This is a genomic window from Ensifer sp. 22460 (genome assembly GCF_052044935.1).
In the GTDB taxonomy this organism is placed as follows: Bacteria; Pseudomonadota; Alphaproteobacteria; order Rhizobiales; family Rhizobiaceae; genus Ensifer.
In genome coordinates, this window is the sequence record NZ_JBQENZ010000020.1 from 1 (window position 1) to 115,343 (window position 115,343).

A 115,343-nucleotide genomic window follows, 5' to 3' on the forward strand; every position below is an offset into this window, starting at 1 on the left:
ATGCCGATCAAAGGAACGTCGTCGGAGACCGACACGTTCACCGTGCCCTCGGCTGTGTCGCCGTCCGTATCGGAGGCGATCACCTTGACCGAGCCGAGGCTCGCAAGGTCGTCGGCGTTGACGCCGGGATGGCTGGCGTAGTTGTCGTTCAGCGTCGCCGTCACCGTGGCGCTGTCGCCGCTGCGCACCAGGTCAAGCGTGACGATCGCCACGCCGCCGGCGCGGCCGATGATCTGCGTATCGGAGACGCGATCCCAGGTCAATCCGCCCGTAAGGCCGCTGGTGTCGCCGAACGCGATCGTCGCGATCGTATCCGAACCGGCAGCAAAGCCGATCGTGCCGGCGCTCGTGTTTGAACCCGGCGTCGAGCCGTCGGCAAGGGTCTGGTCGTCGAGCGTCAGCGATGCCGAAGCTGCAAGCGGATCGACCGTCGGGCCAGCACCATCCGTCACCGTGATCGTCTGGCTGTCGATCGTCGTGTCACCGTCGGCGTCCGTGGCCGACAGCGAGAAGGTGACGTTGACGCCACCGGCATTGTTGAGGTTGCTGGCCGCATCGAACGACCAGGTCTTGTCGGAATTGACCGTTAGCGTGCCTTCGGCAAGCGCGAACACCACCGACTGACCTGCCGTCAGCGCCAGGGTCTGGGTGGTGTTGCCGACCGTGACGTCCACTGTGCTGACACCGTCAGCGCCGGCCGAAAGCGTCCAGTTGCCGGCAAGCGCCTGGCCCTCGACCACGTTGGACGAGGCCGGATCCGTGATGCCGATCGAGGGAACGTCGTCGACGATGTCCACGCGCAGCGTCGCCGTACCGGTCGCGCCGTCAACGTCGGTGACCATCAGATTGAAGGTATCCCGGTCCTGCTCGACATTTGCGCCTGGGCCGGAGCCAGTAACGGGGCTCGTCAGTTCATAGGTATACTGCGCCGTGCCAGTGGCGGGGTTGTACGCGGTGATGGTCAGCACGCCGAACAGGCCCGCGACCGATTGGCCGACGAGTCCGCCGATTGCGAAAGTCTGGCCGTTGATCGTCAGGCTGGCGACATCGTCCAGGCCGTCCGGATCGGAGATCGTGAAGATGCCGTTGACCGAAGCGCTGCCATCGCTGGCGCGCGATCCGCTGGCGAGGCCAGCTTCGTCGACCTGCCGGTCGCTAACGAGGATGCCGCTGGGATCGCTGCTGCCGCCATCGGGGATGATCGACGGGTTGTCATTGGGGTCGAGCGTAAAGGGAAGAAGCTCGGTCGCCTCGAGCGTCGGAAATTCCAGGGCGGTCGGCGGCAACAGACCGATGACCGGTCCGGCCTGGCCAATGTCCGCGTTGGCGTCACCAAAACCGCCGCCGCTGCTCTGGTTCGAGACGACGCTGATGCTGCCGTCCGGACCCGCTGCAACGTTGATGCCGTTTTCGCCGAGCACGGCCACCAGGGTTTCGCGCGGGATTTCAGCATCGCCGATGACGAAGGTCGGAACCTTCAATGCGGCGTTGTGAATGGTGATCGTCGACCCGTCCGGCTGTTCCAAAACGATATCGGTACCGACGACCTTGATTTTCTCGATCGACGCACCTGCGGGCAGGTGCACCACGTTCGAAGCATCGGCGGTGACCGTCGCGGGCATGGGCTGCGTCTGTGGCGCTGTCTCGGCGCCTTTCACCGGCGCTCCGGTTGCCGGGTCGACGAGCTGGGGTTCTCCCTCTTCTCCCGTCGCCGCCTGCGCCACCAGTCGGTCAGCCTTGCCATCCGGCGCGTTGCGAAACTCGATTGCCTCTGCCTGCGTAGCGGCGGCTTCGTTCGAAATTGTGGTGCCTTCGGTTGCCATAGAAATACCCCTCGACCTTTGCGAGCAAGAAAACACCAAGCTTTTTGGAGCGCAATCGGGGGCTGAGGGATTAGCGAAAAACAGCATAATATATTATGCTAATACCCAAAATTGGTGAGCTTAGTACAAATTTAGTATTTCTGGTCATTGGTCCATAACCATCTTCCGCGCGGGCACGGCGGCTCGAAAAAGTGGCCTCGAAATCGTGCTCGACGACACCTGAGCCCTTCCATTGGTTCGACGTGCAGGCTTATCGCCTAGGGAACCTCAAGAAGAACTGCGAAACAAACGGTCGCGATTGGCAATCCACGCGACATGCCGCCAATGACGATGTTGCTGGTGTGTCTACAAGGTGGGCTGGCGGTCTGATCTGAAAGAATACTCAAGTATAAAATTTGAATAAAATTTTATACAAAACGTATTGTTTCGGAGTACACTAAATAATACATACCGCTTTACCGGCATTTTTCTTTTCATTCGTACAGTGTCCTCACGAAACCGAGAGACACGGCAATGAACAAGAACAGCTGGAAGCACTGCGGAAAATACCTGAAGACTTCGGTGTTCGCGATCGGCCTGGTGTCGCTATCTGCGACATCATCCGTTCAGGCGGGCCAGTCCGGTATGCTCCACGCTGGTCTCTTCCAGCAGCTGCTGAGCATGGCAAGCCCCCTGGCAGCCGTCGCCACGGAGACGATCAACACCTTGTCGAAGCAGGCTTCCGAGGCTCTGAAGAGCCGGCAGGTGCAGAAGGTGGCGGTGACTGCGCGCGCGAGCTTCGGCGGCCAGGCAGCGGCAGAGTCGGAACCCTCCGCCGTGTTCCATTCGGTCGCCTTCCGCGTCTCTTCAATCCCAGTGGCGCGCAAATGGAAGACCGTCTATCCGGCAGTCGTGGCGGCGGACTTCAACCGCTGCGCACAGGAGAGCGGTTGTGCCGCCCGCGGCATTCTCGGCAAGGCGATCGAAAACGCCAACGGTCTTGCATTCCGCCAGAAAATCAGCGGCATCAACCGCACGGTGAACCGGATCGTGCGCTACCAGCCGGACGCGGAGAACTACGGCTCCAAGGACTACTGGGCAACGCCGGATGAAATTCTTGCCCGCGGCAAGGGTGACTGCGAAGACTATGCCATCCTGAAGATGGCTGCCCTGAAGGCGGCCGGTCTGCCGTCAGAGGCCATGTCGATCGTTGTACTTCGCGATGTCCGGCGCAACCTCTATCACGCGGTGCTGGCAATCACGACGAGCCAGGGCCACTTCATTCTCGACAACCTGAGTGACGAGGTGAAGCTTGACCGCGCGCTTCCGAGCTATCAGGCGCTCTTTTCGGTCAGCGCCGATCGCTCCTGGATCCATGGCATCAAGACCACCGGCGATAAGGTCGCGTCTGCCGAACCTTTCGCGGATGTCATGCCCGGCGAAGGCGTTGCGGTTCGCTGAACCTCGGCTCCAACGTCGACGTCTTCACGATCAGACCTATTCATGAACGCCGCCCAGCCGTCCTCGCGGCAGGCGGACCTCCGAGCTCTCAGGCCAGGATGAAGCCGATGATCACGTCCTGGTCGGCAAGCGGGGCCAGTGCGGCGTTGAGTTTGCCGCGCGTCACCTGTCCCTGCACGCCGATGGTGAAACCCGCGGGCTGCGGCTCGCCTGGAGCTGCCTTCAAACGGCGGACAAGATCGACGAACTGAACATCGAAGGCGAGCCTCAAGCCGCGCGCCGGCTGCGGCTGCTGCGACCGCAGAACCCGCGACTGGACAAAGGAGAGGAACGCGGGGTTGAAGGCGACGATGTTCTTGTTTCCCGTGAGCGCAAAGGCAGGCGTTGGGCTGGCGCGAACCTGGCCGGCGACGATCGCCAGATTGCTGCGTTGCCTGGCACCGATAAGCTCGTCGCGCATGTAGCGCGTGGCGACGTAGCGCAGTCGCGCCGTCAAATTCCCCTCGCCTTCAAGCTCTCTTTCACAAGCTGCAACGATATCCGCAAGTCTTCGTCCCTGCCGCGCGGCAAGCTCGCCAAGACAGTGCCAATAGATTTCCTCGAGCTTGATCCCGCGGCGCTGACCGCCGATGGTGACGACGCGGAACCGCAGCGCGCTCAGGTCCTCATCGGACGGTGGAGGCTGCGTTTCGTTCATTCATCAGCGCTCCCGCAGAGCTTCCTCACGCGCCTTGTTGATCGGCTTCATCAGATAGGCAAGGATCGTCTTCTTGCCCGTCATGATATCGACCGAAGCGATCATGCCCGGCATGATGGCATATTCCCGCCCGTCCTTCACCAGCGCAGCCGTGTCGGTTTTAACGCGCACGAGATAATAGGTCTCGCCATTGTTCTGGTCGACGAGACTGTCGGCGCTGACGGTTTCAACGATGCCGCCGAGGCCGCCATAAATCGAGAAATCATAGGCGGAGACCTTGATCAAAGCCGGTTGGCCCGGACGCACGAAGGCGACGTCGCGCGGTGAAAGCCGCGCCTCGACGAGCAGCGTCTCCGATGTCGGCACGACGCCGCCGATCACTGCGCCCGGCGTCACATAGGCACCAACCGTGTTGACATCTAACGTATTGATGATGCCATCGACCGGGGAACGGATATCGGTGTTGGCGACCCGGCTGGTCGCCCCGCGGATCGTTTCGTCGATCACCGAAAGCTGCGAGAGGGCCTCCGTTTTTTCCGCCAGGGCCTCCTGCTTCAGTTGCAGGGAGAGTTCGGTGACCTGCAGCGACGCCTCCTCGAGCGCCGCCTCCAGCTTGCCGACCGATTGCTTCCACAGGGCGAGCTGTCCCCGGGTGTCGGTCAATTCCTTTTCGACCCGCAGTAGCTCTGTTTGAGCGATGAGCTTGCGTTTGGCCATCGGCTCGATGAGCCCCTGTTCCCGTTCCGTGACCTGCAGGCTCTCGGTCAGCCGGGTGATGTTGGCTTGCGCCTCCGCCAGTTCCTTCTGACGCTGGCCCTCGCGGGCCTGCATGACCGACAGCTTGTTGTTGAAGTTTCCAGCCTTCGCCTGGAGCAGTTGCTCCTCGTTGGCGCAGATAGCCGGTGCGACCTTGGCGATATTCTCGGGGCAATTGTACTTGGCGTCGTAGGCCCCACTCTCTTCGAGCTCCAAGCGCGCTATCTGCGCGCGCAGCGACCGTGCCTTGGCTTCGAGCTCGCCAAGCGAGGAGCCGCTGGCCGTATCGTCGAGCCGCAGGATCAGGTCGCCGCGGCGGACGACCTGCCCGAGCTGCACGGCGATCTCGCGCACGATGCCGGGCTCGCTCGACTGGATGATCTGCGTCTTCGAGACGGGAATGACCTTGCCTTCGCCACGTGCGATTTCGTCTACCTCGGCAATCGCCGCCCAGGCGACGAAACAGCTGATCAGCAAGCCGATGACAAGCAGTCCGGCGCGCGCGGCAAGCGGCGGTTTCTCAGTCATGCTGCCCCCTTCCGCCACTTGCGGACAGGCATTGTTTCGTCGTCATGTCGAGAGCGTGGATCATAACCCCGCCCCCTCGGCCGGTCCGGCAGGACCGGAGCGTCGTTGCAACTGTTCGATGACCGCGGCCTTCGGGCCATCAGCGACGAGGCGCCCGCGGTCGAGAACAAGCAGGCGATCGACGAGGCTCAGCATGCTGTGACGGTGCGTGGAGATCAGAAGTGTGACATCGCTGCTGAACACATTGGAGAGCTTGTTGATCAGTTCACGCTCGCTGGCGAGGTCCATGGCCCCGGAAGGCTCGTCCAGGAACACCACCTTCGGCTTGCGCAACAACAGCCGGGCAATGGCGACCGCCTGGCGCTGCCCGCCCGAAAGCTGGGAACCGCGCTCACCGACCGGCATGTCATAGCCACGCGGATGATGGGAGACGAAGTCGTCGACGCCGGCAAGCCGGGCTGCCGCGACCACTTCTTCATCGCTGGCGGTCGGGTTCGCCATCAGCAGGTTTTCCTTGATGGTGCCGGAAAACAGGTCGGAATTCTGCGACACGAAGGAGACGGCCGAGCGGACAACGGAGGGATGCAACTGCCGGATATCGACGCCATCGAGCAGAATACGGCCGGCGCTGGGCGCGTAGAGACCTGCGAGAAGCCGGCCGAGCGTGGTCTTTCCCGAACCGATGCGGCCAATGATGCCAACACGCTCGCCCGCCTTTATCGTCACGTTCATGCCGCTGACCACTTTGTAGTCGGTCCCCGGATAGGCGAAATCGAGATTGGTGAAAGTGATGCTGCCGTTGCGGATCTCGCGGTTGACGAAACCGATCGTGTCCGGCCGATCTTCCGGCTGCTCCATCACCGCATTTAGGATGCGCAGCGACAAAATCGCCTGACGCAGCCGTGCCAGCGTCATCGCAATCTGCCCCAGCGGCGCGACGGCACGGCCGGAAAGCATGCTGGCCGCAATGATCGCGCCCGAGGAGATGTTGCCTTCAGTGAATTCGTAAGCGCCGGCGACGACAATGCAGACCGTCACCAATTGCTGCACGAATTGTGTCGCGTGCGAGGCCCAGGAGGAGATCTCCTTGATCTGCTCGGCCGTGTTCGAAGAGTGCTTGGCCAGTTCGTTCCAGCGGCGCAAAAGCTGCTTTTCCGAATGCAGCGTCTTCACCGTCTCGATGGCGCTGATCGTCTCTACCAATAGCGCCTGGCGCTGGGCTGATTCGTTCGAGGCGGCGGCGACGCGGTTGCCGATCTTGTACTGCGCGACATAGCCGATCAAGACGCTCAAGAGGAACGCGACCGCCGGGATGAGCGCGATCCAGCCTGCGACCGCGTAGACCGCTGCGATGAAAACGAAGGCGAAAAGGCTGTCGATGAGGGTGCTGAGCGTATTCGAGGTGAAGAACTCGCGAACGAATTCATACTGCATCGCTCGGTTGGCGTATTCGCCTGTCGAAGGTGGTCGCGATGCCATCGTCGCATGCAGTATCTTCTCGAACAGCATGTAGGAGAGCTTCAGGTCAGCCTTCCGTCCGGCAAAGTCGATCAGCGCGGCACGAACCGTCTTGAGCAGGAAGTCGAACAGAATGGCGGTGCTGATGCCAAGCGCCAGCACCCAAAGTGTCGCCATCGCCTTGTTCGGCAGAATCCGGTCATAGACGTTCATCGTAAAGAGCGGCGCGGCCAGCGCCAGCACGTTGATGAAAAAGGCCGCGATCGCCACCTGCACATAGGCTTGCCAGAATGGCTTGACCGTGGCCGTCAGCCAATGCCGGCGGTCGATGTTACGGGCCTCACCGACGCCGCGGCCGGACGCCGTATTGAGATAGGTGGCTGAGAAGGACAAGGCACAGGCGAGACCGCCGAGCTGCAACTCAGACAGTTTCACCGCCGCTTCGCCGGGAGCAGCAGCTCTGTTCGAAAGGTTCAACGTGCCGTCAGGCGCCTCTTCCAAAAGCGCCATGGCGCTGCCGTCACGAAAGACGAGCAGCAGCGGGTATACGAAATCACGATTGCCGATCGCGCGCCCGGAAACGATTTCCGTTTCCAGGCCGACCCGCTCCGCAATACGTGAGACGTCCTCGGCGCTCGGCAACCGCGCGTCAAAAGGAACGTCGGAATAAAGCACGCTGTCGGACGAGGGGCGGTTCAAGAAGATACATATCTCCTTGAACGCCTCGGGAAAGCCAGTCAAAGACGGGCCAATCTGCACATGCCTGTCAATGCTTTGCACTACCACCGATTGTGTCCACCTTGACGAGGACTATCATTTCTGCCGGATCGGCGCCAACAAATCGAGCGGCAAGTCGTTCGTCTGGCGCGAAGGAACACGGCGATAGGTTTCCGTGGGCGGCGTATCCGGGACATTGAACTCGTTGCGGGCATAGGCTTCGGCCTGGGCCGGCGCCTTGATCTGCATCGTCGACAGGAGCTGGCCGGTCGCCGCAAGCAGGCGGTACTCGGCAAACAGAGCGGCGTACTGCGAGGTTTTCGCGAGAACGCTGACATTGAAACGCGAATTCTGCGCGCCGAGCACGTCAAGCAGCGAACGCTGCCCGACCTTGAGCTGTTCGCGATAGGACTCGACGAGCTGTACGTTCATCTGAGCCTGCGCGTTCAGCGTGCGGGAGATCTCGTACTGGCTGTTGCGGCGTTCCCAGGAAATGCGAACGGCTTCCTCGACCTCGCGATGTGCCTGGTGGAAGACCAGCCGCTGTTCGCTTGCGCGGCGCATCTGCTCTTGCTCGTTGGCGATATCAATGCCGCCGCGATAGAGGTTCCACTTCGCCACGATCCGCGCCTGGGCATCCCAGCTGTTGCCGGTCGCGCCGTCGATATCGTTGCCCGTGCGCACACGCCCTTCGGCGAAGACTTCCGGAAGCATGTTCGAGCGTGCCGCTTTGACCTGCGAATCCGCAGCGCTGATGTCGGAATCGGCGGCCTTGATGCGCGGATTGCTGCCGCGGGCGATACCGATTGCCGTCTCGAGCGTCTTCGGCAGAACGCCGGCGACCGACTTCGGCATGGACGGCTTCGTGAGGGGCTGGCCAACCAGGCGGTTGAAGCTGATCTTGACGGTTTCGAGCGATTCCTCTGCTTCCTGCAGACGGGCCTTGGCCGACAACAGGCGTTCACTCGCCTGCTGGCGATCCGCATCGGTCAGGGCGCCACCTGAAATCAGCGAGCTGATATCCGACAGGATCGACTGGTGCACGCCGACGTTCTTGCGCGCTTCCGCAACGATCTGCTGCTGGAGAATATATTCGAAATATTCGCGGACGATCTGCAGACCGATCGTCTCGGACCGTTCGAGGACCCGGAAGGAGGCGCTGTCGACGCGCGCCGCCTGACGCTCCAGTTCGGCGCGACGACCACCGCCATCGAAGAGCTTCTGCGTAATGGTCAGCCCGACGTCGGAAGGATAGAGCGGATCGTTCTCAATGGAACCAAGGCGACGGGCTTCGTCCTCAAGATGTTGAACGCCCGTCGAAGCTTCCATGTCGACGCTCGGCAGATAGAGACCGCGCGCCTGCCGCAGTTCGAACTCGATTGCCTCGCGGTTCTCGATCGACTGCCCGATTTCCGGGTTCGATTCCATCGCGATCTGAAGCGCTTCCCTCAGCGTCATCGCTTCGGCTGCGCCACCTGCAAATACGGTTGACGCGAGCAGAATGGAAAAAAGCCCGCCCTTAAAAGTTTTCCCCACTTTCAATATTATCCCCCTCGCAATCCGTACGTCATGCTGGCGAATCCGAGCGTGCGTTACAACTGCCGAAATTTACCGATAGATAATACAGAGGTAATATAACGCGGCCACCAATTTTGGGGTGGTTCTATGACGCCCCAAGCTTTCGCACGGCTATGTTGCAAAAATGGAACATTCGTGTGCCAACAAGAGTAACCGTTAACCTATTGAAATAAAATAAATCAGCCGCGGCTGCCCAAGGTACCAAGGCGCTTCGGCCCGTTGCAACGTTGCCGTCAACGCAACGGCAGCGCGAATTCCTCACTATGGCCTCAGCCGCTGCGAGCGGAGATTACCCGTCTTCCCGTCACTGGCGCCGGCACCCAGTAAATCACGCTGAAGGCAGCCGGACGAAATCGACGGTTTGCGTTCCCTCGCTGGCAACCAATACAGTTTCGGATGCTGCCGCACGGCGCAACCGTTCGAGATCTACGCTGCCGTCGAACAATGCGCCGCCGACGCTAATTGCCAGATCGACCTTGCTGCCGTCTGCCGAGAAGTGTGCCGAAGCCAATGCCTTCGTCAGGCGGATGGAAACGTGCTCGGCATCCGATTCGCTCGCGCCGACCAAAAGAACGTCGAAGCTTGCCGGGCCGGTTCGAGCGACGATGTCATCGCGCCGCACCGAGGTGCTGATCGTGGAGGCGACGAACTGGAGCAGTTCTTCGCTCCAGGCCGGACCGAAAGCGGCACCGACATCGTCGAGGTTGTTGATCCTGAGATGAATGAGTGCTCCGTGAAGCTCTTCGCCGGCGCGTTGCCGGCGACGCTCGAGGCCATTAACCTGCTGGACCAGCCCGCGGCCGGTTACGCAGCCCGTCGTGGCATCGTGGGCGACGACATGGTTGATCTGGTTGCGAAGGCGCTGGGCCCGGCGAAACTGCGTCGCCGCGAGGACGATCAGCGGCACGCCCATCAACAGGGAGATCAACGCGGCGCCAACCACGGCGGCCGCATAGGGCCGATCGACGAGAGCCACCAGGCTGAGATAGACCAAAACCTGCGCGAGTACGGCGAAACCAACAATGCCACCGATGACATATCGCGCGATTCGCCAGTCCCTCTGCCCGTTGAACTGTACTTCTCTTCGCATCCACCGCTCCCGATTCACCAATGACGATCGGTCTAGCGCGAGTTTATGGATATTCCATTGCCAGGGTACCTACAACTTTATGCAGTATGCGGGCTTTCCAAGAAAAATGCTCCAAAACGGGATATCCGGTTCGCCGAAAGCAGCTTGCCGGTCCCTCCCGCGGGCTTGAACGCGCCGTCAACCTGCACCGACGAAAAGAAGCGATTCGATGCCGGATGTCACGTTACCGACCGGGCTCACGCACAGCAACGCTTCCCAACCGGTCGCCGGCTGTCGTCGATCGCTTTGTTCTCAGTACGCGAGTGCACCGCCGACAACCGACGAAGCGCGCCTTGTCTTCGGCGCTTGATAGGGCCCATGCGTCCGTTCAACTGCGGCAAGGTCGGGAACCCTCCCCGTCTTTCGGCGTTCCTATTCCGCCGGGCGCCCTCGCCCGATGCTGAAGCGCCACGAAAGGAACCGATGATGTACGACAGGGAGCGTTGGCCAGAACAAAGGGCATCAACCGGACTGCCGGTCGGAATCATGCTCCTTTCAGCCCTCGCCATAACCGCCTATCTCGCCGTCGGCGGCGCATTTTCGGACGGTGGTGATCGGGCTGTCGTCTACATCCCGCAGACAATCGGAAAGTAACCCACGCGGCGCGGCAGTGCGCGTCGGCTTTGACCGAAGCGCGGGGCATTCGACATGTCGCATGCGTGAGACGGGGCGGCTCCTCCTCCGTCCCGTAATTCACGACAGGCCTAAAATGTCTCTATAAACAATGCCGTGAGTGGCCGGCAATAAATCCGGCGAGCAACATGGGACCGCCCGTCCGGTGGCCATTCACGAGCTACAACGTGACAGCGACGGCCTTTAAAGGCAACGAATCAAACAGGTGGCGAACTCCTCAATTCGGGCTAGGCGGTGCTGACCTCAGCGTCGGAATTTGCCTGTTGCTCAACTGCGCGCGAGCGCCCGCCCGCCGTCCTTGAGACGATGGAGTGCCGACTGTCCGGGGGCCTTTCTCATCCGAAACGATCAGATCTAGCCGAGACGCATGTGGATCTTTCGAACGCGCCCCAGCGCGTGGCTCCAATATTTGCTAAATCGGCTATAAGCCACTCGGTCAAACCAATCAGGAGAAATCATGGAAACCGTCGAGATCAGCGGCCGCAGCGACTTCGCACTTTGGGCAATCCAGCGCGCCCAGGAAATCGTCACCGCCGAGGGTGCCGCCTTTGCTATGGCCGCTCGCGACATGAATGAGGATACGCTGGGGGAAACTGCCGCCGCGCTCGGCAAAGCCATCAGCGATGCCATGCTCGAAGTCTTTGACGGTCTGACCGCGGAGTGACCTGAGCCGTCGGGACGCACACCGGTCTCGCGATAGGGGCGAGCGCCGGATATCCAAATGGAGGGTGGCGGGTAGCGATCACCCGCACATCTGGCTTGTGGTTCGCGGTCCGGAGGGCTCGCCGTTCGCCTGTCACCAGCCAGAACGCAATGGCGCGCGCCTGTCCTTCATCAACGCATCCAGTTCTTGGGGAGGGTGGTTCACTTCCGCCGCACGTCGAGGCCTAATGCCTCGGCGATGGTGATGGTTTGGTCGATCGTGATGATCGCGTCCTTGAGGTGCACGTTTTCCGGTTCGATCGCACTGAGGTCGCTGCCCCTGAGATCACAGGCTGTAAAATCGATGCCGTGCAGCCACGCGCCGGAGAGATCGACGTCTCTCAGCGAGCCACCCTTGCAGGAGGCACCGGTAAGGTCTGCCTCCCGCAAGCGGGTTTCCTTGAAGGACGCGCGGCCGAGACCTGCATCTGGTCGAAGTCGCATGTATCGAACATGCTGCCGACGAACTTGCACTCTGTGAACCGGCTGTCGAAGAATTTGCAGGACACGAAAGTGCAGTTCACGAAGGCACTCGCCTGATGCGACGAGGCATTGAAGCGCGCCCGCCGGAAGGTGCATTCTTGGAAGACGACACCAACGGTCTGCGCCTCAGTCAGGTCGAGATCGACGAACAGAGTGTTCTGATGACGCTCGCGATCGATCTGCCGGCCATACCAGTCCGCACCGGCAATCGTGATATCTATCTTCGGCGGCGCTTCGCCATATCGTCGTTCAGCCATCGTCATCCATCCATTGAGCTCGGTTAGACGGCGAACGCCTGCCGTTCCGTCATCCTGTTCGACCGGGCAACAATTGAGGACACCGGCAGCGACCTCGCTTCACGCGAGCGTCTACAGACTGTTCAAGCTGACGAGCAGAGTCGACAGATTCTAGTAACCGGCAACTGCCGAAGACCGGCCCGGCCGCGCGTCAGTCGTCGATCCGGAAACCGACCTTCATGACCACCTGATAGTGAGCCACTTCGCCGTCCTTGATGTGGCCCCGGATCTGATCGACCTCGAACCACTCGAGATTTCTCATGGTTTTCGACGCCCGCGCGATCGCCGTTTCGATCGCCTCCGTAACGGAAGACTTCGAACTGCCGACAAGTTCTACCTTCTTGTAGACATGGTCACTCATGACACCCTCCCGGTTGCCTCTAGAAGCGATCAACAAGCCTACAGGCAAATCACGAAAACAGCACCTGCCCCACGCATCGAAAGCGATGCGCGCGAGTTGCGGGCATCGCCACGGCTTGCTTCGACTACCCGTCGTCCTGGAAAGCGAGCGTGACCTCAAAGCGGATCATGCCCATGCCTCAGCGACCGCGTGATTTGCACAAGGAACGTGCAGTTTGCCTGGCACTGGCCGGTTTTTCCCGCAAATCGGATGCGCGGTCTTGCAAATGCAACACCGTTTCAGGTGGCCCAACTCTTGCTTCACTCTGTCTGAAACATCCAACCAAGGGATTGTCGGATGATGTGGAGTGGGTTGCTGCTGTCGCTGCTGCTGAGCGTTTCAATGGCCTTCAGCCTGACGGAGTTGAGTTTCGTGCGCAATGGCCGCGGCCAGCAATCGCGCGGCGATGCGGTGCGAACAACGCTCGCGATGTCAGCTGGATTGACCGCTTTGGGATTGGCGTTCAGTCATCAGGGGCCATCACTGGGGGTAATGGCAGTCGTCGCCGGCATAGCGCTCTCATGGCTGGCGGCGCGGTTCGCCTCACGTACCGTTGCGCTCGCGGTCACCATCCTGTCGCTTGGCTTCTATCTGCAGTTCGCGGAACTCGCACCCCTGCGCCCTTGACCGACGGTGCATGAAAGCGTTCGCCCTTCGGTCACGATCGCATCCATCGCGATGTCGTGCCATTGTGGCCTGATGCTCTCCATTCTCTGCTGTTCGAACCCAACGCCGATCACGAATGGCTTCGGTTGAAGCACGGCGAGTGTACGATCGTAATAGCCCCCACCATAACCCAAGCGATAACCGCTCTCGTCGAAACCGACGACCGGTGCGATGACGATGGTCGGCTGAACATCCCGCCCCTCGGTCGGAATTGGGATCCCCCAAACACCCCTCTCGAGCGCCTCGCCAGCGCGCCAGGATCGAAAGCCGAGAGGTTTTGCCTTGGCGAGCACCACCGGTAATGCGCAGTCGGCGCCGCGGGCAATGAGCGTGTTCATCCAAGAGCGCAGATCCGGTTCACCACGGAACGGCCAATACAGCGAAATCGTTTCGCCTCGAACGTTGGGCAGAAGTTGGTCGAGCGCAGAAACGATCGCGTCTGTCCGTGCGGTCCGTTCTGCAATCGGAATGCCCTGTCGCGCGGATATCAGCCTTTTTCTCTCCTGCTCCCGCCATTGCACAATCGAGATCGCCTTTGGAGACTCCATGCCCATATAGGCCGGATCCACCTCGTGCATCAGGCAAGGCGGTGATGAAAAGCGCGGCGAAAGATCGTCCTCATCAGGCGTGCACATGGTCGATGGCCTTTCTCCGTTTCCGGGAATGTTTCGAACGCAGTTTCACGAGATCACCTTGATTATCATTTCCCATTCGAGAACAATAAAGCAGCTTCATTTCCTTCGTAGATAAAATGGACTTCACGACCCTTGAGATTTTTCTGCTGGTAGCCGAGCGTACCAGCGTGACCCGCGCCGCCACCGAGATTGGCCGTGCGCCATCCAACGTCACCAACCGTATTCGCGCACTCGAGGAAGAATTGGGCGTCGGCCTGTTCAGCCGCGACGGCAAGAAGATGACGCTGACGCGCGAGGGGCGTCTTTTTCGCTCCTACGCCACACGGCTGGTGGCGCTATGTGACGAGGCGCGCAACGCGCTGAAGCCGACGATGATGCCGGACGTCTTGCGGCTGGGCAGCATGGAGAGTACCGCTGCCAGCCGCCTGCCGCCGGTTCTGCAGACGATCAACCGAACGCACCCGGATTTGGCGCTGAGGCTCACAATGGGCTCGACGGAGGAACTGACCCGAGCCGTGCTCGCTGAAGAAATCGACTGTGCGCTGATCGCACGTTTGCCAAGCGATATCGCGATGCCGAGACCCGACCCGCTCGAGGACCTCGATGGAGATCCGATCTACCGCGAAGACGTATTGATCGTCTTGCCCGCGTCGCATCCGCCGATCAAAACCGCCCTGGACGTGCGTGTGAGCTGGTTGGCGGCGCTCGAACCCGGATGCACGTACCGCCGTGTCGCGGAACAATGGGCACGTCCGTCGCCGACGATTGCGACCAAGGAGGTTTCCTCCTATCACGCCATACTGGCGAGCGTTGCAGCCGGTGACGCGATCGGTGTAGTGCCACGATGCGTATTCGAACTGATGGACTGGCCAGGCGACGCTCGAACCCATTCATTGCGTGAAATTCAGACACTGCTCATCTATCGTAGGGAGGCCAGCTCCCCTGCGATCGAAATCCTACGCCGCGCATTGCATACAGACGCTGGCGGCCACTGAAATATTCAACCTACGCGCTGCCATTTACAGGTGACTGCATGACCAATTCGCCCAACCAGACGCCCTCGCAACCGCCGGGCCGTCGTTTCTTCGCGCCGATCCTGGCGGGTGCGACGTTGAGGGAGCGCCTGATTGCGTGTCTCGGAGCGCTGGTTGGTATCCTCCTGACCGGTATGATCAGCGGCAGTATCTTTGGTGGCGGTCCCAGCCTTCCGTTGATCGTGGCGCCGATGGGCGCATCCGCGGTTCTGCTGTTTGCGGTTCCCACAAGCCCGCTTGCCCAGCCGTGGTCGATCGTCGGCGGCAACACGATCTCCGCCTTCGTGGGGGTTCTGTCAGCTATGTTCGTGCCGGATCCGCTGATCGCAACCGGTATTGCCGTGGGGATCGCGATCGCGGCGATGTCATTTACGCGCTGCTTGCATCCGCCCGGCGGCGCCGCTGCGTTGACCGCAGTGCTTGGCGGCCCTGTCGTGGCGAGCTGGGGTCTCCTGTTCCCGCTGGTGCCCGTCGCGCTCAACTCGTGCCTGCTGGTGGCTCTCGGGATCCTGTTTCACAAGCTGGCGAGACGCAACTACCCGCACGTCGTCGCTCCGCCCGCAAATACGCACGCGACCATTGATCCGCCCGCCAGTCGCCGGGTCGGCTTCACCGGTGCGGATGTCGATGCCGCGCTCGAGGCGCTGGATGAAACGTTTGACATCAGCCGGGAGGATCTTGATCGGGTGCTGCGCCAGGTGGAATTGCAGGCGGCAATTCGGGCGACACCCCACATCCTGTGCCGGGATATCATGTCGCGCGACGTCATCTGCGTCCATCAAGACGACAGCAGCGAGGCCGCGCGCTCGTTGCTTCTCAGACACAATATCCGGACCATCCCCGTAAAGGATGGAAACGAGCGGCTTGTCGGTACAGTCGGACTGAGGGAGCTGACCGAGCCCGGTGCCACTGTCGGCAGCAACGTTGCTACACCAGTGGTCGCGCGCCAGGACGACCGGGCGATGAGCTTGCTTCCGGCGCTTACCAGCGGAATAATTCACGCGGTCATCATCGTCGATGACGACCATCATGTGCTGGGACTGATCTCGCAAACGGATCTGCTGGCGGCAGCAGCGCGGACGTTGTTCGATCACAACTCAGCTCGCGAACAGGCTGCATAGGACTTGCCTTCGGTTGTCCACCCGGATCAATCCGCTGTGCCCGTCGACGGATTGGCGAAATCAGCAGGCTCAGTGCAGCGAAATCTGTCGCGTCGGTTGCCTCACGTGATGCACGAGCGGTGTTTCGCTCGATATCAGTCGCGCAACCAGACGCCCTGACGCCGTAACCACATCGATGACGGCGTCGCAATAGTCGTCGTCCTTGGTCAGTTCATCGACAATCCTTTGACCATAGGCAACTGCGGGTCCATCTGATGGGTATTTCCGGCCAACTTCGTCGCGGCTGACGACGCCTGCTGCATAGATATTGAACAGATAGCGGCGCATGATATTCCACTCCATACGGGATGCCGCGTCGGCGCTGGCCTTGCTGAAGGCACCGAAGGCGCTATGAACGGCATTGCAGGGTTTGAAATGACCCTGCAACCTATCGCGACATCGTCTCCTTGTCGCGTGACCCGAGCGTGACATTTACTCTACGTTAAGCATCGCCAGCTTCACCGTGCTCGACGGACAAAGTGGGATCGGCGTTGTCGACCTCGCGGATGCGTCTGACGCTGACCTGACTCGGGACATAATGACCGATCAAGAAACGGCTCGCGGTCGAAGTCGATCCCTGGGCGGACGACGCCCCGCACCTAAGAGGAACCGGTAGGTCGAAGACGAGACGCACGCGCGGTTCTGGCGTTTGCGCAGGCACAAAGACGAAGATCCTCACCTCGCCTAGTCAAGGATGCTCTCTGCGCCGCTCGGCAGCCCGGAAGTCCCCGGCGCCGGAGGGGCCGATACACATTGCCTCAACCCCAGACGACTCGATGCGTCCGAGCGCTGCTCGGAATCCGTCTGCAAGCATCCAACAAGGAACAGATGATGACCGATCTCAGCCTCGAAAGCACAGTCGCAACGATCGCAGCCGAATTGCCGGGGGCCGCGGAACTCTTCCGCCGTTACGGCATCAGCTTCTGTTGCGGCGGCAAGATGTTGTTGTCGGAAGCCGCGCTCAAGGCCGGTATCGCCCCTTCGGCATTGCTGACAGAACTGGAAACACTCAAGCGTTCGGCAAGTCGAGATGCCCCGGAGGAGACCGCCGATCTCATCGCTCACCTCCTCCACAGGTACCACCAAACGCACCGTGCTGAGCTCGCATGGTTGATTCCGCTTGCTCAGAAGGTGGAACGGGTACACGGCGGCCATCCGTCGGCCCCTGTCGGGCTTTCCCAAGCCCTGGAGGCGCTGCGCGACGAGCTCGAAAGCCACATGATGAAGGAAGAGCTCGTGCTGTTCCCGATGATGCAGCGCGGTGATGGCGCGACGATTTCCTCTCCGATCGCCCAGATGCGGCGCGAGCACGACGACGAGGTGGAGCATCTGCGAACGATCGTGCATGTCACCCACGGACTAACCTTGCCGGACGGCGCCTGCGGTTCGTGGACAGCACTCTATACAGGGTTGCGTAAGCTCACCGAGGACCTCGTCACACACATGCATCTCGAAAATGCCGTGCTGTTTCCGCGCTTCGAGGCCGGCCTCCAGACGATTTGATGATCGCGGCGCCAAAGCCGTGGACATCGATCTGGCAGGCCCCGCACCGACCCCTGTTCTTTCTGGCGGGTCTATGGGCGCTTGTCGCGCCTGCGGTCTGGTTTCTGCCCGATGGTATTGGACCGGACAGAGCCGCCTGGCATAGCCATGAGCTTCTCTTCGGCATGGCCGGTGCGGCGGCAGGAGGCTACCTGTTGACCGCCCTGCCCGCGTGGACAAAGAAAGGCCCGGTCTCAGCTGAGGTCACCGTGCTCGCGACCGTTCTCTGGTGCGTGGCCCGCCTGACGACGGCTCTTTCGGCGCACCTCCCGGTCGTTGCTGCCGCAGTCGGGATGTCAGCCTACTTCGCCTTTCTCGCGGTCGTTCTCGCCCAGGGGGGTGTATCGGGCAGAGCGGGACGCCGCTTCTGGGCACCGTTCGCCGTGGCGCTTATTGGCGTGCTCAGCCCGCTGTGGCTTGACGGAGAGGCAAGCGATCTCGCCGCAGATGCAGTGCCGCGGATCTTCCTCGCCCTGATCACCCTGATCGGCGGCCGTGCCGTGCCCGCTTTCACACGCTCCTGGCTCGGACGAACTGGTGAGGCAGGTCTCGTTCGGGACCAGCCCGGGCTTTCCTGCCTGGCGATCGGCGGCATAGTTGCGGCCGCCTGCCTCAATGCTACCAAGCAAACGAACGCAGAGGGCATTTTCCTCGTACTGTCCGGTTTGGCGCTCGTGTTACGAATGAGCGGCTGGCAAGGCCTGAAAACCCGGTGCTACCCGGCGCTCTTCATGCTGCATCTTGCTTTTTCCTGGACGCCGGGGGCTCTCCTGCTCATTGGCTTCGCCACCATGTTTCCAGACCAGATGTTACCCGCGACCGCCGTGCATGCGGCGACCATGGGGGCAATGGGAACAATGATGGCGGCCCTCATGATGCGTGCTGCGATGGCACGCAACGAAGGCGTACTCGTGCTCAATGGGAAGATGGCATGTGCTTTCGCTCTTATCTGCCTCGCCGCAATGATTCGCATTCTGGCCGAATGGTTCGGTAGCGCGTATTTTAATCCCGTCGTCACCGCGGCCGCATGCTGGATGTTGGCATGGGGGCTGTTCCTTCTTGCCTATCTACCGGCGCTAAGAGGGCCTGTTCCGAGACCAGTCCTGAGCGCTGACAGGGCGCTAGCACCGCTGACCGGACCCGAACGATAGGCTTTGCGCGGTCCTTTCGGACCCGCCATTTGCACCGCCGCGAGAACGAGTTCTGTTGCCGGAAACACCTTCCTGCCGGCCAATTGCACATTGCATCATGAACATTGTCAGGTCACAAGGTCGCGCTATCTTCCGGAAGATCCATTTAGCGGTAGCCGATGCCACGCCCTCCCAAGACCTCAACCCAGATTGCAAACACCTCCAGCAAGGGTGCCGATCGCCCGGAAAGCTCGGAATCGACTGTCGAGCATGTCGTGCTCCAGACGGGCGCTTCAAACCCATCCGACGGGCCGGATCAATCCACGCAAGCCACCCCCTCCCCGACACTCTTCGGCCAAAGCGGACAGGCAGCTCGCCATCTGTTGGTTGCGCTCGGCCACGACTTGAAGGTGGGTGCAACCTTGATCCGCGCGAAGACCAAGCATGCGGCTTCCTACCTGAAAATGAAATTCAGCCCTTCGAATGCAGACGAAGCCGCATCAACTGCCGACGATCCCCGTGGGTGGTTCGTGGCTGCTCTGGTGAAGTTCGGGAACCGGCTGGGTGCGCTGCGTAAGAAGCCCTCCGAAGATCGCGCACGCACCTTCGTCAGGCCAAGCTGGTGGAAGGTTGCCATCGGCCTGGTCCTCCTCGCCTGCCTCCTTATTCCCGGTACTGTACTCGTGTGGGCGCTGAAGGATGTTCCCTGGAGTGAGATCAGGGACGGAACTTTGAAGCCTGTCGTGGTGCTGGAAACGGCGGACGGAGGACCGCTGGTCAGACAAGGCCCCTATCAGGGACCCTACGCACAGTACGACCAATTCCCGCCGCGGCTGATTGATGCCGTGCTGTCAATCGAGGACCGCCGGTTCATGGACCATTTCGGCATCGATGTCAGAGGGATCGGACGGGCGCTCGTGCGGAACTTCGAAGCTGGCTCGGTGGTCGAGGGCGGCAGCACCATCACCCAACAGCTCATCAAGCTGCAATATCTCGACAGCGACCGAACAATAAAACGAAAGGTCCAGGAGTTCGTGATCGCCCTGTGGCTGGAGTGGAAGCTCGGCAAGCAGGAAATACTGACGCGCTACCTCAACAGCGCCTATCTCGGCGCCGGCGCGACCGGAATGCCCGCAGCCGCAAGGATCTATTTCAACAAGGACATCGGCGCACTCAACCTGCCAGAATCGGCGATGCTGGCTGGCTTGTTGCGGGCGCCGAGCCAGTGGAATCCGATCGACAATTTTGAAGGTGCGCGCCAACGCACATCGGTCGTCCTCGACACGATGGTAGCCAATGGCAAGATCACCGCACCCGAGGCTGCACAAGTCAAGGCGAGCTTCGCCACGCTCCACCCGACGACGCCGACGCCACGATCCGGCAGCTGGTTCGCCGACTGGATCTCGCCGCAGGCGAGCGAAATCGCCGGCGCATCTCCGGGTTCGACCACGGTGCGCACGACACTGTCCCCACAGCTGCAGCGGATCGCCGAAAGGGTTCTGGCAAACGCGCTGGATACGGAAGGAAAGCGGGCCGGAGTATCCCAGGCCGCGTTGGTTGCGATGACGCCCGACGGAGCGGTCGTCGCCATGGTCGGCGGTCGCGACTATAAGCAAAGCCAATTCAATCGCGCGGTGACCGCCCTGCGGCAACCGGGTTCCACCTTCAAGCTGTTCGTCTACTATGCGGCCCTGAAGGCCGGGTTCACCCTGTCCGACCAGGTCCTGGATGCGCCGATCGACATTAACGGTTGGTCGCCCGAGAATTCCGGCGGCCGCTATCGCGGCTGGGTCACGCTTGCCGAGGCCTTTGCCCGCTCGCTGAATGCGCCGACTGTGGCGCTTGCCCAGGAGGTCGGGCTCGACAATGTGATCGCCGCTGCGCGCGAGCTCGGCATAAACGCGCCGCTGGCCAATACACCTTCCTTGGCCCTCGGCACTTCGGAGGTCAGTCTGCTTGACCTCACCAGCGCCTATGCCTCTGTCCATCTCGGCAAGGCGCCCGTCGAGCCTTGGGGTATCATTGATTTTCAGGCGGCCGGACAGCCGGAGGCGTTTCGTGTCGGCTCACAGGCCGCGCCGACCATTGATCTCTCCACCTACCAACCGGATCTCGTTGGCCTTTTGCAGTTGGTGGTCGAGCGCGGAACCGGACGCGGGGCCGCTCCCGGTGCGTTCGCGGCCGGCAAGACCGGCACCAGCCAAAACAATCGCGATGCCTGGTTCGTCGGCTTCACGGAGCCACTTGTCGCTGGCGTATGGGTTGGCAATGACGACGACACGCCGATGAAGGGGGTCACGGGCGGCGCCTTGCCAGCGCATATTTGGCGCGACTTCATGCGGGAAGCGATGGCGGCGCCTGCGGCAGGAGCGCTTGTCGAAAGCCCCGCCGCACCGCAGTCCTGCAACATCACGGCCTGCTCCCGCAGCTATCGTTCCTTCCGCCCTTCGGATTGCACCTATCAGCCCTACTACGGCGGACGGCGGCTCTGCGAAAAATGAGCCTCGCCTGAGCGGAGTGCCAGCGACGCATCATCAGTCTCCTTCGATCACTACATGCGGAGAGCGTGGCGGCGCTGTGTTGGAGGACATTGCGGCGCGGGATCGAATTTGGCTCGGACGACTATAATAGTGGACGGGTAGAGGTCGGTAAGGGGGCAGCGACAGCCGCGCGGGTGCGTCGATCGAGACGGCGCACTGCATGGATTTGCAGTCGGTGCGAAGCTTGCTGTTGCATCGATGCCTGGGCAATGCTTGCAGCTCGATGGATTGACAGCGCGCATTTCACCGGCGAGATGATCGAGGCGAACACGATCGCGCCTGAGCTGCGACCGCTCTCTGCAGAAGGCAGCGCATAACAACAAGACCGCCGAACCGATGATGCACAGCAATCGCTCGATCTTCGAACGCCCCTTCTATCTGGTCGTCCTTTGGTGCCTCCTCCTGCTTGTCGGTGGAGGCATACTGGCGGGCTGGGAACGGCAGGCGCTGGTTGCCGAACTTGAGCAAGAGAGCACGCTCCTCCATAGCCTGGCCTCCCAGCGGGCCGATCAGCACGATGCGCACCTGACCGCGCTGTCGGCCGTTGCCGTCGCCTCCGAAGGGCGCAGGCACGACCTGTTCCTCGAGGTCGCCCGCACGATTGCGCGCTTCTATCCGCGGATCGACGAGGTTCAGCTCGTCCCCCTGGATCCAAATGCGAAGACCGTCGGGAGCGATCCACTCGACCCCAAGACCGCCGAGCTCATCCGGACAACTGCCAGAGCTTCGGACGGGCGCATCGCCCTGCTGCCCCGTCCGCAACGCCCCGATCACTACATCATGGTGAAGCGTAGCCCAAACAGCGACGAGGCACGCTATGGATTGATGCTCGGTATCAACGCAGCGAAGTTGATCGGAGACGGCGGGCCATTCTGGTCTCGCCCGGGGGTCGCGGTGCGGTTATCTTTGCCGGACGGACACCTCCTGCTCCAGCCGGCCGCCCTGCCCGAGGCAATCCGCTTTTCGAAGGCGCTGAGCAGCGCATCGCAGCCGTTGGTGCTGGAAACAGGCATGGAGATCGGGTTCGCGGACATGTTCCCACCCGTACAGACCGGCTTGACGCTTCTGGTGGTGAGCCTTGCCTACCTCGCAGGGTTGGCTGCATTGCGCCAGCGTGCGCGCACGCGCGCTGCAGAACAGCAGGCAACGCTCAGTGCGCTCGAATCGCGCCTCACGCACGCGTCGCGCGTCAACGCGCTTGGCGAAATGGCGAGCGGCATGGCGCATGAACTGACCCAGCCGCTGACTGCAATCCTGGCGCAAGCACAGGCCGGGCGAAGGCTGCTCAGTCAAGGGCAAGACGCAGCGCTTGCTCCGGTACTGGAGGACACCATAAGCCAAGCGCGCCGGGCATCCGCCATATTGGAACGGTTCCGCAACTGGTCGCAACCCCATGCCGCGCCCGTTGCTGCCTTCGATCTGCGTCAGGCGCTCGCAAATGTTGAAGCGCTACTTGAACCGGACGCGATATCGCGCGGAATTCAGCTTGATTTTCAGGTTCCAGATACATCGGTTTCGGTCGTTGCCGATCCGGTCGAGATCGAACAGGTCGCATTCAATCTGGTCCGCAACGCCTTTGAGGCATTGGCTCAACAGCCGGGCGATACAGGACGCGTGACCGTTACCTTGAGCGCGAACGATACCACGGTGGTCTTCGAGGTCGCCGACAACGGCCCCGGCGTTCCGGAAACACTTCGCCCACGGCTGTTCACGCCGTTCGTGACGACCCGCGCCGGCGGCACCGGGCTCGGTCTGGCGCTGAGCCAGCGACTGGTGGAACGCGCCGGCGGCGAAATCGCCCTGGTCGAGAGTGACCACGGTGCCACCTTCAGGGTGACGCTGCCCCGTACGCGCCGAACCGAGGAGCCGATGCGATGACCCTCCCCGTCTATCTCGTTGACGATGACGATGCGGTGCGTCGCGCGCTCAGCCTGTTACTCTCGACGGTCGGCATCAAGGTCACGGGATTTTCTGATCCGCAAGCCTTTCTGTCTCAGGTTTCTCGCCTTACCCCCGGCTGCCTGGTACTCGATATCCGCATGCCCGCCATCTCCGGGCTGAAGCTGCAGGAGAGACTGGTGGAACATGGGGTAGACTGGCCGACAATCGTTATCTCCGGTCATGGTGATATCGAGGCCTGCCGCCGTGCCTTCCGTAATGGCGCAATCGATTTTCTCTCGAAGCCGGTGGACGAGCAGGACTTGATCGATGCGATCCACAAGGGCCACGAACTGCTGGAGCGCACCATGCGCGTGCATGCCGAGAAGGCAGAGACGCTCGCTTTGCTGGCGATGCTCACGCAGCGCGAGCGCGAAGTTCTCGAGCGTATCGCTGCGGGTTTCACCACCCGCCAGATCGCCGAAGGTCTCGGCCTTTCGCCGCGCACTGTCGAAAGCCACCGCGCCGCAATCGGTGCCAAGCTCGGCAGCACGTCGCAGGCGGAAATGACGCGCATCTGGCTCGACGGAACGAAAACTCCGTAGAACTACGGATGCTCTCGCAAGGTCTACGAATACCGGCGACAGCCGAGGCGGGATAACCTTTCCATATCAACAGGAAAGGAACCTATGATGATCCGCAATATCGTGCTCGCAGCCGCGCTTCTCGCTCCCGTCGCCGCCACGGCGCAGGAACTGCCGACCGCGGCCTACCTGCCGCTTGACATGGCCGTCAAGGCTGCCGAAGCCGCAGTGAAGGCTTGCGCCGCGGAAGGCCACAATGTCAGCGTTGCCGTGGTTGGTCGCGATGGCGCAACCAAGGTGCTGCTGAAAGCCGACAATTCCGGTCCGCACACCGGTAACAGCGCGCAGGGCAAGGCCTTCACGTCCGCTGCCATGGGCCGCGACACGGCTGGCCTCGGCGAGTTCATCGCCTCCAAGCCGGCGAATGAAGGTCTTCGCGACATGGATGCCCGGATGGTGATCCAGGCTGGCGGCGTGCCGATCAAGTTCGGCAAGGCCCTGGTTGGCGGCATCGGCGTAGGCGGTGCGCCGTCGGGTGATATCGACGCTAACTGCGCCACTGCCGGCCTTCAGGCAATCGGCGCCAAGTAATCCGCTGGACATCAGAAGTGGCCCTCCCAAGAGGGCCACTTTCGATTGGAGGTTCTGCGCTTCGGAACCTATCCAACCGAAACTATCGCAGGGCCGAAGCGCCTGCGTGCACTGGCCGTCAGTCCTGCGTGGGCTTCATGTTGCCGACGGATATCGACCGGATCTCACGCCTCGGGCAAGGTCATTGCGGACCCTCGGCGACAAATGCTCCGCTGCGCCGGCCATCATCTGAAGCCTACTCGAAACCGGCCCCGCACTGGTCTCTTGAAATTGCGGCCGCCCACTCCATTTAAGGGACATCACCCGTTTCGAGAGCTTGTTATCAGCGATGCTATCAGCATTCAATGACGGCACTCCGGGTCCGAACAGGGCGCTCCCCGGAACACGGGTCGAGCGCCCTGTTTCGTTGAACTCGGGCGAGCGGAATACTGTCGTAGATGAGCGGAATCAACCGTCCCAGCCGGAACCGAGCATTCCCAGCGCTCTCAGTCTGCTTTGATCCGCCGGCGGTAGACGAGATACGCACCTGCGGCGCTCATCGTTGCGAGTGCGAACCACGTCAGCGCATAGACCAGGTGGCTGTTGCGAAAGCGGACGATCGTGAGGCCGCCGATCGGCAGTCCACCGGGATTGGGTTTTGCATCCGCATCGATAAAGTAAGGCGCGACATTGTGCAGGCCCTTCGCGGCGGCGATCGCGGCGACGTCTCGCGAAAACCATCGATCGCTTGCCGGATCATTGGACCGCAGGAAGGCGCCGCCGGGTTCGGTGATGCGCAGAAGCCCGGTTACCGTAACGGTTCCGTCGAGCTCACCCTCACCGCGTGCGGCAACATCGCGGCGATCGGCCGGCACGAAGCCACGGTTGATCAGCACGGTTGAGCCATCCTCAAGCCGGATCGGCGTCAAGACCCAAAATCCAGCGCCAAGCTCCGTCACAGCCTGTACCAGCGCGGTTTGGTCGTGACTGAAGGTACCGGTCGCGGTGACGCGCCGGTATTCGTCCTTTTCCCGATTGACGGCACCCCAATCGGATTGTGCTGGCGCCGACACCGCGGGCGCCCCGACACGCGCCTCTACCCGAGCGATGAGATCGAGCTTCCAATAGAGCCGTTGCACCTGCCAGGTACCGAGCGTCAGGAACACCGCAACGAGGAAGAGCAAGGCACCCGTCATCATCAGGCGGGCGCGGGAGGATACGCGGACCCTGCCCGTCGCCTTGTCGTCGGTGATCATCGTCGTATCCGCCTGCCCGTCCCGCGCTCAGGGCATGTTCTTCATCATCTCATGGGTCATCGGCATCATATTGGTGTTGAGATGATGCATGACCCAGAGCGAACCTGCGAGCGCGATACCGACGATGACGATCGTGAAGATCAGCGCCATCAGCGTCCAGCCCCCTTCGGAACGGGCGTTCATGTGCAGGAAGTAGATGACGTGCACGACGATCTGGACGACGCCGATGCCCATGACGATGACGGCGGTCAAAAGCTTGCTGTCCAGCACGCCGCCCATGACCAGCCAGAACGGGATAGCCGTCAGGATCACCGACAGGATGAAGCCCGTCATGTAGCTCTTGAACGAACCGTGACCGGCGGCATCGCCGTGATGGCTGTGCGCGTGGTGAGGTTCGAACGCGCTTTCGTGGTCGGAATGTGCGCTCATCCGAGAGCTCCCAAGAGATAGACGAAGGAGAAGACGCCGATCCAGATGACGTCGAGGAAGTGCCAGAACATCGACAGGCACATCAAACGGCGACGGTTTTCCGGGATCAGCCCATGTTTGCTGACCTGCACCATCAGCGTGATCAGCCAGATGATGCCGAACGTGACGTGCAGGCCGTGCGTGCCGACCAGCGTGAAGAACGACGACAGGAAGGCCGAACGTGTCGGGCCGGCGCCTTCGTGAAGCAGGTGATAGAACTCATAGAGCTCCACAGCCAGGAAGGTTGCGCCGAACACGCCGGTGACGCCGAGCCAGAAGAGCGTCTCCATCTTGGCGTTGCGCTCCATCTGGAGCATTGCAAAGCCATAGGTGATCGACGACAAAAGCAGCATCGCCGTGTTGAAGGCAACGAGGCTAAGGTCGAACAGGTCGGCCGGTGACGGTCCCGCCGCATAGTTGCGCCCGACGACACCGTGCGTGGCAAACAGTACGGCGAAGATCAGGCAGTCGCTCATCAGGTAGAGCCAGAAGCCCAGCATGGTGCTGTGTTCCGGGTGATGCTCTTCCGTGATGTAGAACTGCGGCTTCTCGTTTTCTTGGACTTGGGTTTCGCTCATCGTCTCAGGTCCGTTCCTCGAGCAGCTTGGAGCGTGCATCTTCAGTCGCCGCTACAGTCTCTGCGGGGATGAAGAAATCTCGCTGATAGTTGAAGGTATGGCCGATTGCGACGGCAAGCAGGGCAATGAAGGACACGGCCACCAGCCACCAGATGTACCAGATCAGCGCGAGACCAAGCACGACGCTGATGCCGGCGAGAATGACGCCCGTGCCGGTGTTCTTCGGCATATGGATCGGTTTGAAACCGGTGAGCGGACGCTCATAGCCGCGGTTCTTCATATCGTACCAGCTGTCGTGGTCATGCACGACCGGGGTGAAGGCGAAGTTGTAGTCCGGCGGCGGCGACGAGGTCGACCATTCAAGCGTTCTGGCATCCCAGGCGTCACCGGACGTCTCGCGCAGTTGCTCGCGGCGGAGAAAGCTGACGATCAGCTGCATGATGAAGGAAGCGATGCCGATTGCGATCAGGACGGCGCCGAAAGCGGCGACGATGAACCAGATCTGCAGCGACGGATCTTCGAACTGGCTGACGCGGCGGGTCACACCCATCAGGCCAAGCACATAGAGCGGCATGAAGGCGAAGAAGAAGCCGATCTGCCAGAACCAGAAGCTCATCTTGCCCCAGAACGGATCGAGCTTGTAGCCGAAGGCCTTTGGCCACCAGTAGACGAGCCCGGCCATCAGCCCAAACAGCACGCCGCCGATGATGACGTTGTGGAAGTGGGCGATGAGGAACAGCGAGTTGTGCAGCACGAAGTCGGCTGGCGGGATCGCCAGCATGACGCCGGTCATACCGCCGATGACGAAAGTGACCATGAAACCGATTGTCCACAGCATCGGCAATTCGTAGCGGATGCGGCCGCGATACATGGTGAAGAGCCAGTTGAACATCTTGGCACCCGTCGGGATCGAGATGATCATCGTGGTGATGCCGAAGAAGGCGTTGACCGACGCGCCAGACCCCATCGTGAAGAAGTGGTGAAGCCACACCAGGTACGACAGGATCATGATCACGCAGGTGGCGTAGACCATCGAGGCGTAGCCGAAGAGACGCTTGCCGCAGAAGGTCGCAACAACCTCGGAGAAGATGCCAAAGGCCGGAAGCACAAGGATGTAGACCTCCGGGTGGCCCCAGATCCAGATGAGGTTGATGTACATCATCGGATTGCCACCAAGGTCATTGGTGAAGAAGTTCATGCCGAGGTAGCGGTCAAGCGACAGGAGCGCGAGCGTCGCCGTCAGGATCGGGAAGGTCGCGACAATCAGGATGTTGGTGCAGAGCGAGGTCCAGGTAAAGACCGGCATCTTCATGAAGGTCATGCCCGGAGCGCGCATCTTCACGATGGTCGCGATCAGGTTGATGCCCGATAACGTCGTGCCGACGCCGGCCACCTGTAGCCCCCAAATGTAATAGTCGACCCCGACGCCGGGACTGTAGTCGGCGCCCGAGAGCGGCGGATAGGCAAGCCAGCCGGTGCGCGCGAACTCGCCCACGAACAGCGACATCATGATGATGACGGCGCCGCCGGCGGTCATCCAGAACGAGAAGTTGTTGAGGAAGGGGAAGGAGACGTCGCGTGCGCCGATCTGCAGCGGCACGACATAGTTCATAAAGCCGGTGACGAAGGGCATCGCCACGAAGAAGATCATGATCACGCCGTGGGCGGTGAAGATCTGGTCGTAGTGATGTGGGTTGAGGTAGCCCTCATTGCCGTTGAAGGCGATCGCCTGCTGCAGGCGCATCATCAGCGCATCGGCAAAGCCGCGCAAAAGCATGATGATCGCCAGGACAATATACATGATGCCGATCTTCTTGTGATCGACGCTCGTGAACCACTCGTGCCAGAGATAGCCCCAGAGCTTGTATTTCGTGATCAGGCCGAGGATCGCGAGACCGACCACCGCCACGACCGCGAAGGTCACGACGAGGATGGGTTCATGATAGGGGATCGCTTCCCAGGTAAGTCGCCCGAAGATGAATTGCGTGAGGCTGGTGTCACCAAACATGGGTCTTCCAATATGTCTCGAATTGCGGCCCAAAGGGACCTTGGCGCCCGCTGGATCGGAGCCGGCGAGCGCGCGAATTCCTACTGCGTCTTGTGCATATCGTGGTTCATCGGCGCTGGCTGCTCTTCCTTGACGCCCTCGGCCGGTTCCTCGCTTTTGGCGGGATTGCCGGTTTCGGGGAAGGTTGCGGCAGGCGCGGAGGCTTCCGCTGCGCCACCGGCATGACGGTTGTCATGCTCGAGCTTGGCGCGGTTCTCGTGGCTTTCGACGCCGGCGCCGCCCATCATGTCGATGTGCATCATGTCCTTCATGCACATTTGCCCTTCCCGCACGCACATGTTGAGCACCGCCTCATAGAGGCCGTCGTCAACGGAGGCGTAGTAGCGCACCGGCTCCTTGATGCTCGGCTTTTCGAGCTTCAGGTAGGCATCGCGGTTGAGCATCGTGCCGTTCTGCTTCGCCCGGGCGACCCACTGGTCAAAGCCCGCCCTGTCCACACCGTGGAACTTGAAGCGCATATGCGAGAAGCCGTCACCGCTATAGTTGGATGAGAGCCCTTCGTATTCGCCCGCCTTGTTGATGACGGCGTGCAGCTTGGTCTCCATTCCGGGCATGGCATAGATCATGCCGGCGAGCGCCGGAACATAAAAGGAGTTCATCACCGAGGATGCTGTGATCTTGAAGTTGATCGGCACGTCCACGGGTGCTGCCATCTCGTTGACTGTCGCGATGCCATAGTCCGGATAGAAAAACAGCCATTTCCAGTCGAGAGCTACGACCTCGACCGTGATCGGCTTCATCTCTTCCGTCACCGGGCGTGCCGCATCGATGCGGTCGAGCGGCCGGTAGGGATCGAGCTTGTGTGTGCTCACCCAGGTGATCGCCCCGAGCGCGATGATGATCGCCAGCGGCGCCGACCAGATGATGACTTCGAGACCGGTGGAATGGTGCCATTCCGGATCATATTTGGCGGCCGTGTTCGACTGGCGATAGCGCCAGGCGAAGAAAAGCGTCAGGAAAATGACGGGTACGATGATCAGCAGCATCAGGACCGTCGAAATGACGATCAGATCCCTCTGCTGTGCGGCAATATCGCCGGATGGCGACATCACAACCATGTTGCATCCCGTGAGTGTCGAGAGCAACAGGACGGATATCATCGATCGTCCGGCTAAACTGAATGGCTTCGGCATTGCGGCCTCAACTTGCGTTTTGTCTAGTCGGCATTACTCGGGCATGATCGCGCATGGAAGTGAGGTCCATCGTCGCAGCGCAGCATTTTGCCGCAGTGCAGTGACAGCCTTATCGCTCTATGCGCGTTTGTACGGGCGCAAAGTCTATTGTCGGTCCGATGCCAGCTGTTCCAGCGAACGTTAGGCACGAACTCAAATGAGGCATGTGCGCATGTACGTGCGCGGCATTCTTGATATCAGACGCCAATTGGTCAACACTCTAACGACAAGACGTTCGTTCGTCGGAGAAATTCATGGTTTCGGTCTCTCACCCCACATCGTCTGGTCTCGAGCGGGATGCACGTCGCATTCATGAAGACGACAAACCTCTGTCGCCGGGTAGCATCGCCATTGGGGTGGTCATCGGGCGAACCTCCGAATTCTTCGATTTCTTCGTCTACGGGCTCGGTTCGATCCTTGTCTTCCCGAAGTTGATCTTTCCGTTCGCGTCCAATGCGGTGACCGCGACGCTGATGTCCTTCGCGCTGTTCCCCCTCGCCTTCCTCGCACGCCCCGTTGGGTCCTTCGTCTTCATGTGGGTCGACCGGAACTACGGACGCGGCACGAAACTCACCATCGCGCTCGTCATCCTCGGCGGCTCAACGGCATCGATCGCCTTCCTGCCTGGCTACGATACGATCGGCTACTGGGCTGTGGCCCTGTTGGCGTTGTTCCGCCTTGGACAGGGTTTTGCGCTTGGCGGCGCCTGGGACGGTCTCGCCTCACTGTTGAACCTCAACGCGCCGCAGAATCACCGCGGCTGGTACGCTATGATCCCACAGCTCGGCGCGCCGATCGGCTTTGCGCTGGCGAGCATTCTTTTCGGCTATTTCGTCAGCAGCCTTTCCGAGGCGGACTTCCTCGCCTGGGGTTGGCGCTATCCTTTCTTTGTCGCTTTCGCGATCAACGTTGTGGCGCTCTTTGCGCGTCTGCGCATCGTTGCCAGCAAGGAGTTCGGTGCGGCCATGGAGGCCAAGGAGCTTGAGGCCAGGCCGATCTTCGAGATGCTGAGCAAGCACAGCATCGATGTCGTGCTCGGCGCCTTCGTGCCGCTTGCGAGCTTCGCGATGTTCCACCTCGTGACCATCTTCCCCTTGAGCTGGATAACGCTCACCGGCGGTCAGTCGGCAGCCGAATTCCTGTGGGTCCAGGTTGCAGGTGCCGCTCTCGGCGCCATCGGCATCGTGCTGTCGGGCGTGATCGCCGACCGGATCGGTCGGCGAAACCAGCTGATGATCGGCGCCATCCTGATCGCGATTTTCAGCTTCTCCGCGCCGTTCCTTCTCGATGCCGGCGGCAAGGGCCAGGATGCGTATATCCTGATCGGCTTCGCCATCCTCGGCCTATCTTTCGGCCAGTCCTCCGGAGCCGTTTCGTCGCGCTTCACCCAGTACTATCGCTACACCGGTGCGGCGCTGACATCCGACCTCGCCTGGCTCGTTGGCGCGGCCTTTGCGCCGCTCGTCGCACTCGGCCTTGCCAGCAGCTTCGGCATCATCTTCATCGGCGGATATCTGATTTCAGGTGCGATCTGCACGATCGCCGCGCTCAGCCTGACCCGCGCGCTCGATCAGCAGTAAGGGCATGTCAGGGCGACGACGCCCAGCCTGACAATCGTCAGAGACGAACTTCGACATGAAAGCCCCGGTCCATCCCCGGGGCCGGCGAAGCGATCAGCAGTCGTCCGTGCATTTGTTCCACCAGTCGCTGCACGATCGCAAGGCCGAGGCCGGAGCCGGAAGCTTCCGTCGGCCCGCGATTGAAACGCTTGGTCAGGCCATTCAAGGTATCCGCGTCGATGACGACACTGTCGTTGGTGACGCGCACGCCTTGCGCATCGACGTCGATGCTGACCGGGCTGCCGGAAGGACTATGGATAAGTGCATTCTCCAGGAGATTGCGCAGGACGATCGCAAAGGCATCGGGGGGAATCGGACGCACAAGTTCGGCGCCTTCGGCGACATGAACCTCGAGACGGCTTGCGCCGAGCGCCGACCGCTCCATGTCCTCCAGCACAAGAGCCAGCACCGGCAACAGGTCCGTGCTTTCGTCCGAGATGGCGATCCCGGCTTCGGCCCGCGACATCTGCAACAGCTTCTCCGCCAGCCGTCCGAGGTGAAGCAGCGCGCGTTCGATCTGGCTGGTTCGTTGCCGAAAAGGGGGAGGCACTTCGCTCGCAAGCCGCTGTGTCTGCGCGAGTGCACCGGCGATCGGGGTCCTCAGTTCATGGGCGCTGTTGGAGGTGAACTCCCGTTCTGCTTCGAGCGCGGCCTTGAGTCTCGTCAGCAAAAGGTTCACCGAACGGGCAATTGCCCGCAGTTCTTTCGGCAGGGCCGCTTCATCGAGCGGGGCCATGTTGCCGCTGTCCTTGGTAAGGATTTCTTCGCGCAACCGTTCGACCGGCGCAAGCGCGCGTCGCGCGACAAGGATGATGGCGATGATGCTGGTCGGAATCAGGGCCAGCAACGGCAAGAGAAGCGCCGTGCCGCCCTCGAAGAGGGCTTCGGTGCGATGCTCGAAGGCGTCAGCCACCTGCACGAAGAGGGAGCCGTCGGCTGTTCCGGCGGTGTAGATCCGTTGCGTTGCCGTTTCCGAGAAACCGACCTCAAGCGGAACGGCGAAGGGTTCTGGCGCGCCGTCGTCAAACAACACCCTGCCGCTGCGATCGCGGACCTGATAGGCTAGATATTGTGAATTCAGCGCTGGCGCGACCAGGCCGGCGGCGGGTGTGCCATCGGCACGGTCGCGGGCGATGTCGTCGACTACGATTTGCAGCAGCCGTTCGGCCGTTTCCTGGACACCGCTGTCGAAAATCTCGGTGAATTCGTCCTGCATGACATAAACGCCAAGGCCGAGCGCGACGAACCAGAAGATGGCGACGACGCTCGTCAGCGCGATGGTCAGCCTGCGGGTCATGCTTGCAACGCGCGACATCCAGTCACCTGATGCTGTAGCCGAGGCCCCGCACGGTCTCGATCCGGTCGGAGCCGATCTTCTTGCGCAGGCGGCTGATATAGACCTCGACCGTATTGCTTTCGATCTCAGCGCCAAAGGCGTAGAGCGCGTCGTGGAGTTGCTCTTTCGAAACCAGCGCGCCGGGGTGGGCGACGAGTTTGTCGAGCACGGCCCATTCTCTTGCGCTGAGGCTCTGGATTTCACCTTCGACCAGCACCTTGCGATGAACCTGATCGATCTCTATGCCGGGAAGGCGGACCGTTGGCGTCGCCTTGCCGACATACCGCCTGGAAACGGCCAGCATGCGGGCACTCAGCTCACCGAGATCGAACGGCTTGACCAGATAGTCGTCGGCCCCGCTGTTCAATCCTTCGATGCGATCGGAGATCTGGTCGTGTGCCGTCAGGATGATGACGGGCGTGCCGTCGCCCCGCATCCGCAGCGAGCGCAGGAGCGATAGCCCCGAACCGTCAGGCAATCGAAGGTCGAGCAGTATCAGACCATAGAGAACCGTCTCCGTCGCGGCCGTGGCATCGGCAATGCGCGTAAACCAATCGACGGCGTGGCCGGCCGCCGCGACATGGTCGCGCAGCGCCTCCCCCAGAACCTGATCGTCTTCGACTAGTAGGACTCTCAAGATATCACCGGACACTTGTTCGTCCTTGCCTATGTTCGATGGGGGATGGGCGTCAAGCCCCTGAAACATTGCGCATCACTTTGCGGCAGCGCCGCCGACGCATGGATGGTCGCGATCGTGGAGCAATGGGCTCTGGCGGATCGCTAGGATGCGGCGCGTTCGCGAAACGCGCCGCGCCTCTTCATGTAGCTGACGATCGCCGTGCTGATGGCAACAAGCGCCATCAGAACGCCGAGTGCCGCGAGTACACGGGTATTGTGTTCCACGGGGGCATTGCTCGCGAACTTGTACATTTCGGTCGCGAGGATTGCGATCATCGCGGCTGAGACAGTCGAGTAGTCCTTGCCGATAACGCGCTTGACGTTGAACGACATTCCTTCGGTAGACTGCGCCAAGTTCCTCATTCGCAATGCCCATCGCGGCACGTCGCGGCAATAGGCCTGGTAGGCTTCGCCGAACGTTCTGTCGAGGAAGGCTTCTTCGGCATAAACGATGCACTGGTACATGAAGGCAAAGAGCCCGATGCCGAAGACGACGAGAAGCGGATTGCCGTGCAGTAGGAAGACGCCTGAATAAAGCAGCATGTTTCCAACGTAGAGCGGGTTGCGACAGACGCCGAACATGCCTTCCGTAACGAGATTCTTGGCGTAGACCTTTTTCTTCAGGCCGCCGCGCTGAATGTATTTGTACCCGACCACGGTCGCACGCAGGGTGAGGCCGGCCAGGATGACCAGTACGGCCGCGAGTTCCTTGGCGAGCGTTAACGCTGCGCTATCCAGCACCAGGGCCGGAGGCGGCGCCAGCAGAAACAGAACAATGATGATGGCCGGAAACAGTTGGTTCCGGAAACGGAAGAGAAAATTACCGATAGCGATCATTGCCGATCTTTCTTACTTGATGGCGATGATGCCGCAGAAATTGTACCAGCGGAAAAAGACCTCGACGCTGCGGAAGCCCACTTCCTTCAGGAGTTGGAGATTTTCATCCAATCGGTAGGGAATGAGCACGTTCTCGAGCGCTTCGCGCTTCTTGGTGATCTCGATGTCGGAGTAACCGTTGCGGCGCTTGAAATCGTAATAGTGCTCGATGAACAGGCGGTTGAACGTCGAGTTCTCGCTGGTGAGCTTTTCGACGAGAATAAGCGCACCGCGTTCATTCAGCCCGTTGTAGATCGTGTGCATTACCCGCTCGCGATAGAGCGGACGCACGAATTGCAGCGTCAGGAGCATCATGACGACGCTCGCATTGTGAATGTCCGCCCCGTAATGCAGGTCGCTGACCCTCAGGTCGATCGCCCGACTGGTGTTGGCCTGGACGATCTTCTCCCGCGCCTTCTCGATCATGTCGGGAGCGTTGTCGATGCCGACGAAGCGCACCGCCGGATCGACCAGGGCATCGAGGCCGAGGAGCGTCGTGGCCGTCGAACAACCGATGTCATAGAGGTTGGTATCGGCCTCGGCGAAATCTCCGGCGAGTTCACAGACCATCCGCTGAATCTCGCCATAGTAGGGAACCGATCGGCTGACCATGTCGTCGAAGACGGCCGCTACCGTCGCATTGAACGCAAAATCGCCAACCGCCGTGTCCGCGGCGGCAAAAACCTCGTCTCTCCGGTTGTTGTTCTCGTGCACGTGAAGGTGCGGTGCCTTGCCAACCATTCGCACAGTCCTTTGTCCTTCCGACGCACTTCGAACATCCAGGCACCTCGCCCGTGTTTCTGAAATGGTCGATCCGCCGGCAGAAGGCCATCCAAACCTGACATGAACCTGAAAGGTTGTTCTGCAAAACGCCTGCGCTCAAGCAAGATCCGCGTCACTCTTTGTTTAGATGGATTCGCGAGGAAAGCGCGTTGAGCGGCTCGGTGTCACCTGTCGACCGCAACCGCCGGCGGTGCGGAGCGCTGGTCCTGCGCGGCAGAAGCATCAGCAAATCGGCAAGCAGTGTTTCCCGGCAAGCCGGGCCACAAAAAGCGGTCTGGTGCGCGTCGGCGGCACGCCATTTTTCATGGACGCCTTGATCGCGCCGATGATCGCAGACTTCCAGGCACAAAACCCCGACGTCAGGATTGACCAGAGCTACGGCTACATGGCCGATCTGCGCGCTGCCCTTAAGGGCGATCAGATCGATCTTGCCATCTGCCCGCTCGATATTCTTGAGGAGGGATCGGGCTTGGCGTTCCAGAAGGTGCTTCCCGGCCGAAACGTCGTCGCCTGCCGGGTCACGCATCCGCTTCTGTTGAAGAGACGGCCGCAGCCGTCGCAGCTTCTCGAATATCCCTGGGTGGCGCCGCCGCCGGGAAGTCCGCTGCTTGCGGATCTTCATAGCCTGCTGCTCTCCTTCGGGGCTACCGAGATCAAGATACGCTACACGGGCGGCTCACTCATGAGCCTCGTCAACTATCTGAAGGGTATCGACGCCTTGACTGTGCTTCCGCACAGCGTCGTCTTCGCGCTACGCAACGAAAAATCGATCACAGCACTTCCGGTTTCCGTCCCGCACCCGGAACGTGCCCTTGGGCTTCTGAGACGTGCGACCTCGGCGCATACCCCGGCCATCGAAAAATTCTCGAACATATCCGCCACAGCTTCGACCAGCTTCAGCATCTCATCCACCGGCACGAGCAAGCCGTGGTGTGGGGCGTCTAGCGAGGAAGGCAGCATCGCTCATTTCGGCTCAGTGATCGCGGATGCTCTTCGTCAGCGACCGCGTTAACGGGTTGATTGATCATGTATTGCAGGAACGTTTGCTGGTGATTGAGGATCATGACCTCTACCGGCATGCCGGGCATGAGCCGCATCTTCGTGCTCGTCAAGAGCCGCCAGGATCGACCTCCACCTAAGTGTACATTTGTCGCGCTAAGTCGATGAATCATCAAACCATAATCATGACGCCAAACGTTAGCTCTTTGTACGTAGCACGGAAGGGTAGCTTGAAGAAAACCCCGAATTGGAGCTTCGTAATGATGCCGCCGCTACCTTTCCCAGCGTGCCGCAGTGTTGTTGGGGGCTGGGTGTTCTCCTAACCGAGACAGATGGCTGATTACCGAGAGAGATAGCTGACGACCTCATCTGAGAGAGGGTGCCTTGCGCGGACACGCGTGAAGGTAATTCAGCGATGTTCATCACGAGATGGTCACTAGCGGATTATTTCCATCGACGGCGTGACTTGTTCTCTGGCTTGCAGATCGTTCTGCGGCCGGGAGCCATCTGCGTGCCCGATTCTTGCCGGCGGCCTGCCGTCAGAAGTTCCCCTCGACAAACGCGACAGCAGGCGCGCCAAAGCCACTCCGGCAATCCAGCGGGAGGGCTGAAACGCCACCGACCGATTAGGGCGGTTCCGTGAGGGAGAAAAACAATGGCAATCACGATCACACCGACTGGCGCATTTGTCGTTCTCGATGAAACCGATGGTCTGCAAAACGAGGCCGCCACACCGTCACCTGCAGGCGACGCCGACGATAATGATATTTCGAGCGGCAGCCTACCGACGGCATTTTCGGGCCGGCTAAGCTTCTACACCTTGGCAGTGGATGAGGCGGCGCTGAGCGGTTACAACGGCACCACCAGCAGTAACATCATCACCGTCACCGGCGCCACCGCGTCCAGCGACTTCGCGCTCACCGGCGAGGATGGAGTCGCCTTCACGGCTTACGTGTCAGGCGCGACGTCCACCTTCAACAGCGGTTTGTCCGCGGTTGCTGACGACGGGACGATCACGGAAATCTTTCTTTTCACCGATCCGACCAACAACAACATCGTCTACGGCGTGGCTGGGGACAGCGGCGACGATCCCATCGCGTTCGCGATCTATCTTGAGGAGGTCAAGACATCCGGCATCACCACCGGCGCAAAGATGTGGACCGTGATCGCGGACGGCTACACAATCGCACACGACGTGGACGGCAGCACGGTTGCTGATCATGACGACTTCCTCGACCTGACGGACAAGCTGTTCGTCTCCGCCATCGGGGAGAACAACTTCTCCTTCGCAAACGCGCCTTCGGGCCAGAACCTCTTCATGATGTTCGGAGACACATCGCTGGCGATCCTTATCACCGGCGAGGATCCGGCCAACCAGTCGGCCGGCCAGCACGTGTCAAATGACGGCGACACCGTCAGTTCAAGTCAGGGGGGCGGTCCCACCACACTCGGCACCGAAGGTCAACATATCAAGGCCCAAAAGGCGTTGGTGGTCACCTTTGTGACGGGGGCCAACGCGGATTATATCGCCGGGCCCAACGCCGGCAATAATCCGGGGCAGCCTCTCAGCCCAACCGAGGCAAACGTCGAGGCTAACATTGCATTTAGCGGCTATGCCCAAGACGTTCTGGGTGCCGGACTCACGATCTCGCAGATGAATCCGGGCAGTTCTAACACGACCGCAACCGTGGAGCTCGAGGCCTATCTCACGGCAGACGGAACGGGGACTAACTATATCAACAACAATGACCCGCTTGTGACCGGCGACACCCAGATCAATATCGCGTCGGTGCAAGTTATCCGCGGAGGGATCGACGTCACCAACACCCTGACCATCACGCTCACGGGCCTCGGCGCCACAATCACCGGCGTGAAGGACAACGATGTCATCCAGTACACCACGGATAGCGCCCACAACCGCGTGCTGATCCGAAATGACCAGCCGTCAGGCAGCAACGTGTCCTTCGATCTTGGCGGCTTCAAAATTACTCAAGTTGCGAGCGACGTCGAGGAAATCGGCTCGAAGGTCAGGTTCGAGGATGACGGGCCGAATGCCGTGGCGAAGAACGTTGCAGGACCGACGGCGACGGTTGACGAGTCTCCGCTGCCGCCCAACGGCGACGGGGTGAACACGGCAACGATTGCGGCGGCGACGATCGCCGCCCTGTTCGAGGCCCCGGCCTTCGGCGAGGACGACGAGGGCAGCGTCAGCTACACGCTGTCGGGCACCGACAACGCGCAGACGGGGCTGTGGCTCACCGGCGAGTCCGGCGCGGCCAACGAGATCCGGCTGTTCAAGGTCAGCGACACCCTGTGGGAGGGCCACAAGGGTGTCGTGGGTGGCACGCTTGCCTTCACCGTCTCGATCAACGGCTCGACGGGCGAGGTGACCCTTACCCGCAGCAGCGCGACGCTCGAGCACACGACCGACGGCAGCAGCGCAGCAGCGCATGACGACGCGCTGACGATGGCGGCCACCGCCAACCTGTTCGTGGTGCAGCACATCACCGACGGTGACGGCGATACCGACAGCGCGACCGCGGTCAACCCGTTGACGCTCAAGTTCGAGGATGACGGGCCAGCCGTCACGGTCAATGACACCAGCGGGACATACGCGGCAGGTGCCGAAGGGACCTGGTCCGACGACGATCCCGGCAGCGACGGGTTCGCGTCGCTGAGCGTGACCTTTGACGGCTACGAGATCGACGCCAACGGTGCCCAACCCGGCAGCGCGCTCACGCAGACGGGCCTGGCCTTCGACGGATCCATCACCGACGACTTCAACGGCGACGGGATCGACGAGACCGTGGAGTTCACGCTCACCTTCAATCGGGCGGCCAACACCTACGACCTCGAGGTGACGACTCCGCCTACGACCATCATCACCTTCGACACCTCGCAGGGGTCGCTGAAGGCCGGCGGTCCCGACGCGGTGCAGACTCTGTTGTTCGGCGGCAGCGAGGCGGGAGCCGACGACATCGTGTTCTTCGGCGTCGTCCCAATCGCGCCGTTCGAAAACGGGACCCCACCCCCCGCCACTAACGACATCGAGGATCTCGTTGTTGTTGGAGCCACCGACCTGACGGAGGGGCAGATCGAGGCGCTGCTCCCGCTCCCAGGCCTGATCACCCCAGGGACGCAGATGAACGTGTCGACCTCGGGCATCGGCGTCAACAACAACAATCTCAACGGCGCGGATCAGGGCGCCGGGACTGGAGCGTTTGCAGGCACCACGATCACCTCGGGCGACGAGAGCTTCGTCGTCAACCCGGAAAAGGTGGTGGACAAGGTGACGGTGTTCATCGACAACTCCGTCGGCGGCTATAATCCGGCCACCGAGGATCTGTATTTCACCGTCTATTTTACCGACGGGTCCGTCCAGGCCCCGGTGAAGGTCACGGCCGGCATGCTGACCCCGGTCACCTCAGGCGTGGCGTCGGGCGGCGTTTCCTTCGAGATCGATGGCGGGGCCAAGCAAATCGACGCGATCCAGCTCACCATGGGGAAGGGAACCATTAAGGTCCCAGTGATCGCGTTCTCCGTCGAGCAGGCATTCGAACCGGAACCGCTGAGCATGGACTTCACCGCGACGTTGTTCGACGGTGATGGCGACAGCAGTTCGGACTCGTTCACGATCGATCTTGCCGAGACGGTCGTCTGACACGGTGCGAGNGAGGGCGGGCTCGCACCCTTCCCAGCAGAGTATTCAGTCACGGAAGGTCATTGAATGCTACCTCATACAAGCACCACCTGTCTCGCGGAGGTCATGGCCGCTGTACGCCGGGAGATACCCCTACTGGTTGTGCTGAGTTGCCTTCTCAATCTTCTGCTCCTCGTCGCCAGCATTTACATGCTGCAGGTCTATGACCGGGTGCTGTCAAGCGGATCTCTGGACACGCTCCTGTGGCTGACGCTGATCGCGATCTTTGCCATCGTAATCTACGGTGCGCTCGAGCAGGCAAGGCGCGTGGTTCTCAGCCGCGCCGCCGGCTGGCTCGACGGCGAACTCAACGTGCCGATGCTGAGGCGCGCCATGGACGTGCGGCTCGCCGGAAAGGAGGGGCGCGCCGGCACCCGCGACGTGGCAGATCTGCGGACCTTTTATGCAGGCGACGCTGTCCTCGCCTTTCTCGACATGCCCTGGAGCGTGATCTTCCTCGCCTTCATCTGGGCTCTGCACCCGGCACTGGGCTTGGTCGCCACGGCCGGTGCGGTCGTCCTGCTGGGGCTCGCCTTGGCAAACGACGCCTTGACGCGGGACCGGCAGAAGCGCGTCGCAGCCGTCACCAAAACCCACCAGGAGAATGCCATGCGCTATGTCGATGCTGGCGAGACGATCGCGCCGCTCGGCATGGCGCAGGCCGTCTTCGAGCGCTGGCGCCGTCGTCAGGCCGAGGTGGTGGCCGAACAGCAGCTATTGGCCGATCGGACCACCACGATCCTTTCGATTTCGCGCAGCCTCCGGCTGATCCTGCAAATTGCCATCCTGGCTGTCGGCGCCTACTTCGTCCTTCTCGGCGAGATAACCGCGGGCGCCATGGTTGCAGGCTCAATCGTCATGGGCCGAGCGCTCGCCCCGATCGAACGGGCGACCGGCGCCTGGCGTGCCTTCGTCGCAGCGCGGAGCGCGCATGCAAACCTGAAGGAGCTCTTCGCCGGCACGTCACGCGATGCGTGCGACCGCGTCGTCCTCCCCCGCCCCAAAGGCGGGCTCGCTTTCGAGAACGTGGTCTATGTCCCTCCCGGCAGTCAGGAACCGGTCCTCAATGCCGTCAGCTTCGCGATTCAGCCGGGCGAGAACTGTGCCGTAGTCGGGCCATCCGGCGCTGGCAAATCAACCCTCTGCCGCCTCGCTGTCGGCGCTTGGAAACCGACCAAGGGTCACGTCAGGCTCGACGCGGCGGACGTTTTCGACTGGGATCCGGAGGATCTCGGTCCGCATATCGGCTATTTGCCGCAGCAGGTCGAACTCCTGCCGGGCACTGTGGCCCAGAACATCGCACGTTTCGGTGAGGTGGACAGCAGCGCGCTGATCCGGGCGGCGCAGATCGCGGCCGTGCATGAACTGATCCTCTCATTGCCGGACGGCTACGAAACCGAAATCGCGCTGCACTCGCAGCGTATCTCATTGGGCCAACGGCAGCGCCTCGGTCTTGCGCGTGCCTTGTATGGCGATCCGGCCTTCGTCGTCCTGGATGAGCCGAATGCGAACATGGACGAGGCCGGAGACCGAGCTCTGATCGAAGTGCTGACGACACTCAAGCAGCTGCGAACGACCGTCTTGATCGTCACCCACCGGGCTTCGGTGCTGAAGTGCGCGGATAAGGTCCTGGCACTTCACAACGGCATCGTTGCAGGCTTCGGCCCGCGCGAGCAGATGGTGCGGCAGGTACAGCCGGCCGGATTGACGGCAACGAGGCCCTTGCAGGCTGTTCGTCCCGAGGAGCCATCGCAGGTCCTCGGCGGTGAGAACCGCCTTTCCGCGGGGGAATGAAGCATGTCTGATCAGGTGGATCTCAGCGTTGTTGTTAGCAACGTTCAAATGCAACTATCCCACGCCATTGACAGGCTTCTGGCCGGTTATGCCGCGATGATCGCCGCAATCCGTGACCAGTTGTCGCTTGCCGGCCTCGCATTGAGCGAAACAGCCATTGAACTCATCGTTTTAGCTATTGCAGCAGTCACTGTTTTCGCCCTCGCGCGGATGCTACGCTTTGGCATGCGCCGCAGCGCCGAAAAGTCGTCAAACGCGCTCGCGGCTGCCACCAGGATGCCGCGACGTCTGGCGCTCCTGACGATAACGCTGTTCCTTCTGGTGCTGGGCGGCTGGTCAGCCCTCGCCCCTCTGGCGAGCTCGGCCCTCGCCCCGGGCGTCGTCAGCCCCGACGGCTATCGCAAGACCATTCAGCATCTCGAAGGCGGGATCATTCGCTCGATCCACGTCCGCGAGGGTGACGTGGTCAGGGCTGGAGATCCGCTGATTACGCTCGATGGCACGAAGGCGAGGTCCCTCGAGGCGGAAGTCCGGGAGCGACTTGTGCACGTTCTTGCGACCGAGGCCCGACTCGAGGCCGAGCGAACCGACGCTGCCGAAATCAGCTTCCCCGACCTTCTCATCAGCAACAGTTCCACGGGCCTGCAGCGATTGATGGAGGGGCAGCGGCAATTGTTCGTGAGCCGGCGTGCAGCGCATCAGGGACGCATCCAGATCTTGGAGGCGCGCATTCGCCAACTCGAGGAGCAGAACGCTGGCCTGCGGGAGGTGATCGCCGCTGAAGCCGAGCAGATCACATTGGTTAACGAAGAAATATCGGCCTCCCAGAAACTTCTCGAACAGAACCTGGAGCGCAAACCGCGACTACTGGCTCTCAAGCGTCATCGTGCCGATATCGTGGCCGCGAAGGCAGCCAACCGCGCCAAGATCGCCGAGAATGCACAAGCCGTTGGAGAAACCAGGCTACAGCTGCTTACCATAACCGAAGAGCGCCAGGAAAAGATCGGAGCGGAGCTCGCCGAGATGCGCCGGATCCTGGCGGAACTCAAGAGCCAGCTGCCGTCGCGCGAGGACATACTCAGGCGCACTGTTATTCGCGCTCCGCTTGCCGGCACGGTGATGAATCTCCACGTCACGACGGAGAGCGGCGTCATAGAGCCAGGACAGCGGCTGCTCGACCTCGTTCCGAATGACAGTGGAATGGTAATCGACGCCCGGGTTCGACCGACCGACATCGAGCGCATCCGGCCCGGCATGTCCGCCCGCGTCATTCTCACGGCTTATCGGCAACGTAGCCTGCCACTCATTCATGGCAAGCTGCGCTCGATCTCTGCGGATGCGATAGCGGATGAGCGAACGGGCGTGACCTATTTCCTGGCGAAAGTGGCGGTCGCTCCGGCGGACCTCGCAAAGCTCAAGGACGTAAACCTTATTCCCGGCATGCCGGCCGAGGTCATGCTTATGGACGGTGAACAGAGCCTTTTCGCGTACCTTCTTGCTCCGATACTCGACAGCAGCCGGCGAAGTCTTCGCGAGAACTGAAACTGGGCTGTTGGTCCTTGATGAAAATACCGTGAATGCGGAAATTCGCCCGAGATACTCATGGGAGGTAATTCGAAATCTAAAGAATCTTCGGCAATAGATTGTAAATAAAATAGAATATCAGAATTATCAGGTGTATCCGCAAACCGGTCGCAATCCTGTTGATGCACGAGCAGAGCAAGAGAATCGACCGAATGTTCGCCGTTATTCGAGATTTGCGGCGTCGCCTTCGAAGCTCACCGTGCAGCGATGCCCGGCTGGTATGTAATTGTCCGGATTGGGGAGCTCTATCCGCAGCCCGAACGTGCCGCTTGCGGCATCCAGAACCTGATCGATCACCTTGATCTTGCCGGTAAAGCTGCCCTTGATCGGGGCCTTGGGCAGCACCTGCGCATTCATTCCCACCCGCAATTTCCCGAACTCGCTGACCGGCATGAAGGCTTCGACATAGAGCGGGTCGAGCTTGGCGATGGTCGCCAGCTTGCCGTCCTGATCCAGATATTCGCCATCGAAGAGCGACCGTTCAAGAACGACGCCACTGATCGGGCTGCGAATGGTCCTTTGCTCAAGGACCGTCTGCGCCCGGCGCAGTTCCAGCTCGGCGCTGCGTTTGCGGGTTTCCGCCGTCGCGAGTTCCTTCCTGATGACTTCCATTTCGGCAAAGGTCTCTTCCAATTTGTCGGTGGAGGCCACGTTACGCGCGAGAAGCGCCTCGGTCCGCTTCATGCGGCTACGGGCTAGGTCGAGGCGCGCCTTCTGCGCTTCGATTTCGGAGGTGCTCGCGGCCTGCTCGGACATCAGCGCCACGGTCGCCTGCTCCGTATCGGCGTGAAGTCTGGCAATGACCTGGTTTTCGGTCACATGGTCGCCGCGCGCGATCAGCACCTCTTTCAAAAGGCCCGGGACGGGGCTGCCGACGCGGACGACGACGGAGGGATCGATGACGCAATCGAAAGCTTGCGCCGAAGGAGGCAGCGCAGCACAAAGCGAGGCGAGAGCAGCCAGCATCCGCCCTGCCCTGCTGCGCCTTTCCGGTCGTTGTTCGGCCGTCTTGTCTTTTGTCATAGCGTCACTCCGCCAAGCCTGAAAAGGCCAGCAATGTGCCCAGGCGTCGATCCTGGGCCAGAAGGTTCTTTCGGTCCTTGGCATGCGTTCGTTCCGCCCGCTGCTGGGCCAGATCGAAAAGCAATAGCCGGGCACGCTTTCCGCATCGACCGAGCAGACGCAGCGGCTGCCAGGGAATGAGATCAAGCAGCGGGTCTTCCAGAGACAGGATCGCTTCCGTGCTTCCCGGGTCCCCCTTGCGGGCGGTTCGTCCCTCCATCTGCCTGTCGATGCGCCCCGCGTCATGTCGTTCGCTGAGCAAAACGTGAAGGCCACCCAGCGCGAGAGCCTGCGGGACCACGGCGATGTCGACGCCGCGGCCCGCCATGTTGGTGGCGACCGTCACCCGACCGACGCCGCCGGCCTGCGCAATGATGTCGGCCTCCTCCGAACTCTGTTCTGCATTGAGCACCCGATGCTCGATCCCTTGCCCCTGCAGTACGACACTCACTGCCTCGGAGGCCGAGACTGAGCGCGTCGCAATCAGGACCGGGCGGCCGGCGGCTTGCAGTTCCTGGACGCGTCGCACGATCGTAAGCCATTTGTCGTCGAGCGTGGGGCAAATCGTCGTCGGCAGTTTCGTGCGCCGTGAGGGCGCGTTCGGGGGAATGCGCATGACCTGCAACCCGTAGACATGCCGGAGTTCTTCGGTAATTTCTCGTGCGGTTCCCGTCATTCCCGCCAGGTGGAGGTAGCGGCGGAAAAACCGCTGATAGGTCATCCTCGCCATTGTCAGCTTGCGGCTGGTGATCGCGCAGCCTTCCTTTCCTTCGACCAGTTGGTGCAGGCCGTCGCTCCAGGAGCGATCGGGCATCACGCGGCCGGTATACTCGTCGATGATCTGCACCTTGCCGTCGCTGACGAGATAGTGCTCGCCCTTCCTGAAGAGCAGCAGCGCGACAAGCGCCTGGCTGGCAGCCTCCTCACGCCGGATGCGATTGCGCCAGATGCCGCCGATCGCCTCGGCACGTTCTGCAAGCTTGGCCTTTCCGGCTTCGGTCAATTCCAGCCTGCGCTCGTCGACCAGCAGCAGATAATGGGTCGGCTCCTTGAAGCCGTCGATCAGCGCGAAGGTCTGCTCCACCCATTGCCGCTCGCCGTCCGCGTCCGTTTCTTGGGAAATGATGAGCGGCGTTCTCGCCTCGTCCACTAGTACGCTGTCGGCTTCGTCGACGATGGCGAAATGCAGTCCACGCATGACAAAAGGTGGCTCTTGGCCCCGGCGCTCGTCCAGCATGCGGTTCACCTTCGCGTGAACGGGCCGTGGCTGGCCGCCGAAAGTGATGCGGTCGCGCAGATAGTCGAAGGCGATTTCCTTGTTGCTGGCATAGACGATATCGCACGCGTAGGCGGCCGGCCGATCCGGTCTTGGCACAGTACTGTTGACGAGGCCAGTCGTCAGCCCAAGAAAATCGTAGATGGGGCGAAGTATATCCCGATCGCGCGCCGCCAAGTAGTCATTGACGGTGATGACGTGGACTGGAAGCCCGGCAAGCGCCGCGATCGACGCCGGCAGGCCGGCGGTCAAGGTCTTGCCCTCGCCCGTGTCCATCTCCGCCACGCGCCCCTTCAGCATGGCAAGGCCGGCAAGTATCTGCACGTCGAGGTGGCGCAATCCGATGGTACGCTGTGAAACTTCGCGCACGATCGCAAAGCCGAGACAAATATTGGCATCGGTGAGGCCATGGCACCGCAGCGCTGCACGGACCTCGCTGATGCGCGTAGCGAGCCCCTGCCTGGTTTCGTCGCCCAGGGCTGCTCCCGCCGCATTGATCTTCTGGACAAGTTCCCTCAGATGGCGCCGGTGCAAACGACCGGCAACCATCTGCGGAACGCTGGTTACCATCTTCTCGATGCCGTCAAGCCAGTGCTCGGGTCTGTCCTGGCGTTCGGGGTAGACGACCAATGGAGGCGGCGACCAGCTCGGGACGAGAATATTCATGGTCGCTTGCCCAATCCGCCTTAGGCGCTCGCTTCCTCGACGGGCGCATCTTGGCCGTTCCGGTAGCTCTTCGGCTGTTTCGGTACGGCGGGCGGAGCGTCTCCCTTACCGGCAGCATCCACGGCTTCGGGCATGCGCTCCAGCATGCTGGAGAAATGCCTGAGCGAGTGAAGATGCAGGTACGTGCATTCCAGCTCGTCATTGGCGAACATGGCCTGCAGGTCTTCGCTTGCCAGCGCTTTCAGCTTTTCACGGTTGACCGTCATGAATCCGGAAAGCGACCGGCGTTCGCCGCTGTTGAGGTTGAACTGGGCCTGCATCGGCTGCAGCAGCCCCAGTGATTTCAACCGCTCACAATACTGGCGGGTTCGCTGGTGTCTTGCCTGATAGTCCTGCAGGAAGCCGAGCACGCTCTTCAGGTATTGGGTTTGCTGTCCCTCGCTGTCGAACAGGCGCTCGCCGCGGCCTTCGCGATTGAAGCCGTCGAAACTTTCGTCGATGTGAAGGATGAACGTCTTGCCGCTGCGGTCCGTTGAAAAGACGAACGGATACCGGCGCACGAACGCCGGCACATATTTGCCGAGCCAGGCACCGTCGTCGCCGACGAAGAGGTTTTGCGTCTGCTGGGCGCCGAGAACCACCGCAGGTGTCACCGTGTCGTCCGTGCCGGCAAAGACGATCGGATATTCGGCGGCAGCCTGAGCAAATTCGATGGCCGTCACCGGAACCGAGTTCACTTCTTTTGCGAACTTGTACGAAGTTCCGGTTTTAATTGACACATCCTTATGGCGATCTGCCGAGACAGGATGCACGTCTTGATAGAAAAGAAGTTGCGCTGTCATGGTGGTTTCCTCTAGTATCTTGTAAGTGTCACTCAGGTATCATAAAAGGCAATCGCCAGATTTTTACTCAGGCTAATTTGATCGAACACTTTATTAGACTTCGTGTCCAGTCAAACTTTAAATAAACGCAGGAATATCTGCCGCGTTGAACGATAAATTCTACTGGCGACGGGCGAGGACCCGTGAGAGAACCTCACAAAGACACGCCCACCTATTCGAGGCACGGTCGGGCTCTCGGTCAACATCAGGTCGAGATGCAAAAGATTGGCAAGCACCCGCCGCTGTGACGTGTCGCGGGGGTCGAGCGCAATGGCGCCGCCGCCGGCGGTGCTGAGCGCCGCATTGGGCAATGTGTCGGTTAGCGCCGGAACCTCGCGGACAACGACCGCCCTGTAGATCTTCGAAAAATCCTCGACGAAGCGCAGACTTACGTCCCGTGTTTGCGAACGGACAAGGTCGGCGTCCTCCTCCGGGACGATGACCCGAATGGTTGGCTTGTCGAAGTGCGCAACGTAGGCGATCACCTTGCCACGTCGCACGAACTTGCCGGGCAGGTCGCGATCGTCGGGCAGGATCAGCGTGCCGCTCGATGGTGCTCGGACGATCAAATTCTCCTGCCTTTGCCGTGTCAGGTCGAGATCGGCACGCGCAAGCCGCAGTTCCTCCTTGACCATGCTCGCATGGGCAAGATCCGACAGATCCTGCTTGGTAAGACGCCGTTGGAGCTCGGCGACACGCAGTTGCAGCAGGTCGACGCGCGCCGACAGCAGCGGATCCTCCTGCCGGATCAGTGGATCGCCAGCCTTGACCTCAGCGGCGGGTGCGGCGGCGATTTCATCGACCGTACCATCGGTCTGAACATGGACGATTGCATCACCTGGCAACCATACGATCCCCTGTACGACAGTCGCGTGCGGAATGGGCAACACGAAGACTCCCAGCGCGACTGCGGCGAGGACGGAGCCGACCACTGCGAATGCGCGGCCCCGGCTTCGCCGCAGGAGCGGGCTCGTCAGCAGGAACCAGAAAGCCTTTGCCAGCGGCACTGCAAACATCAGAATGAGCGCCCAGATGGCGAGCAAGGTACCGACGATGAAAAACTTCTGACTGACGAGCGCGATGATCGCGCCGGTGACCACAAGGCGGTAGAAGAACGCCGAGACGCCGTAGAGAACGAACCAGAACTCCTCCCCAGGCGCCGTCGCCGGCGAATTGACCGAGCCGATCTTGAAGGCGTAGCGCTGAACGAGATAGGCGAGATATTTATTGGCCCGGCTCGCGAGGTTGGGTATCTCCAAAAGATCGCTCAGGACGTAGTAACCGTCGAAGCGCAGAAGCGGGTTGCCGTTGAAGAGCAAGGTTGACACGCCGCCGATCAGCATGACGTTGAAGGCGAAGGCCCGCACGAGCCCCTCCTGCGCATTGACCCATACGATGAGGGCGACCGCGGCGAGCGTCATTTCCACGAAAATGCCGGCGGCACCGACGAGGGCGCGCTGCCACTTGCTGGCAAAAGCCAGGCTGTCGGATGCATCGACATATGGGACCGGCATGAAGACCAGCATCATCGCACCCACCTCGTGGACATCGCCGCCCCATCGCTTGACTGCGTAGGCGTGCCCTAGCTCATGCAGGGTCTTGATGAGCGGATAGGCGATCAGCATCAGGAAGAGGTTCGACGTTGACAGAACGCGGTCGGTCACATTGACGGTCAACGCGTTCCAACTCATGCCGGCAAGAACGGCGGCATAGGCGACAAGACAGATGAAGACGAGCGCGCCGAACCATGAGAACAGCACCCGGCCGACAATGGCGGTGGCGTTCAGAAACTCGTTCGGGTCGAGAAGGCCGAAGCGAATGGCGAGGGGATTGCCGAAACTCATCAAGAGCTTGCGATTGCGCGCCTTCTTGCCGCGCTCGGCGATTTCATTGATGTCGGGCGGAACATTGCCGAACAGGACGTCCGCCGCGTGCAACTGCCCGAGAAGCTGGATGACCTCATCTTGGGTCACGACCTTGTCGGTGAGCTTGTCGCAGGCGATGTCCCAGATCGCCTGCATCGTCCGGTGGCCATCCATCAGGCTGATGATGAGATAGGTCTCGGGCGTGAAGCGGTGGAAACGCCCGGATGTCCGGTCCTGCAGCACGTACCAGAGCTGATCACGAAAGACCGTGCGATGGATGCGTACATGGCCGCGCAGCTCCAGCTTCAGTTGCGCGACGCGGTACCAGGATGAGCTGAAGTAGGATCGTTCCATGTCCGCGCCCTCACGGCATCCAGCGCCACGCGGCGAGATAGGCCCACTGCACCATCTTGTCGGTGTAAACGCGGATCAGGAGCCGTTCGTCGACGGAGGTCTTGGCAATGCCCTCCATGCCAGGCCGAAGCCGATCGCTCAGATGATCCAGAGCTGCTTCGACCTTGAAGAAATTGTGTCCCTCCTTCTGGGTGGAGATCGCGGTGATCTGCTCGATCCGATAGGTGAGCGTCTCCTGCGGAAGCGCGGAAACCCGCAGGACTCCCTGGCGGCCGATCTCGACATCGTCAATGTCGCTTTCATCGACTTCGAGGATGACGCGATAGGACTCGAGCGGTGCGACCGTGAAGAGCTCCTGCCCGCGCTCGACCGCAGCGCCGATCGACTGGCTGAGGTCGCCGTTGACGACATAGCCGTCAAAGGGAGCGAGCAGCCGGGTGCGCTTGAGCTGTTCGTCGATCAAAGCGAGCTGGGCGTCGGCCTGATCGATCTGCGCCTTGACGATGAGCGCTTCGGCCCGTTCGTGCTGCATCAACGCCCGGTCATATTCGGTCGTCTTCTGCTGTCGGGTGGTCGTCAGCCGAAGCCGTTCCAGTGTCAGATCCTGGTCGTCGAGCTGCGCCAGGATCTGCCCCTGTTTGACCACTTCGCCGGCCCTTGCCGACTGGCTGGATACATAGCCGTTGAATGGCGCTACGACGGTTCGCTGGATTGTACCGCGAACGACGGCCGAAGACGTGACGGAGTATTCCGTCGTGGCCACGCTGAAATAGCCGGCCAGGACGACGGCAATCAGCGTCGCGAGCTTGCGGCCGAAATAGCCTGGGCCCAGCAGGAGCCGCAACTGGTTGGCGGCGGCCTCCCAAAGCTTCACCAAGACGTTCCTGTCGTTGCGGCGTTTTTCCTCAAGTACCGGTCCGACGACCGCTGCCACTGCATCGCACAGGTCGACGGTCGTCTCGTCGAAGGCACTACCGCGTGGGCGCTGCAGCGTCAGAGCGCCCACGATCTGATGCCCAGATTGCAGGGGGATCGTCAGCACGCCTCCGCACTTGTGCGTCTCGACCAACTCTTCGTGCGCCCGAAGGACACGATACTCCCAGTGCTCCTGCGGCGGGTAGAGAACGATGGCGCGCTGATCGACAGCCTCGTCCATCGCCGCGCCGATGTCGCGAATGATGTTTACTTTGTTGCCGAAGCCTGCCGCATGCGAGACCGTCGCGACACGACATCGCCGTCCGCGGACGAAACCGACGCTGACAGGGTCGCAGGCAAGCCGCATGGCGAGTTCCGTCACGAGCGCGGTGGCCGCTTCGGCGAAACCTTTTGCCTCGATCACCGCGGCAAGCATGTCGAAGGCCAGCCTGTTGCGTTCGCTGATTTCTTCGTTTTCGACTTGGAGTTGGCGCCTCAGCAGGACCTCGACCCAGCCGGAGGCCCATTGCACCTTGCGCATCACCGCGTTGATGGCAGCAGGCTCGACGGAAAGCGAAAGCGCGCAGGCGCCATACAAGCGCTCGTTGACGATCAACGGCGAAGCGATCAGTTGCACCGTACGGCTACCGGTCGTTCCGGTGGAGATGCCCTGGCGTTGGCTCAGCGCCCTCTCGGCGGCGGCCGTCAACCCCTCGTCGGCGGCCCTTTCCGGCCAGAAGGCGATCGGCGTGTAGGGCCCGGTGTCCGGTTCCCCGAGCATGACCATGCCGCTGGCGACGCCTGAGATCTGCCGGCAGAGTATAGCCAGCCACGTCTCCATGAATTCGTCTGGCTCAGTCGCATTGCGGAATTTTTGCCAGAGTGCTTGATCCAAAATAGCATACTTCACCGCCCCCGGGCCTTCGACCGGGGGCGGTGGTGCATATTCCCTGGCGATGTGATCAGTCATGCCGGCACGCGGTGGCCAGACAGTTTACTCGCACGCTAGCGCCCTCCAAAGAGACTGACCAGTCGAGAAAGCAGTCCCTTTCGGGCCTCCCACTCGATTATGCCGTTCAACACTTCTTGCTCACTCGCATCCGCATCATTCTCACCGGCGCCTGAAGTCTTGGCGGCATGATCTCCGACCTGTGTCCAGGCCGTTGGGTCGACAAACGTGCCGGTTGCCTCGTCGAAGATCCATGACTTCTCGTCGCTACTGCCGAAGCGCGCTATGCCATCGCCCCCGCCCGTTGCCGGTTGCCACGCGGCCGCCAGAGCGCCTCTGGCGCTTCCGGCCCAGCCGGATGCCGCGGCTGTCTCGTTCGCCTCGCCAACCCCTGGGATATGGAGATCCGAGGCGCTGATGCCGGCAAGTTTCATCAGCCGTCGCTCAGTCGGGGTTACGAACAGACCAAGCTCCTCATCGAACACCTGGGCGTCGTTTCGCGTTTCGGACTGGGTTGCCGGCAGCGGCAACCGGCGCTCGCCGACCTCAAGCGTTTCGGCCATTACGCCGCCGACAGCATCGTCGGCAGAGTGGACCAATCCGGCCTCGTGACCCATTTCATGGAGCAGGACCGAGAGCAGATCGAAGCGTCCCGCGGCTGGGCCGCCACCGATCGCCTGCCACTTACCGTCGACAAGGCTGTACTCCTCGTTATCCTGCGGCGTGAGATCGACGAACCAGCCCCGTCCCGCGGCGTTGCGGTCGATCCTGATTGCGCCGAACACGGCCTCGGCCAGTCGGTCGCCCTCGAGATCGACGATCTGCAGGTCGATCGTGCCGAGGCGCGCCAAGGTTGATGCATCGAGCAGTCCCGATTTCGCCCAGAGGGCGACGGCATCGTCGAGCACGGAGAGTGCCTGTCCTCTCGTGATCTCGCCACCGGCGACGGTCGTGCCGCCGGTCGCCGCCAGCAGATTGGTCGACGTGTTGAAGGCGGGATCGTTGGTACGGATCAGGAAGCGATCGAACGAGCTTGATCCGACACGTGACATCGTGCCGAAGCCGCCATCGACCAGTGCAGCATTGAAGCCATAGGTGCCGACGAGGCCGCCGTTCACCTGAATGCTGACCGCCGCCCCCTTGAAGATCACCTTCAAAGTATAGTCGACGCCGACATCAAGGACGCGACTGAAGGACTGATCGATCTTGTAGCCGCCCTTGGCACTGACGTGGCCGACAAGGACCTTGTCGTTGACGGCATCGAGGGCGACGAACTTGTAGTCGTTCGGACCATAGCTGTCGAAGACGATACCGCCCGTGCCTGCCGTCAGTAGCTTGGCCTCGAGTTCGAGGTAGGAGTCCGCCCGGAGCTTGGTGCCAAGGTTGAACGTGCTGATGGAAGCGCCGGCGGCGCCGACGAAGCGACCACCTGCGACCGTCCAGCCCGTGGCCGCCGTACCGCTCATCGGGAACCGGCTGGTTGCGTCGAAGTTGTCGGTATAGTCAAGCGACAGGTTTGGCGGCAGGATCTGAACCGAGAAGTTGTCCACCTTCGACTTGGAGCCATCGTTGCCGGCGCCGACCAGGCCGCGGTTGAGGCCCACGGGCACGCCTTCCTCGATCCTCGGTGCGAAGGTGTAGCCGAACCAGTTCACACCCGCGACCGTTACCGTGACGTTCGTGCCGTTGACGGCAACGAGCACGTCATAGGCTATGCCAGCCTTCAACTGGACGGGCTTGTTCGACTGGGCGACCTGGTGCCAGCCGCTGGCGTCGCGGTAGCCCATTTCGATCTTGTCATTCGAGATGTTGATACCCGCCCATTTGAAGTCGGTCGGCGAGTGGTAGTCGAAGATAACATAGGAGTTGGCCTTCCAGCCCGCCAAAGGCTTCTGAGCGGTGATCTTGGCCGAGATCTCGAAATAGATCGGCAGGTACTGGTCGGCATAGAAGACCGCCGCCGCCTGCCCCCATGATGTCTCGGACTCGACGGTCATCATGCCGCTCGAGACTGCGAACTTGCCCTGGTCGGCGGCGAACACGTCGAGCGTGCCGTCGTTGAAGTCGGCCGTGCGCAGAACGTCGCGTCGTCCACCGGGGATATTGCCCGGTTGCGGATCGGTCGGACCGCCGGTCTGATCCTGCCAGATGCCGTGATCCTTCTGCGTCACGAGTCCGATTTCGCCTTCGACTCCGCCCTGGAACTGCGACACATGGCTGTACTGGTCACTGCCATTGACGCTTCCGGTATCGGCCGTGCGGGTGATGTCGACACCATCGCTGAAGGCTTGCGCATAGAGGAAGTCGAAGAGCTGCGGCGGCACCTGGCGGCTGACCGTCGCGATGCCGAACGGAGCGAACGGCACGAGATAGCTGTTGAACTCGCCGACCCAATCGATCAGGCGGTCGCCGCCGGTGTTGCCGATCAGGATGTCGAGCCCGGCGCCGCCGAAGACACGATCCTCGTAGACCGGATGCGTTTCCGGCTGGTCGTTCATCCAGCCATTGGTGCTAAGCACATCGTCGGCATTCATGAGGTCATTACCCCAGCCGCCATAGATGTGATCGCGTCCTGTGCCGCCGACGATCCAGTCGTTGCCGAGGTCGCCGAAGATGGCGTCACTGCCGTCCGTATTGCGGTCGGCGAAGGCGATCGGTGTGCCGTTGGGCGAGAACGCCATCGCGCCGTTGACCAATGGTCCTTCGTTGTCGACCAGGTTGAGGAAATACTGGAATTGTGTTGGCGCAGCACCCGACTTCCAGACGGTTCCGTCAGCATTGAACAGAATCGTCCGGCGCGGATCGTATTCGTCATAGAGGAAGAATTCGCCGAGCTTACTCTGAACCGGCTTCGGTGCGTTCCACGGATCGGTATCGGCACCAAAGCGCAGGATGTCTCCCGGGTTCCAGGGCCGTGTGAAATCGGTGCGCACCAGCCCGACCACGACGCCGTTTTCGAAGCGCTGGGTGTAGCTGAGCGGCAGGGCTTCGCCGCCGCCGACGGCATCGTCACCGGCGCCGCCATGGATGAAGTCGTCACCGAGACCGCCGAAGATGATGTCGTCGACGACATTGGCGTCGAACAGCGGATCATCTGCGCCCTGAGCGTTCGGCTTCAGGTTATAGGGCGTGAGGTCGACGGATTTCTTCAGCTGGCCGCCGATATTGATCGTCTCGGTCTGCACCTGCCCGGGCGTGTAGATGAATTCGTTGAGCACGTCGCCCTGGCTGGTGCGGGTATCCGGATCGGTAGCAAGGAGGGCTAGGACGCCGTAAAGCGGCTCGGCATAGGTGGCGCTGTTGCGGCTCGTGAAGATCCGTCCGTCGTCGCCGAGGATGCCGTCCTGGCCGGTACCGCCAGAGATCCAGTCATTGCCCCAACCGCCGATTAGATCGTCATTCTCGGCATCGCCGAACATGCGGTCGTGGCCACCGCCGCCATAGGCGATGTCGTCGCCGGTTTCGCCGTGGAATTCGTCATGACCGCCGATGTCATTCTTCGCCCACAGACCGAATCCGTTGCGATAGGCCGCGTCGTTCGGGTTCGTCTTCGAGAACAGGTCAGGACGGAAATCCGGGCCGCCCGGTGTGTAGTCGAGAAGGTGCACGCCGCGGACGACAATGCGTTCGGCGCCGGTGCGGGCCGGATCGTTCACATCGTAATTGTACCGGACGTAGAGCTGTTGGTTTGCCAGCCCGTTCGGGTTGATATCGACGCCATTGATCCCGACAATACGGACGATATTACCGTTGTCGCCGACCATGGTGTCGGCATCGCGGGCATAACGCGCAGCCGCAAGGGTGCCGTCGCCCGGAAGGTCGAGGTCGTTCCGGTCGATTTCGGCGCCGGTACCGCCGAAGATGTAGTCGTCGCCGTCAGGCCGTGCATTTGCATCGGTCAGGCTGAAGAACGAGGACGAGCCGCCGACCAGGTCGTCCTGGCCGAGGCCGCCGAACAATTGGTCATCGCCACCACCGCCTTCGATGTAGTCCTGGCCATCGCTCGCAGCAGCAAAGGATGCGATCACCGTCAACGGGCCGATCGGATCGGCAACACCGCCCGACGTCCGGGAGGCGCCGACATGCGACGTGCCGGCGAAGGCAAGTTCGATACCGCCGTCGCCCTGGATGACGTCATTACCCAGTTGGCCGAAGATTTCGTCATGACCTTCGCTGCCGGCAATGTAGTCGTTGCCGAAACTGCCAACGCCGGCAGCTCCCTGGTCGAAGGCGAATGTGTGAAGGGTCGCATAGTCGACCGCATACTCGCTCCACCACGGCGCGCCGTCCGGGTCGCGGTAACGGCGTGCGATACCGTCGACCAAGAGGAGACCGCTGTTGTCGCCAGTGACGGTGCCGAAGCCAGACGGGATCGGCCTGTCGGTGCGGCTGTAGAGCAGCGCGCCGGCCAAGGTCTGGAAGCGCTTGCTGAATGTGTCGTCCAGCAAGTTGCCGTCGGCGCCTCCCTGGCGGGTGAGGTAGACGTTGTCGCCGAAGATGCGATCGTCCTGCTGATCGCCGTCCAGCATGTCATGGCCGGCACCGCCGACGATCACGTCGCGGTCAAGCCCGCCGAACACGATATCGTCGGCGCCGTTCTGCAGCTCGGCCGACTTGATCGCCGTCACGAGCACGAGCTCGGTCGTCTGGATTCGCTGTTTGAGACCGGACGGCAGGTTCGGATCGTCCACGAACATCTCGATGATGCCATGGTCGGCGAAGATGATGTCGTCGAAGTCGCCGAGTACGCCGGCCGCAGCGACGGCACTCGGGCCGTAGCCGAGATGGGACGCTCCATCACCGAAGATCAGGTCACGGCCTGCCTGCATGAGATCGCGGACCGACGACTTCACCGGCTTGATCGTGGTGCCGTTGGTGTCGGTGTTCGGGTTGGCGGAAGGCAGCGGGCTGTTGTCGACCGTGTCGATGAAGAGCTGGCGGGTGAAGATGTTCACGTTCACGCCGCTGTCGCCATAGATATGATCGACGCCGCGGTTGCCGATGATCAGATCGTCGCCGGAACCACCGGCCAGATGATCGCCGGCCTGGCTGCCATAGATCGTGTCGTTGCCCGCGCCGCCATAGATCGTCAGGCCGACGCTGGGCAGACTCCCCCCTGCAACGCCCGCAAACAGTGCGCTGGCGTCGATGACGTCGTTGCCGGCGAGCTTGTAGGGGTTGGCGAGCGGGAAGACCCACTCATCGTCTTCGTTCTCGCCATCCTGCAGTTGCGGGAAGGGATCGAACGGCTTTTCACCGAATTCCATGCCGAGCACGTTGTGCGGTTGGCCGGAATACCAGATGCCATCCTGGCTGGTGTCGCCATAGATGACGAGCGGCGAGTTCGGACCGGCGCCGCCATTGACCTTGATGTAGTCGCCGCCGACGCGCTTGCCGCCATCGAGCGTGGTGTCATAGCCGAACACGGTCAGTTGGACGCCCGTTGCCGGTGTCAACGCCACGTTCTGCAACGTCATCACCGCGGCAGTCAGCGCCTGGATCGTGAACAGTCCGGCATAGCCGCTGACATAGACCTTCTGGCCGACATAGAAGCCGTCTGCTTGCCAGCTCCCGGCGCTGCGCGTCAGGCTGTTGGTGGCAACGTTCATCGTGCCGGAAGCCGTGATCGTGCGTGCTTCGGCGACATGCAGAGAGCGTTCGGCGTAGCTGTTGAACGCATCGGCCGGCAGCGAGACGCCGGCGCCCTGCCCGATGTGGGTGTTCGGCGCGCTCAATACCAGGGCGCTGAGATCGCCCCAGGTCAGGGCCGAGTTCGGCGGCGGCGGAAGGGTCGCGTCGACGATGGCAAGGATCGTCCGGGTGTAGGTCTCGCCCTCAAGCTGGATGACTTGGCCGACCTGGTACCGGTCTTCGGACCAGTCGCGCCCATCGAGGCGGGTCACGACGATCGAGCCACCGCCGGCACTGGCAATGTTCATCTTGCCGGCGCTTTCGAGGTACATGTTGCCGCCGCCGTGGACGAGCGTCAGGCCGCCATGCGCACCCTGCACATAGAAGCTCTTGACCGCATCGTTCTGTGTGGCGAGCAATGCGCCTTCTAGCTTCAGCGAGAGGCCGTCATCGGAGATCTCGATGATGCGGAAGTCGCGCTTGCCGTTTTCATCGACCATGGTGATGAGGTGACCGGCAAGATAACCCTCGTCCGCCCACTTGATGCCATCCTGACGGGTAACGATGCCACCGGTATAGGTCGGATCGATACTGACATCGGTGACCACCGTTTGCAGGATCGCGTTGGTGACCGGGTTGATGCGGTTGATGGTCCGGGGCGCGTCGCTGACGAGCGCGAGCTGACCGCCGGTGACGCGCATCGTCGAGCCGACAATCGAGACGATCTGGTATTCACCCTTCGCGAAGTCCTCGTCGATAGTGATGAAATCGCCGACCGCAAAGCCGGTCCATGAGCCTCCATCGGTACGCACGATGATCCCGCCCGCAATCGTCTGGGCGACGTCGACGGACTTGTTGACGGTGATCACGTCCTTGTCGATCGCGGTGATGGTCAGTGCGCCGCTGGCAACGCCAGCGAGCGATGGGCCGCTGAGAACCAGGATCGAATTGTCGTTCGGGTCGGCGCCTTCTTCCGGATGCAGCGGATCGATGAGGGCGTCGTTGATCGCGACCACGGTCCAGGTGCCCACCTGCCCCGCAATCTTCACGGTCTGGCCGACGAGGAAGCCCATCGCCTTCCAATCGAAGCCCGCGCGCACGATCGTGCCGCCGTTGCTGCCGTTCGGCGTCACCGTGAAACTATTGGTGACCTGAACGGAGGGCGCCGGATCGAGCGTGCCCTGGATGACGAGGCCGTCATTGCCCTCGCCGAGCATCAGATTGACGACCTCGATGGTGCTTTGCGTCGCATTGGTGCCGAACTGGCCGTCAGAACCGACGCTGATCTTGCCGAAGCTGATGCCGCCCGGGAAGAAGCCCGATTCGCCGAAGGTCGGGTCGCCGGTTACCCCGAGGCCGAGGCTCAGATCATCGGCCATGTTGAAGCCGGTCAGCGTCGTCTGCGTCATGACGCCGTCGACATCTTCCTTGCTGGTGTCGTTGAAGATGTTGAGGACATCGATCTGTTGCGATTCCGGCGGCTGGGCGCCGATGGCGATCAGGAAGTCGTCCGCTTCACCCGGCAGTTTCAGGCCGTTTTCCAACGAACGGTCAGCGCCCGTCGGGCCGCCTTCAACAGCCAGCGGTCCGCGCAGCTTCGAGAGATAATGTCCCGAAGCCGGGAAGACCTTCACGCCTTCGCGCGTGACGGGGATGTCGTAGTTGTCGTCCGCCTGCAGGACGACCGTCTGCTGGATATAGTAGTTCCCCGGATTGAACGTCGCGACCGCCGCGGTGCGCAGCACCTTGACGCCCGCAAGCGTGCTGCCGACCGGCAGCAGTCCAGCGTTCTGCGAGGTGATCTGGATCGTGGCATCCTTGGTGTCGTTCTCGCCGCGAATGATCGCGATCTTGAAGTTGCCGATAACGTTGTCGGCGGCGTCGAAGACACGGATCCACTGGCCTTCCAGGAAACCATGGGCGAGCCAGCCGTCCGCATCGTCGGCAAGGCCGGCGATTGTCATCCGATAGGTGGGCGTGCCGTCCTCGATGACCGTATGGAACTGGATATTGCCCGTGAAGGCGCCATCGCTGGCGAGGTCCGAGAGGATGACATCGGCAAGCTGGCCGCCGGTACCGAACGTCCGGTCGACCTTGATGAACTTGCCGTCGACCGTGTCGATCGCGGTGATGTAATAGTCACCGCTGTTGCCGCCGGCGTTGCCGACGCGGATCTGCTGGCCGACGAAGAAGCCTTCATCGACGAAGCTGCCGAGATCGGCGCCCGTGCCGCGGGTAATCTTGCCGTTGAGGCCGTCATTGCTGAAGACGAGGTTGCCGTCGAAAATCTGCGTCGGCCTGAGCCCGCCGATGACCGTATAGCCCGAGCCGGGTGTGACGGCGACGCCGTTGACGCTGACGACATCCGCCAGTCCATCGGTGACGATCGCGACCTGTACGGTGGTGCTGGGCGCCTTCGTCAGCCGGATCGTGTAGTCGTCCGTATCGCTGCCATCGGCATTGAGCAGCGTCGTGCCGCCGCTTTCGAGCACGACGGCGCCGGCCGTGTCGTTGTCAATGACTTCGATGTCGACATAGCCGGGGCCGGAGCGCAGATTCGGGAAGACATAGTCGTGGTCGGCGTCAGTCGTCAGAACGTCGTCGCGCTGGAAGTAAATGACCGCCGTATGCGGATCTTCGCGCGGGATATCGTCACGCGCCTGAACGCCGATGCGAACCGGGTCATCCCAGTTGGTATGGTCGAAGGTTAGCCGCCAGTAGCCGTCGGCATGTTTGTACATGCGGTCGCCGACCGAGTTGAAGATGTTCGTCGGATCGTCGACATCGAAGATCTGGATATCCTCGTCGCTCGCCTCGTTGAGGAAGAGCTTGACGACGATGATGTCACCCACTTCCGGCGCCGTCGAAAGCTGAACGAGGATCTCGTCCGTCAACTGGGTCGTCGGGCTGCCTTCGATGACCAGCGACCGGCCGTCTTCGATGTTCGTGCCAGGCGCCACCTCGGTGACATAGATCCCGGGTGTGTCGTTGTCCCTGACCAGCACCTCGACGTTGCGGACGTCAGCCGCGTCAAAGGGGTCTCCATCGGGATATTCGGCATCGATGTCGATGACATTGGTGTCGACGCCGCTCAGATCGGAAATCACGCTGTGCTGGATGACGACCACGCGGTCGCCTTCTGCCCGCGGGTCGTCCGGCGCATAGACGTAGACCATCTGCGGATTCATCCAGTTGCCGCTGTCGAACCGCAGCACGACCGCGCGATCCTTGATGATCTGCGGTACGCCGTTGACCATGACAACATGCTGGAAGTCGCTGTCGGTGACGGTTCCGCCGGGGTTGACGGTGGACAGCCAGACCGTATCGCCAAGGCCGTTCGGCAAGGGCGCTGGGTTCAACAGTGTGCCGTCTTCCTCTTCCTGCGGCGAGCGTGCCGCAGACACGGTGACATAGACCACCTGGCCGGCGAGCGGAGCGATTGCCAGCTTCACCGTGTAGCTGTCCACATTGATCGGGCCGCCTTCGCGCGCGGCAGTAAAGCCGCCGGTTTCGTCGATGCGGATGATGCCCTCTTCTCCGGAAGCGACGTTGTAGTCGAAACCGTCGACCAGCACACCGTCGTAGAGCGCGTCACCGGACGTGACGAGATGATCGACAGCACCGGAGGCCCCTTCGAGCTCGCGGGTCACGATGTCTTCGGTCACGTCGCCGGTGACGTTGATCGTATCGGATCCCAGGCCGCCGATGACGCGATAGGCAACGCCGAAAGCGGTCGACTGGACAAAGAATTCGTCGTCACCTTCGAGACCATCGACTTCGACCACTTCGATCGTGGTGTAGCGCACATTAAGGCCGGCGCCGAAAATGCCACGTTCGGTGATCGCAAAGTCGTCGGCGAACTCCGTGCCGAGGATGACGAGCTTGTCGAAGCCCGTGCCGCCGTCGACGGAAACCGGAGCATTGACGTTGTACTGGACCTCGTCCTCACCACCACCGGCGCGGATGTCGGGCGCCCGCGCAACAGAGAACCCGAGCCCGATGATCGGCATGGCAACGCCCTGGTCGTCGCGAACGATCACGTCGTCGGTGTAGTCGTCGGGCGTGGAATCGGCGTCGGCGAAGTTGATGACGCCATCGCCATTGGTGTCGAGCGTGACAGCCGGCAGGTCGTCCTGGTCGATCATGCCGTCGCCATTCCAATCCTGGTTGGCAACAGCGGCGATCGCAAAGGCGCGCACGATGAACAGGTCGTTGTTGTCGTCGCCTTCGAGCCTCAGCTCAGCCTGGTTCGAATAGACACGGAACTCGTCGTTGCCGGTTCCGCCCTGCGCGACCAGCGACGCACTGATGCCGGGGCTCAGCCAGCCGCGTGTCGTAGCAACCATGTCCGGGAAGACGTCCTGGGCGAGCAGGCCGCCGCCGAAGAACGGCGTGACGCCGTTTTCCGGATCGTCGGTGCGCTTGTTGCCGAAGATCTGCCCGATCTGGAAGGCGTCGTCCCCCGCTCCGCCCTGAAGCGACACGATCGCCGTCGTATCGTCGGAATAGAAGTTGTCGTTACCGCCGAGGCCTTCGACGGTGACGCGACCATTGAGGGCCGTGTCGTAGTTGATGCGTGCGCTCTCGTTCGACGGTTCGTTGTCTTCGATCGTGTCCGCATAGGTGGTCGGCTGGCCATAGACCATCGCGACATAGGCCGGGCGATCAGCCGTTTCATGCGGCAGATAGTTCGCGCCGCGCAGCAGGAAGATGTCGTCGATCGGCTTGTTGCCGTCGCCGTCCTTGCCGTTGAATGCCGAGTTGTAGCCATAGACGTTCAGAGCATCGACGCCGTCGTTGGAGCGCCCGCTGTCGAGCACGTTGATGACGTAGTTGCGGTTGAAGTCCGTACCGGCATTACCGAGGCCCGGATTGTTCGAGCCGAGCGTGTAGACCTCGTAGAGGTCGCTGCCGGAGACACCGTCGAGCGTCAGCGTATGTTCGGCTGCCGTCGTCATGTTTGGTGATGTCTGCGTCGCTGTATCCTGCAGGTAGTAGACCGTGAAGCGATCTTCGCCGTCGGCGTTGGTCGGGTCGAGGTTCTGGCTGCCATAGGCCCGCGTCTTCGAGCCGAGGAAGATATAGCCGGGGCTGCCCTGGCTGTTGGTGCCGCCGGCGCCCGAGGGATCGCCGAACTGGATGGTATCGACATCGGTATTGCCGAAGATCCAGGTCAGATTCGTCGGGTGGGGTGCCGTCGTCTTCGGCGCGGCTGTCCCGACCGGCGTCCCGTTGGTCTTGTTGCCGGGCGTTACTGCGGCATTGGCGATGATGCGCCCGCGCAACAGCATGACCGAACCGAAGCCGATATCGGCATTGGCAAGCAGGGTGATGGCCTCGTCGAAGGCGGTGACGTCGCCATAGATGTCGATCCGCTTGGCGGCCAGGATCTCGCTGTTGGGGTCGAGTGTGACGTTGTCGCCGACGCGCAACTGCACATTGCCCTTCTCGGCGAAGATCTGGCCATGCGGGATGAGACGCTCGGCATCAGCCTGGAAGGTCGGGAAGGTGAGGCCGTCCTCGGAGAAGCGTGCGCTGCCGCTGTGCAGCAGGTCGAGGTTCTCGCCCTGGACCGCCGTCTCGCGCACGGTGATGCGAATGTCGCCGTCATAGGTATGGGCGAGCACGAGCCTGAGGTTGCCGGCGCTCTCGCCGGGATTAACGGGTGCTTCCGCCAGATAGATGTTGTTGTCGGCTTCCAGCGCGACGTCGTCGTTCGACGAGCCGCGTGAGGAATCGATCTCCAGATCATTGTTGAAGGCGCCGATGGAGCCGCCGCCATTGGCGTCGAGATCGATGCTCTGGCCAAGCAGGTCGGCGAAATCATCGCCGGCGCCGTTGTTGCGCGCATCGAGGATCGAGCCCGAGACGGTGCGCAGCGAGATGTCACGCGTCGTATGGACCGTGTGGACGAGCAGATCGCCGACGACTTCATCGAGGAAGATGCCGAGCGTGCTGTCTGCGGTCGTATCGAATGCCCTGAGGACACCGAGGCCACCAAGGCCGTTGCGGATGTCGACGTTGATCTCGAGGAAATCGGTCGGCAGGCCGATACCGCCAAGCGGTGAATTGATGTCGAGCAGCGTCGGGTTGAGAACCTGCGCAGCGACCTGTGCATGGTTCGGGTTAAAGAGACCGACACCGGCGGCCATGGTGATGTTGCGGCCGGCGACATCGGCTTCGACATCGCCTTCCGTCAGGCCGCGCGCATCGAGAATGCGTCGCGGCGAATAGAGCAGCACGTCCGACGCGGTCGACTTGATCCGCTCGACGCGCATGTCGCCGGTCTTTTCGCTCAAGGCGATATAGCCGTTGGTCACCACATCGATATCGCCGTTTCCGGTGATTTCGGTGATTCCGAGGACATTGATCGTCGTTGCGCCGGGATCGGGATTTGCTGCAGCGACGATGATATCGCCACCGCTGGTGACCGCTCCGGCCTGGAGGCCGGGCAGAGACCGATTGCCGGTAGCCGGATCGATGCCACGGAAGTCGTAGGTGGAAGCGATCGGCGTGTTGCCGGTTCCGAAAACGCCGCGGCTCAGCTCTTCAGGAAGGCCGCTGTCCGGCCGGAAGAAATTGTAATGGGTGATCCCGGCTGCCTGGCTCGGCGCCTTGACGAGCACGCCGCCCGAGGCGCCTGCGCCGCTCTGCTCGAGGCTCGCCTGTAGCAGCACATTGGCGCTATCGCCGGCGCTTATCCGGTCGATTTCGACAATGTAGTAGCCGCCGCCGAGGTCTTCGCGCAACAGGGCCTTGAGGTCGAGGTTGATGTTCTGGACGGCATCGACGGTAAATGTCTCCGCCGCAATCAGGCTGTGCTGGTTGGTGAGCGGCCCGCTCGGCGAAAGATTGATCGCGACACCGGCGAGGGAATTCGCCAGCGTGCTTGCCAGCCTGACGCTCAGGCCGTCGGAGGAAGCGATGACATAGTAGTAGCCGCCATCGACGAGCCCACCGATCGCTGTGCTGACCGCGTCATAGCGCACGAGTTGGCCGGTATAGAAGCGGTTTTCGTGCCCGAGGAAGATCTGCTCCGTCAAGCCGCTGACACGGCCGGTATCGAAGGTGACAAGCTGCGGCAGGCCGGCGCTGTCGACGATGTCGATGTTGACGCGGTTCCCTGTCGTGCCGACGTTTTCGTCCGCCCGGATATTGAGGATGTGCGTGCGGATCAGGGATTCCCGGCCGTCGCTGCCGAGCACACCGCGATCGTTGGTCGCGAAAACCGATCCGTCGGTATTGACGATCGAGGTGGTCCCGATCGGGTTTTCGATGGTGCCGTTGATATAGATATCCGACCGGCCGCCCGTGTCGGTGATCTCAATCAGCGTCGGCGCCACCTCGCGCTCGATGTTGAACGTCAGGGTCACTGTCTTCGACGGGTTCAACCAGGCAAGCGGCTGCTCGTCGGTGACGACATCGATGTTGTTGATGACGATGTCCTTGTCGGACTCGTTGCGGATCGTAACGCGCTGCAGCGTGTCGCGGAACGTCCAAGTGCCGCCGGAACCGACCATCGTGTCGGAATCGAAGACGACGTCGCCCGGGCCGGGATTGACGATGTCGTTGACGACGATGTCGGCGCTCTGGATCGTATTGCCCTCTCCTTCGCTGCTGCCACCACCGCTGGCGCTATCGTTGACGGTCACCTCGACCGCGACGTCGATCTGGCCGTCAGCACCGATGACGAGCTGTTTGACAACCAGTTCTGGCGAGCGGCCGGAGAGAATGAGGACATCCGAATTGAAGTCGATCTGTTGCGGCCGCTCGTCGGGGCTGCTGCCATCGGAGCCGCCGGCGGCAAGCGAACGCTTGCTGTGGTCGGCGTCATCCGTCTGCGAGATCGAGCCGTTGACGGTGGAAGCATAGAGCGCCAGGTGTTCGCTCGATGCCGCGGGCTCCTGCGGGTAATCCGGATGGCCGAGAACACCATCCGCATTGTCGCGCGGGCCGGCCGTGATCAGAGCGCCGGCGGCGCCGAATATCTTCGACGCCACGTCGGTGTCGTTGTGCGCATCGGAATCGACGAAGCCGAAAAGGCCTGTGGCACGGGCATAGGACTTGGCATGCGTCTTGACGTTGTCGTAGCGGGTGACGAGGTCGACGCCCTCCCAGCCGGTCAGTTCGGCGTCGGCATTGATGTGCACTTCCGCCTTCGGCCGGGCCGTTATGGTGCTTTCGGCCTGACCTTCGCCATAGAAGCCGGCGCCGCGGCCGTCGCTGCCGGCGAAGACGTCGAAGCGCCCGACTTTCGCGCTGGCAACGGCCCGCTTGGCGCTCAGAACAGCCCGGTCGCCGAGCGTTGCGATCGTGTCGGCCTGATCCGGATCGGGGTTCGGATCCGCAACACCGATATAGACATGGGTGACGGCGTCGCCATCTCCGCCGAAGCCGACGCCTGAACCGGTCGACTTGGCGGAAACGCCGGCTTCGGAATAGGCGGTTAGCCGTGCCAGTTCGCCGGCGACGACGATCGCGTCGGCGCCGATCGTCGCGGCACTGTTGTACTCGATCCAGACTACGGTCGTCGGCGAAGCCAAGCCAACGGCACCGCCGGCGCTCGCATGCGACGAGGCTCCGGTATTGGCATTGGTGCTGGATGCAACGGTGACGTTCTTGCCGGCGACGATGCGCGTGCCGTCCCCAACCGAGGCAACACTGTTGATGTCCTGGTAGCTGTTGGCATCCGCGTCGCCGACGGCGACGAAGCCGCCGGTGCCGTTGACCGCGTGCGCCGTCGTATTGGTGGTGGCCGATGTGGTGATCGAGACATCGCCGCTCGTCGTTACAAGCGTCGCCGATATCGTGGCGGTCACGTTCGGATTGCTGGTGATATTGGCGTCATTGCCGTTGACGCCAACAAAGCCGCCGCCGGAACCCTTTGAATAGGCCGAGGATACGCCGTCGCCTGACTGCGGCGCGATTTCGCTGAGCGAGACCTCGCCTGGGCCGAACAGGAACTGGCCGCCAGCTACCGACGTCACTGCATCGTTGATGTCGATCCGAAGCTGTTGCTCGCTCGTGCTGTCGCTCGATATGTCGACGGCCAGCGCGCCAATGCGATGGTTGGCGTAGGGGCCGGAAAGCCCGGTCGGCGTCAACGTCATCTGCGTGCCGCCGGAAGGCGCGTCCCACAGTTCGAAGGTATCGTCGCCGGGCCCGCTGACGCCACGGACATAATAGGTCTTGCCGTCTTCGAGCCCGCCGATTGGCAGATTCTTGGCGTTGATCAGCGAATGGATGTCGTCGGCAGTCTTCGCCTTGTTGGGCGTGAGCGTGATGATCGACTGATCGAAGGTCTTGGTGAGCGTCGTTTCAGTAACACTGTTGACGACCGACAGGATCAGCGTGCTGCCGCTGACGCCGGTAACGGTGTAGGTACCGCTGTTGGCACCGGCGCCGCTGATGAACAGAGTACCAGTTCCAAAACCGAAATCGGCCCAGTTCTCGCCATCGGTACGGATGATCCGGTCGCCGGCCCCATTGCGGACGAACTGAACCTGTTCGGTGACCACGTCATTGCGTTTCAGTTGGATCGTCGTCGAATTGACGACGTGGACACGGTAGGTCTGGCCATCAGACAGCCCCCCGATCGGCGTTCCGGGCGCTCCCGTTTCCGTTTCGACGTTGTAGACGACGTGCTCGCCCTCGCTGAACCCATGGTTCAGCGCGTTGCCGTTGTCGTCAAAGAAGCGAATGTTGTTCTGCGTGCCGTCGTCAATCGGTGAGCCATCGGGATTGAGTGCCGTCGGATGGACATCGACCTGCCGGCTGACGAAGGTCTTGGCGTCGGGCGCGTCATAGGTGACGGCCATGCCATTGGTGAACCCATGACCGGAGATCGTGATCTGATTGCCGGCGATGTCGTCGGGCTGGAAGTTCTTGAAGTAGTTTTGCGGGTTGACCGCCTTGTCATGCGTATTGACCAGTTTGATATGGGACTCGTCGATAACCAATACGTAGTAGAGATTGCCTTCTGTCAGGCCGAAGCTGTTAACCGTTTCGTCGGGCCCGGCATAGTAACGCACGGCATCGCCGCTGATGAAGCTATGCGCACCCTGGAAAGTAATAATCTCGGTTTCGGAATCGATGCTTGCGGCATTGAAAGTCGAGCCGAAGTATAGCTTGTTCGGGTCGACATTGCCGCCATCGATGACGTTGATGACGTTGTACTGACGGTTGACCGCCGGATCCTGCGGATCAGGCCAGTTAAGACCGGGGATCACCGCGCCACCGCTGCCGGCATCGTATTCGACGGTATCGCCGGTCACGAGACCATGGTTGTTGACGGTGATGGTGTTGGCGACACCATCGGCGTCGACGACTGCATAGTCGGGCTGCGTGCCCGGAATGGGCGCTGCAATCGCCTCGACCGAAACCGTGCCGGTCGCATTGATGACGCTGCCAGTGCCAATGGTGCTGGAGACGGTCGGGCTGACATTGGTCGTGGCATCGGAATCGCCGGCGCCGAAAACGCCGCCGATCGTCACGCCGACGACCTTCGAATCCCCTTCCGTGTTAGCGAGTGCCTTGAGCCGGATATGGCGTGCGGACTGAACGGACGTGTTGTTGCCGATGGTCGCCGCAACGGAGGACGGGCTTGCGGTTGCCGTGGCGCTGTTGAGCGTCAGCGCCCCGAGGACGCCCCCGCCTGTCGCTTCCGCAACGGCGAGCGCGCCGTTGATCGCAAGCGCGTCGACCCCGATGTCGCGAACCGAAACGATATTGGCATTCATCGCTGCGTTCGACTGGCCGTTAGCGGTCGCTTCGGCATCGGTTGCACCGACAGCGGCCGCACCGAAGGAATTCGCCTCGGTGTTGGCGACGGCGTAGTTGCGCAGGCGCGACTTGATATCGATGTCGTTAGTAATGGTCAGGCTGCCGCCCGCGCCGATCGTAGCGTTGACGATGGCGTTGGCCTTGGCGGTGGGCACGGCGCCCTGGCCGCTGAACAGGCCGCCACCCGAGGCTTCGGCAAAGGCCTTGGCGCCACGATCCGTCGCCGTTTCGCCGGCGAAATTGTGGGAGGCGAGCATGACGATGCCGCCGGCTGTAATAGTCGAATTGCCACCGATCAGCGCACTTGTCGTCGGTACGACATTCACCGTCACGAAGCTCGTGCCGACCGCGCCGATACCGATGGTGAGCGCGAAAACATCGCCCTTGGCATTGTGGCTCGAAAGCGCTTCCAGCGTCACGGTGCCGGTGGCATCGATGTTTGCGCCGCCAAGGATCGATGCTTCGATGTTGGTCTCGACATCGATCAGCGCAAAATTGAACGAGAGGCCGAGCGCACCGCCGGCGAGCGCAAAGGTCTCCGCCTTGGCGTCGACGGTCGAGTCCGCATGCACAGTGATCGCACCGACCGTGTCGGTCTGGCCGATCTGGCTGCCAGCCCCGATGCTCGCCAGAGATTCGATCGTGTTGTCGTCGGTATCGCCAATATTGAGGTCGACATAGGAGGCGCCGGCCGCCAATAGGCCTGCCTGTATGCCCGTCGTCGTGACGTCGAAATCCTGCGTGTTCGATGCGGTAACCGACAGCAGGTTTGCGCCATCCACCACGGTTCCATCGAGCAGGCGCGCCTGTACGCGGCTGGTATCGTTGATAACGATGACCGAGGCGCCGAGGCCAACAAACCCGCCCTGGAAGGCGACGGTGGTTACATCAATCTCTTCGTCGAGTTCAGCTTCGACCTTGATCTGGTTGCCGGCTTTGAGATTGCCGCCGGCCTTTGCTTTGACCTGCTCGGACACATTGAGAACCGTAACAGCTGCGCCGGCGCCGACCAGACCGACGGCGGCGTTGCCGATCAGCAGATCGACCTTCATGTTCTGGCGCGATACGACCAGGATATCGTGGCCGGCTTCCACCTCCGCACCGGCTTCGATGGTCGCAGTGGTGCCATGCTCCTCACTCGTTGGAGCCAGGGCAGCATTCAGGTCGGCGGCAGAGAAGAACGATGGGTCGCTCAACCGGTTCGATGCGCCCTGCATATTGTCCCGGACGCGGGAATCGGCTGTACGCGCATTTCCGTCGCCGCTGAAGCCGGTCATCTGACCGGTCAGTTCGCCGACGCCGCCGTCGGTCTTCTCGCCAGCATCAGAAGCGGCGGTGTCGCCACCGCCCGTGGTAGCATTGTCGGACGTGCCTTCTTTCTCGTTGGTATAACCGTCCTTGAAGTCCTGGCCGATCGACCAGACGGACACCGACGCACCGAGGCCGACGACGCCGCCAACGCCGCTGAAGGCAAAGCCCTTGAGGACCTGGATCGAGTCCGCGCTGACGGCGACATCGTTGCGCGCCAGGATGTCGGCATTCGCGCCGATCGAGGCGGTCGTATCGTTCTTGATGCTGCCGAAATCGATGCCGCCGCCAATGCCGACGAAACCGACGGCTGCCGACCCGGCAAAGGACGTGATACGAACATCATTGGCTGCGTTGACGTAGACACCCTGTGCCAGGCCGACATTGGCCGGGTGGAGCTTGTAGTTGGCAAAGCCCTGGTTGATCGCGGCACCATCGCCGATGGCGGCCAAAGTGTCGGAATCGATGATTGTCACACTGACCGCGCCGGCAATGCCGACATAAAGCCCGCCCGCGCCGGCAACGGCTATGTGGGTGACGACTTCGGACGATTGCGCCTGGACGATGACACCATGGGCCTCACCCGAAAGCGTCGAGAAGCCGGTCGGGTCGCCACCGCTCGTGGCGATGTTGCCGTTGAGCACATTCGCGATGCCCGCGCCGTTGGCGCGCGCATCGATCGAGGCATTCTCGCCAATCGTCGCTTCAGTGTCCTTGGTGACGTTGACGACGCCAACGGAGCCAGCGGCACCACCGCCGGCGAGACCGATGGCGACCGCACCGGAAACGATGGTGAACTGCGAGTCGTCCTTGGCCATGACGGCAACGTCGCCCCCGGCCTCGACGGTCGAATCCCCAATGCGCGCAAAGGTGTCGGCATCGATCGAGACGACCGAGACGCCGCCGGCAAGGCTGACGGCACCGCTGAGCGCCAGACCGGCGGAGACGACGAGAACCTTCTCCTTCGCCGTCGCAATGACCGCGACGTCATTGTTCGCATCGACCAGACTGTCATCGCCGATGATCGCCGTCGTTTTCGTCGTTACCACCGACACGTCGACGGCCGGAGCGGCAGCAGCAGATCCGCCGACGGCGGCACCTGCGCCAACGCCCAGATGGCTGAAGTCGCTCGCCGCCGCGACCAGAACCGATTGTCCAGCATTGCCGCTGCCGCTCATGTCCTGATTGATGCGGGCATCTTCCCCGATCAGCGCGGTCGTCGTCGTGTTGAGTACGTTGACCGCCGCACCGACGGCGACACCGACGGACCCGCCGCCGCCGACGCTGATGGCCGCCGTTTCGATATCGTCCTTCGTGCTTGCCGAAACCGCCACCCCGCGGAAGCCGCCATCAACGGCGGCCGTCGCCGTCCGCTGCTGGGTCAAGCCCGGATCGGTTGGGGTACCGTCATCGCTCTCATCCTGGTCGAGGTCATTGAACTGGCCGAGGCCCCCGCCCCCTTGCTTGACCGGCACCCCCGCTTCGAGACTGTCCTTGCTGACCTGGCCGTCGGTCTGCGGGTCATAGCCATCGCCCATGCTTTGCGATCCGGCAAAGCTGATGTCGAACCGGCCAGTGCGTGCAGCCACGCTGTGCTGGCCCTCGCCGGTCACGCGCGCGTCTTCACCGATGAACGATTCCGTCGTCTTGGTGACGACGGCCACACCGGCTGCGACACCGACGCCGGCGCTGCCGCCGACGGCAACGCCGCCGACGATCAGATCGAGCTCCGTTTCATCAACCGCCTGCACCAGCACGCTGCCAAGGGCGCGAACGTCGGTCAGGCCCGCATTGCCAATGCCGTCGATCGGATCGTCGCCGATGAAGGCGCGAGTCTTCACGTCGAAGATGAACACATCCGCCGAGACCGTGATTGCGGCTGAGGAGGCCCCGCCGGCTGCGACCGAGAAGGAGCCGACGTCCTCGTTGCTGGTCGCTTCGACCTTGATGTTGCCATCGGCATCCATATCCATGCCGGAATCGATCGATGCCTGCGTGGTCTTGATCAATGTCGCGATATTCACGCCGGCGCCAACTGCGGCGCTGCCGCCGGACGCAGCAAGCGATCCCGCAACCGTCAGGAGATCCGTCTCGCCATAGGCGTAGACGGCAACACCCGGATCGTTTGCACCGGACTGGGCCGTGACCGCCGTATTCGAGCCGATGCGCGCGATGGTCGTTTCCGTCAGCACCGTGACAGCGACAGAACCAGCCACGGCGGCGCTGCTGGTCGATACACCACCGGCGGCGGCGATCGTGGTCACGTCCTCGGTCGAAATGGCCGAGACGTCGAGGCCTGCCGGGCCGCCGGTTTCAACGTCGGCGTGGCCGCGGATCTCGGCTTTCACATCGTCGATGTGAACGAAGACCGTGCCGCCGATGCCGATGCCGGCCCCCTGCCCGAAGGCGATGCCGCCGGCGAGCGCAAAGATCTTGGCGTCACCGGTTGCCTTGACGGAGACATTTCCGCCGGCATGAAGCTCGGATTTGTTGAGTGCTGTTCCCGTCTCGAGATAGGCTTCGGTCGAGGTGTCGAGCACGACGACACCGACGGACGCGGCGACGCCAGAGCCGCTGAGGCTTAAGCCGAAGGTGGCGGCAATCGAGGTGATGGTGTCGAACGAATCGGCATTGACGAGGATATTGCCGGCAATGGCACCTAGATCCGCAGTTCCGCCGACCCAGGCGCTGGTATTGCGGATGATGACATTCACGTCGAGGCCGATGCCGACACCGGCATTGCTGCCGCCGGACAGTCCGATGCCGCCAGCACCACTGACCATGGTCAAGATATCGGTCGCTTCGACGGTCACCCCGCCATTGCCGTCGAAATCGGAGCCGTCATTGATGAAGGCATGCGTCTCCATGAAGACGACGTTGACGCTTGAGGAACCGCCCACCGCCGTTCCGTTGCTTGCCGCAACGCCGGCAGCAAAGCTGGTCACCGCCAGATTGCCGATGACAGGAATGCTCTCCGTAATCGGCAGCAGTTCGGCATGGGCCGTGACACCAATCGCGCCGCTCGCCTCGGCATCGACGCCGGTCCCGACGTCGGCCTTGGTGTTGAGATCGTTGACGATATTGATGGAAACCGCGACGCCGACACCGGTGCCGCCATTGAGGCTCAGCGCCGCGCCGCCGGCGATGCTCTGCATCTCGTTGACGCTGACCGCATTGATAGCGATCCCGCCGGCGTTGGCGTCGAGATCGGCGTTGTTGCCGATGATGGCACTCGAATTGACGTCGAGATAGTTGATCGCGACGGAGCCGCCGACGGCGGTGTTCTTCGAGACGGCGCCTGCCAGTGCCCGCGCCTGGAAGGTATTCCTTTCGCCATCGGCCGTGATTGCCCGCACCTTGATCGAACCGGCGGTAAGATCGGCGCCGGAATTGACCTGCGCGGTATTGTCGAGCAAGGCGATATTGAGGCCGACAGCGGCGGCAACGCCGGTATTGGCGCTCGTGTTGGTCGCCGTCGCCGTGCCGAGCGCACGCGCATCGGTGGTCATGGTCGCAGCGATTTCTATCGCGCCCGAAGACCCGATCACGACATTGCTTGCGATCGTCGCGGTGTTGTCGGCGTCGAGGAAGTTGACGGCGATCGTTGCGGCGACGCTGGTCCCGCCCTGTGTCGACTTACCCGTCTCATTCGTGCTATTGCTATCGGCGGTGCCGAGACTGCTGCTGCCAGATTGGGTCGGCGCCTTCGAGCCGCCACTCTGGTTCTGCGCCATGTTCGTCTGGTTGCTGCTCTCCTGGTCGGAATTCGCCTTCGAGGTATCATTTCCCTTAGCGCTCGCCTTGGACTCTGTCTTCGTGTCGAAAGTCGACGTGGCGGTGACACTGACATTGTTTGCGCCGGAGAAGTTCCTGCCGACAAAGGCATCGTTGGTCACTTCGGCGATATTCAAAGCGAGCGAAACGCCGACGCCGACATTGCTGCCGGCCGCTTCGCCGTCGCCGAGCGTGTGGATCGTGCTGGCATGGCTCGCCTGCGCGGCGAGATTTCCGGTCAGCGTGATCGCACCGCCAGCACCCGAGCCGATATGTGCATCCGTGTCATTATCCACGTAGGCGACTGCAATTGCGCCACCGACGGCAGTGTTGCCGGCTGCGCCCGCCTTTGCCGTGGTGGTGACCGTATCGTTCGAGGTGGCAAATGCCTGGAAGTTGCCGGTGTTGCCGCTGATCGTTTCGCCGTTTTCGATCCCGGCGAAGGTCGTGTTGAGCGAAATACCAAGCGCTATCGATGCGCCGACACCAGTGCTTCCTGAGCCGCTGCCGGCACCATGCGCCGTCGCTTCCGTCGTCGATTTGGTCGTGTTGGTTGCCTGCAGGCTGACATTGCCGCCAGTGAGCGTCACGGACGTCGTGCCGCCACCGCCGTGGTCGAGCCCAATCGTGCCGAGCGTATTGGTGGTTGCAACGCTCAACGCAAACGAGCCCGCCACGCCGGTTTCGCCGCCGCTCGCACCTGACGTGGATTTCGCACCGAAATTGTGCTCGGCATTGCCGCCGACCGTCTTCATCGTCGCCGATGCGGTGAGGCCGTCGGCCGTGATGTGCGCGCCGGCGCCGACCGAAGCTTCGTTGCGCATGGTCGCGACGTTGATGGCAACGGCGACACCGACGCCGGTGCCACTGCTCGTGGTCGTCGCCTTGCCGTCGCCCGTGGCACTGGCATTCATGTTGTTGGAGGACTGGAGCTGAAGCGCTCCGGTGTCCCCACCTTGCCCGGCAATGATCGTGACGCCATCACCGATCGAGGCGACGGCAAGCGACGAGGAGACGTTGAGGGCGAGCGCTGCGGCGACGCTTACCTGGCCCCCGCCGGTACCGCCCTGGCTCGTTGCGGACTTGTCACCCGTGTTCGTCTTGCCCGATTTCTCGTTGGCGAGTTGCTTTTGTTTATTCTTCTGGTCGTCAGTGGTGGTGTTGCCGCTGTCGCTTTCCTTATCCTTGTCCGCACCCGCGGCACTGGCTGTAGCCTCGGCCTTGCTCGCGCCATCGCCATGGGCTGAGAAGCTGACATTGCCATCCGCAGTCATGTTGCGGGCGGTGCTCGCCGTCGCGCTGTCATCGACGAACGCAAGTGCAATAGCGGCGCCGACGGCCGTATTCCCGGCGATTGCGTCACCGAGTGCGGAAGTCGCGCTGTCGCCATGGTGGGTCGCGGTCGCGGCGAAGGCGCCGTCAAGGTCGATAAGGCCTCCGGTGCCGAGCTTTGCCTCCGTCACATTGTCGGCAACAGTGATCGCGATGGCGCCGCCAACACCGGTACCATCTTCGGCTGTCGCGCCGGATTCCGCCGTCGTGGTGGTCTTGTGGCTACCGGTGGCGTTGAGCGTCAGGTCGTCGAGGCCGGTGAGGACCACGGAATTTTCGACCTTGGCCGATGCCGTGTTGTCGGCTGCGTTGATGGCGAAGGAGGCTCCGACGCCGGTGCTGGCACTCTCGGCATCCGCCTCGGCGACCGCGCTGCTTTCCGAAATATTGGAGACCGTCAGCGAAGCGTCGTCGCTGCTGAGCGTGACGCTGGCGGAAGGCCGGATCGCCGATTCTGCTGTGGCATCCGACACGTTGAGCGCAAACGATCCGGCAACGCCGATGTCGCCACCGCTGGCGCCGGAGGTCGAATGCGCTTCGAAGACGTTCTTCTGGTCGCCGCCGACATTCTTCATGGTGGCAGACAGGATGACGCCGCCGTCGGCGTTGACAACCGCACCGTTGCCGATGATCGCCCTGTTGCTCATGTCCGCGACGTTGATCGCCACGGCGGCGCCGACCGCCGTGCCCGAGGTTTCGCTTTCGAGCGTCGCGCTGCCATCGGCGATGGCCGAGGCATCCATGTTGTTTTTCGCCTGCAGGCTAACACCGCCGGTTCCGGCGCCGTCGCCAGCCGTAACGGTGCGGCCAATGGCGATGCTGGCCAGCGCTTCGCTGTCGGAGACGTTGATCGCAAGCGCGGCCGCGACGCCGACATCGCCACCGCTGCCACCGCCGGTATTGGCGGTCTGGCTCGTGTTGTCGGCATCGCCGGATTTGCTGTTGGCGAAGTCTACCTGCTTCTGCTTCTGCTGATCGGCCTTGGTGTTGCCATCGGCGGATTCGTCGTTCTTGTCGGCGCCTTTGGCGCTGGCTTTCGCTTCCGCCTTGCTGGAGCCATCGCCGAGCGCCGACAGGCTGACCGAACCGTCGGCGCGCAGATTCCGGTTCGTGGTCGAAATCGCACGGTTGTCGACGAAGGCAAGCGCAATCGCGGCGCCGACCGCGGTCGAACCGATCGCCGTGCCGTCAGCCGTGGTCGTGCTCAGCCCATGATGTGTTGCCGTTGCCGAGAAATCACCGGTTATGTCGAGCTCGACATCGTCCGTCCCGAGCGAGGCGCGGGAGGTGTTGTCGATCACGTCGATCGCCACTGCGCCACCGATGCCGGTGCTGCCGCCGGTGCCGCCGGCTTCCGCCGTCGTCTCGGATTCATGGCTGCCGGTTGCCGAAAGCGTCACGTCGTCTGCGGCCGTGACCGTCGCACCGTTTTCGAGCTCCGCGATGGAATTGTTGTCGATGACGACAAGAGCCACCGAGCCACCGATGCCGGTCTCGCCGGCTTCACCGAGATCATCGCCATTGGGGGTGGCGGCCGTCTCGGCGTGAGTGGTCGACGAGGCCGTGAGGCTGAGGTCCGCGCCATTGAGATCGACCGTCGCACCGGCCTCGATCACGGCTTCGACGTCGGTCATGATGATGTTGATCGCGAGAGCCCCGGCGACATTGGTTTCGGCGCCGCCCGCACCGGCTTCCGCCGTCACGACAAAGCTGTCGCCGGCATTCAGCGTGGCATTGAGCTTGACGGCGCTCGCCGTCAGATCCGACGTTCCAGCGACATAGGCACGGGTGGTTACATCGGCGATGCCAAGCGCGACAGCCACGCCGACGCCGGTCCCGGCGCTGCCCGTAGCCGAGCCGTCGGCGGCTGCCGTGACGCTCTCCGTGGAGGTCGCCGTCAAGGCAAGTGTGCTTGCGGAAACGAGGGTGGAACTATCGAGATAGGCTTCCGTCGTTGTCCGGTAATCGGAAACCGTGACGGCACCTGCGAAGGTGATGTCGCCGCCGCTGGTCGCCGCCTTGTCCGAGGTATTGCTGTCCTGGTTCGGGTCGGCGAGCCGCTTTTCGGATTCGCTCGTGCCATCGCCCTGGTTCGAACCACCGGCGCTGGAGATCGCGGTGGTGCTGACATTGCTGGTCAAAGTCGCGCTGAAGGCGGCGGAATCGGGCAAGTTACCGCCATTGGCGTTGAGCGACGAGTTGCCCGCCATATAGGCGCGCGTCGTCGCGTTCACTTCCGAAACGGCAACGCTCGCGCCCTTGGAGCCCGAGCCGCCATCCGCGGTTGTCGTCAGTGCCAGCTGGGTGTCGGCGGTCAGCGAAACGGCGCCGGATACATTGAGGGCGCTGCCGCCCAGCACTTCTGTGATGGAATCGCTGAGAACAACCGTCACGGAAACCGCAGCATCCTTGGTCGTGTCGTTCTCGCTTGCATCGCCTTCGTCTGCTGCGGTCAGCGAAACGCTGACCGAACTGCCGGCCGTCAGGCTCACGGCCGTCAACGTGCTGCTGTCAAATCTGATCCTCGCCTCCGGCAGAACGGTGACGATGACGCCTTCGAGCGGCCCTACCTCCGCAGTCGAAGCCGAAACGGTCGCATCCGCCGTCGCCGAAATCTGCACGGCGCCAGAGGCGGTGATAGTCGCGCCGCTGAGGTCGATGATCGCCTCGGGTGTCGCGAAATAGGCGCCGCCGGTGATTTTGCCGTCGTCTTCGGCGAGCGCCACAAGGGTGACCGTCGTCGCCGAAACACCACCTGAAACCGTGATCTTTTCGGCATGAACCGCCAGGGCGCCGAATGTGTTCGTCCCCTCGATGAAGACTTCGTCCTTGCCGTCATCGCCAGCCGTATCGGCAGCGTTCTCGCCAAAAACAGTAAAGCTTGCAGCCCCGAGATTGACACCGGTAACCGTTAGGACATCCTTCGACAGCAGCGGGATCCCGAGGTCGGCGCCAAGTTTGATTGTCAGGCTGTTGGTGGGCTTGGCGAACGTGACCTTCTCGAAGGTCGGGATAAGCGACAGCGACTCGAGCGTCAGAGTGCCGTCACCGTTATCCTTCAGCCTTGCTTCGTCGTCGAAATCGCTGGTCGCGATAATACGATCGGCGACGACCGTATTGTCTGTGATCGGCTCCAGGCCATCGTAGCGCAGAACCTGACCATCGCGGGTGATCGTGCCGGACGCGGGACCGGTCGCAACGTAGGTGACGGAATGGAAGACGCCGCCATCGAGAACGAGACTGTCGAAGCCGCCGGCACCACCGTCCATGACGCCGGTCAGACCGCCGCCAGCTGAAACGAAGAAGGTGTCCTCGTTGTCGGCAGAACCCCTGAGATTCTCAACCTCGACGAAAGACACCCCTGAAACGTTGCCGGAATTCAATCCGGTTATGTTCCAGTCGGTATCTTCCGGCGGTCCGATCACTGCGTCACTGCCGGCCCCACCGCTCAGCAGGACCTTTCCCGAAACGGCGTTGTCGAATCCATTATGGACGAAGGTGTCGTCGCCGGCGCCGGTGTCGATCGTCAGCTTCAGATTGGGCGAAGCAAAGGTGTAGGACACCAGCGCGCCACCATTGATGCTGTCAAGCGTCGAGAACCCGTCTCCCGGCGTGCCGGCATCGCTGAGACGCAAAGTCTGCCCCTCGCCCGTCATGTCGGCAAAGATCCGCTCCTGCGCGGTTGTCGCATCGGTCACGGTCGAAACGCCACCGATACCGATCCGATGGCTAATCTCGCCGTCTACGGCGGTAAACACACCGGAGCCTGCACCATCGACCGCGAACTCGACGAGATCGAACACGCCGCCGGTCAGCGAGAGTCTGTCGTCGCCGGCGCCGCCTTGAAAATCGATATCGAGCGCCTGAAGGAAATCCGTGCCGAAATCGATTGTCAGCGTGTCGTTCGCAGCAGTACCGGTCACCCGGATATAGTCGATTTCCGCAGCATTCCGCTGTGCAACGAGGAGGCTCGACCTGTTGTCGTAAACCTGGACCGCCTGGATCAGGTTGTCATAGCGCAGGCTGTAGTCAGCGCCGCCATCACCGACCATGTCCACCGCAAAGGGCATGATATCGGCAGACAACAGATAACGGGGCTCAAGCGTCTCGAGAGCGAGCCCGGTTAGATGGCTGGTTTCCGAGCGCGGTGTGAAGCTTCGTGCCTTCCTGCCACCGAACCACCGGAAAAGGCGTTCGATCATCGCCGTTTCCTGGGGAGGTGGCCCATCCTGTGCGGCTGACTTTCGGCGGAGGTGTCGGGAATTCTTGGAATCAAGCATCGACGACAGCGGCATGCCACCCTCCCGCGTTCAAAGCTGTAATGAAACCCCTATATTCGAATGTTAACAAACTCTAATGCGGAAAGACAAGCCGTAATCTTTCGCAGTCAATAAATCTTCATAATCCGCTCGATTTTTACTTAAACCGGAAAGCATATGACAACTGCGTTACAAAATTTTCATAATAGATCTGTCGCCATCAACGGATTGGTTTGAATGGATTTTATAGCTCCTACGAGCTAATTCGGCCGCCTCTTTTTGATGACCCAAAGTGATCAGAGGCCCGATCTGCTCAGCGCCGGTTCGTACGCCACATGACCGCCATTCGGGTGTCGATTAATCGCCTCGCGTTTAATGATCGATTAGATTGCAATCAAAAATTGCATTCCAATAGCCTACGATCGTTGCGACGCCTTGCCTGCCACCGGGAACTCCGATCTGAAAACGAGCGGAACCACAGGGCGGCCGGCGGCCACTGCCGAGATCACGCGATTTTGCAATCAGGCCGCCTCCCAAGAAGCCGTGTTTGGCCGATAATCAAGCGATCGGAAACCGGAGGACGAGCTATGCGCCCTGGCTTCGCAGGTACGTTGCTGACCTTTTCGTTGCTCCTGTCGGAGCCGACTGCTCCCCACGCTGCCGACGTTACGCGTTCGGGCCAGCCTGTGTTTGACCGCGTCGTCGAACTGGTGGATAAGGAATTCTACGACACAACGGCGCTGGCCCGCTTTACCGCCGCTGCCCGGGCACAAATCGACGGGAGGTTGCACTCGATCGCGGCCGCGAGTTCGCCCAGCGACGTCGACGACGCAATCACATCGGTCCTTTCCAGCCTTCGGGTCTCGCATACCGGACGCTACAAGCCCGATACGATCGACTATTTCGAACTCTCCGACATTTTCCGTTTCGCAATTCGGAATGACGTGCGCCGCCTCTTTCCGCCGGATGGCGAAGTCCGCTATCCCGGCATCGGCATGGTGACGGCCGTTGATGGTGATCGTCGCTTCGTTGCCGATGTCTACGATGGATCGCCGGCCGAGAAGGCCGGCCTGCTCGTTGGTGACGAGATCCTGTCGGTGGACGGGCTCCCCTACCGGGAAATCGGCTCTTTCGCCGATAAGGTAGGTCGGAGCGTCGAGATCCGGCTTCGACGCCATCGCGACGCCGCACCGATTTCGGCGAAAGTCCAGGTGGAGCGCTTGCGGCCGCTGCCGATGTTCGAGCGGGCGATCGACGAGAGCATGACACTCAAGGAACGCGATGGCCACAAGATCGGTTACGTGCGGATGTGGACGCTCTCAACGCGCAATGGCCTCGATATTGTCGCGGAAGCGCTTGCGACCGGCCGCCTCAAGGACGCCGAGGGTGTTGTCGTTGACTTGCGCGGGCGCTGGGGTGGTGGCCCTGCCGATGCGGCGGAGCTTTTCGTTGGCGACACGCCGTCCTTCCGTTTGGTGCCGCGCCGCGGGGATGCGACACTCGCAAACTTCCGTTGGCGAAAGCCGGTGATCGCGCTGATCGATAAAGGCACGCGCAGCGGCCTGGAGCTCTTCGCCTACGCCCTCAGGCAGAATGCCATCCCGCTGGTCGGTGAACGGACGGCGGGCGCCCTGCTCGCAGGTCGCGCCTATGTCTTGCCGGATGACAGTCTGTTCGAACTCGCGGTTTCCGATGCGGTGATCGACAACGATCTTCGGCTCGAAGCTGTCGGCATCGAGCCGGATATTTCGGTGGCGTCGCCGCTTGCCTATGCGGCAGGAAGGGATCCACAGCGGGAGGCGGCGATCAACGGGATGGCCCGGATGCTCGCCGCCGGCAAAAATGGCCGGATTTCCGCGCCACTCGACCCAGCGTTGACACGCTAGTCCGCTCAATGTTCATGCCCCAGGCGCCTCACGCCAAAGCCTCGAGCGCAAGCGCGCTCTAGCGGCTAACACGTACCGGCGACGACTGTTGCGGTGGAGCGCAATTCGACTTTGCCCGCCCGGATCGACTGTCGGGCAAGATCCAGAACCTCAGACTTGATACGCTCCCGTGTTGCAATATCGGCCTGGCCCAACCCCGCGACCACGGGTGCGGCGATTTCGGTCATGAAGGTCCAATAGTCTTCGGGCGTGTCGTGAACCATCGTGGTCGTGACCTCTTCCTCACGGACGTCTCGCAGGCCCGCGTCAGTAAAGACGGCAGTCATCAGGCCCTCGGGCGCACAGCGGAACAGGCCGGGCGCTCCCGCCGGCGGCTTCGGCATTTCCACGTGGCGCGCAATGGTCGACATGATCGTCGTTGCCCAGATGTTCTTGTCAGGCGAGGCCCAGACGGCGGCACAAACACGTGCACCCGGTTTCGCGACCCGCTTCAATTGTTCGGCTGCTGCCGCAACATCAGGGAAAAACATGAAGCCAAACCGGCAAAGAACAGCGTCGAACGTAGCGTCGGAGAAAGGCAATGCGCCGGCGTCGCAGATCCTGGTTTCAAAGTTCGTCAGACCGCGGTTCCTGGCGTTTTCGCTCGCCACCTGAAGCATGCGCTCGGATAGATCTGTGACGGTGACGCGCCCGTTCGGGATCGAGGCGGCGACGGTCAGTCCCGGCTCGCCTGTCCCGGCAGCGACGTCAAGCACCTGATCGCCGTCTTTGATCGCTGCTTGGCGGATCATCGCCTGGCCGAAGGGGGCAAGCCAGCCGAGAACGAGAGCGTCCCATTTCTTCCAACCGGCGGAAAAGCGGTCCCAGGTTTCTCTTTGCTGATCGCGGATTTGATCGAGATGCGCGGACATACAGGTTCCTCCCTTGGCGCCGTTTTTCGACGTCGTCTGGCGAAACTATGAACCCGCTTTCGAATGGCACAAATCAATTTTGCGCCGGGATACGAGGGCCTTTGTGACCGCGGTTACATGTGAGCTTAGACAATCCGCTCTAGGGTGAGAGCGTAAGGCACGCTATATTCCAATTAAAGATACCGGGAAGGAGAGATTCGCACCGATGTCGAACCGGACGAACGTCAAGAATAGCGGCCGGATACAGCCCAGCGACGAACAATCCCTCGGTGATCAATTGCGGATGATGCATCGGGCTTTCATGGCCTCGCCGCTACGCAACAAGATCATTTGGCTCAGCATAACCATCGTCGTTGTTATCGTTGTGACAGCCTTCGGCCAGATCATCCTCAATCGATGGTACAAACCATTCTACGACACGCTCGAGCGACGCGACCTGCCCGCCTTTCTTCATCAGTTGGTCGTCTTCGCCCAGATCGCTGGCGTGCTTCTCGTCCTCAACGTCCTGCAAACCTGGCTCGGACAGGTCATCAAGCTGCGGCTGCGCGAGGGCCTGACGGACGATCTCATAACCGAATGGATGCGCCCCTCGCGCGCGTTTCGTCTGGCGAACGCCGGCGCAATCGGCATCAACCCGGATCAACGCATCCATGAGGATGCACGCCACCTGACTGATCTGTCAGCCGGGCTTTCAATCGGCCTTTTCCAATCGGGTATTTTGCTGGTGAGCTTCATCGGCGTGTTGTGGTCGCTGTCCGACGGCTTCGTCTTCCATGTGGCGGGCTACGCCTTCGCCATACCTGGCTATATGGTCTGGGCCGCCATTCTCTATGCAGGCACGGCCTCGTGGCTAAGCTGGCTGGTCGGCCGTCCGCTGGTGGCCCTGAACGGTGAACACTATGCCCGTGAGGCGGCGCTGCGTTTCTCGCTGATGCGCGTTAACGAGCATATCGAGGCCGTGTCTCTATCTTCAGGCGAGGCCAATGAAAAGAAGCGGTTGCAGCGCGATCTCTCCTCGGTGCTCGAGATCAGCTACGGCCTGTTGCGCGCGGTGACACGCCTGACCTGGGTGACGGGCGGTTATGGCTGGATCACGGTCGTTGCCCCGATCGTCATTGCGGCACCGGTTTACTTTGCCGGCGACCTGAGCTTCGGCGGGCTGATGATGGCGGTTGGTGCCTTCAACCAGGTGCATGCGTCGTTGCGCTGGTTCGTCGACAACATCGGCGCGATCGCCGACTGGCGTGCCACGCTGCTACGCGTTGCCGCCTTCCGTTCCGCATTGCTGATGACCGACGAAAGGCACGAGGGCGACAAACGTATCGACTTCAAGACGTCGAAAACGTCGCAGATGAGTTTCGACAATATCGAAATCGTCTCGCCGACGGGCTGCATCACGCTGCGGGAGCAAAGCGTGACAATCGATCCGGGCGAAAGGGTGCTTGTCACCGGTGCGCCTGAGGTGGAGAAGGCGCCATTCTTCCGGGCGATCGCCGGCCTTTGGCCCTGGGGTCACGGCCGCATTGCACTGCCGGTCGATGATGGCCTCGCCTTCGTTCCGAAGTCACCTTACTTCCCACCCGGGACCCTGGGCGAAGTTCTCGCCTACCCCGGTCCAACTGATAGCTACAGCAAGGGTGAACTTGCAGCGGTGCTCTCCAAGGTCGGGCTTGGTCGCCTCAGCGGCCGGCTTGACCAGGATGCGCGAAAGGAGATGAACCTCAGCGAAGCGGAACAGCGCCTTTTGGCGATTGCCCGGCTCAGCTTGCACAAGCCGCGGTGGCTGATCATCGACGAGGCGCTCGACACGCTTGAGGACGACGCCTACCAGCGCGTTCTGAAGTTCATGGATGAAGAGCTCAAAGGTGTCGCGATCGTCAATATCGGACGCACCGAACGCGGCAATGACTTCTTCACCCGCGTGCTGCACCTCGACAAGAACCCGGCAGGCAATACGCTACGACGACTGCAGCCAAGGAGCCTTCAGCCCGCCGATCCGCAATTGGTGGATTGAAGCAAGCGAGCCATTCGGAAGCGCCAGTAACGCATTGAGGAAAATAGAAAACCGCGCATTCGTCGAATGCGCGGTTTTGCTTTACCTAGCGTAAGTTTCCTTAGCGCGCCCGCAGCTTCATATGGCGGTTCACGTCCTTGTAGAGCAGATAGCGGAACTTGCCCGGACCACCGGCGTAGCAGGCCTGCGGGCAGAAGGCGCGAAGCCACATGTAGTCGCCGGCCTCGACCTCGACCCAATCCTGATTGAGCCGGTAGACCGCCTTGCCTTCCAGCACGTAAAGGCCATGCTCCATGACGTGTGTCTCGGCGAAGGGAATGATCGCGCCGGGCTCGAACGTGACGATTGTCATGTGCATGTCGTGGCGCAGATCGGCCGGATCGACGAAGCGCGTCGTCGCCCACTTGCCGTCGGTGCCAGGCATCGGCGACGGGGTGATTTCGGCTTCATTGGTGAAGATGGCTTCCGGCACAGGCAAGCCATCGACATACTCATAGGCCTTGCGCACCCAATGGAAGCGAACCGGCGCTTCGCTTCCATTGCGAACGCTCCAGTTGCTGGCCGGTGGGATGAAGGCGAAGCCGCCCGGCTGCATCTTGTGTGCCTTGCCGTCGAGCGTGACGGTCAGTTCGCCTTCGACGACGAAGATCGCCCCCTCGGCTCCCTCGTCCAGTTCGGGCTTGTCGCTGCCACCGCCCGGAGCGATTTCCATGATATATTGTGAAAATGTTTCAGCAAAACCGGAGAGCGGTCGCGACAATATCCACAGCCGGGTCTTGTCCCAGAACGGCAGATAGCTGGTGACGATATCCATCATCGTCCCCTTTGGAATCACGGCGTAGGCTTCGGTGAAGACCGCGCGATCCGAAAGAAGTTGGGTTTGCGGCGGGTTGCCGCCATGCGGCGCATAGTAACTACGGTTGGTCATATCTTCCTTCAGTCTGCTGGCAGGCACCGCCTCCTCTTATCAGCGGTGCAATTGGTTCGTTTGAGCGTCAAAGCAAGGCGGTGCGAAGATCGCGGGGCTGATCCTTCTCCTCGTCCAGATCCAGTTCCGCTTCCACATGGTTCAGGTGTTCGGCCATTTCCTTGATCGCGCTGGCGACATCGCGCGCTGCAATGTGTTCAACCACAGCCAGATGTTCGTCCGGCCCGCAATTGTGAAGATGGTTCGAACGGTACATCGCGGTGATCAAGGATGTACGGGAGACCAGGTCGCGCAGGATACCGAAGAGAAAGCCAGAACCAGAAAGTTCCGCAAGCAAGAGGTGGAAACCGCCGGAAAGCCGAACGATATCAGAAAGATTTCCGGATCGGCCGGCAATGCGCTCTTCCTCGATATGGCCTCGCAGCCGGACGATATCCTTGGGGTTGGCGCGTTCGCACAGGCGCTCGACGACGCGCTGCTCAATAGCCCGGCGGGCAACGAAGACATCGCGCGCCTCATCGACGGAGGGCTCAGAGACGAAGGCGCCCCGGTTCGGCATGATCGTCACCAGGCCATCGCGCTCCAGCGCGGTCAGTGCCTGTCGGATGCGGGCTCTGCTGACGGAGAATATCTCGGCAAGTTGCTCTTCTTTCAGCCGCGTTCCCGGTCGTAACCGCCGCTCTGCAATCGCAAGCCAGATCTTCTCGCAAATGATCGCCGTCGGAGCACCGGCGGCTTCGTCCGCGTTATACATGAAATCTCCCTTAGCCGTTCGCTTACTCTCGCCGTGCGGCGCTCAAAGTCAATTCCATCAGCTGCAGTTAGATATTGACTACAAAATTGTAGACAATATTGTGTACCGCAACTTGATGTGCAATGGCAACTGCTTAAACACGACCGTGCCACCGGCCCGAAACCGGGGCGCGATGCCACTTGAGAGCCCCGATGGACCTTGAATTCACAGAACTGCCGGACCAGGAGTTGAGCGTGACGCGCTCTCCCGACATCACCGCCGACGCCCCCTTGATTGCCGGCCTTCGGAAGACGAGCTGATCCATGCGCCTCCTGCTCATTAACCCGAATTCTACCGGCTCCATGACCGAACAGGCGCATCGCAGTGCCGAGCGCGTCGCAGCCCCTCATACCCTACTGGAGTCCGTTAACCCAACGTCAAGCCCGCCCAGCATTGAAGGGCATGCCGACGAAGCCATGGCCGTGCCGGCGATGCTCGCAGAGATTCGTAAGGGCGAGATGCGCGGCATCGACGCCTATGTCATCGCCTGCTTCGATGACCCGGGCCTTGGTGCTGCGCGTGAGATCGCCCGTGGTCCGGTGATCGGCATCTGTCAGGCGGCCGTGCAAGTGGCGATGAACATCGCGACCCGCTTTACGATCATCACCACCCTGCCCCGTTCCGTGCCGATCATCGAGGATCTGGCTGACGCCTATGGTGCCGGTCATCGCTGCCGCAAGGTCCGTTCGGTGGACATGCCGGTGCTGGCGCTGGAAGAGGACCTCGCCCATACCGAGGAGATGCTGGTGCAGGAGATCCTCAAGGCGCGGCAGGAAGATGGTGCCGAAGCAATCATTCTCGGCTGCGCCGGTATGTCCGAGCTTTGCGACCGCCTGAAGGCGCGCACCGGCATGCCTGTTATCGACGGCGTGACCGCTGCGGTGAAGCTAGCCGAAGCCCTGGTCGGTGGCGGTTATGCCACCTCAAAGGTCGGCGCCTATGACTATCCCCGTGCCAAAGAAAACCCGGCCTGCAGGCTGGCTGACGTCGCCGGCTAAATCTCAAGCCTTTACGGGCCACCGGGCGGCACCTCCGTCCGGTAGCTCTCGCGCTGATGCCGATTGGCTAGATCAGCGCATCAAGGCGTCAAGCTGCTCCTGCAGCGTCGCCACCTTCTGCTCGAGCGCTTCCAGTCGTTCCTCGAGGGCGGATAGCGCTGAGCCACTCGGAGCCGAAGACATCGCCACCCTCTCGGCAGCCGGCTGCTCGACTTCACCGCACAGCAGATGCGCGAAGCGGTCCTCGCGCTGGCCGGCGCCTCGGTTCAATTGAACGATCAGTGGCGGCCGGCGGCCTATCATCAGATCGAGATTGTCCTTCAGCTCCTCGATCGAGGAGAACCGCGCCATGCGCTCGCTGCGTGCCCAGAGCTCGTAAGCGGTCTGCGGACCGCGAAGAAGCAGAAGACCCAGCATGACGATCTGCGGCGAGGTCAGCGAGAAGCGGTTGGCTACCAGGTGCTCGTAGCGCTCGACCCTGGACGCAAACGCCTGGCGGACCAACCCCTTCTGCGCCAGCGACGAGAGCGCGCGGTGGACGTCCACCTGTTCGACCGCCATGACGGGATCGCGGGCCGTCTTCTGGTTGGCGGCTGCATGCGCCGAATTGAGCGTCAGCGGGTAGACGTCGGGCGTCGTTTCCTTCTTTTCGATCAGGCAGCCGAGAATGCGGGCTTCAACGGCATTGAGGACGGGGAAATCGGTGTCGGAGGTCGTGTTCATAAGCCAACTCTTCAAATCAACGCATTCGATCCCAACCGAGCCCCCCCAAACGGAATGCTGCCCGGCTTTCGGCCCCTACCCTAACGTGAGTGTCGAAGCCCGGAAATGGTCATCGGTTTATTTCGTTGAATTCCGGTTAGCACCGTAGCATTCGCCTGACGACAGGGATGCGAAACACGTTCGCTCACAATACGGTTCGCCTGAACATCGCCCCAAAAAAAGAGGCTCCGCGACTGGCACGACACGGAGCCCAAGGCTTCAGGGAACTAGATGTGTCAGGCCGCGTGGGTAGCCTTCACCGTTTCTTCGATGCGGTGGCAGGCGGCACGCGAACCGTCGGCGAAATTGCGCATTTCCGGCCGCTCACTCTTGCAGCGCTGGTCCGCAAAGGGGCAGCGTGGATGGAACGTGCAGCCGGACGGTGGATTGAGCGGGCTCGGCACCTCGCTGGCAGCGATGCTTCGTCCACGCTTCGGATGGGTGATGTCCGGAATCGTCTCCAGCAGCAGTTGCGTATAGGGATGCCGCGGATTGGCGAAGAGCGTTTCGGTGTCCGCCTCTTCGACGATGCGCCCCAGATACATCACCGCGATACGGTCCGACATGTGGCGCACCACGCTCATGTCGTGGCTGATGAAGAGATAGGTCAGCCCCATCTCGTCCTGCAGCTTGCGCATGAGGTTCAGGATCTGGGCCTGGACCGACACATCGAGTGCAGAGGTCGGCTCGTCGCAAACGAGGAACTCCGGCTCGCCGGCAAGCGCCCGTGCGATCGATATGCGCTGGCGCTGGCCACCGGAGAATTCGTGCGGAAACTTGGTTCCGTCCGAAGGCGCGAGGCCGACGATCGTCAGCAGTTCGCCGACACGCTCCATGACCTCCGCTTCCGAACTGCGAAGCTTCAGCTCGCGCAGCGGCTCGGCGATGATGTTGCGCACGCGCCAGCGCGGGTTGAGGCTGGCATAGGGATCCTGGAAGATCATCTGCGCCGAAAGCGGTTGCCCGTTCTTGCCGGGCGCAAATCGCACGTCGCCTTCGCTCGCCCGGTAGAGACCGGTGACAAGCCTTGCCACCGTCGACTTGCCGCAGCCGGATTCACCGACGAGGCTCAGACAGCCGCCCATCGGCACGCTGAAACTGATGTCGTCCACCGCCCGCACGAACTGCCGCGGCTTGCGCTCGATCACCCGGTTGAGCCAGGGCGCGGAAACATCGAAATTGCAGGTCAGGTCGTTGACCGTCAGGGCATCACTCATAGAACTCCTCCTGCATTGAGCCAGCATGCGGCGACGCCGGAGCCGACCGGGGCCGGCTCGGGACGATCCTTGCGGCAGCGCGGCCCCGCCTCCGGGCAACGCGGGTTGAAGGCGCAGCCGGTCGGGATTGCGTTCAGCCGCGGCATCGAACCGTCGATCTGGTTCAGGCGCTCGACGCGACGGCCGAGTGCCGGGATCGAGCCCATCAGACCGCGGGTATAAGGATGACGCGCATTCTTCAGCACGTCGCCGACTGGACCGATCTCAACCAGCCGTCCGGCATACATGACTGCGACACGGTCGGCGGTCTCTGCGATGACGCCCATGTCGTGGGTGACCAGCATGACCGCGGTTCCATGATCGTCGCAAAGACGGCGGAGCAGCGAGGTGATCTGCGCCTGGATCGAGACGTCGAGTGCCGTCGTCGGCTCGTCGGCAATGATCAGCTTCGGCTCTGCGGCGAGCGCCAAGGCGATGACGACGCGCTGGCGCATGCCGCCCGAGAACTGATGCGGATAGTGATCGTAGCGCGCCTCGGGCGCCGGAATACCGACCTCCTTCAGCAACTGGATGGCACGCGCCTTGGCGTCGGCCTTGGTGAGCTTCAGGTGGAGGCGAATGGTCTCGACAAGTTGCGCTCCGATCGTGAAGAGCGGGTTGAGCGAGGTCAGCGGATCCTGGAAGATCGCGCCGATCTGCCGGCCACGCACGTTCTGCATCTCCTTGTCGCCGAGCTGGTCGATGCGGCGGCCGGCGAGCCAGACCTCTCCGCCGGAGATACGGCCGGGCGGCTCCAGCAGTCCCTGGACCGCAAGACCGGTCATTGACTTGCCTGCGCCGGATTCGCCGACGACGCCAAGGATCTCACCCGGGCGAATGCTGAGCGAAACGTCTGACAGTGCCGAAACAGTGCCATGGCGGCCGGGGAATTCAACGCAGAGGCCGCGAACGTCAAGCACGGCCGATGAAACATGTTCCGTCATCGCGGCATCTCCAGAGGGTAGCTCGGCGGGAAGATCTCGCTGACCGGCGGGTGACCCCAGCTTCTTTCGGGATATTTGGCGATCAGGCCATCGAACTGTACCTGCGCCTTTGCGCGCGCCTCGTTCATATCGAAGCCTGCCACTTCGCCGTCACGCATCGACAGACGGCCATCGATGAAGACCGCCTTGGTGACGCGTCCAGAACCGCCGACCACCAGCGTGGTGATCGGATCGACCGCCGGGGCCATGTGGTGATCCATGAGATCGAAGACGGCGATGTCGGCCCGAGCCCCCGCTTCCAGGCGGCCGAGATCCGACCGGCGGAGGGCCTTGGCGCCGCCAAGTGTCGCGGCGTCGAAGAGATCGGCACAGCTGACGGCGCCTGGATCGTTTTCGACCACGCGGCAGGTAATTAGGCCGACCAGAAGGTTCATCAGCATGTCCGGCGGTGTCGTGTCGGTGCCCATGGCGATGTTGACGCCGCGGGACTTGACGGAGCGGAACGAGTTCAGCGTGCTGCCGCCGCGAGCCGAAACCAGCGGGCAATGGACGATGCTGACGCCGTTTTCGGCATAAAGGCGCAGATCGTTGTCGGTCGCCTGCGTCGCATGCGGCGCAATCAACCGGTCGCTGAGGAAGCCGAAGCTTGCCAACCACTCCGGCGCCGTCTTGTCGTGCAAGCGGCGAACGGTATCGACTTCCATGGTGCCCTGCGCCGCATGCAGGCGGATCGGACAATCAAGGTCGCGCGCCGCGTCGGCAGTGCGGATGAGAAGCTTCTCGGTGCAGGTTTCCACCCGGTCCGGAGCCAGCAAACCCTTGACCAGTCCACCGTGGCGCCCTTCATGCTCGCGGATGAAGCCGATGGCATCCTCGAGGCCCCTCAGGCCCCTTGCTTCGTCGAAGATCGCTTCGAGCTGGCCCGGCGCCGTCACCATCATGCCGCCGGCGCGATAGGCCGGGCTCAGATAGACGCGCAGACCCAGATCGCCGGCCGCGTCGGAAGCGGCGGCGAACTCCGCGACGGTCTCGCCCCACTCGCGGTAGAAGAGCGAGGCGATCGGGGCTGCCGTGGTGATGCCGTTCAGGAGAAGCTGGGCGAAGGCAAAGCGCTTCTGGAACGCCAGTTCCTCCTGCGTGTACATCTCATAGGGCCCGCGCTCGATATAGGAGCGCGGCCAGACGCGACCCTTGGCCCAACCGGGCTGATGGTCGATCGAGAGGACCGTCGTATCGAGATCCGAGAGCGCGTCGAGGTCGATCAGGCCGGGGCTGATCATCGCCGCGCCGAGATCGATGCGGCGCGCCACTTCTCCCTCAAAGCGTGGGCCGACATAAAGCAGCGTGCCGCCTTCGATCACGACTTCGCCGTTCGGGATCAGCCGGTGCGAGCCGTCACGGTGACCGAGCACCCATTGCGCCGTCAGAAGCGTGCGTCCCTCGGGACGTTGGCCAAGTGTCAAATCCTTGATGGTGTTCATGGGATTGCTACCTCCGCAATGCCGTTTCGAGCGATGACACGTCCGCGCTTGACGACCAGCGGCCGCGGCGCGACGTCGACGACGGCATGGGCCAGCGTCTCGCCGGTGAGCAGGGTGAAATCGGCGTCGCAGCCCACATCCAGGCCGTATCCCCTAATGTCCATGACCTCGGCGCCCCCCTTGGAGCAGACATGCAGCGCATGTTCGAGATCGACATCACGGCGAAGCCCGTTCTTCATGCCGAGGATGCGGGCGCGATCCATCATGTCGGGCTGTCCCCACGGACCCCAGGTATCGCGGATGCCGTCGCAGCCAGCCGCGACCTTGACGCCATCTTCCTTCAATCGAAGGATCGACGGCACGGTCGACGACGGCGAGCCGGTTGTGACGATGCGGATATCGAGCTCGGCAATCTGTTCGATCAGGCCAGCGACGCGCAGATAATCCGGTGCTCCGAGCGCGAAGGCGTGACTGATCGCCACCTTGCCCTGCATGCCGAGGGCGCGGATGCGCTCGAACATCATCTCCATGCTGAAGGCACCGAGTTCGCCCAGCTCGTGCAGGTGAATATCGATCGGCTTTGCATGTTTGTCGGCAAGGCCGAAGATCGCGTCGAGGTGTCCCTTCGGGTCCCGGTCGATGCCGCAAGGATCAATGCCGCCAAGGACTTCCGCGCCGTTGCTGAGAGCCTTGTCGAGGAGTTCGACGGTGCCCGGGCGGGTGACGAGGCCCGACTGCGGGAAGGCGACGATCTCGATGTCGATGATGCCCTCAAGCGCCTTGCGGGTCTCGACGATGCCTTCCATCAGCCTGAGACCGTGGGTCGTGTCGATGTCGACGTGGCTGCGGATGTGGCTCGCACCGTTGGCGGCAAGCATGATCGCTTGGCGCATGGACTGGCGGTGCGGCTCGATGCCGATTTCAAGCCGCTGCTCGCGCTCGAAGTCGATGCGTTCGCGCAAGCTCGCAGACTTGGCGTTCACATGCCAGGGCATGCCCCAGACCGACTTGTCGAGATGCGTATGGGCTTCGACGAGACCACAGATCACGATATGGCCGTTGCCGTCCTCGGTTGCTACGCCTTCAGCGGAAAGTCCTTTACCGAAGGCCGCGATCTTGCCGTCGCGCACGAGGATGTCGGTCGCTTCGCCGGCATTGGGCCTGACGTTACGGAGCAGGAGATTGGACATCATTCACCTCAATTTCGGATTGAGCGCATCGCGCAGCCAGTCACCGAGCAGGTTGACGGAAACCACGAGAAGGCAAAGCTGGACGACGGGGAAGAGCACGACCCACCAGATGCCCGAGAACAAAAACTGGTTGCCGAGGCGGATCAGTGTTCCCAAACTAGGCTGGCTCGGCGGCATGCCGATACCGAGGAAGGAGAGCGTCGCCTCGGTCAGGATCGCCATGCCGAAGTTCAAGGTCGCCGCGACCAGGATCGGCGTCAGCGTGTTCGGCAGGATGTGCTTCAGCATGATCCGCCGCGCCGGCGTTTTCAAAAGACGCGCGGCCTGGACATACTCCTTGCCGCGCTCGACGATCGTCTGGGCGCGGACGGTACGGGCATATTGCACCCAGGCGCTGAGCGTGATCGCCAGCACCAGGACGGCAGCGGAGCCGACATCCCTGAGTTCCGGCGGCAGCATCTGACGTGCGACTGCGCTGACGAGAATGGCGATCAGGATGGTCGGGATCGACAGCAACACGTCGCCGATGCGCATCAAGAGGTTGTCGATGAAGCGGCCGAAATATCCGGCGACGAGCCCGAGGCTCAAACCCACGGCCAATGAAAGGACGACCGAGGCGACGCCGATCAGGATCGAGATGCGCGAGCCGTAGAGGATCGCCGAAAGCATGTCGCGGCCTTGCGTGTCCGTGCCGAGCACGTAGGGCCACTGGCCGTCGGCCTCCCAGATCGGCGGCAGCTCGGAATTCCAGAGTTCGAGCTGGGCCGGATCGAACGGGTTCTGCGGCGCAATCAGCGGCGCGGAAAAGGCGGTTACGATCAGGAAGGTGAGGATGACCGCGCCGATGATCGCCGACGGCTTGTGGGTGAAGGACCACCAGAGATCGCTCTGGCGCCAGCGGGCAAGCCGCGAGGGCCGGCGTGGTGGTGTGGTTTGCTGGACGTAATCTGTCATGGCAGCGACCTCAGCGGGTGGCATCGCGCAACCGCGGATCGATGACCGCATAGGCGATATCGACGAGCGTATTGAGCGTGACGAAGATGAAGGAGACGATGCAGAGATACCCCGCCATGACAGGCATATCGAGGAAGGTCACCGCCTGGATGAACAGCATGCCCATGCCCGGCCACTGGAACACGGTTTCGGTGATCAGCGCGAAGGCAATCAGCGAGCCGAAGTTCATCGCCGTCATGGTGACGACGGGCATCAGACAGTTGCGGAGTGCATGGCGGAAATAGATCCGCCAGCGCGGCACGCCGCGGGCACGTGCGAATTTGACGAAGTCCGAGCGCAGCACTTCCATCATCTCGGCGCGGACAAGGCGCATGACCAGAGTGATCTGGTAAAGCGCGAGCGCAAGGGACGGCAACAGCAGGGACGCGCGACCCGAGGCTGTCAGCAAACCGGTGCTCCACCAGCCAAGCTGCACCACGTCGCCGCGGCCGAAGGCGGGTACGAGGCCAAGCGTTACGGCAAAGACGAGGATCAAGAGGATGCCGACGACGAAGCTCGGCAACGAGACGCCGATGATGCTGACGAACTGTAGCCCCTCCGAGTACCATCGTCCTCGGTGGATCGCGGTGATGACGCCAAGCGGGATACCGATCAGCAGGGACAGCACGGTTGCGACCAGCGCCAGCTCCATCGTCGCCGGGAAGCGTTCGGCAATCAGCTTCATGACGTCCTGGCCGTTGCGGTAGCTGATTCCGAAATCGCCCTGTGCGGCGTTGACGACGAACCGGCCGAACTGGGTCACGAACGGATCGTTGAGCCCGAGCTTTTCGCGCAGCTCGATGCGGTCGGCCTGCGACATCTGCTCGTTGGCCATCAACTCCACCGGATCGCCGGCGAAGCGGAAGATCAAGAAGGCGAGCAGCGCAACGGCGAGCATGACCAGCACGGCATTGGCCAGTCGCTTGATGAGAAAGACAATCATTGGGTTTCTCGCTGAATGAGAAAGCCCGGCAGAGCAGGCTCTGCCGGGGCAAGGAAACTCAGTCGCCGATGCGCGTCAGCCAGTGGCGCGGCTTGTTGTCGGCGCGAATGGTGACGTCCGTGACGTTCTTGGACATCGCCCAGGCCATCGGCTGCTGGTGCAGCGGGATCATGATGACCTCGTCCTTGGCGAACTTCAGCGCTTCGGTTTCGATCGCCAGACGCTTGTCGTGATCCATCTCGACTGCGGCCTTCTTCACCATGGCGTCGAGTTCCGGATAGGACCAGCCGCCGTAGTTGGCGACGCCGGCGGCACCTTCGCGTGTCGAGAGAACCTGAACCAGGATCGAATAGGCATCGAGCGTCGGCTCGTTGGCCCAGCCGATCATGTAGGCGTCGGACTTGCCGCCGGCGCGCTTCGGCGCCTGAACCGCACGCGGGCCGATGTCGAGGGTCGGCTTGAGACCGACGCGCGACAGCATCGAAACCAGCGCGCTGCAGACGTCTTCCTCGTTGACGCTCTCGTCGTTCATGCAGACGAGCGTGAACTCCTTGCCGACGGCCCCGGCCTCTTCAAGTAGCTTCTTGGAGAGCTCCGGATCGTAAGCGGTCGGCACATCGAGCTCGGCGCTGTAGCCGGGGATCTCAGGCGCGACCATGGTGCCGGCAACATGCGACTTGCCGCGCATCACGCGCTTGAAGATGAGCTGGCGGTCAATCGCATGGTCGATCGCCTGGCGTACCTTGATGTTGTTGAAGAAGTTTTCGCGACCGTCGGCGAAGGTCTCGTGGCGGTTGAAGACCATATGCACGGTGCGCAGGTCGGTGCGCTCGACGACCTTGATATCCGGCGAACTCTTGAGGCGCTCCAGATCCTGTACCGGGGCACCATCGGTGAGGTCGATCTCGCCCGAAAGCAGCGCCGCGACCCGGGTGGCTGCCGAGGTGATCGGCATGAATTCGATGCGGTCGAGATTGTGCTTGGGCGTATCCCACCAGCCATCGTTCTTGATCAGCACGGTCTTGCTGTCGGGAACGCGGGACTCGACCTTGAACGGGCCGGTACCGTTGGTGTTGTAGGTGGCGTAGCCTTCGACCTTGGCGCCGACGTCGGTCGGCAGCTCGGACTTGTTGTCGACCAGCCAGTCCTTGTCGAACATGAAGATGTTGGTCATGTCGTTGAGGAACAGCGGGTTCAGCGTATTCACTTCGATGTCGACCGTGTAGTCGTCGACCTTGGTGGTCGAGACATAGGCGGGGATGTTGCCGCGCAATGGCGAGGTCGGGTGGCTGACGCGGGCCATCGAGGCAACGACGTCGTCGGCGGTGAAATCGGCACCGTTCTGGAACTTCACGCCCTTGCGCAGATGGAAGCGCCAGACCTTGTCCTTCACCATCTCCCAGCTCGTGGCGAGCGCCGGCTCGACCTTGAATTCCGGCGTATAGCGCGTCAGGCCCTCATAGACGTGGTTGAGGAAGGCCAGGTTCGAGGTGCTGCCGTAGGAATAGGGGTCGAGCGAGAAGATATCCCGCGGGCTTCCCCAGCGCAGCGTTTCGGCGGATGCCGAGGATGCGAGGACGGTAAATGCCAACCCCGCGAGGAGATGCTTTCTCAGTTTCATGTCGTTCCCTCTGTTTTCTCGTCAGTCGCCCTATGCCGGCGCTCTCGCCCACTCGTGAGCAAGCCACCCTAGATTTGAAGCTGTTGGCGACAATGTCAACTATTTTGTCGACAATTTTGTATGCATAAATGTTTAAAGTGGCATACGGTGTAGAAAGTGGGGGTCGCTTCCCCGAACAAACAGCTTGAAAGACGGCGGTCGAGCAGCAACTATGAGGCGAATAAAATCCGTCGGACGCCTGAAACGGCACGCCCGCCGGCATCTTTCGATACCGGCGGGCGAACACGATTTGTCAGGTTGCTGATGCTTGGGCGCAGCGGTCAGCGTATGGCCACACCGCCAAATCCGGTGAGGAAAGCCGTCAGGTTGTCGGACAGCGCATCGCAGAGATAGCCGCCCTCCTGCACGATCGCCGTCGGAAGCCCGAGACCCGCGATCGCTTCGCCAATCCGGGCGAAACCGGGCGTGGAAACGGAAAGGCCGCCGAAGGGATCTCCTTCGAAGGCATCGAGACCGAGCGCCACGACTAGCGCATCCGGCGCGTAGGCCAGGATGCGCCGAAAGGCGACGTCGAGTGCTGCCAGGAACTCGGCGTCGCCGGATTTGCGTTCGAGCGGCAGATTGAGGTTGTATCCGAGGCCCGGCCCCTCGCCGCGTTCGTCCGCATGCCCCCAAAAGAAAGGATAAAAGCGCACGGGGTCCGCATGAATCGAAATCGTGAGCACATCGGCACGGTGATAGAAGATGCCTTGGGTGCCGTTGCCGTGGTGCAGATCGATATCGAGGATCACGACACGAGACCCGCTAGTCAGGAGCCGTTGTGCCGCGACCGCGGAATTGTTGACGAAGCAGAAACCGCCGGCAACGTCGGCAAAGGCGTGATGGCCTGGCGGTCGGCAAAGCGCGTAGGCCGCCCGTTCTCCCGCCATCACCGTATCGGCCGCCTCGACAGCGCTCCAGGCGCTCCAGAGCACACTCTCCCAGGTTTCGCCCGAGATCGGACACGCGGTATCGGCCATGTGGTAGCCGGCCTGGCCAACGGCGGACGCCGGGTAGCGACCATTACGCGCCAAGGGATGGATGTTCGGAATGACCTCCCCCGAGGCTTCCGGGATACGTTGCCAGCGCACGTAGATATGTTCGAGGAACTCGAGATACTCCGGCGTGTGCACCGCGGCAATCGGGCCGAGACGGTGAATCCGCGGCCGCAGGATTTCGCAGCCGGCGGCACGGGCACCGGTGAGCAGGCGCTCGACCCGTTCCGGCTGCTCCGGATTGGGCTGCGGCGCTCCGCTCGAGAGAAAGGCCTTCGGATTGTGGCGCTTCTGTTCGGCTGCAAAGAAGGCTTTCATGCTGTCTCCCTTTCCTGCGTCGTCAAACTTTCAGTCCCCGGCCAGAGCCCCGAACGCCTCGCCATACGCGGCATGAGCGCGATCTTTCGTCTGCCAGGTGATGCCGATACGCTCGTAAAGGCGCTGCGCCGGCAAGTTCTCCACGTCGACTTCCAGCCGCAGATAGTCGCCGCCCCGCACCTTCGACCATGTGGCCACTTCGCGAAGCAGGCGCTCGCCGATACAGAGGCCACGGAAACGATCGTCGACATACAGATCCTGCACGAAGACGCCGGGCCTCCCGCGCCAGGTCGAAAAAATCGGGAAGAATAGGCAAAGACCGGCAAGATCTGCACCCGCCTCGGCGATCAGACTGTGGAAGGCGGCGTTCGGACCGAAGCCGAAACGGCGATAGTCATCGACCGTGCAGGTGACCTTGTCCGCCATTTCGAGCCCACGCCCCATAGCCAGGATCGCGTTGTGTATGATGTCGGCATCTCCTGGTTCGCCTGCGCGAATTCGGATATCAGCCGTGGAGTGCTGCATCGTCGTCACTGTTTTCCCTTTCACTGCCAGCAGGCGAAGGTTCAAATCGAACCATGCCCGTGTCGCCGGCCTCAGAATGCCACCTGATCTCCGCCCTTGAGGCCGAGAAGCGCGCGCGCCTCCTTAGGGGTTGCAACCTCCAGTGACAAGGCGTCGAGAACTGCGCGGATGCGATGGACCTGCTCGGCATTGCTTACCGCAAGCGTCCCGCGGCCGTTGTAGAGACTGTCTTCCAGCCCGACGCGAACGTTTCCGCCCATAGCGGCGGCCATGGTGATCATCGGCATTTGATGGCGGCCGGCAGCGAGAACCGAGAAGCTGTAATCGTCGCCGAAGAGCTTGTCGGCGATACGTTTCATGTGAGTCAGGTTCTCAGGATCGGCACCGATGCCCCCGAGCACGCCGAAGACGAACTGGATGAAGAGGTGGCCGGATACCAGGCCACGATCGCGAAAATGCGCCAGCGAATAGAGATGACCGACATCATAACACTCGAACTCGAAGCGTGTGCCGCAGCCCTGGCCAAGCCGCGTGAGGATGAATTCCATGTCGGCGAAGGTGTTCTTGAAGATGGAGCTCCGCGTTGCTTCAAGAAGCTCCGGTTCCCATTCGTGTTTCCACTCCGTCGGCTTGTCGAGCGCCGGAAACAAAGCGAAGTTCATCGACCCCATGTTCAGCGAACACATTTCCGGTTCGGCGCGCAGCGAAGCCGCAAGCCGATCTTCCAGCGCCATCAGCGACGAACCGCCGGTGGAGATGTTTATTACCGCATCGGTCGACTGCTTGATGCGCGGCAGGAACTGCATGAACAGCGCCGGATCGGCCGACGGGCGGCCGTCTTCCGGGTTCCTTGCATGGAGATGCAAGATGGAAGCGCCGGCCTCGGCTGCAGCGATTGCTTCGGAGGCGATCTGGTCGGGGGTAACAGGAAGGTAAGGCGACATGGTCGGCGTATGCACCGATCCCGTCACCGCGCAGGTGATGATCACTCTGCGCGATGTTTTGGACTTCGTCATGTTCAAGCCCTCAGCGGTTGACGGGAAGATTGAGTTCTTCGGCGAGCACTTCGAGTACGTCGCCAAGGATGGCGACGATCTCACCGATCTGCTCACGGGTGATGATCATCGGCGGGCAGACGAGGAAATGGTCGCCCTCCACACCGCCGCGCGTACGCCGTGAATAGATGATCAGGCCGCGCTCATAGGCGAGATCGACCATGCGCTGGTGCGCATTCAACTCCTTCGGCAGCGGCTTCATCGTCTCACGATCGGAGACGAATTCGGCCGCCAGTAGCAGACCCTTGCCGCGCACATCGCCGATGAAGGGGAAGCGATTGGAGAGCGCCACGAGTTCAGCCTTCAAAGCATCGCCCATGGCAGCGGCATTATCGATCAGGCCAAGGCGGTCGATTTCGTCGAGAACGGCGAGACCAGCGGCGCAAGCGAGCGGATTGCCTGCATAGGTGAAGCCGTGCTGGAAGCCGCCGGCATCGAGCACCGGCTGGACGATCCGCGACGGAGCTGCCATGGCGCCGAGCGGGCAATAACCCGAGGCGAAGCCCTTCGAGAGCGCGATCAGATCCGGGCGGCAATTCCAGTGGTCGCCGCCGAGGAATTTTCCGGTGCGGCCAGCACCACTCATGACCTCGTCATGGATCAATAGGATGCCGTACTTGTCGCAGATCTCGCGAATGCGCGGATAGTAGCTGTCGGGTGCCACGAGCGCGCCGGTGGAAGCGCCGCCGATCGGCTCCATGATGAAGGCGAGCACGCTCTGCGGGCCTTCCGCCTGGATCCGCTCCTCCAGCATGTCGGCATATTTGATGCCGCGCTGCTCCATCGTCAGGTTGTCCCGATCGAGATAGGCGGTCGGCGCAGGCACCTTCGGCATTTCGCGCATCATCGGCGAGAAAGGATCGGAGAGCGCCGCATAACCGGTGACAGCCAGCGCCCCGAGCGTGCCGCCATGGTAGGACGGAAAGCGCGAAATCACCTTCCAGCGGTCCTTCTGACCGGTGGCGACGGCCCATTGCCGCGCGAGCTTGAGGCAGGATTCGACTGCTTCCGAGCCACCGGAAACGAAGAAGATCTTGTCCATGCCCTCGGGCAGCTTTTCCGCCGCGCGGCGGGCCAGATCTTCGGCCGGCTCGTTTTCGAAGTGCAGCCGATAGGCGAAGGTGACGCGGTCCATCTGACTCTTCATGGCATCGAGCACATTGCGGTTGCCGTGACCGATATTGACCACCATGGCGCCGCTTGAGCCGTCGATTACCCGGCGTCCGTCCTGGTCCCAGAGATAGATGCCTTCGGCCCGATCGACCAGCGGCCGACGTAGGCGCGACTGGTAGAAGAGATGCGAGGCAGGTCGTTCGTTGGAAGCTGTCGTCTTGAGCATGGCAAATCTCTGTCAGCGAGTGAGATAGTGATTGAGAACATTGGCGGTGACGCGCTCGACCATCGCATCGCCGCGCTTGAGGGCCGCCACCCATTCGCAGCTACCGGCGTGGAACACCTCGCCCTTGCCGCGCGGGAAGTTTACGATCATGCCGCAGCCGCGCTTAACGCGTTCGACGGCCGCAGGGGCAGTGTCGCCGATCAGCGTTTCGGCGACGAATTTTGCGTCGGCATCCGAAAGGAATTGGTCGTCTGCGGGAATGTCGGCGCTTTCTTCCTTCAGCGACGACATACCGAGCGCGAGGATTTCGAGGCCCTCGGGCGCGCCGCTGTCCTCCGTCGGCTCCGGCAGGCCGTTACGGATAATATAGTCGAGGCCATCAACCTCGTAACCAAACGCATGGCCTTCCGAACCGAGGATATCGCCGTAATAGATGCCCGTTCCGGAGAAGGCCCAATGCTCGGGCCGATAGACCGGGAAGCCCCGCGCACCACGCGGGGCGCAACCGCCCCAGCCGACGTAAAGGCCGCGGGTGGCGTTGAGCCCAAATGTCGCCGCCCCAGGCCGGCCGATCTCGGCTGCTTCCCAGGAGCCGCTGGTGCGCGTCGGATCTGCCGAGCGATAGGCTGGGTCTTCGGCCCGTGAGCGGTATTTGTAGCAAACCTGGCGCTTGCCGCCGTCTTCCAGCCGCGTCTGCCACATGAAATTTCCGGCAAAGCGCGCCGCCCGACCGCCACGTTCGACATAGTTGTCGACTGCGTCGCGCATCTCCCAGGTCCAGTATTCGTCGTGGCCGACGAAGACGACGCAATCGTAGCCGTCGAGGATCTCCGGATTGAAGTGCAGTTCGTGCTGGCTGGCGAGATCGACGGCATAGCCCTCGCGTTCCGCCCAGCGGAAGAAGTGGCCGTCATAGCTCGCCCAACCGGACGAGGCGTATTTCTTGGAATAGCCGTTTGCATAGGCCCATTCCATGTGCGGATAGCGCGGAGCAACCGCCATCGGCGCATAGATTTCCAAAGGCACCCGTGGAGCATCCGGTGGCAGCACGACGAAGCCGCGGCAGAACGGACGTTCGATGCTGACGGTCGTCGCATATTGATCGCGGTTGGGGCCGGTGATGCCCTGATAGTGGTTGGACCCGCCCCAGGTATTGTAGGAGGTCCAGGAGCCGGTGGCAGCAACCTGCAACACGCGGCCCGGCTTGCGACCGGCGAGTGGCCGGACGATGAAGAGGTGATGGCAATGGATCGGCGCGCCATCCCTGCCCTCGGCTCTCAGCGTGATGCGATAGGCGCCCGACGGCCAGTCTTCGGCGATCTTGAATTCGAAGCTCGTTTCCCAGCCGCAGCCGATGACTGAACATTGGTCCGGCGTTTCCTGCCAGCGGGCCGCAATGCCGTCGCGCTTGAAAACCGTCGTCTCCGTCGCTCCATCGCGCGTAATTTCGAGCGAGAACCGTGAAGCCGTCGAACTCACTTGTAGCCGCGCGGTGGCACCGGGCGGATAGGCATAGGCGTCGGTGTAGCACCAGATCTCACCGCGCTCACCGTCCATGCCCGGATATTCGTAATAGTGACCGAGCACCGCCTCGCGGCGCTGTTGCGGCGTCAGGCCGAAATCCGGGTAGTGGTTGCTTTTTTCCATCATGGCACCTTCATGCTGCCAGGTATTTCTTGAGGAACGCCCGGGTGCGCTCCTGCGTCGGCTGGCGGAAAATCTCGCTTGGCGCCCCCTGCTCGACGACAACCCCGCCATCCATGAACAGCACCCGATCGGCGACCTCGCCGGCAAAGCGCATTTCGTGGGTGACGATCAGCATGGTCATGTGCTCGGCTGCGAGCTGTTTCATGACGGCGTTCACCTCATCGACCAGTTCCGGGTCGAGCGCCGAGGTGGCCTCGTCGAAGAGCATTACCTTCGGCTGCATGGCGAGCGCCCGGGCGATCGCGACGCGTTGCTTCTGTCCACCGGAAAGCCGCGACGGAAAGGCGTCGACCTTATCCTTGAGCCCCACCTTCGACAAAAGCTCGATGGCGAGTTCACGCGCCGCAGCCTTTCCCATGCCCTTCAGGATGATCGGGCCCATGGTGATGTTCTGTAGCACTGTCAGATGTGGGAACAGATTGAAGTGCTGGAACACCATACCCATCTGCTGGCGCACCGCATTGATGTGCCGTTCGAAGGCTTGGCCTTTCAGGTTCTGGTTGACCTTTACGCCATCGAGCCAGACCTCGCCGCCATTCAGCGTCTCCAGGTGATTGATCGATCTCAAGAGCGTGCTCTTGCCCGACCCGCTCGGGCCGATGATCGCGACAATCTGCCCTCGGGCAACGGAGAGGTCGATGCCCTTCAGGACCTCCAGCGCGCCGTAGTTTTTGCGGGCGCCCTTGACTTCGACCATGGGTTTTAGAGCGGTCATCGGGAGACCTCCACGTTCTTTTCGACCTGGCGCAGACCCGCTTCGAGGACGAGATTGATGATGTAATAGAGGGCGGCAACCGTGATGTAGAATTCGAACGGCCGGAATGTCTCGCTGATCGCGAGCTGCGCTGCGTGCACCAGTTCGGCAATGCCGATGATCGAGACGAGCGAGGATTCCTTCAGGAGCACGATCAGGTTGTTGCCCATGGCTGGAATGGTGTTGCGGATCGCCTGCGGCACGATGAAGTAGCGCAACGTCTGCATCCGGCCAAAGCCAAGGCTGCGGGCCCCCTCCGTTTGCCCGGCATCGACTGCCACGATGCCGGCACGAAGGATATCGGCATTGTAGACGGCGAAGTGCAGGCCAAGGCCGATGATGCCGGCGATCAGTGCCGGTATCTTGAAGCCCAGTTGCCCGAGGCCGTAGTAGATCAGGAACAGCTGCAACAGCAGCGGCGTGCCCATGAACAGCCACATGAAGCCGCGCACCGGAAGGGCGACCGTTTTCGGGGCATAGAGCACGACGAGGGCGAAAACGATGCCGAAGATGAAGCTGATCGCTGCGGCGGAAATGGTCAGAACGACCGTCCACCAGACACCCATCCAGAGGATATCGGCATAGGGTGGAACGACGCTGAAATCGAGACCTTGCATATGGCGCACCTCCCTCAGGCTATGGCGTAGCGTCGATCAAGCAGATCGACGATCCGCGCGACGACATAGACGATGAGCATGTAGAGCACGGCGGCCACGCCGAAGATCTCGAACGGCTTGTAGGTCGAGCCGATGTAGCGCTGGGCGGTGTAGGTGAGTTCGACCACCGAGATCGTCGAGACCAGCGCCGATCCCTTGACGAGCGCCACGGCATTGACGCCGAGCGGGCGGATCATGAGACGCGCGGCTTGCGGCAACACGACCTTGCGCATGGTCTGGAACCGGCTGAAGCCGATCGACCGGGCGGCTTCCGTTTGCCCACGGTCAACCGACAGGATGGCGCCGCGGATGGATTCTGCCATATAGGCGCCGATGTTGAGGCCGAGGCCGATGACGCCGGCGGCGAAGGGCTCCAGATTGATACCGATCTGCGGGCCACCGAAGTAGAGCACGAAAAGCTGGATGAGGCAGGGCGTGCCGCGAAACAGGCTGACATAGGCGGTGCCGAAGGCGCGCAAAGGGAACGAGCGCGACATCTTCGCCGCTGAAATCAGGAACGCAACGACGAGGCCAAGCGCAAGCGCAAGTACCGAGATCTCGATCGTGATCCACGCCGCTTCCACGAAAAACGGGAAGACGCGCTGCACCAGCGAAACGTCCATGGGGAAACTCCGGAAGGCAAACTCATGATCTCCGGCCGCAGCTCATGCGGCGGCCGGAGAGACGGAAGCGTAGGGGATCAGCGGATGTCGCTGCCGACCCATTGCATCGCGATCTTCTCGTAGGAGCCGTCTGCCAGCATGTCCTCGAGTGCCTTCTGCATTGCCGCCTTCAGTTCCGGATTGTTCTTGCGGATGGCGATACCGATCGCGACGCTGCCGCCTTCGATATCAGGCGTTTCGAGACGGCGGACCTTCTCGCCGGTCTCCTTGACGGCAACCATCACCGGGATGTTGTCGACGACGATCGCATCGACGCGGCCGCTCTTCAGTTCCATCAGCAGTTCCGGCAGACCCTTGTAGGTGCGGACATCCCAACCGCCCTGCTCGCGCGCCCATTTCTCATGGGTTTCGCCGAGCGTTACGCCAAGCGTCTTGCCCTTGAGTTCGTCGAGCTTCTGGACACCAGATGCTTCGCTGACGAAGACGGCGCGGCCGGCATGGTAATAGGGGCCGACGAAGTCGACGACCTTCTCCCGCTCCGGGGTAATCGTCATCGAGCCGACGATGGTGTCGTATTTGTTGGCAAGCAGGCCGGCGATGATGCCGTCCCAGGCGGTGGTCACCAGCGTGCCCTTGACGCCGACACGCTCGGCAATTGCCTGACCGATCGAGGCATCAAAGCCGACGACCTGGTTCTCTTCGTTGACGAAATTGAAGGGCGGGTACTGGCCCGACATGGCGATCTTCAGTTCGCCGGCGGACTTGACGTTCTCTAGGTCGTCAGCCCGAGCCGTGACGGCGGAAAAAGTCGCAGCAATGGTGAGCGTCGCGGCCAGCAGGCCGGAGAATAGGGTCTTCATGAAATGTTCCTTGTTCCTCTGGATTGGGGCGCGCCTTCTTGTGCGCTTGGGATTGGCAAGGGGCGCCTTCCGAATTTCATGATTGCTTCTGCTTCAGCATTGCGCAAATAGATAATGGAAATAGAGGGCATAGATTTCAGAAATGATTTCACCGCGATTGGAACGGCTCGTCTGGGAGCTCGACTGGAACCTGCTGCGCACCTTCGTGGTGATTGCCGAGGTGAAAAGCATCACGCGCGCGGCCGAGCGGCTGAACCTCAAGCAACCGAGCGTCAGCAACGCGCTCCGGCGGCTGGAAGACCGTGTTGGTCGCCGCCTCGTCGAGCGCGATGCGACCCGCTTCGATCTCACCGAAGTTGGACAACTGCTCTATGAGCAGAGCGTCGAGGTCTTCGGCACGATCTCGCAGCTACCGCAGCTCGTGCGCGGCGTCAGTGACGACGTCACCGGCCACGTGACGATCGCGGTTGCAAGCCATGTGGTGTCTCCGATCTTCGATCGGGCGCTGATGGAGTTTCACCGCAGCTACCCGCGGGCGACGCTGACGATCAACGTCGGGCCGAGCGGCGAGGTCACGCGCCAGGTGCGGGAGAAGCGTGCCTCCTTCGGTCTTTGTCTTGTCAGTGTCCGGGATCCGGCGCTCGATTATCTGATGGTCTTCCGGGAGTTTTTCGGCTTTTTCTGCGGCCCGCACCACCGGCTGTTCGGTCGGGACGGATTGAAACTTGCCGACCTCAAGGGCGAGACGTCGGTTTCCTTCCATACCGACCATATCGCCGACGCGCTTCGGCCTGTGGCGCTGCTTCGCAGCGAAGCCAAGCTAAACGCCAATGTCGTCGGGGTTTCGTCAAGTCTCGAAGAGGTGCGCCGGATGACGCTCGCCGGTCTCGGCGTCGGCTCGCTACCGCTGCATGTCGCCCGCCGCGATGTGGCGGACGGGCTTCTGTGGCGCCTGCCGCCCTACGACAATCCGCCCGCCATCGACATCTTCATGCTGACGAACCCGGAGAAAGCGATCAACCGGGCCGAGAAGGCGCTGATCGCCGGTTTGCAGACGCTGATCGCAGAAACGCCGGTTGAAGAACGCGTCTATGCCGATTGATCTGCGCGTGCAGGCTCGTTGCTCGACAGGAGCGCCTCGGCGCGCGCCCGCGCGTCTGGCTCCAACGCAATGGCCGCGCGTGCCTCAAGATCGAAACGTACGGTCGTGGTCCTGTTGACCGCATGCACGATGCCGTCGAGCGTACCGGACATGATCTGCTCGAAGGTGACCGACGAGCGGCCAAGCTTGATGACGCACGACCGGATGGAGATCAGCGCGCCAGCCTTGGTTTCGTGTTTGTATTCGACCTCGGAGCGCACGTCTGCCCACCCCCTGCCCGATTCCGTCTCCACGCCGGCGATGTGGCCGAGAAGCTGGAAGCTCGCATCGTCGAACATTGCGGCGTAGTGGCGCACATTCATGTGTCCCATCGTGTCGCACATCCAGGGGTGAGCGACGCCGACATAGGTTGTCAAAGCTTGGATGGACATGGTGCCTCGATCGTTGCGTAGGATGGGTTGCCAGACATAGCGGACGCCCGGCGCCTCTGTCCATGGTGATCCGGAACAACGTCACATCGGAGGCCGCGCCTATATCGGTTTGGCAAAAGATGAGAAAAATCCGTGGGTAAGCGCGCTTGTTTTGGTCGGCAGCTAGGCGCGGCTGCGTTGCACTCCTAGATTGGCCGTTTCAGACGTGAGGAGAAATGAGCGTGAAAGTCTATCTCGCTGGCCCGGAAGTTTTTCTGTCCAATGCGGTCGAGATCCAGAAGGAGAAGGCGGCTCTGGCGCGTAGGGCCGGCTTCACGCCGCTGGTGCCAGGCGATCTCGAAATCCCTCCGGCCCCCACCAAACATGAACGTGGCCTTGCAATCTATGCGGTCGACGAGGGCATGATGCTCGCCTCGGATATGATCATCGCCAACCTGACGCCGTTTCGCGGCATCAGTGCCGATGTCGGCACGGTGTTCGAACTCGGCTTCATGTGCGGCCGTGGCAAGCACGTCTATGCCTATACCAACACCTCGCGCAGCTACTACGAACGTATCCTGAATGATTATTACAGAGGCCAAGCTGCACTGCGCCCCGACGGACGCATGGCAGGCGCCGACGGCCTCAGCATCGAAGATTTCGACATGGCCGACAACCTGATGCTGGATGGTGGCATCGTTCGCCGCGAGGGCGCGCTGATCAAACGCGAAGTGCCTGAGGCCGATCGCTTTACCGACCTCGAGGCTTTCAAGGAATGCCTGGCCATCGCCGCAAAGCGGCACCTGGCGTAGAGTTGCGGTTGGTCCTGTCGTCCGGCGAGGGCCTGCCGAATTCGAAGAAATCATCGACCGTGACGGCCCGATCGCCGAAACTTATATCTCTGATATCGTTGCGGCCGGCCGCTCTATCGACGCAAGTTGCACGTCCGAAGCAGTTCTCGCTTCTTTGAAGGATGCGATCGCGACGAATGGTGCCAATTTCTTTGCTTGACCTGAAACCGGACTCGATTGCCACAAGCGCCGCTCAGCCGCATCGATCGATTGGCCGCGCCGAGCCAACCTCCTATAGAGTTTACCGATCGGGAAATTATCTGCGGAAGACATCATGCGGCCGCGTTAATTTTCCCGTTCGGGAAAATTAATCTCGACAGAGCACCCAATATGCTGATACTTTCCCGAGCGGGAAAATAACGATGGCAAAACGGGTCAAAACTCCATCTGATATCGGCGCCCTGGTCCGAAGCGCACGCAAGGAGCAAAACTTGCGGCAGGACGAACTCGCCGGCGTTGCTGGCGTCGGGCTCCGGTTCATTGTCGATCTCGAGGCCGGCAAGCCGACAGCACAGATAGGAAAAGTGTTGCAGGTTCTGCAAACGCTCGGCTGTTCGGTCGATATTCTGGTTCCTGGTGAACGCAGACAATGATGAAAAGGGTTCTCAACGTCTGGTGGGATGGTCGAATTGTCGGGCAATTCTCCCAGGATCGGAACGGCGATATCGGTTTCGCCTACGCTGAAGCTTGGCTTGATGATGAAAGCACACTTCCGCTTTCAGCCTCCCTCCCGAAGCGCCCGCAGCGTTTTTCCCGTCGTGAATGCAGACCATTTTTTGGCGGCCTACTGCCCGAAGAAAGCCAGCGCTTGGTTGCAGCGCAAGCATTGGGCGTCTCACCTGCAAATGATTTCGCGCTACTCGATCGCTTGGGCGGCGATGTTGCCGGCGCTCTTCAATTCTTGCCGGAAGATCAGGAACCCATAGAGACAGGACCGATTGCGGACCTGCAGCCGACGCCACTTGACGACGCAGGAATCGTTCGCGTGCTCGACGCACTTCCTTTGCGGCCGCTACTGGCCGGCGAGGAAGGCTTGAGACTATCGTTGGCGGGCGCGCAATCGAAAGTGCCAGTTGTTCTGGTTGACGGGCAGATCGCGCTTCCGCTTCCCGGCCAGGCGACCACACACATACTTAAGCCGCCGATCGCGCGCTTCCCAGGGACGACCGAAAACGAAGCCTTCGTTATGAAGCTCGGCGCCACGATCGGCCTAGACGTCGCCCCCGTCGAGCCGAGGTCTGCGGAAGGGCGCTCGTTTCTTCTGGTCGAAAGATATGACCGTGTCCGCGATGCCAGCGGCGTCGTGCGACGCATACACCAGGAAGATTTTTGCCAAGCGCTAAGCGTGCCTCCTGAAACGAAGTATGCCAGCGAAGGCGGACCGACATTCAAGGATTGCTTTGAGCTATTGCGGCGAGTATCGGCGCGGCCCGCTACAGATGTATTGAAGCTGCTGGACGCCGCGATCTTTAACCTTATCGTCGGGAATGCCGACGCACACGGCAAGAATTTCTCATTCCTCTACGATGAGCAGGGACCTGGAATGGCTCCGTTGTACGACCTGCTTTCAACCGTTGCCTATCCAGACCTTTCACCAAAAATGGCCATGAGGATCGGAAAGCGTGCCACTCTCGCCGAGATGGACGCCGACGGTTGGCAGGCTTTTGCAAAGGAAGCCGGAGTTGGTTTCCGTTTGGTACGCCGCCGGATTACAGACTTGGTCGACTCCACCGCTGAAGCGGTAGCGAGAGTATTGGAAGACATCTCACACCTCCGCATCGATTCCGCTACGATAAATCACTTTGCGGACTTGATCGCGGGCCGCGCCAAACTCGTCAGGTTGTCGATTTAGCCGAACTGCGGAGTGCAATCCTAAAAGGCTTTGTTTCACCACCACCACCACCACGAATTCCGCGATCAGATTAGCTGCTTGTCACATCCAACGCTGCGGCAACGCATCCCCGCCCTGTATCTGCACCGTCCGCCCTGCCGGCCCAGCGTTGATAGATCAGCCGCTGTCTTCCACGTAGGGATCGGGCACAAAAAATAAGCCACGGCTTTCCGGACGCCAGATCGGGATGCAGTGGCTCGTTTTCAGGTGTGCCACTTTCGTCGCGGACCCGGTCGATTTCGCGAAGCACGCGCGCGGCGGAGTCGCGAAACTGCCGTCCCGCCGTCATCGCTAAGAGCTTTCGCCGAAGTTCAGGTCAAACGCACCCCGCGAGTGTTCAAAGGGCAGCGAAAGTCCTAATCGGAGGCGCAGGGCCAGCCTGTCGGCGTGCTCAGACCTGCCGGCAATTTGGTCGAACTGTCGCCGCAAGTCATATCCACCTGCTCCTGTTCCAGTCCTGTTGCCTCGGACAAGTTGACGCCCTCGATCCGCGTCAGAAACATGAAAGCACCATTGAAGTCGATCGGCCCGGTGAAGCTCGTATTGGTGAAATCGGCACGGGAAAGATTGGCGTGCGAGAAGCGGGTCCCCGTCAGTTCCGCCTTATCGAAATTGGCGCGTCCGAGTTCGGCCTTCTCAAAGCTGGTGCCTGTCAACTGCGCGCCGCTAAAGTTGGCGCGCTGCAGTTCGGAATTGACGAAGGAAGCCTTCTCGGCCGAGACGCCTGCAAAGTTGCAGCGATAGGCCTCTATTTTTGCGAAATTCGCACCATTTGCAGTGGCTCCCGCCACGGATGAACGCACGAGCGTTGCCTTCTCTAGGTTGGCGTCCGTTAAGTTCGCGCCGCGCAGATCCGTCAACGTGAAATCAGTGTTGACCAGATTGGCACCCTGAAGATCGCTGCCGCCAAGCATGAGCGCTTTCTTGTTGCAGTCGGTCCAATCCGCGCCGGGTGCCGCCGAGTCCTTGCAACTCGCGGCGTGGCCGACCGCCGGCGCCGCCAGGGCGACAAGGCCAGCCGTGATTGCCGGCGCCAGCAATTTTTTCACCGTGCGAGCCATCCCGTTCAGCGCTTTCCGGCGCAGCACCGTGGACTGGCGCATCGCGCCGCACCCGTGGTCGAGATCGGTTTTGAGGATAGTCATGGCGCCGCTCCGGGACCCGCGGGGTCGAATGGTTTGCATTTCAGATGGCATACACATCCTTTGGATGATCGGCATCACCGGTTGTGCGTGCTTCGCTGGTAAACGTATGACGTTGTTGCCCTTTATGCAAATAACAGAATTGAAAACGCTTCGTTTCAGATAGCGGCTTCCAACAGCCAGTCACGCAGTTTGGCGTGGGGGCTCTCCTCGATAATGGCTGCTGGTGCGAGCAGTTGGTAGACCGTTCCGTCCTCGATAAATCCCGCGGGTGCGGCGAGAATGCCGCTATCGATGTCATCACGTACAAGTTGCCAAGGACCGATCGCGACACCGATTCCGGCGACCGCGGCCTGAAGGCTTATGTAGAAATGCTCGAAACTCTGTGAGCGCCGCCCGAGCGTGCGGCAATCGGCGAGCCTTGCCCAGGTTTCCCACGCGTCCGGGCGGCTACGCGACTGGAGGAGTACCGCATCGGCGCGCAGTTCCGGCAGGCGGTGTGCGTCAGGCGGGTCAAAAAAAGATGCAACCTTGTCGACACGGCAGATCGGGCCGGTGCGTTCACGAAACAGCGGGGTCGCATGGACCGCGCCCGTCTGCAGGAAATCGTTTCGCCGGATAGCGAGATCTATGCCGCGCCCCAGTGTTACCGGACCGCCCCCGGCAACGAGATGGACAGGGACATCCGGGTGCCGCCCTTGAAAATCCGGCAATCGCGGGATGAGCCAGCGCATCAGAAGCGTCGGCTCGCAGGAAACTACGAGGGCAGGCCCCCTCGCCTCTTCCCTGATCTCCCGGACAGCCGCCTCGACGAGAGCAAAACCCTCGCGCACGGCGGTCGCGAGCTTGCGGCCGGCGTCCGTCAGGAAGACGCGTCGGCTCCGCCTTTCAAACAGCGCCACGTCCAACTCGTCCTCCACGAGACGGACTGCCCGACTGATCGCGCCATGGGTTAGATGCAACGCCTCCGCAGCGCGGCTGAAGCTTTCGAGCCTCGCCGCCGCCTCGAAGCAGCGAAGCGCTGCCATGGGTGGCAGGCGAACGGCGTTAATCTGTGAGCTAGGCTCACCAATATCGTCAGGATTCATCGTTAGTCGCCGCGCCCTTTGTCGCCTATTGCTTCTGCAACATCGGCGGAACGAGCGAGAAACGCAATGACGGAACTGTTAGCCGTAGTCACCATTACGATCTTGGCTGTCATTAGCCCCGGCCCCGATTTCGCGATGGTCACACGCAACAGTCTTTTGCTGTCCCGACGGGCCGGCGTTTTAACAGCGCTCGGCATCGGCGCAGGTGTCTGCGTTCATGTCGCCTATACCATCCTGGGTGTCGGGCTTCTAATCCGGCAATCGATCCTTCTCTTCAGCATCCTGAAGCTTGGTGGGGCCGCCTACCTGATCTGGCTTGGGTTCAAGATGTTGCGCGCCAAGCCTGCTGGCTTACTGGAAAAGCTCGACGTTCCGGCGCTTTCCGATCTCGGTACCCTGCGCACTGGGTTTTTCACCAATGCGCTCAATCCGAAAACGACGGTCTTTATCGTCAGCCTCTTCATGCAGGTCGTCGAGCCAACGACCCCGGCGCTCACGCAGATCGGCTATGGCGGCTTCATCGCAGCCGCCCATATCGTCTGGTTCGCCTTGGTGGCCTTGTTCTTTTCCTCCGGTGTCGTGCGTATTCGCCTCCTTCGACTGCGGCATTGGATCGATCGCGTCTTCGGCGCCTTGCTGGTGGGTTTCGGCCTTCTGCTGGCCACGACGAGTGTCACCAGACCCTAGCGGCGCCGGAGCTTTGACAGGCGCCTATCTCCTGTCATTGATCAGCCATATGCCTTGCCTGGAACGCAGAAACATGCAATATCCATACAATTATCACGGCTGGATATTGTAACGATGAACGACGCCCGCTTGCAGATTTCGTGGAGCCCCACCATTCGCAAGGCTGATGGACCTCTCTATCTCGCGATCGCGGATGCGATTGCCGCGGACATCACCGACGGGCGGCTTGCGGACGGGATGCGACTGCCGCCGCAGCGTGTGCTGGCACAAGCGCTGGGGATCGACTTCACCACCGTTAGCCGTGCTTACAACGAAGCGAGGCACCGTGGCCACGTGGAAGGCCGCGTCGGCCAGGGCACCTATGTTAAGGCACGGCGGGCCAATGTCGCCCGTCCGGCGACCGGTGGCATTGTCGACATGAGCATGAATCTGCCACCGTTGTTTGACGATCACGCGCTTTCTGCGCGGCTCTGGGATGACATGGCAGCACTTCAGGCTGAGCACGGGCTCGACCTTCTGATGCGCTATCAGGCGCCCGCCGGCACACTGCACAACAGAGCCGCCGGCGCCGCCTGGCTGAGACCGCGCCTCGGCGAGGTGCCAGTCGGGCGCATGCTGGTCTGCCCTGGCGCGCAAGGCGCGCTGCTTGCCGCGCTCAGCAGTTTGGCCAAGGCAGGCGACACCATATGCGCCGAGGCGATTGCTTACCCGGGTCTTCGAGCACTCGCCGCACATCTCGGCATCACGCTGCTGGGGGTCGCTATCGACGAGAAAGGCCTTATTCCGGAAGCCTTTGAGGAGCTTTGCTCGACGCATACATTAAAGGCCCTTTATTGCAATCCGACGCTTCACAACCCGACGACCGCCACGCTCTCGCTGGAGCGCCGCGAAGCGATCGTCGCCGTCGCCAGACGACATGGCGTGGCGATCATTGAAGATGACGCTTATGGCGCCCTCCCGGTGGCACCGCCGCCCGCGCTTGCTGCGCTGGCGCCGGATCTCGTCTATTATATCGGGGGTCTGGCGAAATGCCTCTCGCCGGCGCTCCGCATCGCCTATCTCGTCGTACCGGATTGCCGCAGTTCGGTCCGGATCGAGGGCGCCATCCGGGCAACCGCCGGTCTGGCTTCGCCCCTCACAGCCGCTATCGCGACCCGCTGGATCGAGGACGGAACGGCCGATGCCGTTCTGGGCGCGATCCGCACCGAAACAGCCGCTCGGCAAAAAGTAGCCGCAAACGTCCTTCCCAAAGGTACGGCCGTCAGCGACCCTCATGCCTTTCATGTCTGGTTGCGCCTGCCGCGGCCGTGGACCCGCGGCGAGTTCAGCGGTCGGCTGCAGGCGGCAGGCATCGCGGTCGTTCCGAGTGACGCCTTTGCCGTCGGCCCGGCCCCGGAAGCCGTACGCCTGGGGCTGGGCGCGGCAGCCACACAAGAAGAATTGCGCCGCAGCCTGTTGACCATCGCTGACCTCCTCGGCCAATCCCCCGCGGCATCCAGCCTCGTGGTCTAAGGGAAACGGTGCTGCTGGCGGGCGAAATTGTCGCAGCAATGTATGCATACAATAATTTGACAATGTATGCTTTCGGGCGCTTAATCCTCCGGACCTGAGGCGGCGCCTAGGAATGGCTGGCCGCATACCAGGCAACATCGGCGAACATCAGGATGCGCCGGACGAGACGCCTGAAAGGAACGACTATGTCTTCGGATCACGATTGGCCACCCATCCCACCCATGCAGACCGGTCTGCGCGGCCGTTGCCCGCGCTGCGGACAAGGACACCTCTTCCAAGGGTTCCTGAAGATGCGCAAGGAGTGCGAAGTCTGCGGTCTAGACTATTCCTTCGCAGACCCAGCCGACGGCCCCGCTTTCTTCGTCATCTGTTTTGCCTGTGTGCCAAGCGTGCTTCTTGGCGTCTGGCTCGAGGTTCAGTATAGCGCGCCGCTCTGGGTGCATCTGCTGGTCACCGGCCCGTTCATGCTTTTGACATGTATTCCACCGCTTCGACCCTTGAAGGGATGGCTCGTCTCAAGCCAGTTCTTCTACAAGGCCGAGGAGGGCAAGGTCGTTAGGCGCAGTGCGGACCCTCCGGTTGCGACAACGCAGTAGGCCGCCCGGACCGCGCCTCACTGCGAGAAAATGGCTACCGGTGGCCGATAGTGCGGCGACCGTCTTCATGTGGCGGCGCGCCTTATCAGGCGGCAGATCCCGTCCACCCGCATCCGCCAGGAGAGCCCAAGGTCTGGCGGCCCGTATACCGGTTCCGTACAACTAGGAAGACCTGACGGCTACGACCGACCGCGACTACGTTTCGGGCTTCGTCCGCCTGCAGCGTAACTTCTAATCCGACATCGGATGAAAAGGCCCGCAACCTCTATCGAGGGTGCGGGCTTTCTTATTGCAAGCGAAATACGTTAGCCGCCGAATCCGGCGCTGATCAATTGGCTGGGGTTGGTTCGCCGAGCGAAAGCATCAGACGGTTCGCCCAGTTGAAGAAGGCGGCGCCGTGGATCACATCGGCGATCTCCAACTCATCAAGGCCGGCCGCAGCCAGTCGTGCGACATGGTCATCGCCGAAGGCGGGCGGTGTCGCAGTCAGCGCGACTGAGGCGGCAACGATCGCATTCCATCGCTCGCCAAGGTCGGCGCCGATCCCCTCATCCAACAGCTTTTGCACATCGTCGCCTCGTTTCGAATGATGAGACGCGAAGCGCGAATGGACCGACGCGCAGAAGATGCAGCCGTTTGACCGTGAGGCGGCCGTGGCCGCGAGTTCGCGCTCCGCGCGTGGCAAGCCCGTTCGGGTATTGTAAAAGATGTCCTTGTCCGTCTTCGTACGTGCCTCCAGTACCTCCGGATCGCGTACCAGCAGACGAAAGTAGGGAGACTTTGCGCGCGCTGCCTCGACAAGCCCGCGGAAATGTCGATCGGTCAGATCGTCCTCGGCCAAGGGCTGGAGCCACGGCGTCCAGCCGATCTCGGCTTGAGTGAAGGTTACGGGAGGATTTTCTACGCCCGGTATGATGGCAAGTTCAGTCATTGTCGCGGTTCCTCTCGATGTCTTATGCGGCAGCACGCTTCGATGCGGCGGAAAGCAGGCTGAGCCCGGCGATCACCCGGATCTGGAACGCGACAAACGAGACGAGTTGCGACAGCGTGACGATGCCATCGGTCGTCCAGCCGGCGTCGAGCAGCGCCTGCAACGCTTGCGGACTGGCCTCGCGTGGGCGGAAGACGAGCAGATGGGCATGTTCCAGCGCCGCTGAGAGCTTTTCGCCGAGCACTTCGCGGTTTGGGTCCGAGACGCGATAAAGCAGACCTGCCTTGTTCTCGACGCGCAACGGCCCCTTGGGGTAATCGCCGTAGGGACCCGTCGCCTGCCCCGCCCCAATCTCCGCCTTCAACACCTCGACAAGCCACCGGTCCGTACCGCTTTCCTCCAGGGGGTTGACGTAGAATTCATAGATATCCGGCTGACGGTGAAGTCCGGCGATGAAGCTCGCAATTGTCTGCCGCTCCTCCAGGGAGACTTCGCCGGGTGCCTTGGGTCGAAAAAGCGCGAGATAGCTTTGCTGCGCCTGTTCTCGCGTTTCCGGTCGTTGGGCGCGTATGCGGTCGAGGCTCGATCCCGGGGTGATGCCGGCGAGCAGATCGATGATGTCTGGCGACGCTTGGGTCATGGCTTTGTCTCCTCTACTGGGTGAAATCGGTCCTCAGTCTCAACCGACGGCACCAAAGCGGCGCGCGTGGAACTTCTCCTGCGGCGACCAGCCGAGCGCCGGCGCGACCTTGGTCGCGATCAATTCGATCGAACGCAGGATCAAAGGGTGCGGCGGATCGACGGAGTGAACCTGAAACACGAGGTCGGTCACGCGCTCCAGGGTCTCGTCGCGGCTGAGGCTTTCGATGACGTCGTCCACCGATCCGACATGGACGTCGAATGCGGCGATCAGATCGGCAAGGGAGTTGCCGGCAACCTTGTGACCGGCGGCGATCAAGCGCTCTGCACCGCGGTTCAGCCCGATCTCCGCCAGGCGCAGCGCTTCAGCACGGCTATCGGCGACAAACAGGCTACGGGACCCGAGAATGCGGGGCGCGCGACCGAAGGGAAGCGCATGCAGATAGGCGTCGATGATCGGGTTCTGTAGTTCCGCCAACGAGGCGTTCGGTTTGTCCTGCGACCGCGGCTGCGTGCGCGACAGCATCAGACCGTCGCCAGCGCGACCGGCACGCTCGCC

At 61.7% G+C, this 115,343-nt stretch carries 78 protein-coding genes and 1 pseudogene (1 of these 79 running past the window's edge); 27 read left to right on the top strand and 52 right to left on the bottom strand.

Annotation, left to right across the window (positions count from 1 at the left end; translation table 11 throughout):
• The coding region (locus tag ACTJKM_RS22905) for a hypothetical protein (protein WP_440660996.1) at positions 1-1,823 on the bottom strand (1,823 nt) is incomplete at its 3' end.
• Between the two features lie 513 nt (positions 1,824-2,336).
• Here ACTJKM_RS22905 and ACTJKM_RS22910 point away from each other — a divergent pair.
• Positions 2,337-3,263, top strand: a complete 927-nt coding sequence (locus ACTJKM_RS22910) for a transglutaminase-like cysteine peptidase (RefSeq protein WP_440660998.1) — start codon at positions 2,337-2,339, stop codon at positions 3,261-3,263.
• Positions 3,264-3,351: 88 nt separating this feature from the next.
• Here the strand turns inward: ACTJKM_RS22910 and ACTJKM_RS22915 are convergent, their stop codons facing one another.
• The 5 genes from ACTJKM_RS22915 to ACTJKM_RS22935 form a co-directional block, all read right to left on the bottom strand.
• On the bottom strand, positions 3,352-3,960 hold the full coding sequence (locus ACTJKM_RS22915) for a ribbon-helix-helix domain-containing protein (protein WP_058326982.1): 609 nt from the start codon (positions 3,958-3,960) through the stop codon (positions 3,352-3,354).
• Positions 3,961-3,963: 3 nt separating this feature from the next.
• Positions 3,964-5,244, bottom strand: a complete 1,281-nt coding sequence (locus ACTJKM_RS22920) for an HlyD family type I secretion periplasmic adaptor subunit (RefSeq protein WP_057249622.1) — start codon at positions 5,242-5,244, stop codon at positions 3,964-3,966.
• Between the two features lie 60 nt (positions 5,245-5,304).
• On the bottom strand, positions 5,305-7,488 hold the full coding sequence (locus ACTJKM_RS22925) for a type I secretion system permease/ATPase (protein WP_440660999.1): 2,184 nt from the start codon (positions 7,486-7,488) through the stop codon (positions 5,305-5,307).
• Between the two features lie 27 nt (positions 7,489-7,515).
• Entirely contained in the window at positions 7,516-8,964 is a 1,449-nt protein-coding gene (locus tag ACTJKM_RS22930) for a TolC family outer membrane protein (protein ID WP_373419816.1), read from the bottom strand.
• A gap of 361 nt (positions 8,965-9,325) precedes the next feature.
• On the bottom strand, positions 9,326-10,087 hold the full coding sequence (locus ACTJKM_RS22935; protein WP_058320878.1) for a GGDEF domain-containing protein: 762 nt from the start codon (positions 10,085-10,087) through the stop codon (positions 9,326-9,328).
• Between the two features lie 1,129 nt (positions 10,088-11,216).
• Here ACTJKM_RS22935 and ACTJKM_RS22940 point away from each other — a divergent pair.
• Positions 11,217-11,423 (top strand): hypothetical protein, encoded by a 207-nt coding sequence (locus ACTJKM_RS22940; RefSeq protein WP_057249614.1) that lies wholly within the window; start codon positions 11,217-11,219, stop codon positions 11,421-11,423.
• Between the two features lie 200 nt (positions 11,424-11,623).
• Here the strand turns inward: ACTJKM_RS22940 and ACTJKM_RS22945 are convergent, their stop codons facing one another.
• Positions 11,624-11,905, bottom strand: a complete 282-nt coding sequence (locus tag ACTJKM_RS22945) for a pentapeptide repeat-containing protein (protein ID WP_440661001.1) — start codon at positions 11,903-11,905, stop codon at positions 11,624-11,626.
• Positions 11,906-12,042: 137 nt separating this feature from the next.
• Here ACTJKM_RS22945 and ACTJKM_RS22950 point away from each other — a divergent pair, with 137 nt between their 5' ends.
• On the top strand, positions 12,043-12,228 hold the full coding sequence (locus tag ACTJKM_RS22950; RefSeq protein WP_440661003.1) for a hypothetical protein: 186 nt from the start codon (positions 12,043-12,045) through the stop codon (positions 12,226-12,228).
• 163 nt (positions 12,229-12,391) lie between these two features.
• Here the strand turns inward: ACTJKM_RS22950 and ACTJKM_RS22955 are convergent, their stop codons facing one another.
• Positions 12,392-12,601, bottom strand: coding sequence for a dodecin (locus ACTJKM_RS22955; RefSeq protein WP_057249612.1), 210 nt, complete (start codon positions 12,599-12,601; stop codon positions 12,392-12,394).
• 336 nt (positions 12,602-12,937) lie between these two features.
• On the opposite strand from ACTJKM_RS22955, the gene ACTJKM_RS22960 reads away from it, so the two are divergent.
• Entirely contained in the window at positions 12,938-13,267 is a 330-nt protein-coding gene (locus ACTJKM_RS22960; protein ID WP_057249610.1) for a hypothetical protein, read from the top strand.
• On the opposite strand, the gene ACTJKM_RS22965 is transcribed toward ACTJKM_RS22960, so the two are convergent.
• Entirely contained in the window at positions 13,228-13,884 is a 657-nt protein-coding gene (locus ACTJKM_RS22965) for a 5-formyltetrahydrofolate cyclo-ligase (RefSeq protein ID WP_440661004.1), read from the bottom strand. The two genes, ACTJKM_RS22960 and ACTJKM_RS22965, sit on opposite strands and share 40 nt — an antisense overlap.
• A 173-nt stretch (positions 13,885-14,057) precedes the next feature.
• On the opposite strand from ACTJKM_RS22965, the gene ACTJKM_RS22970 reads away from it, so the two are divergent.
• Together ACTJKM_RS22970 and ACTJKM_RS22975 are read left to right on the top strand one after the other, a co-directional pair.
• A complete protein-coding gene (locus tag ACTJKM_RS22970) occupies positions 14,058-14,936 on the top strand; it encodes a LysR family transcriptional regulator (protein WP_440661006.1) in 879 nt (292 codons plus the stop codon).
• A 38-nt stretch (positions 14,937-14,974) separates the two neighbouring features.
• Complete coding sequence (locus tag ACTJKM_RS22975; protein WP_440639546.1) at positions 14,975-16,096, top strand: HPP family protein; 1,122 nt, start codon at positions 14,975-14,977, stop codon at positions 16,094-16,096.
• Positions 16,097-16,165: 69 nt separating this feature from the next.
• Here the strand turns inward: ACTJKM_RS22975 and ACTJKM_RS22980 are convergent, their stop codons facing one another.
• Positions 16,166-16,423 (bottom strand): DUF6894 family protein, encoded by a 258-nt coding sequence (locus tag ACTJKM_RS22980; protein ID WP_141679501.1) that lies wholly within the window; start codon positions 16,421-16,423, stop codon positions 16,166-16,168.
• Positions 16,424-16,966: 543 nt separating this feature from the next.
• On the opposite strand from ACTJKM_RS22980, the gene ric reads away from it, so the two are divergent.
• From ric to ACTJKM_RS23010, 6 genes are all read left to right on the top strand, one after another.
• Complete coding sequence (gene ric, locus ACTJKM_RS22985; protein WP_440661007.1) at positions 16,967-17,638, top strand: iron-sulfur cluster repair di-iron protein; 672 nt, start codon at positions 16,967-16,969, stop codon at positions 17,636-17,638.
• The gene (locus ACTJKM_RS22990; protein ID WP_440661081.1) at positions 17,638-18,828 is read left to right on the top strand and encodes an NnrS family protein; all 1,191 of its coding nucleotides are present in this window, start codon (positions 17,638-17,640) and stop codon (positions 18,826-18,828) included. The genes ric and ACTJKM_RS22990 overlap by 1 nt, the downstream gene beginning before the upstream one ends.
• A gap of 158 nt (positions 18,829-18,986) precedes the next feature.
• Positions 18,987-21,308 (top strand): PBP1A family penicillin-binding protein, encoded by a 2,322-nt coding sequence (locus ACTJKM_RS22995; protein ID WP_440661009.1) that lies wholly within the window; start codon positions 18,987-18,989, stop codon positions 21,306-21,308.
• A 375-nt stretch (positions 21,309-21,683) separates the two neighbouring features.
• On the top strand, positions 21,684-23,225 hold the full coding sequence (locus ACTJKM_RS23000) for a sensor histidine kinase (RefSeq protein WP_440661010.1): 1,542 nt from the start codon (positions 21,684-21,686) through the stop codon (positions 23,223-23,225).
• Positions 23,222-23,830: a response regulator transcription factor gene (locus tag ACTJKM_RS23005; RefSeq protein ID WP_440661011.1), complete on the top strand. Its 609-nt coding sequence runs from the start codon at positions 23,222-23,224 to the stop codon at positions 23,828-23,830. The genes ACTJKM_RS23000 and ACTJKM_RS23005 overlap by 4 nt, the downstream gene beginning before the upstream one ends.
• A gap of 87 nt (positions 23,831-23,917) precedes the next feature.
• Positions 23,918-24,400 carry a GlcG/HbpS family heme-binding protein gene (locus tag ACTJKM_RS23010; protein WP_057249716.1) on the top strand — a complete coding sequence of 161 codons (483 nt, stop codon included), beginning with the start codon at positions 23,918-23,920 and terminating at the stop codon, positions 24,398-24,400.
• 485 nt (positions 24,401-24,885) lie between these two features.
• On the opposite strand, the gene ACTJKM_RS23015 is transcribed toward ACTJKM_RS23010, so the two are convergent.
• The 5 genes from ACTJKM_RS23015 to cyoA form a co-directional block, all read right to left on the bottom strand.
• Positions 24,886-25,635 carry an SURF1 family protein gene (locus ACTJKM_RS23015; protein ID WP_440661012.1) on the bottom strand — a complete coding sequence of 250 codons (750 nt, stop codon included), beginning with the start codon at positions 25,633-25,635 and terminating at the stop codon, positions 24,886-24,888.
• A 27-nt stretch (positions 25,636-25,662) separates the two neighbouring features.
• Entirely contained in the window at positions 25,663-26,064 is a 402-nt protein-coding gene (gene cyoD / locus ACTJKM_RS23020) for a cytochrome o ubiquinol oxidase subunit IV (protein WP_057249586.1), read from the bottom strand.
• Positions 26,061-26,681: a cytochrome o ubiquinol oxidase subunit III gene (gene cyoC, locus ACTJKM_RS23025; protein WP_110879162.1), complete on the bottom strand. Its 621-nt coding sequence runs from the start codon at positions 26,679-26,681 to the stop codon at positions 26,061-26,063. Before cyoC ends, cyoD begins: the two co-directional genes overlap by 4 nt.
• Before the next feature lie 4 nt (positions 26,682-26,685).
• Positions 26,686-28,689: a cytochrome o ubiquinol oxidase subunit I gene (gene cyoB / locus ACTJKM_RS23030; protein WP_058326969.1), complete on the bottom strand. Its 2,004-nt coding sequence runs from the start codon at positions 28,687-28,689 to the stop codon at positions 26,686-26,688.
• Positions 28,690-28,769: 80 nt separating this feature from the next.
• Entirely contained in the window at positions 28,770-29,849 is a 1,080-nt protein-coding gene (cyoA, locus tag ACTJKM_RS23035; RefSeq protein ID WP_113511222.1) for a ubiquinol oxidase subunit II, read from the bottom strand.
• A gap of 326 nt (positions 29,850-30,175) precedes the next feature.
• Here cyoA and ACTJKM_RS23040 point away from each other — a divergent pair, with 326 nt between their 5' ends.
• A complete protein-coding gene (locus ACTJKM_RS23040; protein WP_058326967.1) occupies positions 30,176-31,501 on the top strand; it encodes an MFS transporter in 1,326 nt (441 codons plus the stop codon).
• A gap of 37 nt (positions 31,502-31,538) precedes the next feature.
• Here ACTJKM_RS23040 and ACTJKM_RS23045 read toward each other — a convergent pair whose 3' ends face one another.
• The 4 genes from ACTJKM_RS23045 to cmoA form a co-directional block, all read right to left on the bottom strand.
• Positions 31,539-32,855 carry an ATP-binding protein gene (locus tag ACTJKM_RS23045; RefSeq protein ID WP_440661014.1) on the bottom strand — a complete coding sequence of 439 codons (1,317 nt, stop codon included), beginning with the start codon at positions 32,853-32,855 and terminating at the stop codon, positions 31,539-31,541.
• Between the two features lie 4 nt (positions 32,856-32,859).
• The gene (locus ACTJKM_RS23050) at positions 32,860-33,513 is read right to left on the bottom strand and encodes a response regulator (RefSeq protein ID WP_440661083.1); all 654 of its coding nucleotides are present in this window, start codon (positions 33,511-33,513) and stop codon (positions 32,860-32,862) included.
• 143 nt (positions 33,514-33,656) lie between these two features.
• Positions 33,657-34,391 carry a methyltransferase family protein gene (locus ACTJKM_RS23055; RefSeq protein WP_440639534.1) on the bottom strand — a complete coding sequence of 245 codons (735 nt, stop codon included), beginning with the start codon at positions 34,389-34,391 and terminating at the stop codon, positions 33,657-33,659.
• A 12-nt stretch (positions 34,392-34,403) separates the two neighbouring features.
• Positions 34,404-35,171 carry a carboxy-S-adenosyl-L-methionine synthase CmoA gene (cmoA, locus tag ACTJKM_RS23060; RefSeq protein ID WP_093233263.1) on the bottom strand — a complete coding sequence of 256 codons (768 nt, stop codon included), beginning with the start codon at positions 35,169-35,171 and terminating at the stop codon, positions 34,404-34,406.
• A 298-nt stretch (positions 35,172-35,469) separates the two neighbouring features.
• On the opposite strand from cmoA, the pseudogene ACTJKM_RS23065 reads away from it, so the two are divergent.
• From ACTJKM_RS23065 to ACTJKM_RS23080, 4 genes and pseudogenes are all read left to right on the top strand, one after another.
• Positions 35,470-36,158, top strand: a pseudogene (locus tag ACTJKM_RS23065) (substrate-binding domain-containing protein); the annotation flags it as partial.
• A gap of 709 nt (positions 36,159-36,867) precedes the next feature.
• The gene (locus tag ACTJKM_RS23070) at positions 36,868-39,873 is read left to right on the top strand and encodes a DUF5801 repeats-in-toxin domain-containing protein (protein ID WP_440661015.1); all 3,006 of its coding nucleotides are present in this window, start codon (positions 36,868-36,870) and stop codon (positions 39,871-39,873) included.
• Between the two features lie 105 nt (positions 39,874-39,978).
• Positions 39,979-41,706, top strand: a complete 1,728-nt coding sequence (locus tag ACTJKM_RS23075) for a type I secretion system permease/ATPase (protein WP_440661017.1) — start codon at positions 39,979-39,981, stop codon at positions 41,704-41,706.
• A gap of 3 nt (positions 41,707-41,709) precedes the next feature.
• Positions 41,710-43,248, top strand: coding sequence for an HlyD family type I secretion periplasmic adaptor subunit (locus tag ACTJKM_RS23080; RefSeq protein ID WP_440661018.1), 1,539 nt, complete (start codon positions 41,710-41,712; stop codon positions 43,246-43,248).
• A 204-nt stretch (positions 43,249-43,452) separates the two neighbouring features.
• On the opposite strand, the gene ACTJKM_RS23085 is transcribed toward ACTJKM_RS23080, so the two are convergent.
• From ACTJKM_RS23085 to ACTJKM_RS23110, 6 genes are all read right to left on the bottom strand, one after another.
• Complete coding sequence (locus ACTJKM_RS23085) at positions 43,453-44,313, bottom strand: efflux RND transporter periplasmic adaptor subunit (protein WP_440636163.1); 861 nt, start codon at positions 44,311-44,313, stop codon at positions 43,453-43,455.
• A 4-nt stretch (positions 44,314-44,317) separates the two neighbouring features.
• Positions 44,318-46,294 carry a preprotein translocase subunit SecA gene (locus ACTJKM_RS23090; protein ID WP_440661019.1) on the bottom strand — a complete coding sequence of 659 codons (1,977 nt, stop codon included), beginning with the start codon at positions 46,292-46,294 and terminating at the stop codon, positions 44,318-44,320.
• Between the two features lie 20 nt (positions 46,295-46,314).
• Positions 46,315-47,136: a SapC family protein gene (locus ACTJKM_RS23095; protein WP_440661021.1), complete on the bottom strand. Its 822-nt coding sequence runs from the start codon at positions 47,134-47,136 to the stop codon at positions 46,315-46,317.
• 110 nt (positions 47,137-47,246) lie between these two features.
• A complete protein-coding gene (locus tag ACTJKM_RS23100; RefSeq protein WP_440661022.1) occupies positions 47,247-49,394 on the bottom strand; it encodes a peptidase M50 in 2,148 nt (715 codons plus the stop codon).
• 10 nt (positions 49,395-49,404) lie between these two features.
• Positions 49,405-51,150 carry an HlyD family efflux transporter periplasmic adaptor subunit gene (locus ACTJKM_RS23105; RefSeq protein ID WP_440661024.1) on the bottom strand — a complete coding sequence of 582 codons (1,746 nt, stop codon included), beginning with the start codon at positions 51,148-51,150 and terminating at the stop codon, positions 49,405-49,407.
• Positions 51,151-51,314: 164 nt separating this feature from the next.
• Positions 51,315-78,287: an LEPR-XLL domain-containing protein gene (locus tag ACTJKM_RS23110; protein WP_440661025.1), complete on the bottom strand. Its 26,973-nt coding sequence runs from the start codon at positions 78,285-78,287 to the stop codon at positions 51,315-51,317.
• A gap of 644 nt (positions 78,288-78,931) precedes the next feature.
• On the opposite strand from ACTJKM_RS23110, the gene ACTJKM_RS23115 reads away from it, so the two are divergent.
• On the top strand, positions 78,932-80,230 hold the full coding sequence (locus ACTJKM_RS23115) for a S41 family peptidase (protein WP_440636172.1): 1,299 nt from the start codon (positions 78,932-78,934) through the stop codon (positions 80,228-80,230).
• Between the two features lie 65 nt (positions 80,231-80,295).
• On the opposite strand, the gene ACTJKM_RS23120 is transcribed toward ACTJKM_RS23115, so the two are convergent.
• Positions 80,296-81,141 carry a class I SAM-dependent methyltransferase gene (locus tag ACTJKM_RS23120; RefSeq protein WP_440636174.1) on the bottom strand — a complete coding sequence of 282 codons (846 nt, stop codon included), beginning with the start codon at positions 81,139-81,141 and terminating at the stop codon, positions 80,296-80,298.
• A 205-nt stretch (positions 81,142-81,346) separates the two neighbouring features.
• Here ACTJKM_RS23120 and ACTJKM_RS23125 point away from each other — a divergent pair, with 205 nt between their 5' ends.
• The gene (locus ACTJKM_RS23125) at positions 81,347-83,155 is read left to right on the top strand and encodes an ABC transporter ATP-binding protein/permease (protein ID WP_440661026.1); all 1,809 of its coding nucleotides are present in this window, start codon (positions 81,347-81,349) and stop codon (positions 83,153-83,155) included.
• Between the two features lie 100 nt (positions 83,156-83,255).
• Here the strand turns inward: ACTJKM_RS23125 and ACTJKM_RS23130 are convergent, their stop codons facing one another.
• Positions 83,256-84,083 carry a bifunctional allantoicase/(S)-ureidoglycine aminohydrolase gene (locus tag ACTJKM_RS23130; protein WP_057249556.1) on the bottom strand — a complete coding sequence of 276 codons (828 nt, stop codon included), beginning with the start codon at positions 84,081-84,083 and terminating at the stop codon, positions 83,256-83,258.
• 67 nt (positions 84,084-84,150) lie between these two features.
• Positions 84,151-84,837, bottom strand: a complete 687-nt coding sequence (locus tag ACTJKM_RS23135) for a GntR family transcriptional regulator (protein WP_440661027.1) — start codon at positions 84,835-84,837, stop codon at positions 84,151-84,153.
• Between the two features lie 302 nt (positions 84,838-85,139).
• Between ACTJKM_RS23135 and ACTJKM_RS23140 the strand changes: the two genes are divergently transcribed.
• Entirely contained in the window at positions 85,140-85,874 is a 735-nt protein-coding gene (locus ACTJKM_RS23140; protein WP_113512335.1) for an aspartate/glutamate racemase family protein, read from the top strand.
• Between the two features lie 72 nt (positions 85,875-85,946).
• Here ACTJKM_RS23140 and ACTJKM_RS23145 read toward each other — a convergent pair whose 3' ends face one another.
• The 17 genes from ACTJKM_RS23145 to ACTJKM_RS23225 form a co-directional block, all read right to left on the bottom strand.
• Positions 85,947-86,597, bottom strand: coding sequence for a DUF480 domain-containing protein (locus ACTJKM_RS23145; RefSeq protein WP_113512337.1), 651 nt, complete (start codon positions 86,595-86,597; stop codon positions 85,947-85,949).
• Between the two features lie 275 nt (positions 86,598-86,872).
• A complete protein-coding gene (locus ACTJKM_RS23150; RefSeq protein WP_440636178.1) occupies positions 86,873-87,853 on the bottom strand; it encodes an ABC transporter ATP-binding protein in 981 nt (326 codons plus the stop codon).
• Positions 87,850-88,836 carry an ABC transporter ATP-binding protein gene (locus tag ACTJKM_RS23155; protein WP_440661029.1) on the bottom strand — a complete coding sequence of 329 codons (987 nt, stop codon included), beginning with the start codon at positions 88,834-88,836 and terminating at the stop codon, positions 87,850-87,852. Before ACTJKM_RS23155 ends, ACTJKM_RS23150 begins: the two co-directional genes overlap by 4 nt.
• On the bottom strand, positions 88,833-90,317 hold the full coding sequence (locus ACTJKM_RS23160; RefSeq protein WP_440661030.1) for an amidohydrolase family protein: 1,485 nt from the start codon (positions 90,315-90,317) through the stop codon (positions 88,833-88,835). The genes ACTJKM_RS23155 and ACTJKM_RS23160 overlap by 4 nt, the downstream gene beginning before the upstream one ends.
• Positions 90,314-91,507, bottom strand: coding sequence for an amidohydrolase family protein (locus tag ACTJKM_RS23165; RefSeq protein WP_440661031.1), 1,194 nt, complete (start codon positions 91,505-91,507; stop codon positions 90,314-90,316). The genes ACTJKM_RS23160 and ACTJKM_RS23165 overlap by 4 nt, the downstream gene beginning before the upstream one ends.
• A gap of 3 nt (positions 91,508-91,510) precedes the next feature.
• Positions 91,511-92,461 carry an ABC transporter permease gene (locus tag ACTJKM_RS23170; RefSeq protein WP_440661033.1) on the bottom strand — a complete coding sequence of 317 codons (951 nt, stop codon included), beginning with the start codon at positions 92,459-92,461 and terminating at the stop codon, positions 91,511-91,513.
• 10 nt (positions 92,462-92,471) lie between these two features.
• Positions 92,472-93,443 carry an ABC transporter permease gene (locus ACTJKM_RS23175; protein WP_113512345.1) on the bottom strand — a complete coding sequence of 324 codons (972 nt, stop codon included), beginning with the start codon at positions 93,441-93,443 and terminating at the stop codon, positions 92,472-92,474.
• Positions 93,444-93,501: 58 nt separating this feature from the next.
• Complete coding sequence (locus ACTJKM_RS23180; RefSeq protein ID WP_058326947.1) at positions 93,502-95,064, bottom strand: ABC transporter substrate-binding protein; 1,563 nt, start codon at positions 95,062-95,064, stop codon at positions 93,502-93,504.
• 320 nt (positions 95,065-95,384) lie between these two features.
• Positions 95,385-96,416: a histone deacetylase family protein gene (locus ACTJKM_RS23185; protein WP_440661034.1), complete on the bottom strand. Its 1,032-nt coding sequence runs from the start codon at positions 96,414-96,416 to the stop codon at positions 95,385-95,387.
• Positions 96,417-96,446: 30 nt separating this feature from the next.
• Positions 96,447-96,941: an N-acetyltransferase family protein gene (locus ACTJKM_RS23190; RefSeq protein WP_440661097.1), complete on the bottom strand. Its 495-nt coding sequence runs from the start codon at positions 96,939-96,941 to the stop codon at positions 96,447-96,449.
• A 71-nt stretch (positions 96,942-97,012) separates the two neighbouring features.
• On the bottom strand, positions 97,013-97,957 hold the full coding sequence (locus tag ACTJKM_RS23195) for a 3-keto-5-aminohexanoate cleavage protein (protein ID WP_440661035.1): 945 nt from the start codon (positions 97,955-97,957) through the stop codon (positions 97,013-97,015).
• Between the two features lie 10 nt (positions 97,958-97,967).
• On the bottom strand, positions 97,968-99,335 hold the full coding sequence (locus ACTJKM_RS23200) for an aminotransferase family protein (RefSeq protein WP_440661037.1): 1,368 nt from the start codon (positions 99,333-99,335) through the stop codon (positions 97,968-97,970).
• Between the two features lie 12 nt (positions 99,336-99,347).
• Complete coding sequence (locus ACTJKM_RS23205; protein WP_440661039.1) at positions 99,348-100,985, bottom strand: N,N-dimethylformamidase beta subunit family domain-containing protein; 1,638 nt, start codon at positions 100,983-100,985, stop codon at positions 99,348-99,350.
• A 7-nt stretch (positions 100,986-100,992) separates the two neighbouring features.
• Complete coding sequence (locus ACTJKM_RS23210) at positions 100,993-101,757, bottom strand: amino acid ABC transporter ATP-binding protein (protein ID WP_058320917.1); 765 nt, start codon at positions 101,755-101,757, stop codon at positions 100,993-100,995.
• Positions 101,754-102,413 carry an amino acid ABC transporter permease gene (locus tag ACTJKM_RS23215; RefSeq protein ID WP_065375936.1) on the bottom strand — a complete coding sequence of 220 codons (660 nt, stop codon included), beginning with the start codon at positions 102,411-102,413 and terminating at the stop codon, positions 101,754-101,756. Before ACTJKM_RS23215 ends, ACTJKM_RS23210 begins: the two co-directional genes overlap by 4 nt.
• Positions 102,414-102,427: 14 nt before the next feature.
• Entirely contained in the window at positions 102,428-103,075 is a 648-nt protein-coding gene (locus ACTJKM_RS23220) for an amino acid ABC transporter permease (RefSeq protein ID WP_058326939.1), read from the bottom strand.
• A 77-nt stretch (positions 103,076-103,152) separates the two neighbouring features.
• Entirely contained in the window at positions 103,153-103,935 is a 783-nt protein-coding gene (locus tag ACTJKM_RS23225) for an ABC transporter substrate-binding protein (protein WP_058326938.1), read from the bottom strand.
• 142 nt (positions 103,936-104,077) lie between these two features.
• Between ACTJKM_RS23225 and ACTJKM_RS23230 the strand changes: the two genes are divergently transcribed.
• Positions 104,078-105,037: a LysR family transcriptional regulator gene (locus ACTJKM_RS23230; RefSeq protein ID WP_440661041.1), complete on the top strand. Its 960-nt coding sequence runs from the start codon at positions 104,078-104,080 to the stop codon at positions 105,035-105,037.
• Here ACTJKM_RS23230 and ACTJKM_RS23235 read toward each other — a convergent pair.
• The gene (locus tag ACTJKM_RS23235) at positions 105,025-105,468 is read right to left on the bottom strand and encodes an acyl-CoA thioesterase (protein WP_112994944.1); all 444 of its coding nucleotides are present in this window, start codon (positions 105,466-105,468) and stop codon (positions 105,025-105,027) included. The genes ACTJKM_RS23230 and ACTJKM_RS23235 overlap by 13 nt on opposite strands.
• A 215-nt stretch (positions 105,469-105,683) precedes the next feature.
• On the opposite strand from ACTJKM_RS23235, the gene ACTJKM_RS23240 reads away from it, so the two are divergent.
• The 3 genes from ACTJKM_RS23240 (at position 105,684) to ACTJKM_RS23250 (ending at position 108,150) form a co-directional block, all read left to right on the top strand.
• Positions 105,684-106,259 (top strand): nucleoside 2-deoxyribosyltransferase, encoded by a 576-nt coding sequence (locus tag ACTJKM_RS23240; RefSeq protein WP_440661043.1) that lies wholly within the window; start codon positions 105,684-105,686, stop codon positions 106,257-106,259.
• Positions 106,260-106,660: 401 nt separating this feature from the next.
• Entirely contained in the window at positions 106,661-106,891 is a 231-nt protein-coding gene (locus ACTJKM_RS23245; protein WP_057249517.1) for a helix-turn-helix transcriptional regulator, read from the top strand.
• Positions 106,888-108,150, top strand: coding sequence for a type II toxin-antitoxin system HipA family toxin (locus ACTJKM_RS23250; RefSeq protein ID WP_440661045.1), 1,263 nt, complete (start codon positions 106,888-106,890; stop codon positions 108,148-108,150). The genes ACTJKM_RS23245 and ACTJKM_RS23250 overlap by 4 nt, the downstream gene beginning before the upstream one ends.
• A gap of 70 nt (positions 108,151-108,220) precedes the next feature.
• On the opposite strand, the gene ACTJKM_RS23255 is transcribed toward ACTJKM_RS23250, so the two are convergent.
• From ACTJKM_RS23255 to ACTJKM_RS23265, 3 genes are all read right to left on the bottom strand, one after another.
• A complete protein-coding gene (locus ACTJKM_RS23255; protein ID WP_440661047.1) occupies positions 108,221-108,478 on the bottom strand; it encodes a hypothetical protein in 258 nt (85 codons plus the stop codon).
• Between the two features lie 67 nt (positions 108,479-108,545).
• Positions 108,546-109,250 carry a pentapeptide repeat-containing protein gene (locus tag ACTJKM_RS23260; protein ID WP_440636416.1) on the bottom strand — a complete coding sequence of 235 codons (705 nt, stop codon included), beginning with the start codon at positions 109,248-109,250 and terminating at the stop codon, positions 108,546-108,548.
• A 239-nt stretch (positions 109,251-109,489) separates the two neighbouring features.
• Complete coding sequence (locus ACTJKM_RS23265; protein WP_440661048.1) at positions 109,490-110,359, bottom strand: LysR family transcriptional regulator; 870 nt, start codon at positions 110,357-110,359, stop codon at positions 109,490-109,492.
• A 126-nt stretch (positions 110,360-110,485) separates the two neighbouring features.
• On the opposite strand from ACTJKM_RS23265, the gene ACTJKM_RS23270 reads away from it, so the two are divergent.
• From ACTJKM_RS23270 to ACTJKM_RS23280, 3 genes are all read left to right on the top strand, one after another.
• Positions 110,486-111,106, top strand: a complete 621-nt coding sequence (locus ACTJKM_RS23270) for a LysE family translocator (protein WP_440636207.1) — start codon at positions 110,486-110,488, stop codon at positions 111,104-111,106.
• Between the two features lie 114 nt (positions 111,107-111,220).
• Positions 111,221-112,618 (top strand): PLP-dependent aminotransferase family protein, encoded by a 1,398-nt coding sequence (locus ACTJKM_RS23275; RefSeq protein ID WP_440661049.1) that lies wholly within the window; start codon positions 111,221-111,223, stop codon positions 112,616-112,618.
• 185 nt (positions 112,619-112,803) lie between these two features.
• Positions 112,804-113,214, top strand: a complete 411-nt coding sequence (locus ACTJKM_RS23280) for a DUF983 domain-containing protein (RefSeq protein WP_058326927.1) — start codon at positions 112,804-112,806, stop codon at positions 113,212-113,214.
• Between the two features lie 328 nt (positions 113,215-113,542).
• Here the strand turns inward: ACTJKM_RS23280 and ACTJKM_RS23285 are convergent, their stop codons facing one another.
• The 3 genes in view from ACTJKM_RS23285 to ACTJKM_RS23295 are tightly spaced (at most 39 nt apart) and all read right to left on the bottom strand, a layout consistent with a single transcriptional unit that may run on beyond the window.
• The gene (locus ACTJKM_RS23285; RefSeq protein WP_058326925.1) at positions 113,543-114,145 is read right to left on the bottom strand and encodes an alkylhydroperoxidase domain protein; all 603 of its coding nucleotides are present in this window, start codon (positions 114,143-114,145) and stop codon (positions 113,543-113,545) included.
• 22 nt (positions 114,146-114,167) lie between these two features.
• A complete protein-coding gene (locus ACTJKM_RS23290; RefSeq protein WP_440661051.1) occupies positions 114,168-114,785 on the bottom strand; it encodes a CMD domain protein in 618 nt (205 codons plus the stop codon).
• Positions 114,786-114,824: 39 nt separating this feature from the next.
• On the bottom strand, positions 114,825-115,343 hold the 3' portion of the coding sequence (locus ACTJKM_RS23295; protein WP_440661052.1) for a putative FMN-dependent luciferase-like monooxygenase. Its footprint extends 528 nt past the window's final position; the window shows 519 of its 1,047 coding nt (coding positions 529-1,047); the start codon falls outside the window, past its right edge — the gene reads right to left on this strand; its stop codon occupies positions 114,825-114,827.

Excerpts from the sequence above, each read along its gene's own strand:
- ACTJKM_RS23185 (WP_440661034.1), bottom strand. The coding sequence starts at position 96,416 with ATGAAAGCCTTCTTTGCAGCCGAACAGAAGCGCCACAATCCGAAGGCC.
- ACTJKM_RS23275 (WP_440661049.1), top strand. The coding sequence starts at position 111,221 with ATGAACGACGCCCGCTTGCAGATTTCGTGGAGCCCCACCATTCGCAAG.
- ACTJKM_RS23285 (WP_058326925.1), bottom strand. The coding sequence starts at position 114,145 with ATGACTGAACTTGCCATCATACCGGGCGTAGAAAATCCTCCCGTAACC.
- ACTJKM_RS23000 (WP_440661010.1), top strand. The coding sequence starts at position 21,684 with ATGATGCACAGCAATCGCTCGATCTTCGAACGCCCCTTCTATCTGGTC.
- ACTJKM_RS22970 (WP_440661006.1), top strand. The coding sequence starts at position 14,058 with ATGGACTTCACGACCCTTGAGATTTTTCTGCTGGTAGCCGAGCGTACC.
- ACTJKM_RS23085 (WP_440636163.1), bottom strand. The coding sequence starts at position 44,313 with ATGACAAAAGACAAGACGGCCGAACAACGACCGGAAAGGCGCAGCAGG.
- ACTJKM_RS22975 (WP_440639546.1), top strand. The coding sequence starts at position 14,975 with ATGACCAATTCGCCCAACCAGACGCCCTCGCAACCGCCGGGCCGTCGT.
- ACTJKM_RS23015 (WP_440661012.1), bottom strand. The coding sequence starts at position 25,635 with ATGATCACCGACGACAAGGCGACGGGCAGGGTCCGCGTATCCTCCCGC.
- ACTJKM_RS23045 (WP_440661014.1), bottom strand. The coding sequence starts at position 32,855 with ATGTCGCGCGTTGCAAGCATGACCCGCAGGCTGACCATCGCGCTGACG.
- ACTJKM_RS23040 (WP_058326967.1), top strand. The coding sequence starts at position 30,176 with ATGGTTTCGGTCTCTCACCCCACATCGTCTGGTCTCGAGCGGGATGCA.
- ACTJKM_RS23180 (WP_058326947.1), bottom strand. The coding sequence starts at position 95,064 with ATGAAACTGAGAAAGCATCTCCTCGCGGGGTTGGCATTTACCGTCCTC.
- ACTJKM_RS23290 (WP_440661051.1), bottom strand. The coding sequence starts at position 114,785 with ATGACCCAAGCGTCGCCAGACATCATCGATCTGCTCGCCGGCATCACC.
- ACTJKM_RS22955 (WP_057249612.1), bottom strand. The coding sequence starts at position 12,601 with ATGAGTGACCATGTCTACAAGAAGGTAGAACTTGTCGGCAGTTCGAAG.
- ACTJKM_RS23165 (WP_440661031.1), bottom strand. The coding sequence starts at position 91,507 with ATGTCCAATCTCCTGCTCCGTAACGTCAGGCCCAATGCCGGCGAAGCG.
- ACTJKM_RS23220 (WP_058326939.1), bottom strand. The coding sequence starts at position 103,075 with ATGGACGTTTCGCTGGTGCAGCGCGTCTTCCCGTTTTTCGTGGAAGCG.
- cyoB (WP_058326969.1), bottom strand. The coding sequence starts at position 28,689 with ATGTTTGGTGACACCAGCCTCACGCAATTCATCTTCGGGCGACTTACC.
- ACTJKM_RS23130 (WP_057249556.1), bottom strand. The coding sequence starts at position 84,083 with ATGACCAACCGTAGTTACTATGCGCCGCATGGCGGCAACCCGCCGCAA.
- ACTJKM_RS23210 (WP_058320917.1), bottom strand. The coding sequence starts at position 101,757 with ATGACCGCTCTAAAACCCATGGTCGAAGTCAAGGGCGCCCGCAAAAAC.
- ACTJKM_RS23225 (WP_058326938.1), bottom strand. The coding sequence starts at position 103,935 with ATGAAGACCCTATTCTCCGGCCTGCTGGCCGCGACGCTCACCATTGCT.
- ACTJKM_RS22965 (WP_440661004.1), bottom strand. The coding sequence starts at position 13,884 with ATGCACGAGGTGGATCCGGCCTATATGGGCATGGAGTCTCCAAAGGCG.
- ACTJKM_RS23150 (WP_440636178.1), bottom strand. The coding sequence starts at position 87,853 with ATGAGTGATGCCCTGACGGTCAACGACCTGACCTGCAATTTCGATGTT.
- ACTJKM_RS23090 (WP_440661019.1), bottom strand. The coding sequence starts at position 46,294 with ATGAATATTCTCGTCCCGAGCTGGTCGCCGCCTCCATTGGTCGTCTAC.
- ACTJKM_RS23230 (WP_440661041.1), top strand. The coding sequence starts at position 104,078 with ATGATTTCACCGCGATTGGAACGGCTCGTCTGGGAGCTCGACTGGAAC.
- ACTJKM_RS22935 (WP_058320878.1), bottom strand. The coding sequence starts at position 10,087 with ATGCGAAGAGAAGTACAGTTCAACGGGCAGAGGGACTGGCGAATCGCG.
- ACTJKM_RS23190 (WP_440661097.1), bottom strand. The coding sequence starts at position 96,941 with ATGCAGCACTCCACGGCTGATATCCGAATTCGCGCAGGCGAACCAGGA.
- ACTJKM_RS23265 (WP_440661048.1), bottom strand. The coding sequence starts at position 110,359 with ATGGCAGCGCTTCGCTGCTTCGAGGCGGCGGCGAGGCTCGAAAGCTTC.
- ACTJKM_RS23005 (WP_440661011.1), top strand. The coding sequence starts at position 23,222 with ATGACCCTCCCCGTCTATCTCGTTGACGATGACGATGCGGTGCGTCGC.
- ACTJKM_RS23200 (WP_440661037.1), bottom strand. The coding sequence starts at position 99,335 with ATGCTCAAGACGACAGCTTCCAACGAACGACCTGCCTCGCATCTCTTC.
- ACTJKM_RS22990 (WP_440661081.1), top strand. The coding sequence starts at position 17,638 with ATGATCGCGGCGCCAAAGCCGTGGACATCGATCTGGCAGGCCCCGCAC.
- ACTJKM_RS22920 (WP_057249622.1), bottom strand. The coding sequence starts at position 5,244 with ATGACTGAGAAACCGCCGCTTGCCGCGCGCGCCGGACTGCTTGTCATC.
- ACTJKM_RS23205 (WP_440661039.1), bottom strand. The coding sequence starts at position 100,985 with ATGATGGAAAAAAGCAACCACTACCCGGATTTCGGCCTGACGCCGCAA.
- ACTJKM_RS22940 (WP_057249614.1), top strand. The coding sequence starts at position 11,217 with ATGGAAACCGTCGAGATCAGCGGCCGCAGCGACTTCGCACTTTGGGCA.
- ACTJKM_RS23095 (WP_440661021.1), bottom strand. The coding sequence starts at position 47,136 with ATGACAGCGCAACTTCTTTTCTATCAAGACGTGCATCCTGTCTCGGCA.
- ACTJKM_RS23125 (WP_440661026.1), top strand. The coding sequence starts at position 81,347 with ATGTCGAACCGGACGAACGTCAAGAATAGCGGCCGGATACAGCCCAGC.
- ACTJKM_RS23115 (WP_440636172.1), top strand. The coding sequence starts at position 78,932 with ATGCGCCCTGGCTTCGCAGGTACGTTGCTGACCTTTTCGTTGCTCCTG.
- ACTJKM_RS23145 (WP_113512337.1), bottom strand. The coding sequence starts at position 86,597 with ATGAACACGACCTCCGACACCGATTTCCCCGTCCTCAATGCCGTTGAA.
- cmoA (WP_093233263.1), bottom strand. The coding sequence starts at position 35,171 with ATGGTTGGCAAGGCACCGCACCTTCACGTGCACGAGAACAACAACCGG.
- ACTJKM_RS23175 (WP_113512345.1), bottom strand. The coding sequence starts at position 93,443 with ATGATTGTCTTTCTCATCAAGCGACTGGCCAATGCCGTGCTGGTCATG.
- ACTJKM_RS23055 (WP_440639534.1), bottom strand. The coding sequence starts at position 34,391 with ATGATCGCTATCGGTAATTTTCTCTTCCGTTTCCGGAACCAACTGTTT.
- ACTJKM_RS23250 (WP_440661045.1), top strand. The coding sequence starts at position 106,888 with ATGATGAAAAGGGTTCTCAACGTCTGGTGGGATGGTCGAATTGTCGGG.
- ACTJKM_RS23260 (WP_440636416.1), bottom strand. The coding sequence starts at position 109,250 with ATGGCTCGCACGGTGAAAAAATTGCTGGCGCCGGCAATCACGGCTGGC.
- cyoC (WP_110879162.1), bottom strand. The coding sequence starts at position 26,681 with ATGAGCGAAACCCAAGTCCAAGAAAACGAGAAGCCGCAGTTCTACATC.
- ACTJKM_RS23120 (WP_440636174.1), bottom strand. The coding sequence starts at position 81,141 with ATGTCCGCGCATCTCGATCAAATCCGCGATCAGCAAAGAGAAACCTGG.
- ACTJKM_RS23075 (WP_440661017.1), top strand. The coding sequence starts at position 39,979 with ATGGCCGCTGTACGCCGGGAGATACCCCTACTGGTTGTGCTGAGTTGC.
- cyoD (WP_057249586.1), bottom strand. The coding sequence starts at position 26,064 with ATGAGCGCACATTCCGACCACGAAAGCGCGTTCGAACCTCACCACGCG.
- ACTJKM_RS23010 (WP_057249716.1), top strand. The coding sequence starts at position 23,918 with ATGATCCGCAATATCGTGCTCGCAGCCGCGCTTCTCGCTCCCGTCGCC.
- ACTJKM_RS23160 (WP_440661030.1), bottom strand. The coding sequence starts at position 90,317 with ATGAACACCATCAAGGATTTGACACTTGGCCAACGTCCCGAGGGACGC.
- ACTJKM_RS22980 (WP_141679501.1), bottom strand. The coding sequence starts at position 16,423 with ATGCGCCGCTATCTGTTCAATATCTATGCAGCAGGCGTCGTCAGCCGC.
- ACTJKM_RS23080 (WP_440661018.1), top strand. The coding sequence starts at position 41,710 with ATGTCTGATCAGGTGGATCTCAGCGTTGTTGTTAGCAACGTTCAAATG.
- ACTJKM_RS23270 (WP_440636207.1), top strand. The coding sequence starts at position 110,486 with ATGACGGAACTGTTAGCCGTAGTCACCATTACGATCTTGGCTGTCATT.
- ACTJKM_RS23070 (WP_440661015.1), top strand. The coding sequence starts at position 36,868 with ATGGCAATCACGATCACACCGACTGGCGCATTTGTCGTTCTCGATGAA.
- ACTJKM_RS22960 (WP_057249610.1), top strand. The coding sequence starts at position 12,938 with ATGATGTGGAGTGGGTTGCTGCTGTCGCTGCTGCTGAGCGTTTCAATG.
- ACTJKM_RS23100 (WP_440661022.1), bottom strand. The coding sequence starts at position 49,394 with ATGGAACGATCCTACTTCAGCTCATCCTGGTACCGCGTCGCGCAACTG.
- ACTJKM_RS23245 (WP_057249517.1), top strand. The coding sequence starts at position 106,661 with ATGGCAAAACGGGTCAAAACTCCATCTGATATCGGCGCCCTGGTCCGA.
- ACTJKM_RS22910 (WP_440660998.1), top strand. The coding sequence starts at position 2,337 with ATGAACAAGAACAGCTGGAAGCACTGCGGAAAATACCTGAAGACTTCG.
- ACTJKM_RS22915 (WP_058326982.1), bottom strand. The coding sequence starts at position 3,960 with ATGAACGAAACGCAGCCTCCACCGTCCGATGAGGACCTGAGCGCGCTG.
- ACTJKM_RS23240 (WP_440661043.1), top strand. The coding sequence starts at position 105,684 with ATGAGCGTGAAAGTCTATCTCGCTGGCCCGGAAGTTTTTCTGTCCAAT.
- ACTJKM_RS23215 (WP_065375936.1), bottom strand. The coding sequence starts at position 102,413 with ATGCAAGGTCTCGATTTCAGCGTCGTTCCACCCTATGCCGATATCCTC.
- ACTJKM_RS23155 (WP_440661029.1), bottom strand. The coding sequence starts at position 88,836 with ATGACGGAACATGTTTCATCGGCCGTGCTTGACGTTCGCGGCCTCTGC.
- ACTJKM_RS23280 (WP_058326927.1), top strand. The coding sequence starts at position 112,804 with ATGTCTTCGGATCACGATTGGCCACCCATCCCACCCATGCAGACCGGT.
- ACTJKM_RS23140 (WP_113512335.1), top strand. The coding sequence starts at position 85,140 with ATGCGCCTCCTGCTCATTAACCCGAATTCTACCGGCTCCATGACCGAA.
- ACTJKM_RS22945 (WP_440661001.1), bottom strand. The coding sequence starts at position 11,905 with ATGCGACTTCGACCAGATGCAGGTCTCGGCCGCGCGTCCTTCAAGGAA.
- ACTJKM_RS23105 (WP_440661024.1), bottom strand. The coding sequence starts at position 51,150 with ATGGAGACGTGGCTGGCTATACTCTGCCGGCAGATCTCAGGCGTCGCC.
- ACTJKM_RS23135 (WP_440661027.1), bottom strand. The coding sequence starts at position 84,837 with ATGTATAACGCGGACGAAGCCGCCGGTGCTCCGACGGCGATCATTTGC.
- ACTJKM_RS23255 (WP_440661047.1), bottom strand. The coding sequence starts at position 108,478 with ATGACGGCGGGACGGCAGTTTCGCGACTCCGCCGCGCGCGTGCTTCGC.
- cyoA (WP_113511222.1), bottom strand. The coding sequence starts at position 29,849 with ATGATATCCGTCCTGTTGCTCTCGACACTCACGGGATGCAACATGGTT.
- ACTJKM_RS23195 (WP_440661035.1), bottom strand. The coding sequence starts at position 97,957 with ATGACGAAGTCCAAAACATCGCGCAGAGTGATCATCACCTGCGCGGTG.
- ric (WP_440661007.1), top strand. The coding sequence starts at position 16,967 with ATGACCGATCTCAGCCTCGAAAGCACAGTCGCAACGATCGCAGCCGAA.
- ACTJKM_RS23235 (WP_112994944.1), bottom strand. The coding sequence starts at position 105,468 with ATGTCCATCCAAGCTTTGACAACCTATGTCGGCGTCGCTCACCCCTGG.
- ACTJKM_RS23110 (WP_440661025.1), bottom strand. The coding sequence starts at position 78,287 with ATGATCGAACGCCTTTTCCGGTGGTTCGGTGGCAGGAAGGCACGAAGC.
- ACTJKM_RS23170 (WP_440661033.1), bottom strand. The coding sequence starts at position 92,461 with ATGACAGATTACGTCCAGCAAACCACACCACCACGCCGGCCCTCGCGG.
- ACTJKM_RS22995 (WP_440661009.1), top strand. The coding sequence starts at position 18,987 with ATGCCACGCCCTCCCAAGACCTCAACCCAGATTGCAAACACCTCCAGC.